Annotated in this window: 94 protein-coding genes (2 of these 94 only partly in view); 59 read left to right on the forward strand and 35 right to left on the reverse strand. The window is 65.2% G+C overall.

The features are described 5' to 3' along the window. The 3 genes from GJV26_RS20110 to tal form a co-directional block, all read right to left on the reverse strand. Positions 1-2988: the 5' portion of an efflux RND transporter permease subunit gene (locus tag GJV26_RS20110; RefSeq protein WP_155710522.1), read on the reverse strand. Its footprint begins 162 nt before the window's first position; 2988 of the gene's 3150 nt are visible here — the first part of the coding sequence; the start codon lies at positions 2986-2988; its stop codon lies beyond the left edge, outside the window. Continuing rightward, the gene (locus GJV26_RS20115; protein ID WP_155710523.1) at positions 2989-4182 is read right to left on the reverse strand and encodes an efflux RND transporter periplasmic adaptor subunit; all 1194 of its coding nucleotides are present in this window, start codon (positions 4180-4182) and stop codon (positions 2989-2991) included. 175 nt (positions 4183-4357) lie between these two features. Continuing rightward, entirely contained in the window at positions 4358-5287 is a 930-nt protein-coding gene (tal, locus tag GJV26_RS20120; protein ID WP_155710524.1) for a transaldolase, read from the reverse strand. A gap of 261 nt (positions 5288-5548) precedes the next feature. Here tal and GJV26_RS20125 point away from each other — a divergent pair, with 261 nt between their 5' ends. Beyond that, positions 5549-6799, forward strand: a complete 1251-nt coding sequence (locus GJV26_RS20125) for a D-amino acid dehydrogenase (RefSeq protein ID WP_155710525.1) — start codon at positions 5549-5551, stop codon at positions 6797-6799. Between the two features lie 169 nt (positions 6800-6968). Here the strand turns inward: GJV26_RS20125 and GJV26_RS20130 are convergent, their stop codons facing one another. Next, positions 6969-8429 carry a sensor histidine kinase gene (locus GJV26_RS20130; protein WP_155710526.1) on the reverse strand — a complete coding sequence of 487 codons (1461 nt, stop codon included), beginning with the start codon at positions 8427-8429 and terminating at the stop codon, positions 6969-6971. A 2-nt stretch (positions 8430-8431) separates the two neighbouring features. Next, positions 8432-9124, reverse strand: coding sequence for a response regulator (locus GJV26_RS20135; protein ID WP_155710527.1), 693 nt, complete (start codon positions 9122-9124; stop codon positions 8432-8434). 129 nt (positions 9125-9253) lie between these two features. Between GJV26_RS20135 and GJV26_RS20140 the strand changes: the two genes are divergently transcribed. The 5 genes from GJV26_RS20140 (at position 9254) to GJV26_RS20160 (ending at position 15452) form a co-directional block, all read left to right on the forward strand. After that, the gene (locus GJV26_RS20140; RefSeq protein ID WP_155712611.1) at positions 9254-10321 is read left to right on the forward strand and encodes a porin; all 1068 of its coding nucleotides are present in this window, start codon (positions 9254-9256) and stop codon (positions 10319-10321) included. Between the two features lie 2 nt (positions 10322-10323). Then, complete coding sequence (locus GJV26_RS20145; RefSeq protein WP_155710528.1) at positions 10324-11325, forward strand: Bug family tripartite tricarboxylate transporter substrate binding protein; 1002 nt, start codon at positions 10324-10326, stop codon at positions 11323-11325. Between the two features lie 25 nt (positions 11326-11350). Continuing rightward, complete coding sequence (locus GJV26_RS20150) at positions 11351-12445, forward strand: ABC transporter substrate-binding protein (RefSeq protein ID WP_155710529.1); 1095 nt, start codon at positions 11351-11353, stop codon at positions 12443-12445. A 41-nt stretch (positions 12446-12486) separates the two neighbouring features. Then, positions 12487-14307, forward strand: a complete 1821-nt coding sequence (locus GJV26_RS20155; RefSeq protein WP_155710530.1) for an ABC transporter permease — start codon at positions 12487-12489, stop codon at positions 14305-14307. A gap of 83 nt (positions 14308-14390) precedes the next feature. After that, the gene (locus GJV26_RS20160; protein ID WP_155712612.1) at positions 14391-15452 is read left to right on the forward strand and encodes an ABC transporter ATP-binding protein; all 1062 of its coding nucleotides are present in this window, start codon (positions 14391-14393) and stop codon (positions 15450-15452) included. Between the two features lie 113 nt (positions 15453-15565). Here the strand turns inward: GJV26_RS20160 and GJV26_RS20165 are convergent, their stop codons facing one another. Beyond that, complete coding sequence (locus GJV26_RS20165) at positions 15566-16363, reverse strand: NAD(P)H-dependent oxidoreductase (RefSeq protein WP_155710531.1); 798 nt, start codon at positions 16361-16363, stop codon at positions 15566-15568. Positions 16364-16454: 91 nt separating this feature from the next. On the opposite strand from GJV26_RS20165, the gene GJV26_RS20170 reads away from it, so the two are divergent. Further along, on the forward strand, positions 16455-17375 hold the full coding sequence (locus GJV26_RS20170) for a LysR family transcriptional regulator (RefSeq protein WP_155710532.1): 921 nt from the start codon (positions 16455-16457) through the stop codon (positions 17373-17375). A 62-nt stretch (positions 17376-17437) separates the two neighbouring features. Here the strand turns inward: GJV26_RS20170 and GJV26_RS20175 are convergent, their stop codons facing one another. The 4 genes from GJV26_RS20175 to pgi all read right to left on the reverse strand — a co-directional run bounded on the left by GJV26_RS20175 (position 17438) and on the right by pgi (position 22572). Next, on the reverse strand, positions 17438-18292 hold the full coding sequence (locus GJV26_RS20175; RefSeq protein ID WP_130187991.1) for an SIS domain-containing protein: 855 nt from the start codon (positions 18290-18292) through the stop codon (positions 17438-17440). Positions 18293-18460: 168 nt separating this feature from the next. Next, entirely contained in the window at positions 18461-19933 is a 1473-nt protein-coding gene (zwf, locus tag GJV26_RS20180) for a glucose-6-phosphate dehydrogenase (RefSeq protein WP_155710533.1), read from the reverse strand. 103 nt (positions 19934-20036) lie between these two features. Further along, positions 20037-20927 (reverse strand): SMP-30/gluconolactonase/LRE family protein, encoded by an 891-nt coding sequence (locus GJV26_RS20185; protein ID WP_155710534.1) that lies wholly within the window; start codon positions 20925-20927, stop codon positions 20037-20039. After that, positions 20920-22572, reverse strand: a complete 1653-nt coding sequence (pgi, locus tag GJV26_RS20190; protein ID WP_155710535.1) for a glucose-6-phosphate isomerase — start codon at positions 22570-22572, stop codon at positions 20920-20922. The genes GJV26_RS20185 and pgi overlap by 8 nt, the downstream gene beginning before the upstream one ends. Before the next feature lie 209 nt (positions 22573-22781). On the opposite strand from pgi, the gene edd reads away from it, so the two are divergent. From edd to GJV26_RS20250, 12 genes are all read left to right on the forward strand, one after another. After that, positions 22782-24704, forward strand: a complete 1923-nt coding sequence (edd, locus tag GJV26_RS20195) for a phosphogluconate dehydratase (RefSeq protein WP_155710536.1) — start codon at positions 22782-22784, stop codon at positions 24702-24704. Continuing rightward, entirely contained in the window at positions 24705-25331 is a 627-nt protein-coding gene (eda, locus tag GJV26_RS20200; protein WP_155710537.1) for a bifunctional 4-hydroxy-2-oxoglutarate aldolase/2-dehydro-3-deoxy-phosphogluconate aldolase, read from the forward strand. It begins immediately after the preceding gene. Positions 25332-25691: 360 nt separating this feature from the next. Further along, on the forward strand, positions 25692-25934 hold the full coding sequence (locus GJV26_RS20205; protein WP_155710538.1) for a hypothetical protein: 243 nt from the start codon (positions 25692-25694) through the stop codon (positions 25932-25934). A gap of 382 nt (positions 25935-26316) precedes the next feature. After that, entirely contained in the window at positions 26317-27456 is a 1140-nt protein-coding gene (locus GJV26_RS30575) for a methyl-accepting chemotaxis protein (RefSeq protein ID WP_155710539.1), read from the forward strand. A 9-nt stretch (positions 27457-27465) separates the two neighbouring features. Continuing rightward, positions 27466-27834 (forward strand): response regulator, encoded by a 369-nt coding sequence (locus GJV26_RS20215; RefSeq protein WP_155710540.1) that lies wholly within the window; start codon positions 27466-27468, stop codon positions 27832-27834. Positions 27835-27923: 89 nt separating this feature from the next. Then, positions 27924-28247, forward strand: coding sequence for an STAS domain-containing protein (locus GJV26_RS20220; protein WP_155710541.1), 324 nt, complete (start codon positions 27924-27926; stop codon positions 28245-28247). Then, positions 28244-30370 carry a chemotaxis protein CheA gene (locus tag GJV26_RS20225; protein ID WP_155710542.1) on the forward strand — a complete coding sequence of 709 codons (2127 nt, stop codon included), beginning with the start codon at positions 28244-28246 and terminating at the stop codon, positions 30368-30370. Before GJV26_RS20220 ends, GJV26_RS20225 begins: the two co-directional genes overlap by 4 nt. 44 nt (positions 30371-30414) lie before the next feature. Continuing rightward, the gene (locus GJV26_RS20230; RefSeq protein ID WP_189441931.1) at positions 30415-32043 is read left to right on the forward strand and encodes a methyl-accepting chemotaxis protein; all 1629 of its coding nucleotides are present in this window, start codon (positions 30415-30417) and stop codon (positions 32041-32043) included. 66 nt (positions 32044-32109) lie between these two features. After that, entirely contained in the window at positions 32110-34023 is a 1914-nt protein-coding gene (locus tag GJV26_RS20235; protein WP_155710543.1) for a HAMP domain-containing methyl-accepting chemotaxis protein, read from the forward strand. Positions 34024-34033: 10 nt separating this feature from the next. Further along, positions 34034-34546: a chemotaxis protein CheW gene (locus tag GJV26_RS20240; RefSeq protein WP_155710544.1), complete on the forward strand. Its 513-nt coding sequence runs from the start codon at positions 34034-34036 to the stop codon at positions 34544-34546. After that, entirely contained in the window at positions 34543-35367 is an 825-nt protein-coding gene (locus GJV26_RS20245) for a CheR family methyltransferase (protein ID WP_155710545.1), read from the forward strand. Before GJV26_RS20240 ends, GJV26_RS20245 begins: the two co-directional genes overlap by 4 nt. Positions 35368-35442: 75 nt before the next feature. Next, positions 35443-36516: a protein-glutamate methylesterase/protein-glutamine glutaminase gene (locus GJV26_RS20250; RefSeq protein WP_155710546.1), complete on the forward strand. Its 1074-nt coding sequence runs from the start codon at positions 35443-35445 to the stop codon at positions 36514-36516. A 52-nt stretch (positions 36517-36568) separates the two neighbouring features. Here the strand turns inward: GJV26_RS20250 and GJV26_RS20255 are convergent, their stop codons facing one another. The 3 genes from GJV26_RS20255 to GJV26_RS20265 are packed head-to-tail and all read right to left on the reverse strand — an operon-like array spanning position 36569 to position 38635. After that, positions 36569-37570, reverse strand: a complete 1002-nt coding sequence (locus GJV26_RS20255; RefSeq protein WP_155710547.1) for a sensor domain-containing diguanylate cyclase — start codon at positions 37568-37570, stop codon at positions 36569-36571. Positions 37571-37572: 2 nt separating this feature from the next. Further along, positions 37573-38229, reverse strand: coding sequence for a chemotaxis protein CheC (locus tag GJV26_RS20260; RefSeq protein WP_155710548.1), 657 nt, complete (start codon positions 38227-38229; stop codon positions 37573-37575). 1 nt (position 38230) lies between these two features. Then, positions 38231-38635: a response regulator gene (locus GJV26_RS20265; protein ID WP_155710549.1), complete on the reverse strand. Its 405-nt coding sequence runs from the start codon at positions 38633-38635 to the stop codon at positions 38231-38233. Between the two features lie 108 nt (positions 38636-38743). Here GJV26_RS20265 and rpiA point away from each other — a divergent pair, with 108 nt between their 5' ends. Then, positions 38744-39421 (forward strand): ribose-5-phosphate isomerase RpiA, encoded by a 678-nt coding sequence (gene rpiA, locus GJV26_RS20270; RefSeq protein ID WP_155710550.1) that lies wholly within the window; start codon positions 38744-38746, stop codon positions 39419-39421. 160 nt (positions 39422-39581) lie between these two features. Here the strand turns inward: rpiA and GJV26_RS20275 are convergent, their stop codons facing one another. Then, positions 39582-39854 carry an oxidative damage protection protein gene (locus tag GJV26_RS20275; protein WP_155710551.1) on the reverse strand — a complete coding sequence of 91 codons (273 nt, stop codon included), beginning with the start codon at positions 39852-39854 and terminating at the stop codon, positions 39582-39584. Positions 39855-39921: 67 nt separating this feature from the next. Continuing rightward, entirely contained in the window at positions 39922-41232 is a 1311-nt protein-coding gene (gene argA, locus GJV26_RS20280; protein WP_155710552.1) for an amino-acid N-acetyltransferase, read from the reverse strand. A gap of 65 nt (positions 41233-41297) precedes the next feature. Between argA and hrpA the strand changes: the two genes are divergently transcribed. Then, positions 41298-45539 carry an ATP-dependent RNA helicase HrpA gene (hrpA, locus tag GJV26_RS20285; protein WP_155710553.1) on the forward strand — a complete coding sequence of 1414 codons (4242 nt, stop codon included), beginning with the start codon at positions 41298-41300 and terminating at the stop codon, positions 45537-45539. 56 nt (positions 45540-45595) lie between these two features. On the opposite strand, the gene GJV26_RS20290 is transcribed toward hrpA, so the two are convergent. Continuing rightward, a complete protein-coding gene (locus GJV26_RS20290) occupies positions 45596-46315 on the reverse strand; it encodes a PRC-barrel domain-containing protein (protein ID WP_155710554.1) in 720 nt (239 codons plus the stop codon). Positions 46316-46482: 167 nt separating this feature from the next. Here GJV26_RS20290 and GJV26_RS20295 point away from each other — a divergent pair, with 167 nt between their 5' ends. From GJV26_RS20295 to GJV26_RS20335, 9 genes are all read left to right on the forward strand, one after another. Beyond that, positions 46483-47634: an extracellular catalytic domain type 1 short-chain-length polyhydroxyalkanoate depolymerase gene (locus GJV26_RS20295; RefSeq protein WP_173346237.1), complete on the forward strand. Its 1152-nt coding sequence runs from the start codon at positions 46483-46485 to the stop codon at positions 47632-47634. Between the two features lie 139 nt (positions 47635-47773). Then, a complete protein-coding gene (gene imuA / locus GJV26_RS20300; RefSeq protein ID WP_155710555.1) occupies positions 47774-48493 on the forward strand; it encodes a translesion DNA synthesis-associated protein ImuA in 720 nt (239 codons plus the stop codon). Next, the gene (locus GJV26_RS20305) at positions 48423-49898 is read left to right on the forward strand and encodes a Y-family DNA polymerase (RefSeq protein ID WP_155710556.1); all 1476 of its coding nucleotides are present in this window, start codon (positions 48423-48425) and stop codon (positions 49896-49898) included. The genes imuA and GJV26_RS20305 overlap by 71 nt, the downstream gene beginning before the upstream one ends. Before the next feature lie 1209 nt (positions 49899-51107). Beyond that, positions 51108-52418, forward strand: coding sequence for a GTPase-associated system all-helical protein GASH (locus GJV26_RS20310; RefSeq protein WP_155710557.1), 1311 nt, complete (start codon positions 51108-51110; stop codon positions 52416-52418). 172 nt (positions 52419-52590) lie between these two features. After that, a complete protein-coding gene (locus GJV26_RS20315) occupies positions 52591-53373 on the forward strand; it encodes a TRAFAC clade GTPase domain-containing protein (protein WP_155710558.1) in 783 nt (260 codons plus the stop codon). 3 nt (positions 53374-53376) lie between these two features. Next, on the forward strand, positions 53377-54213 hold the full coding sequence (locus GJV26_RS20320; protein WP_155710559.1) for a TRAFAC clade GTPase domain-containing protein: 837 nt from the start codon (positions 53377-53379) through the stop codon (positions 54211-54213). A gap of 11 nt (positions 54214-54224) precedes the next feature. Then, positions 54225-56711 (forward strand): GAP1-N1 domain-containing protein, encoded by a 2487-nt coding sequence (locus GJV26_RS20325; RefSeq protein ID WP_155710560.1) that lies wholly within the window; start codon positions 54225-54227, stop codon positions 56709-56711. Between the two features lie 16 nt (positions 56712-56727). Beyond that, complete coding sequence (locus GJV26_RS20330) at positions 56728-57882, forward strand: caspase family protein (protein WP_229419368.1); 1155 nt, start codon at positions 56728-56730, stop codon at positions 57880-57882. A gap of 457 nt (positions 57883-58339) precedes the next feature. Beyond that, positions 58340-59101 carry an alpha/beta hydrolase family protein gene (locus GJV26_RS20335; RefSeq protein WP_155710561.1) on the forward strand — a complete coding sequence of 254 codons (762 nt, stop codon included), beginning with the start codon at positions 58340-58342 and terminating at the stop codon, positions 59099-59101. A 55-nt stretch (positions 59102-59156) separates the two neighbouring features. Here GJV26_RS20335 and GJV26_RS20340 read toward each other — a convergent pair whose 3' ends face one another. Together GJV26_RS20340 and GJV26_RS20345 are read right to left on the reverse strand one after the other, a co-directional pair. Continuing rightward, positions 59157-59786, reverse strand: coding sequence for a glutathione S-transferase family protein (locus tag GJV26_RS20340; protein ID WP_155710562.1), 630 nt, complete (start codon positions 59784-59786; stop codon positions 59157-59159). Between the two features lie 95 nt (positions 59787-59881). Then, the gene (locus GJV26_RS20345) at positions 59882-61804 is read right to left on the reverse strand and encodes a M61 family metallopeptidase (RefSeq protein WP_155710563.1); all 1923 of its coding nucleotides are present in this window, start codon (positions 61802-61804) and stop codon (positions 59882-59884) included. Between the two features lie 207 nt (positions 61805-62011). Between GJV26_RS20345 and GJV26_RS20350 the strand changes: the two genes are divergently transcribed. The 7 genes from GJV26_RS20350 to GJV26_RS20380 all read left to right on the forward strand — a co-directional run bounded on the left by GJV26_RS20350 (position 62012) and on the right by GJV26_RS20380 (position 68911). Continuing rightward, positions 62012-62467 (forward strand): Hsp20 family protein, encoded by a 456-nt coding sequence (locus GJV26_RS20350; protein ID WP_155710564.1) that lies wholly within the window; start codon positions 62012-62014, stop codon positions 62465-62467. 143 nt (positions 62468-62610) lie between these two features. Beyond that, positions 62611-63063 carry an Hsp20 family protein gene (locus tag GJV26_RS20355; protein ID WP_155710565.1) on the forward strand — a complete coding sequence of 151 codons (453 nt, stop codon included), beginning with the start codon at positions 62611-62613 and terminating at the stop codon, positions 63061-63063. Positions 63064-63411: 348 nt separating this feature from the next. Continuing rightward, positions 63412-64932 (forward strand): Do family serine endopeptidase, encoded by a 1521-nt coding sequence (locus GJV26_RS20360; protein WP_155710566.1) that lies wholly within the window; start codon positions 63412-63414, stop codon positions 64930-64932. 121 nt (positions 64933-65053) lie between these two features. Next, positions 65054-65713 carry a response regulator gene (locus tag GJV26_RS20365; protein WP_155710567.1) on the forward strand — a complete coding sequence of 220 codons (660 nt, stop codon included), beginning with the start codon at positions 65054-65056 and terminating at the stop codon, positions 65711-65713. After that, the gene (locus tag GJV26_RS20370) at positions 65710-67089 is read left to right on the forward strand and encodes an ATP-binding protein (protein WP_371866511.1); all 1380 of its coding nucleotides are present in this window, start codon (positions 65710-65712) and stop codon (positions 67087-67089) included. Before GJV26_RS20365 ends, GJV26_RS20370 begins: the two co-directional genes overlap by 4 nt. Before the next feature lie 64 nt (positions 67090-67153). Continuing rightward, the gene (coaD, locus tag GJV26_RS20375; RefSeq protein WP_155710568.1) at positions 67154-68281 is read left to right on the forward strand and encodes a pantetheine-phosphate adenylyltransferase; all 1128 of its coding nucleotides are present in this window, start codon (positions 67154-67156) and stop codon (positions 68279-68281) included. A 93-nt stretch (positions 68282-68374) separates the two neighbouring features. Continuing rightward, a complete protein-coding gene (locus GJV26_RS20380; protein WP_155710569.1) occupies positions 68375-68911 on the forward strand; it encodes a metal-dependent hydrolase in 537 nt (178 codons plus the stop codon). 78 nt (positions 68912-68989) lie between these two features. Here the strand turns inward: GJV26_RS20380 and GJV26_RS20385 are convergent, their stop codons facing one another. After that, entirely contained in the window at positions 68990-69757 is a 768-nt protein-coding gene (locus GJV26_RS20385) for a helix-turn-helix transcriptional regulator (protein ID WP_229419369.1), read from the reverse strand. Positions 69758-69850: 93 nt separating this feature from the next. Between GJV26_RS20385 and GJV26_RS20390 the strand changes: the two genes are divergently transcribed. After that, positions 69851-70621, forward strand: coding sequence for a class I SAM-dependent methyltransferase (locus GJV26_RS20390; RefSeq protein ID WP_308807636.1), 771 nt, complete (start codon positions 69851-69853; stop codon positions 70619-70621). A 64-nt stretch (positions 70622-70685) separates the two neighbouring features. On the opposite strand, the gene GJV26_RS20395 is transcribed toward GJV26_RS20390, so the two are convergent. The 4 genes from GJV26_RS20395 to GJV26_RS20410 form a co-directional block, all read right to left on the reverse strand. Then, positions 70686-71414, reverse strand: a complete 729-nt coding sequence (locus tag GJV26_RS20395; RefSeq protein WP_155710571.1) for a tetratricopeptide repeat protein — start codon at positions 71412-71414, stop codon at positions 70686-70688. After that, positions 71411-73543, reverse strand: coding sequence for a bifunctional 2',3'-cyclic-nucleotide 2'-phosphodiesterase/3'-nucleotidase (locus tag GJV26_RS20400; RefSeq protein WP_155710572.1), 2133 nt, complete (start codon positions 73541-73543; stop codon positions 71411-71413). Before GJV26_RS20400 ends, GJV26_RS20395 begins: the two co-directional genes overlap by 4 nt. 103 nt (positions 73544-73646) lie before the next feature. Next, positions 73647-74843: an IS4 family transposase gene (locus tag GJV26_RS20405; RefSeq protein ID WP_155709600.1), complete on the reverse strand. Its 1197-nt coding sequence runs from the start codon at positions 74841-74843 to the stop codon at positions 73647-73649. Between the two features lie 207 nt (positions 74844-75050). Then, the gene (locus GJV26_RS20410) at positions 75051-77456 is read right to left on the reverse strand and encodes a TonB-dependent receptor plug domain-containing protein (protein WP_155710573.1); all 2406 of its coding nucleotides are present in this window, start codon (positions 77454-77456) and stop codon (positions 75051-75053) included. Positions 77457-77680: 224 nt separating this feature from the next. On the opposite strand from GJV26_RS20410, the gene GJV26_RS20415 reads away from it, so the two are divergent. The 3 genes from GJV26_RS20415 to GJV26_RS20425 all read left to right on the forward strand — a co-directional run bounded on the left by GJV26_RS20415 (position 77681) and on the right by GJV26_RS20425 (position 81917). Beyond that, positions 77681-80869: an error-prone DNA polymerase gene (locus tag GJV26_RS20415; protein ID WP_155710574.1), complete on the forward strand. Its 3189-nt coding sequence runs from the start codon at positions 77681-77683 to the stop codon at positions 80867-80869. A 49-nt stretch (positions 80870-80918) separates the two neighbouring features. Beyond that, positions 80919-81359, forward strand: a complete 441-nt coding sequence (locus GJV26_RS20420) for a hypothetical protein (protein ID WP_155710575.1) — start codon at positions 80919-80921, stop codon at positions 81357-81359. An 84-nt stretch (positions 81360-81443) separates the two neighbouring features. Further along, positions 81444-81917 carry a GNAT family N-acetyltransferase gene (locus tag GJV26_RS20425; protein ID WP_155710576.1) on the forward strand — a complete coding sequence of 158 codons (474 nt, stop codon included), beginning with the start codon at positions 81444-81446 and terminating at the stop codon, positions 81915-81917. Between the two features lie 159 nt (positions 81918-82076). On the opposite strand, the gene GJV26_RS20430 is transcribed toward GJV26_RS20425, so the two are convergent. After that, positions 82077-82538: a PRC-barrel domain-containing protein gene (locus GJV26_RS20430; protein ID WP_155710577.1), complete on the reverse strand. Its 462-nt coding sequence runs from the start codon at positions 82536-82538 to the stop codon at positions 82077-82079. Positions 82539-82718: 180 nt separating this feature from the next. Here GJV26_RS20430 and pyrG point away from each other — a divergent pair, with 180 nt between their 5' ends. From pyrG to GJV26_RS20465, 7 genes are all read left to right on the forward strand, one after another. Beyond that, positions 82719-84404 carry a CTP synthase gene (gene pyrG, locus GJV26_RS20435; protein WP_155710578.1) on the forward strand — a complete coding sequence of 562 codons (1686 nt, stop codon included), beginning with the start codon at positions 82719-82721 and terminating at the stop codon, positions 84402-84404. Further along, a complete protein-coding gene (gene kdsA, locus GJV26_RS20440; RefSeq protein ID WP_155710579.1) occupies positions 84401-85255 on the forward strand; it encodes a 3-deoxy-8-phosphooctulonate synthase in 855 nt (284 codons plus the stop codon). Before pyrG ends, kdsA begins: the two co-directional genes overlap by 4 nt. A gap of 275 nt (positions 85256-85530) precedes the next feature. Then, positions 85531-86814, forward strand: a complete 1284-nt coding sequence (gene eno / locus GJV26_RS20445; RefSeq protein WP_155710580.1) for a phosphopyruvate hydratase — start codon at positions 85531-85533, stop codon at positions 86812-86814. Positions 86815-86905: 91 nt separating this feature from the next. Next, positions 86906-87235, forward strand: a complete 330-nt coding sequence (ftsB, locus tag GJV26_RS20450) for a cell division protein FtsB (RefSeq protein ID WP_155710581.1) — start codon at positions 86906-86908, stop codon at positions 87233-87235. Positions 87236-87505: 270 nt separating this feature from the next. Next, positions 87506-88711 (forward strand): ammonium transporter, encoded by a 1206-nt coding sequence (locus GJV26_RS20455; protein ID WP_155710582.1) that lies wholly within the window; start codon positions 87506-87508, stop codon positions 88709-88711. Positions 88712-88902: 191 nt separating this feature from the next. Then, a complete protein-coding gene (locus tag GJV26_RS20460; RefSeq protein WP_155710583.1) occupies positions 88903-91149 on the forward strand; it encodes a TonB-dependent receptor domain-containing protein in 2247 nt (748 codons plus the stop codon). 10 nt (positions 91150-91159) lie between these two features. Next, positions 91160-92314, forward strand: a complete 1155-nt coding sequence (locus GJV26_RS20465) for a hemin-degrading factor (RefSeq protein ID WP_155710584.1) — start codon at positions 91160-91162, stop codon at positions 92312-92314. 105 nt (positions 92315-92419) lie between these two features. Here GJV26_RS20465 and GJV26_RS20470 read toward each other — a convergent pair whose 3' ends face one another. From GJV26_RS20470 to GJV26_RS20490, 5 genes are all read right to left on the reverse strand, one after another. Next, the gene (locus GJV26_RS20470; protein ID WP_155710585.1) at positions 92420-93484 is read right to left on the reverse strand and encodes an SDR family oxidoreductase; all 1065 of its coding nucleotides are present in this window, start codon (positions 93482-93484) and stop codon (positions 92420-92422) included. Positions 93485-93570: 86 nt separating this feature from the next. Then, a complete protein-coding gene (locus GJV26_RS20475; RefSeq protein WP_155710586.1) occupies positions 93571-94698 on the reverse strand; it encodes a glycerophosphodiester phosphodiesterase in 1128 nt (375 codons plus the stop codon). A gap of 8 nt (positions 94699-94706) precedes the next feature. Next, on the reverse strand, positions 94707-97103 hold the full coding sequence (locus GJV26_RS20480; RefSeq protein ID WP_155710587.1) for a TonB-dependent receptor: 2397 nt from the start codon (positions 97101-97103) through the stop codon (positions 94707-94709). A 212-nt stretch (positions 97104-97315) separates the two neighbouring features. After that, positions 97316-98257, reverse strand: coding sequence for an Hsp33 family molecular chaperone HslO (hslO, locus tag GJV26_RS20485; RefSeq protein ID WP_155710588.1), 942 nt, complete (start codon positions 98255-98257; stop codon positions 97316-97318). 3 nt (positions 98258-98260) lie between these two features. Further along, complete coding sequence (locus GJV26_RS20490; RefSeq protein WP_155710589.1) at positions 98261-98785, reverse strand: gamma carbonic anhydrase family protein; 525 nt, start codon at positions 98783-98785, stop codon at positions 98261-98263. A gap of 208 nt (positions 98786-98993) precedes the next feature. On the opposite strand from GJV26_RS20490, the gene GJV26_RS20495 reads away from it, so the two are divergent. The 9 genes from GJV26_RS20495 (at position 98994) to bamC (ending at position 107488) form a co-directional block, all read left to right on the forward strand. After that, positions 98994-99869 carry an alpha/beta fold hydrolase gene (locus GJV26_RS20495; protein ID WP_155710590.1) on the forward strand — a complete coding sequence of 292 codons (876 nt, stop codon included), beginning with the start codon at positions 98994-98996 and terminating at the stop codon, positions 99867-99869. Between the two features lie 130 nt (positions 99870-99999). Beyond that, positions 100000-100833 (forward strand): 3',5'-nucleoside bisphosphate phosphatase, encoded by an 834-nt coding sequence (locus tag GJV26_RS20500; RefSeq protein ID WP_155710591.1) that lies wholly within the window; start codon positions 100000-100002, stop codon positions 100831-100833. A 183-nt stretch (positions 100834-101016) separates the two neighbouring features. Next, a complete protein-coding gene (gene htpX, locus GJV26_RS20505) occupies positions 101017-101886 on the forward strand; it encodes a protease HtpX (RefSeq protein ID WP_155710592.1) in 870 nt (289 codons plus the stop codon). Between the two features lie 17 nt (positions 101887-101903). Then, positions 101904-102527, forward strand: a complete 624-nt coding sequence (locus tag GJV26_RS20510) for an L-threonylcarbamoyladenylate synthase (RefSeq protein ID WP_155710593.1) — start codon at positions 101904-101906, stop codon at positions 102525-102527. 151 nt (positions 102528-102678) lie between these two features. After that, entirely contained in the window at positions 102679-103353 is a 675-nt protein-coding gene (locus GJV26_RS20515) for a site-2 protease family protein (RefSeq protein ID WP_155710594.1), read from the forward strand. A 1-nt stretch (position 103354) separates the two neighbouring features. Then, positions 103355-104557 (forward strand): tryptophan--tRNA ligase, encoded by a 1203-nt coding sequence (locus tag GJV26_RS20520; RefSeq protein ID WP_155710595.1) that lies wholly within the window; start codon positions 103355-103357, stop codon positions 104555-104557. 82 nt (positions 104558-104639) lie between these two features. Beyond that, the gene (locus GJV26_RS20525; protein WP_155710596.1) at positions 104640-105242 is read left to right on the forward strand and encodes a class I SAM-dependent methyltransferase; all 603 of its coding nucleotides are present in this window, start codon (positions 104640-104642) and stop codon (positions 105240-105242) included. 81 nt (positions 105243-105323) lie between these two features. Further along, on the forward strand, positions 105324-106202 hold the full coding sequence (gene dapA / locus GJV26_RS20530; protein ID WP_155710597.1) for a 4-hydroxy-tetrahydrodipicolinate synthase: 879 nt from the start codon (positions 105324-105326) through the stop codon (positions 106200-106202). 110 nt (positions 106203-106312) lie between these two features. Further along, on the forward strand, positions 106313-107488 hold the full coding sequence (gene bamC, locus GJV26_RS20535; protein ID WP_229419370.1) for an NlpB/DapX family lipoprotein: 1176 nt from the start codon (positions 106313-106315) through the stop codon (positions 107486-107488). A gap of 47 nt (positions 107489-107535) precedes the next feature. Here bamC and GJV26_RS20540 read toward each other — a convergent pair whose 3' ends face one another. Beyond that, positions 107536-108450 (reverse strand): LysR family transcriptional regulator, encoded by a 915-nt coding sequence (locus GJV26_RS20540; RefSeq protein ID WP_155710598.1) that lies wholly within the window; start codon positions 108448-108450, stop codon positions 107536-107538. Between the two features lie 107 nt (positions 108451-108557). On the opposite strand from GJV26_RS20540, the gene GJV26_RS20545 reads away from it, so the two are divergent. After that, complete coding sequence (locus tag GJV26_RS20545) at positions 108558-109196, forward strand: NAD(P)-dependent oxidoreductase (RefSeq protein ID WP_155710599.1); 639 nt, start codon at positions 108558-108560, stop codon at positions 109194-109196. Between the two features lie 128 nt (positions 109197-109324). Here GJV26_RS20545 and GJV26_RS30775 read toward each other — a convergent pair whose 3' ends face one another. The 3 genes from GJV26_RS30775 to GJV26_RS20560 form a co-directional block, all read right to left on the reverse strand. Next, entirely contained in the window at positions 109325-109612 is a 288-nt protein-coding gene (locus GJV26_RS30775; RefSeq protein ID WP_229419371.1) for a hypothetical protein, read from the reverse strand. 383 nt (positions 109613-109995) lie between these two features. Beyond that, positions 109996-110466 (reverse strand): DUF7931 domain-containing protein, encoded by a 471-nt coding sequence (locus GJV26_RS20555; RefSeq protein ID WP_155710601.1) that lies wholly within the window; start codon positions 110464-110466, stop codon positions 109996-109998. A gap of 48 nt (positions 110467-110514) precedes the next feature. Then, the gene (locus GJV26_RS20560; RefSeq protein ID WP_155710602.1) at positions 110515-111651 is read right to left on the reverse strand and encodes a ribosomal protein uL16 3-hydroxylase; all 1137 of its coding nucleotides are present in this window, start codon (positions 111649-111651) and stop codon (positions 110515-110517) included. Between the two features lie 93 nt (positions 111652-111744). On the opposite strand from GJV26_RS20560, the gene GJV26_RS20565 reads away from it, so the two are divergent. Then, positions 111745-112290 carry an FKBP-type peptidyl-prolyl cis-trans isomerase gene (locus tag GJV26_RS20565; RefSeq protein ID WP_155710603.1) on the forward strand — a complete coding sequence of 182 codons (546 nt, stop codon included), beginning with the start codon at positions 111745-111747 and terminating at the stop codon, positions 112288-112290. 3 nt (positions 112291-112293) lie between these two features. On the opposite strand, the gene GJV26_RS20570 is transcribed toward GJV26_RS20565, so the two are convergent. Next, positions 112294-113454 carry a hypothetical protein gene (locus GJV26_RS20570; RefSeq protein WP_155710604.1) on the reverse strand — a complete coding sequence of 387 codons (1161 nt, stop codon included), beginning with the start codon at positions 113452-113454 and terminating at the stop codon, positions 112294-112296. Beyond that, positions 113451-115343: the 3' portion of a DNA mismatch repair protein MutS gene (gene mutS, locus GJV26_RS20575; protein WP_229419372.1), read on the reverse strand. Its footprint extends 786 nt past the window's final position; the window shows 1893 of its 2679 coding nt (coding positions 787-2679); its start codon lies off the right edge, out of view — the gene reads right to left on this strand; the stop codon is at positions 113451-113453. Before mutS ends, GJV26_RS20570 begins: the two co-directional genes overlap by 4 nt.

Raw genomic sequence — 115343 nt, forward strand, 5'->3', positions numbered from 1 at the left:
GCGCTGGCTGGCCGAACCGGCGCCGCTGGCCACCACCAGCGGCAGCACGCCGAGGATGAACGCCAGCGACGTCATGATGATCGGGCGGAAGCGCAGGTGCACCGCTTCCAGCGTGGCTTCGACCAGCCCCTTGCCCTGCGCCTGCAGGTCCTTGGCGAACTCGATGATCAGGATCGCGTTCTTGGCCGACAGGCCGATGATCGCGATCAGGCCCACCTTGAAGTACACATCGTTCGGCAGGTCGCGCAGGTGGGCGCCGAGCAGCGCGCCCAGCACGCCCAGCGGCACCACCAGCAGCACGGCGATCGGGATCGATTCGCTTTCGTACAGCGCCGCCAGCACCAGGAACGCGGCCAGCAGCGACAGCGCGAACAGCATCGGCGCCTGCGAGCCGGAGGTGCGTTCTTCCAGCGACTGCCCGGTCCAGTCGATGCCGAAGCCCGGCGGCAGCTGGCCGGCCAGGCGCTGCAGTTCGTCCATCGCCTCGCCGGTGCTGTAGCCCGGCGCCGCGTTGCCCGTCAGCCGGATCGCCGGGTAGCCGTTGTAGCGCACCAGCTGCACCGGGCCGTTGATCCAGCGCGTGCCGGCGAAGGCGGAGAACGGCACCATGTTGCCGCTCGTGCCGGAGCGGACATTCAGGCGCAGGATATCCTCCGGCTGCATGCGACGGTTCTGGTCGGCCTGCACGATCACGCGCTGCTGGCGGTTGTCGCTGTTGAAGTCGTTCACATACGAAGAGCCCAGCCCGGCGGACAGCGTGGAGTTGATGTCGGCGAACGTCACGCCCAGCGCCTGCGCCTTGTCGCGGTCGATGTCCACCTGCAGTTGCGGCGCGTCTTCCAGGCCTTCGGGCCGCACGCCCTGCAGTACCGCGCTCTTGCCGGCCATGCCCAGCAGCTGGTTGCGCGCATCGATGAGCGCCGCGTGGCCCAGCGAGCTGCGGTCCTGCAGCCGCGCCGTGATGCCGGTGGCGTTGCCCAGCTCGCGGATCGGCGGCGGCGACAGCGGAAACACGATCGCATCCGGAATGCCGGCCAGCGCGCCGAACGCGCGCCCGGCCAGGGCGTCGGCCGACTGGTCCTTGCCGCGCTCGCTCCAGTCCTTCAGCGGCACGAACACCAGCCCCGCGTTCTGGCCATTGCCGGAGAACGAGAAGCCGGCCACGGCGATCGTGCGCGCCACTTCCGGCTGCTGGCGGAAATACGCGTCCACCTTCGCCAGCACCGCGTCGGTGCGCGAGCGCGAGGCGCCCGGCGGTAGTTGCACGTTGGTGATGATGTAGCCCTGGTCTTCGTTGGGCAGGAACGACGAAGGCAGCCGCACGTAAAGCCATGCCACGAGCGCCAGCAGCAGCGCGAAGACCAGCATGAAGCGGCCGGTGCGGGCGAGGATCTTCGCCACCGCGCCCTGGTAGCGGGTGGCGGTCTTCGCGAACGAGCGGTTGAACCAGCCGAAGAAGCCTTTCTTCTCCACGTGATGACCCGCCTGCACGGGTTTGAGCATCGTGGCGCACAGCGCCGGCGTCAGCGTCAGCGCCATCAGCGCGGAAAAGGCCATCGCCGCCACCATCGACAGCGAGAACTGCCGGTAGATCGCGCCCACCGCGCCGCCGAAGGCCGCCATCGGCACGAACACGGCGATCAGCACCAGCGTGATGCCGATGATGGCCCCGGTGATCTGCGTCATCGCCTTGCGCGTGGCGTCGCGCGGCGACAGGCCTTCCTCGCTCATGATCCGTTCCACGTTCTCGACCACCACGATGGCATCGTCGACCAGGATGCCGATCGCCAGCACCATGCCGAACATCGTCAGCACGTTGATCGAAAATCCCGCCAGCTGCATCACGGCGAAGGTGCCCATCAGCGCCACCGGCACCACGATGGTGGGAATGATCGTGTAGCGGAAGTTCTGCAGGAACACGTACATCACGATGAACACCAGCAGCACCGCCTCGAGCAGCGTCTTGACCACTTCCTCGATCGAGATCTTCACGAACGTCGACGTATCGTAGGGCACCGTGTATTTCAGGCCCGGCGGGAAGAACCGCTGCAGCTCGTCCATCTTGGCCTTCACCAGGTTGGCCGTCGCCAGCGCGTTGCCTGTCAGCGACTGCTGCACGGCGATCGCCACGAACGGCTGGCCGTTCAGGCGCGCGCTGATGTTGTAGGTGGAACCGCCCAGTTCGAGGCGGGCCACGTCGCCGAGACGCACGCTCGAGCCGTCCGGGTTGGCGCGCAGCACGATCTTGGCGAACTGCTCGAGGGAAGCCAGCTGGCCGGTCACCACCACCGGTGCCTGGTAGGTCTGCGACTTCGGGTTCGGCAGATCGCCGATCGTGCCGGACGTGACCTGGGCGTTCTGCGCGCGGATCGCCGCCGTCACGTCGCTCATGTTCAGCTTGAAGCCGGTGAGCCTGTTCGGGTCGACCCACACGCGCAGCGCGCGCTCGGAGCCGAACAGCTGCGCCTGGCCCACGCCGGGAATGCGCTTGATCTCGTTGACGACGTTGCGCGCCATGTAGTCGCCGATCGCGTTCGGGTCCATCCGCCCGTCGGTCGAATACACGCCCACGAACATCAGGATGTTCGAACGCGCCTTGTTGACCTGCACGCCCTGCTGCGTGACGGCCTGCGGCAGCCGCGATTCCACCCGCTTGATGCGGTTCTGCACATCCACCGCGGCGATGTCGGGGTTGGTGCCGGGCAGGAACGTGACGGTGATCGTCACGCCGCCGGCCGCGTTGCTTTCCGATTCCACGTACTGCAGGCCTTCGGCGCCGTTCATTTCCTGCTCGATCACGCTGGTAACGGCGTCGTCGAGCACCTGCGCGGTGGCGCCCGGGTAGTTCGCCGTGACCACGATCGACGGCGGCGCGATGGTGGGGTATTGGGCCACTGGCAGCACGGTGATCGCCAGCGCACCGCCCAGCAGGATGAACAGCGCGATCACCCATGCGAACACGGGCCGGTCGATGAAGAAGCGTGGCATCTACGCTCCCTTGGCGGCGGGAGCCGGCCCGGATTGCCCGGCCGGTGCCGGCGTCGTGCCCTGGGCCGGCTGCCATGCCTGCGGCGTGACGGACGCGCCGGGCTTGGTCTTCTGGAAGCCTTCGACGATGATCCGCTCGCCGCCTTTCAACCCTTCGCTGACAACCCACCGGTTGTTCACGGAGGCTTCCGCCTTCACGGGCTGCGAGACCACCTTGTTGTCCGCCCCCACGACCAGCACGGAGGCACCCTCGGCGCCCCGCACGATGGCCTGCTGCGGCACCGTGATCGCGGCCTCGTTGATCCCCTGTTCGAGGCGGGCGCGCACGTACATGCCCGGCAGCAGCGCCCGTTTCGGATTCGGGAACTGGGCGCGCAGCGAGACCGTGCCGGTGCTCTCGTCCACCGCGGCATCCGAGAACAGCAGCTTGCCCGCGCCCGGATATTCCTCGCCCGATTCCAGCAGCAGCGTCACGCGCGCGCCGTCCTGGCCGACGCTTTTGATCCGGCCGCTGGCCAGCGCCTGCCGCAGTTGCAGCAGTTCGGTGGACGACTGCGTCACGGTCACGTAGATCGGATCGAGCTGCTGCACCAGCGCCATCGGCGTGGCTTCGCCTTGCCCCACCAGCGCGCCCTCGGTGACCAGCGCCCGGCCCACGCGGCCGGAAATCGGCGCCGTCACGGTGGCGTAGCCCAGCGTCAGGCCGGCGGTTTGCCGCGCGGCCTTCGCGGTGGCCAGGTCGGCCTGCGCCTGCTTTTGCGCGGTGACTGCATCGTCGTATTCCTGCTGGCTCACGGCCTGCGCGGCCAGCAGCGGCTTGTAGCGCTTCTCGCGCAGGTTGGCCTGCGCCAGGTTGGCTTCGGCCCGCCGCACACTCGCTTCGGCACTGGCGAAGCCGGCCTGGAATTCGGCCGGGTCGATGCGGAACAGCACCTGGCCGGCCTTCACGTCCGATCCTTCCTCGAATTCCCGTTTCAGCACGATGCCCGGCGTGCGCGCCCGTACCTGCGCCACCCGGAACGCCTCGACACGGCCGGGCAGCTCATCCGTGACGGGCACGGCGGCGGCCGACACGGTGATGACGGAAACGGTGGGCGGGGGCGGGGCGGGGGGCGCTTCTTCCTTCTTGCCGCAGGCAGCGAGCAGTGACAAGGCAACGAGGACGGCGGGCGTGCGACGTGCGACAGATCTCATGGATGTCTCGCGAAAGAACTGCAGGCTCAGGGAACGGCGGGGAGGTGTCCGATATTTATTTTATATCAGTCACGATAACGTTTCCGCATAAGCCGGCAAAAGAAAAGGGAGCCGAAGCTCCCTTTCTGGTGCCATTTCCGTGGCAAATCCGCGACGTCGCCGTTGCGACGCCCGGTCAGCGCATGCCGGAAATGATCTGTTTCAGCTTGCCCGAATCGGCGCAGAACGCGCGGATGCCTTCGGCCAGCTTCTCGGTGGCCATCGCATCCTCGTTGAGCATGAAGCGGAAGGTCTTTTCATCGACGGAGATCTTGGCCAGCCCGCCGCCGCTGTCGGCGGTCAGCTTGCGCGCGACCGGTTCGTTCGAGTCGGCCAGCTTTTGCAGCAGGTCCGGGCTGATCGTCAGCAGGTCGCAGCCGGCCAGTTCCAGGATCTGGCTGGTGTTGCGGAAGCTGGCGCCCATCACTTCGGTCTCGTAGCCGAACTTGCGGAAATAATTGTAGATCTTCTTCACGGACTGCACGCCCGGATCTTCCGCGCCTTCGTAGTCGATGCCGGTCTGCTTCTTGTACCAGTCATAGATGCGGCCGACGAACGGCGAGATCAGCTGCACGCCCGCTTCGGCGCAGGCGATCGCCTGCGGCAGCGAGAACAGCAGCGTCAGGTTGGTGTGGATCATTTCCTTTTCCAGGATCTCGGCGGCCTTGATGCCTTCCCATGTGGAGGCGATCTTGATCAGCACGCGCTCGCGGTCGAAACCGGCGCGCTCGTACAGGTCGATCAGTTCGCGGCCCTTGGCCACGTTGGCCTCGACATCGAACGACAGGCGCGCATCGATTTCGGTGGAAACGCGACCGGAAACGATCTTCAGGATCTCGCCGCCGAATGCGATCAGCAGCTTGTCGATGATTTCGCCGCTGGAGGCGTGCGGATTGTCGCGCACGGCCTTTTCCAGCAGGGGCTTGTATTCATCCTTCTGCACCGCCTTCAGGATCAGCGACGGGTTGGTGGTGGCGTCGCGCGGCGTATAAGCCTTGATCGACTGGAAATCGCCGGTATCGGCAACGACCTTGGTGTATTGCTTGAGCTGTTCGAGTTGATTCATGACTTGGCCAGGCGAGTGGGAGAAAACCGCCATTGTACCGAATCGTGCACGTCAAAAATGTTTCCTGAAACCGGGGGCGTAGCAGGGGTTTCAAAGGAGCATTGCTCCTTGCCTGCGAAGCGGAGATGGCCTGCAGGCCATCTCTCCTTCCAGACCCCATTTTATGGAAACTATTTCCAGCAATTGGGGTACGCCCCCGGTTTTTGGAAACATATTGGCAACTGGGGTATCCTTGCGCCACTCTGCAGATTCCCGTTCACCATGAAACATATCGCGGTCATCGGCGCCGGCGTTACCGGTGTCACCACGGCCTACGCGCTGGCGCGGCGTGGCTTTTCGGTCACAATCATCGAGCGGCATCGCTATCCGGCGATGGAAACGTCGTATGCGAACGGCGGGCAGTTGTCGGCTTCGCATGCCGAGGTGTGGAATCACCCGTCGACGCTGCGCAAGGGCCTGAAATGGATGACGCAGCCCGATGCGCCGCTGCTGCTGCACCCGGCGCCCACGTGGCACAAGCTGTCGTGGCTGGCCAGGTTCGTGGCGGCGATGCCCCGCTACCGGGCCAACACGGTAACCCTGGCACGGATGGCCGTCGCGGCGCGCACGCACCTGTTCGCCTGGGCGGAAGAGGAGGGCATCGACTTCGACCTGCGCCGCGAAGGCATCCTGCACCTCTATCGCGGCAAGGCGGAGTTCGCGCATGCGCGGCAGGTGTCGCAATTGCTGGCGGAGGCGGGGCTGGTGCGCCGGCATGTCACGCCATCCGAAATGCGCGCGATCGAGCCGGCGCTGACGGGCAGCTACTACGGCGGCTGCTACACCGACAGTGACAGCAGCGGCGACATCCACCGGTTCACCACCGGCCTGGCCGCGGCCTGCGTGCGCCGCGGCGTGCAACTGCTGTGCGAGCGCGAAGTGCTGGCGTTGACAACGCATGACGATGGCGCCACGGTAGCGCTGCGCCACGCGGGCCACCGCGATGCGCAGCGCTTCGACGCCATCGTCATCTGCGCCGGCACCGCCAGCCGCGCGCTGGCGCGGATGGCCGGCGACCGCATCGATGTCTATCCGGTCAAGGGCTACTCGATCACCGTGCAGCTCGACGACGCGGCCAGCCGGGCCGCCGCGCCCACCGTCAGCCTGGTCGACGATGCGCCGAAGCTGGTGGCCAGCCGCTTCGGTGCCGACCGCTTCCGCGTGGCCGGCACCGCCGAATTCGCCGGCTTCGACCGCGACATCCGCCACGACCGCATCCGGCCGCTGGTCGACTGGGTACACCGCGAGTTTCCCGCCGTGCGCACGGCGGATGTCACGCCCTGGGCCGGCCTGCGGCCGATGATGCCGGACCTTTTGCCGCGCGTCGGCAGGGGCAGGGCGCCGCGCGTGTTCTACAACACGGGCCACGGCCACCTGGGCTGGACGCTGTCGGCGGCCACCGCCGACACGGTGGCGCGGCAGCTGGCAGCAGCGTTGCAGCCGGATGCCGCGCGCACGGCGCTGGCCGCTTGAGAGCACTAGGGAAGCACTGATTTAATTCTGGTGGGAGGGAATGGTTCCGAAAAAAGTGTCAGGCAAGGCGTAAATCGTCGTCAATACCGGGGTATTGGCGATGATTTGCAACGCAGCATGGCGCTTTTTCTCGGGGCCAGGCCCCCTCCATGAATAAATCAGTGGTTCCCTACGATGCGTTGAACGCCACCCGCACCAGCAAGCCGCTACCGGCAGGCTTGTCCAGCAGCGCCAACCCGGCACCGTGCAGCGCGGCGATATCGGCCACGATGGCCAGCCCCAGACCGGCACCGCCGGGATTGATCTGCAGCGCCGACGAAGCCCGGTAGAACGGCGCGAACACGCGCTCCCGCTCCGCCGCCGGAATGCCCGGCCCGCCATCCTCCACTTCCAGCACGGCGCTCCCGCCATCGTGCAGCACGCGCAGCACCACGCTGCCGCCGGCGGGCGTGTAGCGCAGCGCGTTGTCGACCAGGTTCGCAACCAGTTCGTGCAGCAGCAGCGCCTGTCCCGCCACGTGGACTTCCCGCTCGCCTTCCAGCGACAGGTCGATCTCCTTGCGCACCGCGTTGGGCGCCAGTTCCAGCGCCACCTGCTGCACCAGCGCGCGCAGCGCCACGGGTTCGGCCAGGTTGCCCTTGCTGTGTTCGATCCGTGCCAGGGTCAGCAGGCGGTTCGCCAGGTGCACGGCGGCGTCGGTGGTGGCGGCGATGCTGTCGAGCAGCGTGGCCAGCGCCGGTGTGCCGCCATGGCGGCCGATCTCGCGCTGCGCCAGTTCCGTCTGCGTGCGCAATACCGCCAGCGGCGTGCGCAGCTGGTGCGACGCATCGGCGATGAAGCGGCGCTGGCTGCTGATCAGGCCGCCGATGCGCGACATCGACGCATTCATGGCTTCCACCAGCGGCCGCACTTCCTTGTGCACCAGTGCCGGATCGAGGTCCGACAGGTCGGCCGCGCTGCGCGCCTCCACCGCCGTCTTCAGTTCCATCAGCGGCCGCAGCACCAGGCGCACGGCGAACCAGATCAGCAGCGTGGCCGACAGCACCAGCCCGGCCTGCCACAGCACCGTGTCGAGCAGGATCCGGGCGGTCAGCCCGCGCCGCGCATCGAGCGTTTCGCCCACCTGGATCAGCGCGATGCCGCGCATCCTCTCGTCGTAGACCGGCTGCAGCAGGGCGGCGATGCGGATCGGCTGGCCGTTGTATTGCGCGTGATAGAAGCGCACCAGCGCCGGGTAGCTTTCCGAGCGCGGCACGTTGGCCGGGACCGCCGGCAGGTCGTCGTAGCCGGACACGGTTTCGCCGCTCAGGCCCGTCACCTTGTAGTACAGGCGGCCCGACGTATCGGTCTCGAAGCTGTCCAGCGCCACGTAGGGCACGTCCGCCACCACCTTGCCGTCCACGATCGACACCCGTTCTGCCAGCGCCCGCGTGGATGCGAGCAGCGAACGGTCGTAGGCCATGTCCGCCGCGTCCAGCGCATTGTGATAGGCCGACACGGTATTGAGCACCTCGAGCACCACCAGCGGCAACAGCAGCCAGCGCAGCAGTTCGCTGCGCAGGCTGCCGATGCCTGCGCCACGCAGGCGCCGGGTAAGGCCCACGACAAGGCGTTCGGCCAGCGCCGGCATGCTCAGGCCGGGTCGCGCGGCTGCAGCAGGTAGCCGATGCCGCGCAGCGTGCTGATGGCGGCGGCGCCGGGCTGGCCGCTGTCGAGCTTCTTGCGCACGCGGTGGATGTAGAGTTCGATGGCGTCCAGGTTGGCGTCGTCGGCCAGCGCGAACACTTCGTCGAACAGCTTTTCCTTCGCCACCGCGCGGCCGCTGCGCGTGATCAGCGCTTCGAGCACCGCGTGCTCGCGCGGCGTCAGGGCCAGCGGCGCGCCGTAGTAGGTGAAGGCGCGCGCCACCGTGTCGAACGCCAGCTCGCCGCAGTGGTAGACCAGCGCCTCGTTGCCCTGGCCGCGGCGCAGCAGGGCTTTCACGCGCGCTTCCAGTTCCACCAGTTCGAACGGCTTGGCGAGGTAATCGTCGGCCCCCAGGTTCAGGCCCTGCACGCGGTCTTCCAGGCCGCCGCGCGCCGTGAGGATCAGCACCGGCGTCTTGCCGCGCGGGCCGCCGCGGGCACGCAGGCGTTTCAGCACATCGAGCCCGTCCATGCGCGGCAGCGTGAGATCGAGGATCACGAGCGCGTATTCCTGCGTGTGCAGCAGCGCATCGGCGTCGGCGCCGTTGTCGGCGCACTCCACCGTCAGGTGCGCGTCGCGCAGCGCCTTGGCGAGCCAGCGCTGCAATTCGGTGTGGTCTTCTACGAGAAGGATGCGCATTGTGGAAAACCCGTAGCCGGGTGTGAAAGCATTTTGAAAGGTTGGCGATTCTATAGTAACCACATGCCCCGCGACGAGGGCAAGGCAGTAGACTATAAACCCAGGAGACAGTCAGTGAAAAGAACCAATATGGCCATGGCGGCGCTCGCCACCGTGGCGTCCCTTGCCGCCGGTATGGGCCATTCCGCGGCCCAGGCGCAATCTTCCGTTACCCTGTATGGCCTGCTCGACACGGGGGTCGACTACGCGTCCGACGCCTCCGCCGGCGGCCATTCCGTCACCCGCGTCAGCTCGGGTGGCATGAACACGTCCCGCTGGGGCATCCGCGGCAGCGAAGACCTGGGCGGCGGCCTGAAAGCCGTGTACAACCTCGAGGGTGGCATCCTGATGGATACCGGCGCGGCGGACGGCGCGCTGTTCAAGCGCCAGGCCTACGTGGGCCTGGAAGGGAAATATGGCCGCCTGGTGCTGGGCCGTTCGTTCACCAGCGTGTACGACACCGTGATCCGCTTCGACCCGATGGGTTTCGCGCCGTTCTACTCGTGGGCCACCACCGGCAACGCCACCGGGCCCAGCAAGTACGGCATGACCACGGGCTTCGATAACCTTGTCAAGTATTCCGGCAGCACCGGCGATTTCAAATACGGCGTATCGTACGGCATGGGCGAACAGAGCACGGGCACCGGCGACGGCGCCAGGATAGCCACGGCCGTCAGCTACGAAAGCGATGGCCTGGGGCTGATGGCGACATGGGAGCAGGTCAACGGCAACCCGGTGGCGGCGACCGGGCGCCGCGACGAGGCGCGCGTGTTCCACCTGGGCGCCTATTACGAAACCGGCAAGCTCAAGTTCTGGGCGGCGGGCCGCGGATATGCGATGGAAAAAGGCCAGCTTGCCACGGCGGACGTGAAAGCCGATACCTACTGGACCGGCGTGGCTTACAAGCCCGTGCCCGGCACCACGTTGACCGGTGCCGTCTACTACATGAACGTGAAGAACGTGGCCGCCGCCACGGACGCGGACCCGCTGATGTTCGTGGCCCGCTACCGCTACGCGCTGTCGAAGCGCACCGACCTGTATGCCACCGTCGCCTATGCCAGGGCAAAGCATGGGCAGCTGGTCGGCCTGTCGCGCGACGATGCCGGCTTTGCCGACACGCAGCGCGGCGCCATCGTCGGCATCCAGCACCGGTTCTGACCATGCGCCGCCCGCTGTTCGCCATCCCGTCCGCCATCCCGCTGGCCATCGTTCTATGTGCCGGCCTGCTGCGGATGACCGCCGCTTCCGCCGCCGCGCCATCCGGCGTGGAATGCATCGTACCGTCGAAGCCGGGCGGCGCGATGGATCTCACCTGCAAGCTGGTGCGCGACGGGCTGCGCGAGCTGCCGGACCAGGCGGAACGCCCGCTGCGCCTGTCCTACGTGCCGGGCGGGATCGGCGCCGTGGCGTGGCACTCGATGGTGTCGGCGCACCGGGGCGACGCGAACACGCTGGTGGCATTCTCGGGCGGTTCGCTGCTCAACCTGGCGCAGGGCAAGTTCGGCAAGGCGAAACCGGCCGACGTGCGCTGGGTGGCGGCGCTGGGCACCGACTACGGCATGATCGCCGTGCGCGCCGATTCGCCCTATAAAACCTTGCCGGACCTGCTGGCGGCGCTGCGGCGCGATCCGGCCAGGGTGCTGGTCGGCGTGTCCGGCACCAAGGGCAGCCAGGACTGGCTGAAGATGGCGCTGCTGGCGGGCGCTGCCGGCATCGATCCGAAGGTGTTCCGCTTCGTGGCGCTGGAAGGCGGCGGCGAGGCCTTCACGGCGATGCAGGCGAACCACGTGCAGGTGGTCTCCGGCGACGCGTCGGAAGCCCAGCTGATGGCGGCCGAAGGCAGGCTGCGCATCCTGGCCGTGCTGTCCGAACAGCGCCTGCCTGGTGCGCTGGCCGGCGTGCCCACGGCGCGCGAACAGGGCTACGACGTGGTCTGGCCCACGATCCGCGGCGTATGGATGGGCCCGCAGGTATCGGACAAGGAATACCGCCACTGGGTACGAACGTTCGACCGCATGATGGCCAGCCCCGGATTCGCCCGCCTGCGCGGCGAATCCGGTTTGTATCCCCTCAGCCTCACGGGCGAGGCATTGACGAAGTATGTAGAACAGTCGGTTCGCGACCACCGCGAACGCGCCGCCCGGTTCGGGCTGGTGCGCTGAATAAATCCCATAACAGGAGACAAAAATGATGAAAACCATGAACGCCGTTCTCGGCGCGGCCGCCGCATGCCTGTTCGCAGGCGCCGCTCACGCACAGGTGCCTGCCGGCTACCCGGCCGATTACCAGAAACTGGTCGACGCGGCGAAGAAGGAGGGCAAGCTGGTCGTGTACGGCGCGACCGACAGCAAGGCCACGCAGCCGCTGATCCGCGATTTTTCCGCACTGTACCCGGGCATCACCGTCGAGTACAACGACATGAACTCCACCGAGGTGTACAACCGCTTCATCTCGGAAAAGGCGGCCGGCGGCAACACGGCGGACGTGATGTGGTCGTCGTCGATGGACCTGCAGATCAAGCTGGCCGTGGAAGGCTACGCGCTGCAATACAAGTCGGTGGAAACGCCGAACATCCCGGGCTGGGCAGTGTGGGACGCCAAGGCCTATGGCACCACGTTCGAGCCGGCCGCCATCGTCTACAACAAGCGCCTGCTGGCGGCGAACGAGGTGCCGGCCACGCACGACGATTTCGTCAGGCTGATCCAGCAGCCGAAGTTCCGCGACAAGATCACCACCTACGACATCGAGAAATCCGGCGTGGGCTTCATGTTCATGACGCACGACGCCCAGCTTTACCCGAAATTCGCCGAGCTGCAGAAGGCGTTTGGCGTGGCCAGGGTGCGGGTGCAGTCTTCCACCGGCACGATGATGGAGCGCATCTCGTCCGGCGAGAACCTGATCGGCTACAACGTGCTGGGATCGTATGCGCTGGTGCGCGCCAAGACCGATCCGTCGATCGGCGTGGTGCTGCCGAAGGATTACACGCAGATCATGTCGCGCGTCATCTTCATCAACAAGGCGGCGAAGAACGCGAACGCGGCCAAGCTGTGGCTGGACTACATGCTGTCGAAGCGCGGGCAGACCGTGATCGCCAACGGCTCGAAGCTGTACGCGATCCGCGCCGATGTCACCGGCGAGACCACCAGCGCCGATCTCATCAAACAGATCGGCAAGGACAACGTCAAGCCCGTTCCCGTGCATCCCGACCTGCTGAAGGACCTGGTGCCGGCGAAGCGCATGGCTTTCCTGAAGGCGTGGAAAGAAACGGCCGGGAAGAAGTAACGGTCGACCATCCGTAACCGCACTTGACCCTGGAGTCCACCATGCAGAACGCCACATTGTCGAATCCCGCCGCTGCGCATTGTGTAACCACCGTGCCGGCCCTGCCCGCGAAGCGCGATTCGCGGATCAACTGGAAGCGCGGCATCGTCGTTGCGCTGACGGCGCTGGCCATCTTCACGCCGCTGTGCCTGATCTTCTACCAGAGTTTCCTGTCCGCGCCGTTCTTCATGCCGGAAAAGATGCTCAGCCTGGATGCCTACCGCTTCATCATCGACGATCCGGACTTCGCGCAAGCGTTCAGGAACGGCCTGCTGCTGGCCACCGGGCTGGCCCTGATCGCCGTGCCGCTGGGCGGCATGCTGGCCTTCCTGATGGTGCGCACCGACCTGCCGGGGCGCAATTGGATAGCGCCGATGCTGCTGGTGCCGATCTTCGTCTCGCCGATGGTGATGGGCTTCGGGTACGTGGTGTCGATGGGCCCGGTGGGCTTCTACTCCACCTGGGCCAAGGAGCTGCTGGGCTTCGTGCCGTGGAACGTCTATTCGTTCACCAGCATCGTGATCATCGCCGGCCTGACGCACGTGCCCCACGTGTACCTGTACGCCTCGTCGGCGCTGCGCAGCCTGGGCTCGGACGTGGAAGAGGCGGCGCGCGTTTCCGGCGCCTCGCCGCTGCAGGTGATGATGAACGTGTCGCTGCCGATGATCATGCCGGCGCTGGCCTATGCCGGCGTGCTGGTGTTCTTCCTGGGCTTCGAGGTGTTCGGCCTGGTGCTCGTGCTGGGCGACCCGGAAGGGCACCTGGTGCTGCCCACTTACCTGTACAAGCTGACCAACAAGCTGGGCACGCCGTCGTACCACCTGATGGCGGCGGTGGCCGTGTGCCTGGTGATGGTCACGCTGCCGCTGGTGATGCTGCAGCGCCATCTGCTGAAATCGGCCAACAAGTACGTGTCGATCAAGGGCAAGGGCGCGCGCAGCAAGGCGATGCCGCTGGGCCGCTGGAAATGGCTGGCCTTCGCGCTGCTGGGCGGCTGGCTGCTGTTCACGATCGTGATGCCGCTGTCCGGCATCGCGCTGCGCTCGTTCGTGCAGTACTGGGGCGAAGGCGTGCAGCTGGGCGACGTGCTGACGCTGCAGCATTTCCGCGACATCTTCGAGCAGCCGTCGCTGGTGCGGGCCATCGTCAACACGGTGCTGATCGGCGTGGTCGGCGGCGGCCTGGCGATCGTGTGCTACAGCTTCATCGCGCTGGCCATGCATCGCCGGCCCGACGGCGTCACGCGCTTCCTCGACTACAGCGTGCTGGTGCCGCGCGCCGTGCCCGGCCTGCTGGCGGGCCTGGCGTTCCTGTGGGTGTTCCTGTTCGTGCCGAGCTGGCTCGACGGCATGCTGCAGGGCGCGGACAACGCGGCGGCAGCATGGCTGTCCGCCAACTTCATCCCCGCGCTGCGGTCGCTGCGCTCGACGATCTTCGCCGTGTGGCTGGCTTACTCGGTGGTGTGGATGGCCTACGGCATGCGCCTGATCTCGACCGCGCTGCTGCAGGTGGGACCGGAGCTGGAGGAGGCGGCCCGCGCCGTGGGCGCCCGCCGCGGCCAGGTGGTGCGCGACGTGACGCTGCCGCTGGTGCGCTACGGCCTGCTGGGCGCCTGGCTGATGGTGTTCCTGATCTTCGAGCGCGAGTACTCGACCGGCGTGTACCTGCTGTCGCCCGGCACCGAGGTGATCGGCGCCATGCTCGTGTCGCTGTGGGCGGGCGGGTCGACCGACCTGGTGGCGGCGCTGTCCTTCATCAACATCACGCTGGTGGCCATCGGCCTCGGCATCGCGCTGCGCTTCGGCGTCAAGTTGCATGACTAAGCGGCACGCCTAAGCTGCACGACCAAGCTGCACGGCAAGGCCGCACCACCCAACGGAGACTGAACATGAAACGAGACCTGAACATGAACGAACTGAGCGTCCACGAACTGCACCTGGACTACGGCACGGGCGCCGCGGCGAACCCGATCCTGAAAGGGGTGTCGATGCACCTGCGCAAGGGCGAAGTGGTGGCGCTGCTGGGGCCCTCGGGCAGCGGCAAGACCACGCTGCTGCGCGCCGTGGCCGGGCTTGAAAGCCCGCGCCAGGGCAGCATCGACATCGGCGAGCGCCGCGTGTTCGACGGCGCGGCGAAGCTGGAGATGCCGGCCGAGCAGCGCAACCTGGGGCTGGTGTTCCAGTCGTATGCGCTGTGGCCCCACAAGACCGTGTTCGACAACGTGGCCTATGGCCTGAAGCTGCGCCGCATGGCCACCGCCGAGACCAGGACCCGCGTGATGGAAGTGCTCGGGCAGCTGGGCCTGGGCCACCTGGGCGAGCGCTACCCGCACCAGCTTTCCGGCGGCCAGCAGCAGCGCGTGGCGATCGCCCGCGCGCTGGTCTACAACCCGCCCGTGATCCTGCTCGACGAGCCGCTGTCGAACCTCGATGCCAAGCTGCGCGAGGAAGCCCGCGCCTTCCTGCGCGAACTGATCGTGCGGCTCGGCCTGTCGGCGCTGATGGTCACGCACGACCAGGGCGAGGCGATGGCGATTTCCGACCGCATCCTGCTGCTCAACAACGGCCGCATCGAACAGCAGGGCACGCCGCAGAGCATGTATGAAACGCCGGATACGCTGTTCACCGCCGAGTTCATGGGCAGCAACAACCGGCTGCCCGGCACGCTGGTTCAGCGCGACGGCGGCCATGTCGTCATCGATGTCGACGGCACGCGACTGCGGGGTACCGCGCGGGGCAACGTGGGGGCACAGATCGCGCCGCTGGTGCGGGTGGAGGAGGTGCGCATCAGCGCCGCGCAGGCGGACAATGCGCTGCAGCTGCCGCTCTCCACGTGCATGTACCTGGGCGACCGGTGGGAATGCCTGTTCAAGCGGGGCGAGACCAGCGTGCGGGCCTACTCGCGGCAACGGCTGGACGATGGGCAGTACTGGCTGCAGATGCCGGCGGAGAAATTGTGGGTGTTCTGAACGCCCGAAGGCATCCTGGCCGGGCCGCGCTGCAAGCGTGGAAAAAACTGGCGTGTGCGACCGATGCCGCAGCGTGACAGGGGGCTCCCTTCACGCTGCGTGCCCCATTGCCCTTACAAGGCAATGGCACGCGCCGGCGGCTCGCCGAGATGCGCATCGAAACCGGCGAGGCCGGGAGCGACATGTTCGGCCAGCACATGGCCGTCGGGATAATCGCCACCGTTCTGCCTCCGGAACGGAATGGGGCGCTCGCTGAACAGGTTCCTTGTCCGCGATTGCAGTTCCGCCGTGGCGCGCGCCATGCCTTCCTCGGTCATGCGCGCGGCGCCATACACGGCATGGATTGGAAGCACGTCCATGCCGGCGAAAAACAGTGTGCCATGGGTGACCGGAAAGAGCAGCTGGTCCAGTGGGCCGTTGATGCCACGCACGCAATAATCTTCCTCGGGCCCGCCGACGGCCACGGACAGCATTGCCCGCTTGCCCTGCAGCGCGCCCTCGCCGTACCGGTACCGGTTTCCGGCATCCCTGTATCCGTATGCCAGCCCGTAGGCGAATACCCGGTCGAACCAGCCTTTCATGATGGCCGGCATGCCGAACCACCACAGTGGAAACTGGAAGACCACGGCATCCGCGGCCAGCAGCTTCTCCTGTTCCGATTGCACATCGGGGGCCTGCGTGCCGTTGCGGTAGGCGTGGCCCGATTCGGCGATGAAGGACAGGCGCGTCCGGTCCAGCCGATGCAGGAAATCGTGCTCGTCGAAAACGGCTTTCCACTCCATCGCATACAGGTCGGACAGCATCACTTCGTGTTCCTGCGCTTCGAGGGTCTCCCTCGTCGCCGCCAGCAGCTGGCTGCTGACCGAGGTCGGCTCCGGATGTGCGTGGACCAGCAGTACTTTCTTTGGCATTGGAATTCTCCAGGTGTTGATCGAAAGGCGATTCTGCGGCCCGTGGCGATCCCTGTGAACCCATGCAGGGTTCTGGGGTACTATCCAAAAAATGAATACCAGCGACGTGGATTTCAACCTCCTTGCCACCCTCGAAGCCTTGCTGGCCGAGCGCAACGTGACCCATGCGGCGCGGCGGCTGCGCATCAGCCAGCCCGCGCTGAGTTCACGGCTTGGCCGCCTGCGTGAACTCTTCGGCGACCAGTTGCTCGTTCCCGGCCACAGGGGCATGACGCCGACGGCGAAAGCGCTCGAACTGGAAGAGCCGCTCAAGGCGGCACTGAACGGGCTCAGGGGCGTGGTGGCGGCTGCCTGCGGATTCGATCCTTCCACCGACCGGCTGGTGGTGAACATCGCCGCTTCCGACTATATGCAGGCATCGGTATTGCTCGATTTTACGCTGGCGCTTCGACAGGAAGCCCCCGGTATCCGGATCGCGCTGCGCAATATCGACGTGTCACGGCTCGAGGGCCATATGGAAGAGGGAACGGTGGACCTTGCATTCCTGACGCCCGACCTGATCCCGGATGCCTTGCGGTCCCGCCCGTTGCTTGCCGAACGCTACGTGCTGATCGCCCGAAAGGCGCATCCGGCCGCGCCGCGCGGGCTGACCGCGGAGGCATTCGCCCGGCTCGACCACGTCATCGTTTCTCCGCGCGGTGGCGGGTTTTGCACGGCGGCGGACAATGTGCTCGAATCGATGAATCTGCGCCGTAACGTCGTGATGTCGGCGTCGTCGTTCCTGGTCGTGCTGGATGCGGTGCGGAACTCCGACGTGGTGGCGCTGGTGCCGGAGCGCCTGGTGCGCAACCGGGTGGGCAATCTGCGCGTGCTGGAACCGCCGATCCCCGTTCCCGGGTTTTCCGTGTCGATGGCGTGGCACGAACGGGGCCATGGCGACCTGGCGCAACGCTGGTTCCGGCAGAAACTGCTGGAGCATGTCGCCAGTCAGGCGCGAACGCGGCCGCTGTAGAGGCCGCGGCCCTGTACCTGCCCGATGTGCCGCGCGACCTGCTGCCTGACGTGCGGTGAGTTCTAGCCGATGAACGAATCGAACTGCACCTCGAACTCCTGCAGCGCCTTTTGCGCGTTCTGCATTTTTCGCCGGAATTCCGGCCCGCGCTGGAGCGCCAGGCCCACGGCCAGCACGTCGATGACCACGAGGTAGGCCAGCCGCGCCGAGATCGGCGTGTAGGGATCGGTGTTGAAGATCAGGTCGATCGGAATCAGCACCGTGCCCAGGTCGGCCAGCGGCGTACCCGAGGGCGCCAGCACGATCACGTCCGCGCCGCCGTCGCGCGCCAGCTGCGCCGAGCGCACCAGCGCCGGGCTGTTGCCGCGCTGCGAGATGGCGACCAGCGCATCGCCCTTGCGCAGCAGCGCCGCGGCGATGTTGTGGATGGCCGGATCGGAATAGGCGACCGTCGGTACGCCCGAGCGGAAGAATTTATGCTGCGCGTCGGCCGCCACGATGCCCGACGTGCCTTGCCCGTAGAACTCGATCTTGTTCGCCAGCGACAGGATGTCCAGCGCGCGCTGCACCGGCTCGTGGTGCAGGTTGTTGCGCAGGTCGAGCAGCGTGTTGATCGAGCGGCTGCAGATCTTGTTGATCAGGTCCGCGGCCAGGTCGTCCTGCGACGGTGCCTCGTTCAGGCCGGGCAGGGCAACGGCCAGGCCCTGCGCCAGCTTCAGCTTGAACTCGTGCCAGCCGTCGTAGCCCAGCGTGCGGCAGAACCGCACCACGGTGGGCTCGGACACCTGGGCGCTTTTCGCCAGCGCCGTGATGTTCGAGCTCACCGTGCGCGACGGATTGTCGAGCACGGCCAGTGCCACCTTGCGCTCGGATTTCGACAGCGAATCGAGCTGGGTGCGGATGGAATCAAGCAGCATTTACGTATCAACCATCAAAAGTGAAGCAGGGGGTGAAGCAGGGGTTTCGCAGAGCATGCTCTGCGCCTGCGAAACGCCGGAGCCATGCAGGGCTCCGGCTTCGCGAAGCATGCTTCGCGCCTGCGTAACGGCCTGGCCTTGCAAGGCCAGGCTCCTTGCTCCCCATTATTAGTCTTCAGGGAGCGCTTCTTCGCGCCACTGCAGGCCATCGCGGCCGATCAGCGCCGACGAGGCGGCCGGCCCCCACGTGCCCGACGTGTACGGCAGCGGCGCCGTGTCGTCCTGTTCCCAGTTGGTCAGGATCGGCTCGACCCATTCCCATGCCGCTTCCAGCTCGTCACCGCGCATGAACAGCGTCAGCTGGCCGCGCAGCACGTCGAGCAGCAGGCGCTCGTAGGCGTCCATGCGGGGAGCCTTGAACGATTCGCGGAAATCCAGCTCCAGCTCGGCCGGTTTCAGGCGCATGCCTTCGCCCGGCGTCTTCGCCATCAGGTTCATGCGCAGGCCTTCGTCCGGCTGCAGGCGGATCACCAGCGAATTGGGCTGGAAGCTCGACGTGGGCTGCTGGAAGATCGAGTGCGGGATCTGCTTGAAGCGCACCACGATCTCGGCCAGGCCGTCGGCCATGCGCTTGCCGGTGCGCAGGTAGAACGGCACGCCGGCCCAGCGCCACGTGTCGATCTCGGCTTTCATCGCCACGAACGTTTCGGTGCGCGAACCCTGCGGCGCATCGGGTTCGTCGCGGTAGCTCGGCACCGGCTGGCCGTCGACGTGGCCGGCGCGGTACTGCCCGCGCACGATATTCTGGGCCAGCGTGGTCGGCGTGAAGCGTTTCAGCGAACGCAGCACCTGCAGCTTGGCGTCGCGCACGGCATCCGGCGACGTCGATGCCGGCGGTTCCATCGCCACGATGCACAGCAGTTGCAGCAGGTGGTTCTGCAGCATGTCGCGCAGCGCGCCCGAGGTGTCGTAGTAGCCGATCCGGTTGCCCACGCCCAGTTTCTCGGCGATGGTGATCTGCACGTCGGAAATCCATTCGCGGCGCCACAGCGGCTCGAACAGGATGTTACCGAAGCGCAGCGCCAGCAGGTTCTGTACCGTTTCCTTGCCCAGGTAGTGGTCGATCCGGTAGATCTGCGATTCCTCGAACACTTCGCCCACTTCCCGGTTGATCTGCTTGGCGGACGCCAGGTCGCGGCCCAGCGGCTTTTCCAGCACCACCCGTGAATTCGGCGTGACCAGGCCGTTTTCCTTCAGGTTGTCGCAGATCTGCGCGAACAGCGCCGGCGGCGTGGCCAGGTAGTACACGCGGTTCAGCGCCGGATCGGGGCGCAGCGCCTCGGCCAGCGCCCGGTAGGTGGACGAATCGGTGGCGTTCAGCGCCACGTACACGATGCGTTGCGTGAAGCGTTCCCAGTTCTCGGGCGTCACCTTCGGCGACTTGATGTGCGGCCGGGATGTCGAATTGACCATCCCGATGAATTCTTCCGTGGTGTTGTCGTGCCGGCCCACGCAGACGATGCGCGCGGTGGGCGGCAGGTCGCCGCACACGTCGCGCGAGAACATCGCGGGCAGGAGTTTGCGCATCGCGAGGTCGCCGCTGCCGCCGAACAGAACCAGGTCAAAATCGGAAAGTGCCATGATGGGTATCGTCTAATGGTCGTGAAAACTTACTACCGAAAAAGCAATTTTTGACGAAAATATACTACAAATTCGTCAAGCTTGCAGCTCAGGACGGCGCTGGTCAGGGCTGGTAGGCCGGCTGTACCAGCCCCGCCACCGGCACGCGCACCGACAGCACGCGGCCCGACAGCGGACATTGTTCCAGCTCCGCGGCCGGGCGCTTGCCGGCCGTCGTGATATACAGCGTGCGCAGGTCGTCGCCGCCGAATGCCACCATCGTCGGGCAGCGCACCGGCAGCGCGATCACGTCGAGCTCGTCGCCGGAAGGCGACAGCTTGACGATCCGCCCGCCCTCGAACAGCGCCACCCAGTAGTTGCCTTCGCTGTCGACGGCGGCGCCGTCGGGCCGGCCGCCGTAGCCGTTGTCCTTGTCCATCGAGAACTGGCGCATTTCCCGCCCGTTCGATACGGCGCCGGCGGCAAGGTCGAAGTCGTAGCGCGTGATGCGGTGCGAGGTCGTGTCGGCGTGGTACATCGTGCGATTGTCGGGGCTGAACGCCAGGCCGTTCGAGTTCGTCATGCCGCCGGACCAGGCCAGGCGTACCGCGCCTTTTTCCAGCACGTACATCTCGGCGGCCGGCTGGTCGCGCGGTTCGTAGATCGTGCCGACCCAGAAGCGGCCCGCCGCATCCGGTTTGCCGTCGTTGAAGCGCGCTTTCGCGCGGTCGAACGGGGAGGGCGCGATCTCGACGGTGGCACCGGTGCCCGTATCGAGATGGACGAAGCCGGCGCGCGTGGCGACCACCAGGCCGCCGGCCGCATGCCGCGCCAGCGACGACGGTTCGGTCGCCATGGACCACGACGTGTGCGCACCGGTATCTGGAGCGAGCCGGTGCACGGCCAGGCCGTCGATATCCACCCAGTACAGCGCATGTTCGCCGGGCACCCACAGCGGGCCTTCGCCCACCTGCATCGCGCCATCGAAGGCGACGGCAACCGCGTGATCAGTCATGGATCTTCGCTCCCTTGGCCATCACGATCAGGCCATTGGTCGAGCTGTCGTGCGCGGCCGGGTCGACGGCGCCTTCCAGCTCGGCCTGGATCTTTTTCGCCAGGACCTTGCCCAGCTCCACGCCCCACTGGTCGAAGCTGGCGATGTCCCACAGCACGCCCTGCACGAACGTCTTGTGTTCGTAGAGCGCGATCAGCGCGCCCAGCGTGGCCGGCGTCAGGTGTTCCATCAGGATCGTGTTCGACGGGCGGTTGCCCGGGAACGTGCGGTGCGGTACCAGTTCGTCGATCTTCGCTTCGGGCAGGCCCTGGGCGGCCAGCTCGGCGCGCACCTCATCGGCCGTCTTGCCCTTCATGAACGCTTCCGACTGCGCGAAGCAGTTGGCCAGCAGCGCATCGTGGTGGCCGGCCAGGTCGTGCGTGGGCAGCAGCGCGGCGATGAAGTCGATCGGCACGATGTCGGTACCCTGGTGCAGCAGCTGGAAGTAGGCGTGCTGCGCATTCGTGCCGCACTCGCCCCACACGACCGGGCAGGTGGCGGTGTCGACGGGCTGGCCGCCTTTCGTCACGCGCTTGCCGTTGCTTTCCATGTCCAGCTGCTGCAGGTAGGCGGGGAAGCGGTTCAGGTCCTGGTGGTACGGCGCGATGGACAGCGACGCGGCGCCGATGAACTCGCGGTTCCAAAAGCCGGTCAGGGCCAGCAGCACCGGCATGTTCTGCTCCAGCGGGGCGGTGCGGAAATGCTCGTCCATCGCATGCGCGCCGGCCAGGAACGTCTCGAAATAGCCGAAGCCCACCGCCAGCGCCACCGGCAGGCCGATCGCCGACCATACCGAGTAGCGGCCGCCCACCCAGTCCCAGAACGGGAACATGTTGTCCGGGTCGATGCCGAATTTCGTGACCGATTCGGTATTGGTGGAAACGGCCACGAAGTGCCGCGCCAGGTGTTCTTCCTTGCCTTCGCACAGGAACCAGCGGCGCGCGGTCTGCGCGTTGAGCATCGTCTCGGCAGTCGTGAAGGTCTTCGAGGCCACGATGAACAGCGTGGTTTCCTGATTCAGGCCGGTCAGCACCGCGTCCATGTCGTGGCCGTCCACGTTGGAGACGAAGTGCATCGACAGGCGCGGATGGGCGAACGAGCGCAGTGCCAGCACGGCCATCTTCGGCCCCAGGTCGGAACCGCCGATGCCGATGTTGACGATGTCGGTGATCGGCTTGCCGCTGTAGCCCAGCCAGTTGCCGCTGCGAACCTTGTCGGTGAAGGTCCTGATGCGGTCGAGTACCGCGTGCACGTCGCCGTTCACATCCTGGCCGTCGACGACGAGCTGCTTTCCGCGCGGCATACGCAGTGCGGTGTGCAATACGCTGCGTTGTTCGGTAAGATTGATTTTTTCACCAGCGAACATGGCGTCGCGCTGCGCTTCCACGCCGCGCTCGCGCGCCAGGTCCGTCAGCAGTTCCAGCGTGCGCTGCGAAATGCGGTTCTTGGAATAATCGAGGAACAGGCCCGCGGCATCGACCGTGAGGGCGGGAAAGCGCTGCGGCTCGGCGGCGAACAGATCGCGCAGGTGCCAGTCCTTGGCATCGGCGGCATGGGATTGAAGGGCCTGGTAGGCGGCGGTGGTGGTAAGCAGAGGCTGGCGCATGAGGCATATGTGTCAGTTTTGGATAGAAGAACTATACAGGAAAATGCGGTAAATTCACTACGCTATACTCCTCAAACCGGCAAAAAAACCTGCCATTCATGCCACTGTCCGGCCAGATTGTGCCGGGTGGTTGGCTCGAACATCGAGCAGGCAGCACGCCCTTCGCCTTCTGTAGTAAAATTTCGGGAATTCATCGATAAGGAAGCATAATGGCCTTGCACCCAGTCCTCGAACAAGTCACTGCGCGCATCATCAAGCGCAGCCGTCCGTCGCGCGGCGCCTACCTGGCGCATCTCGAAGCGGCCCGCATCAAGGGCCGTCCCCAGCGCAGCACGCTGGCCTGCACCAATCTTGCCCACGGCTTTGCCGCCTTCCCGGCGAACGACAAGCTGGTGCTGAAAGAGGTGAAAAAACCCTCCGTGGCGATCGTGTCGGCCTATAACGACATGTTGTCGGCGCACCAGCCGTTCGAGCACTTCCCCGCGCTCATCAAGGATGCGGTGCGCGAAGTGGGCGCGGTGGCGCAGTTCGCCGGCGGCGTGCCGGCCATGTGCGACGGCGTGACGCAGGGCCAGCCCGGCATGGAACTGTCGCTGTTCTCGCGCGATGCGATCGCGATGAGCACGGCGATCGCCATGTCGCACAACATGTTCGACGCGGCGGTCTACCTGGGCGTGTGCGACAAGATCGTGCCGGGCCTGGTCATCGGCGCGCTGCACTTCGGCCACCTGCCGGCCGTGTTCGTGCCGGCCGGCCCGATGACTTCCGGCCTGTCGAACAAGGAAAAGGCGGCGATCCGCCAGCGCTACGCGCAAGGCAAGGCCACCCGCGAGGAACTGCTGGAAGGCGAGTCGCAGTCGTACCACGGCCCGGGCACCTGTACCTTCTACGGCACCGCGAACAGCAACCAGATGCTGATGGAGGTGATGGGCCTGCACCTGCCGGGCGCCGCCTTCATCACGCCGTACACCGAACTGCGAGACCAGCTGACCGCGGCCGCCGCGCAGCGCGCCGCGCAGATCACGGAACTGGGCAACGAATACATCCCGGTGGGCCACGTCGTCGACGAAAAGTCGATCGTCAACGCGATCGTGGCGCTGCTGGCCACCGGCGGTTCGACGAACCACACGCTGCACCTGCCGGCGATCGCGCGTGCGGCCGGCATCCTGATCGACTGGGACGATTTCAACGACCTCTCGGCCGTGGTGCCGCTGCTGGCGCGCATCTACCCGAACGGCGAAGCCGACGTGAATCACTTCCACGCGGCCGGCGGTACCGGTTTCATCATCCGCGAACTGCTCGATGCCGGCCTGCTGCACGAGGACGTGACCACGATCCTCGGCAAGGGCCTGCGCAACCACTGCAAGGAAGCCTTCCTGGGCGAAGGCGGCAAGGGCGTGGTCTTCCGCGATTCGCCGGCCGTATCGGGCGACGACAAGGTGGTGCGCACCGCCGCCGAGCCTTTCTCGAAGGACGGCGGCATGGTCAAGGTGGAAGGCAACCTGGGCCGCGCGATCATGAAGGTGTCGGCCGTGAAGGTGGAGCACCGTACCGTGGAAGCGCCGGCGCTGGTGTTCAACTCGCAGGAAGATTTCATGGCCGACTACAAGGCCGGCAAGCTCGATCGCGACTTCGTGGCCGTGATCCGCTTCCAGGGCCCGCGCGCCAACGGCATGCCGGAACTGCATTCGCTCACGCCCGCGCTGGCGAACCTGCAGGATGCGGGCCGCAAGGTGGCGCTGGTGACCGATGGCCGCATGTCCGGCGCTTCCGGCAAGGTGCCGGCGGCGATCCACGTGTCGCCCGAAGTGCTGGCCGGCGGTCCGCTGGGCCTGGTGCGCGACGGCGACATCCTTACCGTCTGCGCCGCCACCGGCACGCTGGAAGCGAAGGTGGATTCGGACGTGTGGCACAGCCGCGCGCTGGCGCAGGCCGACCTGACGCCGAGCCACGTGGGCATGGGCCGCGAACTGTTCTCCATGTTCCGCAACAGCGTATCGGCCGCGGAGGCGGGCGCCGCCACGTTCCCGCTGCCGTCGCCGATCGATACCACCGTCGAATTGCACGGCGGTGACGACGTGGGCAACACCGTGCCCGGTTCCGATGAAGATTTCCTTGCCAAGAAAGCGTAAATGACCATGAACCTACTCGACATTATGCGTACCTCGGCCGTGATCCCGGTGATCGCGATCGATGATCCCGACCACGCCGTGCCCCTCGCGAAAGCACTGGTGGCGGGCGGCATCCGCGTGCTCGAAGTCACGCTGCGCACGCCCCACGGCCTGGGTGCCATCCGGGCCATGAGCGAAGTGGAAGGTGCGATCGTCGGCGTCGGCACGCTGACGCAGCCGGAAGAATTCGCCGCCGCGCGCGACGCCGGCGCCGTGTTCGGCGTGTCGCCCGGCCTGACCGATGCGCTGATCGCCGCCGCCAGGTCGTCCGGCCTGCCGCTGCTGCCGGGCGTGATGACGCCTTCGGAAGTGATGAAGGCGCGCGAGCAGGGGTTCAGGCAATTGAAGCTGTTCCCGGCCGTGCCGGCCGGCGGCATCGGCATGCTCAACGGTATCGGCGGCCCGCTGCCGGACGTGACGTTCTGCCCCACCGGTGGCATCTCGCAGGAAAACGCGCCGGCCTTCCTGGCGCTGAAGAACGTGGCCTGCGTGGGCGGCTCGTGGCTGACGCCGAAGGAAGCGATGAAGGCCGGCGACTGGGCGCACATCACGGCGCTGGCGAAGGCGGCCAGCGCACTGCGCGGCTGATTTTTCCCGCTTCATGACAACGGCGCCCGCGGGCGCCGTTTTGCATGGCGCTGTTCCGGCACGGCCGGCAACGATGGCGATTGCGCAGGAAGCGCTTGCCCGATAGCGTGGTAACAAGGGGCAGGCGGCGGCATCTTCCAGCGCGTCAAGCTGATTGGGCAACATAAAGCTGCCTGCCAGGCAAAATCCTTGCGCCCGATCAGAACGAACTCGCATCAGGTTTCTAAACTCGAGGATTACTCATTTCTGTTGAACGTTGAACACCCACGGCGGCCGTGGCCACCATGTTTGCGCCATGATTTGCACTTTACACATTGCGCCGTGTTCGATGCTTCGCGGTTTTCCCCGAAAGGACCTTCGATGCATGCTGTTTTCATCTCGACACGCCGCCATCCGCGGCTCGCACTGTTTGCTGTTGCGCTGGCGTTTGTCCTGGCGGCCAGTCTTGCCTGGGGTGGCATGCCATGGCTGCTGATGGTGCCGGTCACCTTCATGCTGGGCCGTTCCTACGGCACCGGGGCCGACCTGCAGGATATGTCGGGCCAGCCCCAGTATGGCGTGGGAGCGGCGCTGGCAGGGTTCACCCCGGCGCACCGCGATTGACCGCATGCGGCCGGATCGGTCCTGTTTCCGGATGCGCGATGAAAGCCGGCGATAAGCCGGTTTTATTATTTTATGCCAATGCATTATAGGCATGCCGTTCATGAATTAACATTTGCCTGATTTTCAAATATCCTCCCGCCCGTACCGACTATCTGTCGGGTTTCACAAAAAGTTCAATCGAGACAATACGTTGGCAGTGATTCAAGCTGTCGGATTTTTGCGACCGCTCCCACCGAATTGTTAAACGTCTTCTTGCGTCACAGCAATAAAACCTGCAATCATATGTTCCGAGCGATATGCAATCGAACGCATATCCGATTATCCAAAACGGTAATCGCCATGCCTTCTTAAACCCTTGGTCCACGAGACGGAGCGACGCGTGATGCGGCAACGCCCCCTGCAATCCTGTTTTACCCTGGCCCTGGCTTTCGCAGCCGGCTGCGCCATCGTGCCGCTGGCCGGCTGGCAATGGCACGGTTGGCTGATCGCCGCCGCGCTGCTGGCCGCCGGTGTTTTCGCTTTCGTCCATTGGGGCACCGCACCCGGGGTGGCAGCACGGCCGGACGACTACCTGGCCAGCCGCCGGCAGTTCGCCGAGCAGGTGTCCGGCGTATGGTCATCGCACATCGATGCGTCGCGCGGCCAGATGGAAACGGCCGTCGTGGCGCTGGTCGAGCGCTTTTCCGGCATCGTGTTCAAGCTGGAACAGGCACTGGCCGCCTCCGGCGCCGCGCGGCACCATGAAGGCGGCAGCATCGTCGAAGTATTCGCCGCCAGCGAAAAGGAACTGCGCTCGCTGCTGGACATGCTGTCCAGTGCCGCCGCCAGCAAGCAGCAGATGCTGCAGAAGATCGAAGGCCTGCAGCAGATCACGGCCCAGCTGCAGAAGATGGCGGCCGACGTGGCCAGCATCGCCTGGCAGACCAACCTGCTGGCGCTGAACGCGGCGATCGAAGCGGCGCGTGCCGGCGAGGCCGGCCGCGGCTTCGCGGTCGTCGCCAACGAGGTGCGGATGCTGTCGAACCGCTCGGCCGACGCGGGCAAGCACATCGCCCAGCAGGTCGGCCAGATCAGCGCGGCGATCGATGCCACCTGCAGCGCCGCCGGCGATTCGATGCGCGCCGAAGAGCACGCGGTGCAGGCCTCGGGCCAGATGATCGGCACCGTGCTGTCGTCGTTCCGCGGCGTGACGGATGCGCTGGTGCAGTCGTCCGACCTGTTGCAACAGGAAAGCGCCGGCATCAAGGCGGAAGTGGCCGATGCGCTGGTGCAGTTGCAGTTCCAGGATCGCGTGAGCCAGATCCTGTCGCACGTGCAGCAGAACATCGCACGCCTGCCGTCCTACCTCGACGAGCAGGCGCAGGCATCGGCGGCGCCATCGTCCGCCGGCCTGCAACCCCTCGATTCGCGCGCGCTGCTGGCCGAGCTGGAAAGCACGTACGCAATGGCCGAAGAACATACGCTTCACCTGGGCAGCGCCAAGCCGGCGCCGCAGCAGGATGAAGAAATCACATTTTTCTAGGAGCTTCACATGGCAAAAACCATCATGGTGGTCGACGATTCGATCTCGATCCGCCAGGTCGTCGGCATCGCACTGCGCCAGGCCGGCTATGACGTGATCGAAGGCCACGACGGCGTCGACGCGCTGGCCAAGCTGACGGGCCAGAAGGTCAACCTGATCATCAGCGACGTCAACATGCCGAACATGGACGGCATCAGCTTCGTCCGCGAGCTGAAGACCCGCCCCGCCTACAAGTTCACCCCGGTGATGATGCTGACCACCGAATCGCAGGCGGACAAGAAGGCGCAGGGCCAGGCGGCCGGCGCGCGCGCCTGGATGGTCAAGCCGTTCAAGCCGGACGCGCTGCTGGCGGCGGTGCAGAAACTGGTCATGCCGTAACGGCGCAAGGTTGTAACGAACGCTCCCGCCGACTGCGGGATCCATCGGGCTCCCGCCGACCGGCGGGATGCCATCCACGGAGAAACCACATGAGTATTGGCGAAGCGCGCCAGGGGCAGGCTGTTGCCCTGGCGGTCGAAGGCGAGCTGACGATCTACCGCGCGGCGGAACTGAAGGACGCGCTGCTGGACGCCGTGCGGCAGCACGCCGCGCCGGCGTTCGACCTGACCGCCGTGACCGAATTCGACAGCGCCGGCCTGCAACTGCTGCTGGTCGCGCGGCAGGAAGCCGCGAGCCTCGGCAAGGCACTGCGCGTGCAGGGCGCGAGCGCCGCCGTGCGCAACGTGTTCGAACTGCTCGGCGTGCCGTTCGACGGCATCGTGGAAACAACCGGCGAAGGAACCGCGGCATGAACATCGACCAGGTGATGCAGACCTTTATCGCCGAGAGCCGCGAGCTGCTCGAGCAGATGGAAAACGCCCTGCTGGCCGTGGCGCAGGACGGCGCCGAAGCGGTCAACGCGATCTTCCGCGCCGCGCACACGATCAAGGGATCGGCCGGCATGTTCGGCCTCGATGCGGTGGTCGATTTCACCCACGTGGCCGAGAGCGTGCTGGACAAGGTGCGCGACGGCGCCGTGCCGGTCGACGATGCGCTGGTGACGCTGCTGCTGGGCTGCTGCGACCATATCGGCCACCTCGTCGACGCGGTCGAGGCGGGCACGCTGGAAAGCGATGCGGTGCTGGTATCGGCCGGCGCGCCGCTGCTGGCCGCGCTGCAGGGCTACCTTGATGGCGGCGCCGCGCCGGCGGCCGCCAAGGTATCGGCCGCGCCCGTGCCTGAAGCCGCCGCGGCCGAGCAGTGGCACATCTCGCTGCGCTTCGGCCGCGACGTGCTGCGCAACGGCATGGATCCGCTGTCGTTCATCCGCTACCTGGGCCAGATGGGCGAGATCACGGGCATCGCCACGCTGACCGATGCCTTGCCGGCGGCGAACGCGTTCGACCCCGAATCGTGCTACCTCGGCTTCGAGATCGGCTTCCTCTCCAGCGTCGACAAGGCGGCGATCGACGGCGTGTTCGACTTCGTGCGCGACGATTGCCAGATCCGCATCCTGCCGCCGGACAGCCGGATCGCCGAATACATCGCCTGGCTCGACGAAGTGCCTGAACAGCGCGAACGCCTGGGCGAAATGCTGGTGCGCTGCGGCAGCGTCACGGCCCATGAACTGGAACAGGCGCTCGCGGTGCAGGCCGCCGCCGGCATGGCCGGCACGCCGATCGGGGAGATCCTGGTCGGCCAGGGCGCCGTGCGGCCGCCGGTCGTCGAGGCCGCGCTTGCCAAGCAGCGCCAGGCGCCGGAGCCGAAGGCGGCGCCGGCGGAAAACCGCTCGATCCGGGTGGACGCGGACAAGCTGGACCACCTGATCAACCTGGTGGGCGAACTGATCATCGCCGGCGCCGGCGCCAACCTGATCGCGCGGCGCACGCAGATTCCGGAACTGCTCGAATGCACGTCCACGCTGTCCGGCCTGGTGGAAGAAGTGCGCGACAGCGCGCTGCAGCTGCGCATGGTGAAGATCGGCGCCACGTTCAACCGCTTCCAGCGCGTGGTACGCGATGTGTCGCGCGAGATCGGCAAGGATATCCAGCTGGAGGTCAGCGGCGAGGATGCGGAGCTGGACAAGACCGTGGTCGAGAAGATCGGCGATCCGCTGACGCACCTGGTGCGCAACGCGATGGACCACGGCATCGAACCGGCCGATGTGCGGCTGGCGCGCGGCAAGCCGGCGCAGGGCACGGTGTCATTGAACGCCTACCATGACTCCGGCAGCATCGTGATCGAGGTCAGCGACGATGGCGGCGGCCTGAAACGGGACCGCATCCTGGCCAAGGCCATCGAACGGGGCCTGGTGGAACCGGGCCGCGCGCTGTCGGACAAGGAAATCTTCGGCCTGATCTTCGAGCCGGGCTTCTCGACGGCCGAGCAGGTGACGAACCTGTCCGGCCGCGGCGTGGGCATGGATGTCGTCAAGCGCAACATCGTTGCCCTGCGCGGCAGCGTGGAGATCGCCAGCACCGAAGGCGCCGGCACCACGGTGACCGTGCGCCTGCCGCTGACGCTGGCGATCATCAACGGTTTCCAGGTCGGGGTCGGCAAGTCGGTGTTCGTGATCCCGATGGACATGGTCGAGGAATGCATCGAGTTCCGCGACGAGCCGGGGAGAGACTTTGTCGATCTGCGCGATTCGCCCTTGCCGTTCGTGCGGTTGCGCGAACGCTTCGAGCTGGCCGGCGCGCCGGCACGGCGCCAGAGCATCGTCGTGGTGCGTTACGGCAGCAGCCGGGCCGGCCTCGTGGTCGACACGCTGCTGGGCGAATTCCAGACCGTGATCAAGCCGCTCGGCAAGGTGTTCGCCGGCGCGCGTTTCCTGTCCGGTTCGTCGATCCTCGGCAACGGCGATGTCGCGCTGATCCTCGACATGGCGGCGCTGATGACGGGCATCGAGAGCGAGCGCCATGCGTTCGCCGAATGAATTCCAACAACCTTATTGTTTTTTACTGATCCTGGAGAGCCATCGTGCTTAAGAACTTGAAAATCGGCGTACGCCTCGGACTGGGCTTCGGCGTGCTGCTGCTGCTGTTGCTGGGCGTCGCGGCCCTGGCCATCACACGCATGGCGGACATGGACAAGGTGACCGACGAGATCACCGGCGAGGCCTATCCGAAGGTGATCGTGGCGCAGGACATGGTGCGCGATGCGATCGATATCGGGCGCCATATGCGCGGCATGCTGCTGACAAACAGCGACACCGAAGTCGAGCGCCACCGCAAGAGCATCGAGGGCATGCGTGCCGATACGGTGCGCCGCATCGCCGACATGGAGAAAGTGGTGTTCTCCGAGCGTGGCAAGGAACTGCTGCGTGCCGTGTCCGAGAAGCGGGCGGCACTGGACACCAGGTACGACAAGTTCTATGCCCTGGTGCGTGCCGATCGCCAGCAGGGCGCCGATTTCGTCAGCAACGACTACGCGCCCGCCAACCGGGAACTGATCCAGGCCCTGGACGCGCTGATCAAGCACCAGGGCAAGCTGATGCAGGACCTCACCGAGACCGCGGGCCACACCTACGAGGACACCCGCACCACCGTCATGCTGATGACCGGCGGCGCGCTGCTGCTTGCCATCGTCATCGGCGCGTCGATCACGCTGTCCGTCACCCGCGCGCTGCGCCAGGCGGTCAATGCCGCCAACAGCCTCGCCGAGGGCGACCTGACCGTGCGCATCGACAGCACCTCGCGCGACGAGACGGGCCAGCTGCTGCAGGCGATGAGCCAGATGATCGCGAAGCTGACGCAGGTGGTCGGCGATGTCAACGCCGGCGCGCAGTCGCTGGCCTCGGCGTCGGAAGAAGTGTCCGCCACGGCGCAGTCGCTGTCGCAGGCCGCTTCCGAGCAGGCCGCCAGCGTCGAGGAAACCTCGGCATCGCTGGAGCAGATAACGGCATCGATCTCGCAGAACACCGAGAATTCGCGCGTCACCGACGGCATGGCCACCCAGGCGGCGCGCGAAGCGGCCGAGGGCGGCGAAGCCGTCAAGGCCACCGTGACGGCGATGAAGCAGATCGCCAGGCAGATCGGCATCATCGACGACATCGCCTACCAGACCAACCTGCTGGCGCTGAACGCGGCGATCGAGGCGGCGCGTGCGGGCGAACACGGCAAGGGTTTTGCCGTGGTGGCCGCCGAGGTGCGCAAGCTGGCCGAGCGCAGCCAGGTGGCGGCGCAGGAAATCGGCGAAGTGGCCACGTCCAGCGTGGAACTGGCCGAACGGGCCGGCAACCTGCTGGACCAGATGGTGCCGAACATCCGCAGGACGTCCGACCTGGTGCAGGAAATCACCGCCGCTTCCGAAGAGCAGTCGGCCGGCGTGGGCCAGATCAACGCGGCCGTGGGCCAGATGAGCCAGGGCACGCAGCAGAACGCTTCCAGCTCCGAGGAACTGGCGGCAACGGCCGAGGAAATGAGCGGCCAGGCCGAGCAGCTGCAGGCAGCCATGAGCTTCTTCAAACTGGAAGCCGCCGCTGGCAGTTCGCGCCGCCCGCCGTCGCGCACCGCGGCCGCGTCGAAACGCCGTCCGGAAAGCCTGGGCATGAACGCACCCGCGTTCGCGGCCCACGGGCCGGACGAAGCCAGCTTCACCCGATTTTAGAACCGCATCCTAAAAACCATTTCTGATTTATTTCAGCCCGCGGCGGGAGCCGCAAGGAGACCCAACATGTTTCGCAATCTAAAAGTAAGTGTGCGCCTGGCCCTCGGCTTCGGCGTCGTCAGCATCCTGCTGGCGGCCATCGTGCTGCTGAGCATTCGCAGCCTAGCGAGCGTCAACAACAACGTCGACGGCATGGTCAACGACCGTTATCCGAAGGTCGTGATCAGCAATACGCTGATCGGCAGTCTTCACCAGATCGCGATTGCAATGCGCAATGTCGTCATCACCGAGGATGCCGAGACGACACGCCGCGAACTGGCCTTGATCGATGACGGGCGCACCGCGCTGCGCACGAACCTGGAAAACCTGAAGAAGCGCATCAATACGCCGACAGGCCAGGCGATCCTGGACGAAGTGATGGACCAGCGCCAGAAGTACCTGGGCATCCAGGACCAGTTCATCCGGCTGGCCGGCGAAGGCAAGCGCGCGGAAGCGCGCGTGCTGCTGGTAACCCAGATCGAGCCGGTCCAGAAAGCGTACATCGACAAGCTCGAAAAAATGATCGAGTTCCAGGACAAGCTGACGACCGAGCTGGGTAAGACAGCAGCGGCGGAATACACCAGCGCCCGTACGCAAATGATCATGCTGGGTGCCCTGGCAGTGTTGCTGGGTATTTGCATGGCATGGTGGATCACCTTCAGCCTGACGCGCACGCTCGGTGGCGAACCGGCCTATGCGGCCGAACTGATGAAGCGCATCGCCGATGGCGACCTGTCCGGCGAAGTGGTCACGCGCAAGGGCGACACCACCAGCATGCTGTTTGCCGTGAGCCAGATGGTGGGCAAGCTGCGCCAGGTGATCGCCGGCCAGCGCACCGTGATCGAGGCGGCCAACCGCGGCGACTTCGCCGTGCGCGTCGACACGGCCGGCATGGCAGGCTTCCAGAAAGAGATGGGCGACGGCCTGAACCAGCTGGTCACGACGACGGGCGGCAGCATCGACGACGTGGTGCGCGTGATGGCGGCGCTGGCCGAAGGCGACCTGACCACCCGCATCGACAAGGAATACCACGGCGCGTTCGGCAAGCTGAAGGAATATTCGAACGGGACGATGGACAAGCTGGCGCGGGTCGTGGGCGACGTGAACCAGAGTGCGCAGTCGCTGGCCTCGGCGTCGGAAGAAGTTTCCGCCACGGCGCAGTCGCTGTCGCAGGCCGCTTCCGAGCAGGCCGCCAGCGTCGAGGAAACCTCGGCATCGCTGGAACAGATGACGGCATCGATCTCGCAGAACACCGAGAACGCCCGCGTCACCGATGGCATGGCCACCCAGGCGGCGCGCGAAGCGGCCGAAGGCGGCGAAGCCGTCAAGGCCACCGTGACGGCGATGAAGCAGATCGCCAAGCAGATCGGCATCATCGACGATATCGCCTACCAGACCAACCTGCTGGCGCTGAACGCGGCGATCGAGGCTGCGCGTGCGGGCGAACACGGCAAGGGTTTTGCCGTGGTGGCCGCCGAGGTGCGCAAGCTGGCCGAGCGCAGCCAGGTGGCGGCGCAGGAAATCGGCGAAGTGGCCACGTCCAGCGTGGAACTGGCCGAACGGGCCGGCAACCTGCTGGACCAGATGGTGCCGAACATCCGCAAGACATCCGACCTGGTGCAGGAAATCACCGCCGCTTCCGAAGAGCAGTCGGCCGGCGTGGGCCAGATCAACGCGGCCGTGGGCCAGATGAGCCAGGGCACGCAGCAGAACGCTTCCAGCTCCGAGGAACTGGCGGCAACGGCCGAGGAAATGAGCGGCCAGGCCGAGCAGTTGCAGCAGGCGATGAGCTTCTTCCACCTGGCCGGCAACGATGGCGCGCGGGTGCTTGCCAAGGTTCGCCATGGCAGCGCGCGGCCGGCACGGCGCGGCGGCGCGGCGCGGGCCGACGGCTTCGCCACGCATGGCGAGCTGGACGAAAAGAACTTCACCAATTTCTGATGGACCGATCATGAAGCACACCAAGCAAGACAGCGCGGCGGCAACCGGGGCCGCACAATACCTGACCTTCATGCTGGGCGGCGAATCGTTCGGCATCGGCATCATGGCGGTGAAGGAAATCATCGAGTTTTCCGGCATCACCGAAGTGCCGATGATGCCCGAATCGATCCGCGGCGTGATCAACCTGCGCGGCGCCGTGGTGCCCGTGATGGACCTGGCGGCGCGTTTCGGCCGGCCGCTGGCGGTGCCGGGCAAGCGCACCTGCATCGTCATCGTCGAACTGGAAGGCGATGGCGAGCGGCAGGTGACGGGCGTGGTGGTCGATGCCGTGAGCGCCGTGCTCGATATCGCGCTGGCGGAGATCGAGCCGGCTCCGTCGTTCGGCACTCGCATCCGCGGCGACTTCATCGGCGGCATGGCCAAGGTGAACGGCAAGTTCGTGATCCTGCTGAACGTGGCGCAGGTGCTGGCGCTGGATGCCCTGGCCATGCTGCCGGAGCTGGCCGAAGCGCAGGCCGCATGAACGCGGTCGCGATCAGCGAGCGCGAGTTCGCGCACTTCCAGCGTTTCATCCACGATATCGCCGGCATCACGATGTCGGACGCGAAGAAAGCGCTGGTCAGCGGGCGGCTCGCCAAGCGGCTGCACCACTTCGGGCTGGACAGCTACGAAGCCTATTTCGAACTGCTGGCGGGCGGTCGGCATGCGGACGAGACCCAGGTCGCGGTCGACCTCCTGACCACCAACGAGACCTACTTCTTCCGCGAGTCGCGCCATTTCGACCTGCTGCGGGAGGCGGCGCGCGCGCACGGGGCCTCCGGCAGCGGGCCGTTCCGGGTATGGAGCGCGGCCTGTTCGTCCGGCGAGGAGCCCTACAGCATCGCCATGGTGCTGGCGGACACATTGGGCAACGCACCGTGGGAAGTAATGTCGTCCGACATCAGCACCCGCGTGCTGCAGCGCGCCCGCATCGGGCATTACCCGTTGGAGCGCGCCGTGCACGTGCCGGAAGACTACCTGAAGCGCTTTTGCCTGAAAGGCATCCGCGAGCAGGAGGGCACGCTGCTGGTGGACCGGGCGGTGCGCCAGCGCGTGCAGTTCCGGCAGGTAAACCTGAACACCCAGCTGCCGTCCGACCTCGGCATGTACGACGTGATTTTCCTGCGCAACGTGATGATCTACTTTAATGCCGATACGAAGCGGGAGGTGGTCGCCCGCGTGACGTCGCGGCTGAAGCCGGGCGGGCAGTTCTTCATCGGCCATTCCGAAAGCCTGCACGAGATCAGCGACGCGGTAAAGCCGGTGATGCCGTCGGTGTACCGGAAAGCAGGCAAGGACCACTAGCGGACAGCAGTTCCGGGCCCGCATGCGTTACGCTGGCGGTTTTCGCGGTGCGGGTGCGCGGCTCCCTGGATATCTATGAATCCTATCAATGTGATGGTCGTCGACGATTCCGCCGTGGTGCGCAAGATCGTCGGCGAAATGCTGGCGGCGGCTCCCGGCATCCGGCTGCTGCACGCGGTATCGGACCCGTTGCTGGCGATCGAGCGGATGAAGCAGCAGTGGCCGGACGTGATCGTGCTGGACGTGGAAATGCCGCGCATGGACGGCATCACCTTCCTGAAGAAGATCATGGCCGAGCGGCCCACGCCGGTGATCATCTGCTCGACGCTGACCGAGAAGGGCGCCCAGACCACGATGGCCGCGATGGCGGCCGGCGCCGTGAACGTGATCGCCAAGCCGAAGCTGGGCCTGAAGGACTTCCTGAACGACAGCGCCGCCGAGCTGGTGAGCGCGGTGCGGGCCGCCGCCCAGGTCAACGTGCGCCGGCTCGCCCAGCGCGCCGCGACGCCGGCCCAGGCGCCCGCCAAGCTCACGGCGGACGCGATCCTGCCGCCGGGGCTGGAGGCCCGGGCACCGCTGCAGACCACCGAGCGCGTGGTGGCGATCGGCACCTCCACAGGGGGGACCCAGGCGCTGGAAGAGGTGCTGGCGGTGCTGCCGCGCGTAACGCCGGGGATCGTGATCGTGCAGCACATGCCGGAAAAATTCACGGCGGCGTTCGCCGACCGGCTCAACAAGCTGTGCCAGATCGAGGTGCGCGAGGCGCAGCATGGCGACCGCGTGCTGCCGGGCCGCGCATTGATCGCGCCGGGCGGGCGCCACATGCTGCTGCGGCGCGACGGCGCGCGCTATTGCGTGGACGTGATCGACGGCCCGCTGGTGAACCGGCACCGGCCGTCGGTGGATGTGCTGTTCCGCTCCGTGGCAAAGCAGGCCGGTGCCAACGCGCTGGGCATCATCATGACCGGCATGGGCGACGACGGCGCCGCCGGCCTGCTGGAAATGCGCAAGGCCGGCGCCCGCACCGTGGCGCAGGACGAGGAAAGCTGCGTGGTGTATGGCATGCCGAAGGAGGCCGTCAAGCGCGGCGGCGTGGAGAAAACCGTGACACTGAAGGCAATCGACCGCGAGATCCTGCAGCTGCGCTGATCAGGCAGTCGTTGCCTCCGGCTGCGCAACCACGAATCAGTCGGATTCCCGGTCAGGGCGCGGTTTCTTCGGGCTGCGCAACCATGATGCGGTTGCGCCCCTGGCGCTTGGCGGCGTACAGCGCGCCGTCGGCGGCGCGGATCAGCGCGGCTGGCGAGGCCGGCTGGCCCGGCAGCAGCGTGGCCACGCCGATGCTGACGGTGACCTGCTTCAGCGGCCCGGCCGCGTGCGCGTGCGGGATCGCCAGCTTCAGCACACGCTCGTGCAGCGCCTCGGCCATGCGCAGCGCCTGGCCCGCATCGTTGTCCGGCAGGATGGCGGCGAATTCCTCGCCGCCATAGCGGGCCAGCATGTCGACCGAGCGTTGCAGCAGCGCCTGCAGCGCGCCCGACACCTGGATCAGGCACCCGTCGCCCTGCTGGTGGCCGTAGTGGTCGTTGTAGGGCTTGAAGTGGTCGATGTCGATCATCAGCAGCGACAGCACGGTGCCGTTGCGCTTGGCGCGCCGCGTTTCGCGGTCGATCGCGGCATCGAATGCGCGGCGGTTGGCGATGCCCGTCAGGCCGTCCGAGAACGTCTGCATGCGCAGCAGTTCGGTCTGTTCGCGCAGCAGCTTTTCCCGGCTGGCCGCCATGCTGACATCGTTCAGCTGGATCAGGCAATGGGGAATGGCCTGTCCGGCGTCGGGCCCCATCTGGCCGGCGGGAAATGCCAGCGGCGTGACGGCGATGGCCTGCTGCATCCGTTCGCCGCGCGCAATCGCGGCCGGGTTCGAGTACAGCGGGAACGGCGCGCGGTTCAGCGTGGGCGACAGCAGCGACGAAAAGTTGTTCGCCAGCGCCTGCGTGACGGCCGCCTCGACGCGGCCGCCGCGCAATTCCGGCAGCAGCTCGAACAGGTCCATGCCCAGCGCCTTGTGGGCGGCGCAGCCGGAATGGCGGCTCATCCACTTGTTCCACAGCACGATACGGTGCGCCGCGTCGACGACGACCACGCCGGCGCTGACCGCTTCCAGCACGCTTTCCAGCAAAGGCAGGCGAAAGGGTTGCTGCATCCTCAGTGCGGTCCCATCGCGCGTTGCAGGTAGCGGTCGATCTGGTCCTTCAGGTCGGTGAGGGCGGTCACGTCGAGGATGAAGGCAACGTAGCCGTGGATCTGGTGCTTCTCCAGGATGAAGTCGATATGCAGCATCATCACCACGGTATCGGCGCGGGTGCCGGTGGCATCGAGGATCTCGTCGCTGGAGCCCACGTGGTAGACCGGCAGCGAGCCATGCAGCTCGTGCTGGAAGATGTTGGCCAGCGTTCCCACGCAGGAATTGAGGATGATGTTGCCGATCTCGCTCATCGCCTCCTGCTCCATGCCGGACAGCTCGGCCAGCGGCACCGCCTCGCCCACCATCAGGCGCACGATCTCGAGGCTTTTATCCTCGGGAAACATGAGCAGCGCCTCGGTCGAGAAGGCGCCCTCGTAATGCTGGCTGACGCCGCAGATGCGTTCGCTGCCACCGTGGCCGGCGGTGGCCAGGTGGTCCCTGCGGTGCGCTTCTTCCAGCAACTGGGCCGCATCGCTGCGGCTGAGGAAGGTAATCGACGGCACCGACATCGTGACTTCCTCGTTGACGATGCCGCTCATGGCGGCGGCGGCCTGGCCGACGCCGATGTTGAAGATCTCGACCAGCGCGTCGTGTTCCAGTTCGCTCAGCGCGATCATTTCAGCGCACCAGGGCGACCAGGCGCTCGATGCGTTCGGGCGTGATCGGCTTTTCCATGAAGCCGACGCCGATTTCGCTGGCGCGGTTGCGGGTGGCGTCCTGCACATTGGCGGTGAGCAGCGAGATATGCGCATCGGGCAGCAACGCCCGCAGCTTTTCGGCACAGGCGATGCCGCCCATGCCCGGCATGTTCACGTCCATCAGCACCAGCTGTGGCTGCGCTTCGGGCGCCCTGGCCAGCGCTTCCTCGCCGGTTCCCGCTTCCACCACGGTCCAGTCGGGGCGCAGCGAGAGGATGTACTGCCGCGCCACCAGGCGGGAAACCCGGCTGTCGTCGACGATGAGAACGGTTGGCGTACCGCCGGGGACCGGGGAGGCGGGGGGGACAGCTGTGGTAGACGTCATTTTTCTGTTTGGCCGGCTTGTGAGGATTGGGTATTTTCCCACAAAGGCCGCCCGGTGCGCTGCTAAAATAGCGGCCCCCGATTCAACATTCCCACCTACTTCATCATCATGACTCAAGACGAACTGAAACAGGCCGTGGCGCGCGCCGCCATCGGCTACGTGGTCGACGGCGAAATCATCGGCGTCGGCACCGGCTCGACCGCCAACTTCTTCATCGACGAACTGGCCGTCATCAAGGACCGCATCAAGGGCACCGTGGCTTCCTCGGAAGCGACGGCCGCGCGCCTGAAGGGCCACGGCATCGCCGTGTTCGACCTGAACGACGTGGAATCGATCGCCGTGTACATCGACGGCGCCGACGAGATCGACGCTTCCGGCGCGATGATCAAGGGCGGCGGCGCTGCGCTGACGCGCGAGAAGATCGTGGCCTCCGTGTCGAAGCAGTTCGTCTGCATCGCCGACGGTTCGAAGCTGGTGGAAACGCTGGGCAAGTTCGCGCTGCCGGTCGAAGTGATCCCGATGGCGCGCAACGCCGTGTTCCGCCAGCTGGTGGCACTGGGCGGCCAACCGAAAGTACGCGTCAAGCCGGGCACCGACGAGCCGTTCGTCACCGATAACGGCGGCCACCTGATCGACGTGGCCGGCCTGTCGATCACCGATCCGGTGGCGCTGGAAAATACCATCAACGGCATGGTCGGCGTGATCGCCGTGGGCCTGTTCGCCGCGCGCGGCGCCAACGTGTGCCTGCTGGGTACCGCCGAGGGCGTGAAGACGCTGAGCTGGTAAGGCCTGCTTGCTCCGGCGGCAACTGCCGGGGACGGCCCCCGTCACCACGAGCGTCCGTGCTCGCTGACCCCGGGGTCTGCACTTGGGTTTTGAAAAAAACGGCGGCCCTGGAACAAAAAACGGCAGCCGAAGGTGCCGTTTTTTGTTGGGCAGGCAATGCTCAGGCCGGTGGCGGCACGTAGCCCTGGGCGGCATCGGCGCCTTCGCCGAAGAAATGCTTTTCCATCTGTGTCGCCAGGTACTTGCGGGCGCGCACGTCGGCCAGGTTCAGGCGGTTCTCGTTGACCAGCATGGTCTGGTGCTTCAGCCAGGCCGCCCAGGCCTCTTTCGACACGGATTCGTAGATCTTCTTGCCCAGTTCGCCGGGATACGGCGGGAAGTCGAGGCCTTCGGCTTCCTTGTTCAGTTTGATGCAGTGGACGGTACGGGCCATCGCGGGTGCTCCTCAGTGTGCAGAAACCAGCATTGTAAATCGTATTGGGAAATTGGCTGGCGCTTCCCTACAGCGTCTTCACCAGCACCTGCGACTTGCGCTGGTAGTTGTACATGCGCTGGCGGTCTTTCGGCAGCGCATCCACGCTGGCGGGCACGAAGCCGCGCTTGATGAACCAGTGCGCCGTGCGCGTGGTCAGCACGAACAGTTTCGTGATGCCGGAGGCGCGCGCGCGGTTTTCCATGTGCTTCAGGATCCGTTCGCCGTCGCCCTGGGCCTGCACTTCCGGATTGACGGTCAGGCATGCCATTTCGGCCATTTTGTCTTCCGGGAACGGATACAGCGCCGCGCAGCCGAAGATCACGCCATCGTGTTCGATGACGGAAAAATAATTGATTTCCCGTTCGATCAGTTCGCGGCCCCGCTTGACGAGCGTGCCGTCCGCTTCCAGCGGTTCGATCAGCTTGATAATTCCGCCGACGTCCTCAATTGTGGCAGGACGCAGGCTTTCCAGGTTTTCATGGCTGATCATCGTGCCCACGCCATCGTGCGTGAACAGTTCCAGCATGGCCGAACCGTCCATCGCGAAGGGCACGATGTGCGAACGCTCGACGCCGTTGTTGCAGGCTTTCATGCAGTGGCGCAGGTAGAATGCGCTCTCCGGGGACAGGAAATTCGCGTGCAGCACGGCTTCGGCCTGGTGCGACGACAGTTCGCGGATCTCGGTGCCGGCCAGGTCGCGCAGCATCTCGGTCTCGGTGATGAAGATCAGTTTGTCCGCATGCAGGGCCACGGCGGCGGACACGGCCACGTCTTCCATCGTCAGGTTGAAGGCCTCGCCGGTCGGCGAGAAGCCCAGCGGCGACAGCAGGATCACGCCGCCGGCGGCCAGGATCGAATGGATCGTTTCGGCATCGACCTTGCGGGTGATGCCGGTCAGTTCCAGGTCCACGCCGTCGATGACGCCCAGCGGGCGCGCCGTGACGAAGTTGCCGGATATGACACGGATCGCCGCGTTCGACATCGGCGTGTTCGGCAAGCCCTGGCTGAAAGCGGCTTCGATATCGAGCCGCAGCTCGCCGGCGGCTTCCTTGGCGCATTCCATCGCGGCGGTATCGGTGACCCGGATGCCGTTGTGGAAGCGTCCTTCGACGTTGCGCAGCGCGAGCTGTTCGGCGACCTGCGGCCGCGAGCCGTACACGACGACGACCTTGATGCCCAGCGCGTGCAGCAGCGACAGGTCATGCGCCAGCACGGGCAGGGCGCCGGCCGATACCAGTTCACCGGGAAAGGCGACCACGAAGGTCTTGCCGCGGAAGGCGTGGATATAAGGCGCGACGGAGCGCAGCCACTGGACGAATTCGACAGGGTTTTCCATGCGCCGCATTATAATTCGCTGCGCGGCATTCGTAGTAAAACTCGCATTAAAACCTTGTAAAAACAATGTCTGAAGCCATCAAGCAGCCCTCCCGCACCATTCCCGCAACATCGAACGAAGCCCGCAAGGAGCAAGCCGGCACGAATGAAGCGCGGGCAAATCCACCGCGGACCAACGATGCGGGGGCAAGCAAGCCGCGCACGAATGAAACGCGGGCAGGCCAGCCGCGCACGAATGAAAAGCAGGCAAACCAGCCGCGTGTGCGCGAACCGCGCCGCGAGAACGCCGCCGGCAGCGGCGACCGGCCGGCCGGCGAGCGCCGCGGCGGCGGCACGCGGGAAAAGCCCACGCCCGAACAGATCGCCGCGCGCGATGCCGAGCGCCTGTTCCGCAATCCGCTGCCGCCGATCACGTTCCCGGAGGACTTGCCGGTATCGGGCCGGCGCGGCGAGATCGCCGAGGCATTGAAGAAACACCAGGTCGTCATCGTTTCCGGCGAAACGGGTTCCGGCAAGACCACGCAGCTGCCGAAGATCTGCCTGGAGCTGGGCCGCGGGCAAAAGGGCCTGATCGGCCACACGCAGCCGCGCCGGATCGCCGCGTCGTCGACGGCCAAGCGGATCGCCCAGGAACTCAATTCGCCGCTGGGCGAGCACGTGGGCTACAAGGTGCGTTTCAACGACACATTGCACCGCGGCGCCTACGTCAAGCTGATGACGGACGGTATCCTGCTGGCCGAAACGCAGACCGACCCGCTGCTCAAGGGCTACGACACGATCATCATCGACGAAGCCCACGAGCGCAGCCTGAACATCGACTTCCTGCTGGGCTACCTGAAGCAGCTGCTGCCGCGCCGGCCGGACCTGAAGGTGATCATCACGTCCGCCACGATCGACGCGGCGCGCTTCGCCCGCCATTTCACGCAGGAGGGCAAGCCGCCGGTACCGGTGATCGAGGTATCGGGCCGCCTGTACGCCGTGGAAGTGCGCTACCGGCCGGTGGAGCGCGAGCCCGTCGCGCTGCCCGAAGGCGTCAACGCCGCCAAGCCACAGCTGCGCACCGCGGCCGCCGCGCGCGACAAGCGCGACCTGATGGACGCGATCGTCGACGGTGTCGATGAAGTGTGCCGCCTCGGTCCCGGCGACGTGCTGGTGTTCCTGCCGGGCGAACGGGAAATCCGCGATGCCGCCGAGGCCCTGCGCAAGCACCATCCGCCGCACGTGGAAATCCTGCCGCTGTTCGCCCGCCTGTCGGTCGAGGAGCAGGACCGCGTATTCCGCACCACGAACCAGCGGCGCATCGTGCTGGCCACCAACGTGGCCGAGACGTCGCTGACGGTGCCGGGCATCCGCTACGTGGTCGATGCCGGCACGGCGCGTGTAAAACGCTACAGCTACCGCAACAAGGTCGAGCAGCTGCAGGTCGAGCCGGTGGCGCAGTCGGCGGCGAACCAGCGCGCCGGCCGCTGCGGCCGCGTGGCCGACGGCGTCTGCATCCGCCTGTACGACGAGGACGACTACAACAAGCGGCCCAAGTTCACCGATCCGGAAATCCTGCGCTCGTCGCTCGCTTCCGTCATCCTGCGGATGAAGTCGCTGCACCTGGCCGATGTCGAAACGTTCCCGTTCATCGAGCCGCCGCTGGCGCGCGCGATCGCCGACGGTTACCAGCTGCTGCAGGAACTGGGCGCCGTCGACGACGACAACCGGCTGACGAACCTGGGCCGCAAGCTGGCCAAGCTGCCGCTCGATCCGCGCGTGGGCCGGATGATCCTGGCCGCGCAGGAGTTCACGTGCCTGACCGAGGTGCTGATCGTCGCAAGCGCGCTGTCGGTGCAGGACCCGCGCGACCGGCCGATCGAGCACCAGCAGGCCGCCGACCAGGCGCACCAGAAGTTCGCCGACGAAAAATCGGAATTCCTGAGCTACATAAAGATCTGGCGCTGGTTCGAGGACGCCATCGAGCACAAGAAGACCAATCGGCAGCTGCAGGACAACTGCCGCGCCAACTTCCTGTCGCAGGTGCGGCTGCGCGAGTGGCGCGATGTCCATTCGCAGCTGCTCACGCTGGTGAAGGAGCAGGGCTGGCGCATGAACGAAACGCCGGCCACCTACGAGCAATTCCACATGGCGCTGCTGACGGGCCTGCTGGGCAACGTGGGCTTCAAGATGGAGGACGACCCGGGCTACCTGGGCGCGCGCGGCATCAAGTTCAATATCTGGCCCGGCTCGTCGCTGGGCAAGAAGGCGGGCAAGTGGGTGATGGCGGCCGAACTGGTGGAAACCACGCGGCTGTACGCACGCACCATCGCGCGCATCGAACCGGAGTGGATCGAAAAGATCGGCGCCCACCTGCTGCGCAAATCGTGGGGCGAGCCGCGCTGGGAGAAGCGGCCGGCGCAGGTCACGGCGAGCGAGAAGGCCACGCTGTACGGGCTGACGATCTACAGCCAGCGCCGCATCAACTACGCGCTGCACAACCCCGCCGAGGCACGCGAGATATTCATCCGCGATGCGCTGGTGGCGGGCGACTACGACACGCGCGCGCCGTTCTTCGCGCACAATCACCGGCTGGTGAAGGAGATCGAGAACCTCGAACACAAGTCGCGCCGGCAGGACGTGCTGGTGGACGAGCAGCTGATCGAGGCGTTCTACGACAAGCTCATTCCGCACGACGTGGTCAACGGCGCCGGCTTCGAATCCTGGCACAAGGGGGCCACGCAGCTTGATCCGAAACTGCTGTACCTGGTCAAGGAAGACCTGATGCGGCACGAGGCGGCCGGCGTGACGACCGAGCTGTTCCCGAAGAAGCTGCTGGCGGCCGGCGTGGAGATGGCCCTCACGTATCACTTCGAGCCGGGTACCGTGCGCGACGGCGTCACCTTGCACGTGCCGCTGTTCGCGCTGAACCAGCTGTCGCGCGAACGCTGCGAATGGCTGGTGCCGGGCATGCTGAAGGAAAAGGTGCACCTGCTGCTGAAATCGCTGCCGCAGAAGCTGCGCCGGCACATGGTGCCGCTGCCCGAGTATGCGCAGAAGTTCTGCGAGCGCGTGGCGGACAAGTTCGGCCGCGGCGACCTGGTCGACGCGATCATCGCCGATATCCGCGAGCAGATCACGATCACGGTGCTCACCGGCGACTTCAAGCCGGAACAGCTGCCGGCGCACCACTTCATGAACTTCAAGGTGATCGACGAGCACGGCCGCCAGCTGGACATGGGCCGCAACCTCGCCACGCTGCAGGCGGAGTACGGCGCGCAGGCGCGGCAAAGCTTCCAGAAGATGGCGGAGAATTCGCCGCCCGCGTCGAGCGCTTCGCTGGCACAGCTGGGCGATGCCAGGTCGAGGAATGGCGGGCATGGCGGCATCGCCGGCGAAGTGAAGGCGGGCGGCATGCCGGGTGCGGCACCCGCGCCGGTACAGCCGGCGTCGTCGTCGCAATCGGCACCTGCGTCCGCCCATACCAACATCACGGCATGGACGTTCGGCGAACTGCCGGAACTGCTGGAAATCGTGCAGGGCAAGCTGACGCTGATCGGCTTCCCCGCGCTGGTGGACAAGGTATCGCACTGCGACCTGGAAGTGTTCGACGACCCGAACGTGGCCGCGCGCACGCACCGCATCGGCCTGCGCCGCCTGTTCGCGCTGCAGATGAAGGACCAGATCAAGTTCGTCGAGAAAAGCATCCCGAACCTGCAGCAGATGGGCATGCAGTTCATGAGCATGGGCACGCAGGAGGAATTGCGCGACCAGATCATCGCCAAGGCGATCGACATCGCCTGCCTGCAGGACCCGCTGCCGACCGACGCCGCCTCGTTCAACAAGCGCAAGGATGAGGGAAAATCGCGCCTGGTGCTGCTGGTGAACGAGATCGCCCGGCTGGTGTCGCAGGTGCTCACCGAGTTCCACGGCCTGCCGAAGCGGCTGCAGGGCATCAACCCGCAGGCCGCGGCCGACATGCAGGAACAGCTGAAGGGCCTGGTGCACAAGCGCTTCCTGCTCGATACCGAGTTCGCGCAGCTGGCGCACTTCCCGCGCTACCTGAAGGCGATGAACGTGCGGCTGGAAAAACTGCGCGCCGAGCCGGCCCGCGATGCGAAATCGATGGCCGAATGGCACCAGGCGGCCCAGCCTTACCTGCGCGTGGCGCGCGACAAATCGGCCGGCAAGAACACCGATCCGAAGCTGGTGGAGTTCCGCTGGATGCTGGAGGAGTTGCGCGTGTCGCTGTTCGCGCAGGAGTTGCGCACGCCGATGCCGGTGTCGGTCAAGCGGCTCTTCAAAGTGTGGGAATCGATGCAACGATAATGAAAAAAAGCCCCGCGAAAGCGGGGCTTTTTCATTACCGCATGGTGCCGCGGCGGTTAGAACTTCCTGTTCGGATCGATGCTGGTGTTCTGGTTCGACAGCCCGCCCACCTGGTTGACGTTCTTGTCGGTCAGGTCGGAGTCGCCGCGGCCCAGGTCCAGGCTGTTGCTGCCCAGGCCGGTGCCGCTGCCCAGGCTGCCGCTCTGGCTGGACAGGCCGCTGCTGCCCCCCATGCTGCTGCCGGAGCCGCCGGACAGGCTGCCCGAACCGCCCGACAGGCTGCCGGACTGGCTCTGGCCGAAGCTGGAGCTGCTCTGCATCGTGGAAGAACCGGTGCCCATCACGCTGCCGGTGGATGTCATCTGGCCCGGCAGCGCATTGGCGGCGCCGCCCCAGAAGCTGCTGACCTGGCTGCCGAACTCGGCGCTGGCCATGTCCGGCCAGCGGTCCTTGTCGAAGCCGGGCGCGTTTTCGAGGCGTTCTTTCGCCACGTCGAGGATGAAGCGCTTGTTGACGGTATCGAGCTGCAGTGCCTGCCATGGCACGGCGAACAGCTTGTCGCCCATGCCCAGGATGCCGCCGAACGACAGCACGGCATAGGCGATCTTGCCGGACTGCATGTCGATCATGATTTCCTTGATGTCGCCCAGGTCTTCTTCCTGGCGGTTGTACACATCTTCGCCCATCAGCGTATCGGCGCCCATCAGGTGCGGGCCTGGGCCGTCGTTGTCGCGGTCACGGTACATGCCAAACGGGTCTCGGTCGAGATAGCTCATGTTGGTCTCCTGTGATGCATCGGGTAATGCGGTTCGTGGAAAGCCCGCCATGGATAACCCGGCGGTGCGCATGCCAGAATAGCGCAAGCGGATGTTTTGCGCCCTTACCGGAGTTCAACAGTGTGGCCTGCTGCCATGGCATGCGGGCCGACGAAAACGGAGGAAGCATGGCCAAACGGAATGCCGGCGCGCGCTTGGTGCGCAGCCTGATGAAAGCGGGCAGCGCGCAGCAAAAGGCGGCGGTGAAGATGCTCGGCACCATGCTGGCCTTGCCGAAGAGCAGCGTGCGCAAGCGGCCCGCGAAGAAGGCGGCCGTGGCGACGTCACCGGTGCGCACCGCTCCCGTCAAGAAGGCGGCCGTGGCAGTGCCATTGGTGCGCCCCCAGCCAGTCAAGAAGGCACCCGTGGCGGCGCCGCGGGTGCGCACCCCGGCCGCGGTGCCGGTGGCGCCGGGCCGCTGGCTGGCCGGGCACCACGCGGCCGGTGCGCAGCAGATGTCGTACTGGCTTTACCTGCCGCAGGGCGAGCCACCCCCGAAGGGATGGCCGCTGGTGCTAATGCTGCATGGCTGCCAGCAGACCGCGACCCAGTTCGCGCAGGGCACGCGGATGAACGCGGTGGCGGAAAAGAAGGGCTTTGCCGTGCTGTACCCCCAGCAATCGGTCACCGTGCACGCGCAGCGATGCTGGCGCTGGTTCGACCGGTCCACGCAGGCCGGCGGCGGCGACGTGCAGCCGGTGGCGGCCATCCTCGGCAAGGTGCTGTCGCAGTATCCGGTCGACCGGCGCCGCCTCTATGTGTGCGGCATCTCGGCCGGCGCCGGCATGGCCAACATCATGGCGCTCAATTTCCCGGACCTGTTCGCCGCGGTCGGCCTGCATTCGGGTCCCGTGTTCGGCGCCGGCCACGGCACCGTGGGCGCGCTGGGCGTGATGCGCCACGGCGGCGGATTGCGCACCGAGCCGGCCATCCGCGAAGTGCTGGCGCGCCGCGCCGATTTTCCGGTGATGCCGGCGATCCTCATCCAGGGCGATGCGGACACGGTGGTGCATGCCGTGAACCAGCAGCAGCTCGTGCAGCAGAGCCTGCTGTTGAACGGCGTGCCGGCCGATGCGCCCGTCAAGGTGACGCGGCGCGGCACGCGCAGCGGGCACGAGATCCGCGATTACCAGGTCGGCAGCAAGGTCGTGCTGCGGGTGGTGCGCGTCGATACGCTGGACCATGCGTGGAGCGGCGGCGATCCGCGGATCGCCTTCCACGCGAAGGGACCGGATGCGAGCAGGATGATGCTGGAGTTCTTTGCGAAACACCGGCGGTGATACCGCCTTTGCAATGGCGCGCACCATGCGGGCGGCTTTTCAGGCGGATTCGGCCGCGTTCGATTGCCAAAATATCATTGTCAAAACGTCCCATAGCTAGTACTGTATAGGCATACAGTATTTCTTTGCATCATCGCCTATGGCCCAAGCTGCCCCCATTCCAGTCACGATCCTGGCGCCGGAATCGCTGCATCCCTCACTCTGGCTTGCATCGCAACTGGCGCAATCGCACGACCGCTGTGTCGACACCGGCCACCCGGTACTGTCCACCCAGCTGCCGGGGGGCGGGTGGCCGACGGGAACGCTGGTGGAATTGCTGCTGCAACAGCCGGGCATCGGCGAGATGCGCCTGCTGCAGCCGACCCTGGCGGCAATGGAGCGGCCCATCGTGCTGGTGCAACCACCGTATGCGCCGCAGGCGCTGGCGCTCGATGCGCTGGGCATTTCGCCCACGCGGCTGATCTGGATCCGCAACACGGGCAAAAGCACCGATGCGCTGTGGGCCGCCGAACAGATCCTGCGCAGCGGCTGCTGCGGTGCGTTGCTGCTGTGGCAGCAGCACGTGCGCAGCGAGGCACTGCGCCGGCTGCACCTGGCCGCGCAGAGCAGCGAGACCCTGTTCTGCCTGATGCGACCGCTGGCGGCGGCGCAGGATGCGTCGCCGGCACCGTTGCGGCTGGCGCTGCGGCCCGTCGCCGGCGGGCTGGAGATCGGTTTTGTCAAACGCCGGGGGCCGCAACGCGATGCGCCACTGTTCCTGCCCCTTACTCCTTCTTTACTGCAACGACATGCGCCTCTGGATCGGCCTGCACCTGCCCCGGCTCCCGCTCGAAGTGTTCTGCCCGAACTGGTCGGCTGACACCTGCGCGGCGGTGCTGGACCATGAAGCGGTGCTGGCGGCATCGGATGACGCGCGGCGCGCCGGCGTGTTGCCAGGCATGCGCCGCGGCGGCGCGCTGATGATGGCGCCGGATATACAGTTGCACGAACGCGCGGCGGAGCTGGAGGCGGAGGCGCTCCACGCGGTGGCGATGGCCATGCTGCAGTTCACGCCCCAGGTTGCCGAGGGCGAGGAAGCCACGTTGCTGATGGACGTGGGGGCGAGCCTGCGCCTGTTCGGCGGCATCCGCCGCCTGTGCGCGCTGGTGCGCGCGAGCCTGCGCACGCTGGGCTTCACGGCCGTGCTGGGCGTGGCGCCCACGGCGCGCGGCGCGTGGCTGCTCGCGCGCGGCGGCGGCGGGCGGTCCCTGGCCATCGACAAGATGACGCGCCGGCTGCACCAATTGCCGGCGAGCCTGCTGCCGCCGGCCCGCCCCTACATGACATGGCTCGAAGGCATCGGCTGCCTGTCGGTGGGGGACGTGGCGCGCCTGCCGCGGCCGGGCCTGCAGCGGCGCTGCGGCCGCGCACTGCTCGACGTGCTCGATGCGGCACTGGGCCACGCGGCCGAGATGTTCCGCTGGATCGAGGCGCCGGCCACGTTCCACGCGAAGCTGGAACTGTTCGGGCGCATCGAGAACACGGACCTGCTGCTGGCCGGCGCGTGCCGGCTGCTGCAGCAGATGACCGGCTGGCTGCACGCCCGCCAGATGGCCGTCGAACGCATCACGCTGCTGCTCGAACACGAACGGGGCAGGGTGGCGCGGCCGCCCACGCCGGTGGAGATCGTGCTGGCCGAGGCGGTGTGGCGCGACGATCACCTGGTGCGCCTGCTGAAGGAACGGCTCGCCAAGCTGGCGCTAGAGGCGCCCGTCATCGGGCTGGTGCTGCAGGCACCGCATATCAAGCCGATGGCGCCGCTGTCGGATTCGCTGTTTCCCGAGCCGGGCGGGGGCGTGGAGGACCGGCGGCGCCTGTTCGAGCTGCTGGTGGCGCGGCTGGGGGCGGACAACGTGCTGCAGGCGGCGCCCAGGGCCGATTACCGACCCGAGCATGCGAACGCATGGGTGCCCGTGCAGCAGAAGCTGCGCGCGGCCGATATCCTGGCCTGCCTGCCGCCGAGCGGCCTGCCGCGACCCACCTGGCTATTGCCCAAGCCGATCGCGCTGCTGGTGCGCGACCACCGGCCGTTCTATTGCTCGCCGCTGCGGATGGTCTCGGCCGCCGAGCGCATCGAGGCGGGGTGGTGGAGCGATGTGCAGACCCGCGATTACTTCATCGCGCAGGGCGAGGACAATGCGCATTACTGGGTGTATCGCGAGCGGTTGCCGGGCGGGGACGAGGAGGCGGAGCCACGGTGGTATCTGCATGGGTTGTTTGGGTGAGCTGGCGGGGCTGGCGTAAGTGCAGATGCTGGCTGACAGTTATCCGGCCATCCGTCTCGGTGACAACGTTATGGTAATCGGAATGTCGGGATCTGACCCGAGTCGAACATGTCGTAATAGTCCATGACTTTTTTATTCAGCAAGCTATTGTGCTGAGCTCTGCGACTTGGTACGGCCAGGAACGAGCTTTCACTCAAGAGAAAAAGGCATGAATACTAGGCAGCGACTGCTCGAGCTTGAAACGCCATTCGAGACCTATGATGGCGAGGCTCCTGTTCGCGATGTCATTCTTGCTGGGCTACGGCCCCCGACGAGAAAATATTGGGTAGTGCTTGCACTTACTTGGATAGGAGCATAGAGCAGACCTTGACCGTGAAATTGTTGACCGTCTTGGGGAGATTGTATCGGCATCACGACAAAGTGAGCAGCACACGCGTCACCGTGCATTGCGCCTCACCAAATCTTGGAATCGACAGCACTGAGCGTGAGCGCCCGGATGGGGCGACTCCTGCCGGTCATGACTGTAGATGAATTTTCCGGCTCGGCAACCTGGTATGCTGCAACAAGCGGCCGAGATTGACGATAACCGGGCACTCCAGTTCGATAATTCGGAGCTCTTTGCATCAATTATACGATGATGGCGTGATGAACAAAGTGCTCGAGCTCGACGATAGATTGCATCAAAGGAACAAGTGGCATTGCGCCAAGGTTTTTTTGTTGAAATACGCTTGCTCCATGCGATACAAGCGAATCATGGCAGACATCGATCATCCCAAAATTTAACAAGTCCCAGCCGCGCAACTTGCTGTCATTAGGGAATTTAAACAGTGCCAAATCTCGTAGGCTGCCGGAGATTTCTTGAGAACCGCTGGATTAATCGCTGCCGGCTCGTTACCAGCAATCCGGAAGCTGTCACAATAGCTGCCTCATTCAGCGCCAACATTACTGACGTCAAGCGCTCGCATATTTTGCCATGTAAAGCGCATCGGACTGCCTGTCTGGAACCTTCGCCGCCATCCTTGGTCTTTCGACTCTACTTTCGGTTAAATTCTAGCAATCTCCCTGTATAATCTAACCACAACTTTGACTTGGGCGTAGAAGGACCTATAGCTCTTCTCTGCCTCGCTGGCGTAACTACATCGTCTGAAATGATCCAAGTTTGCATAGATATCATTATGCAAGCTAATTACCGCGTTCGGAAGGCTAGGGATGGCAAAAGAATTTCTGTTAAATTTCCTTGAAGTCGGCATCATCGACCTCAGTGGTGACGATAGCAAACTAGAAAAATTGCGGGAGACTACCAAAGATATATCTGCTGCACTGCGCAAGGCTGCCACGAAAACGTCTAGCCTCACGATGGTGGCGGCCGACCCAACAATTGCATCGACCGACCCAACAATCGTCGAGGCCATGGAGGCTCTCAAGAAGCAATGGCAGACAATTTCCAATACTCACCGTAGCCCACCCGTTGCTATCCTGCGTGCCATCCTGCTCGACGCCATCATGCAGGCAGCCCGCGCGGACGATGCGATCGCCGTAGCGTTTGTCAATACTGCGCGTAATGCCCTTGCTCATGCCCCAGTCGCCGATGAGGCGGACATTTGGCGCACCGCTATCAATGAAATTGAAACTAAAGTCGATGCCCGTGCGGAGGCCGAATGGGAAACGCCAGAAATGATTTCGGTAGCCCCGTTGAAATTCGGGTCACCGAGCCAAGCTCCAGCAGAGTACCAGCCCCCTTCTATCAATCGAACAGAGATGCAGACAAAGATTTTTTCTGCGACAGGACCTTGGGGAGGGCAGGATCAAAATCCTTATCAGCCCAACCAAGGCCAGCATTGGGGGCAAACATTTGCCGAACGGATGACCGTCGTTATCGCAGAAGCGCTTGAGAGCATGGCCACCGATCTTGCACCAGTCCCTGTGGATTTGAGTAAGCCGTTGTCTACATTGGCCAGCGCGGTCTCGACTCATGTTGATGAGGCGCTGGCAAGTTTCAGCACCGCGACCGCTGGGCTGCAACGCCGTACAAACCTCCTATGGTGGAAGGAGGCAATGTATTCCCCCAGCGCTCATGCGAGTTACCAAGATCTGCCGCTGTTCGAAGCAGCCGCTCTGATGGCGCTCGACCTGCACGAGCAAGTGCCGACGTATTCGCCAGCGAGTGTCTCAGCCCTGCTGAAACAGACAATTCAGGCGCTTTCCGTAGGAGAAGGCGGTCAGGACGCTAGCCGACGCGAATTTGCGAGCCTAGTACAAGACGCAATCAGTTCCACACATATGGAAACATTCCGCTCGCTGGCAGCAGCCTATGCACCTGCTCCCAAGGGCCGTGGTCCTTTGCTGTCGCTTATTGGGAATCCTCAGGACGCTAAGGCTATCGAGCCAGCGCTCCTTCGCGCCTATGCCGGCGTGGACGCTTTAAAGGCCATGAGCGCATCCGAGTGGGGCACGCACCTGTTCCGAGAGCTGCAGGCCGCGCGCGCCACAAGCCTGACCAAGCGCGCCAAGAAGAAATAGGTGGTTCATGGACGGCTGCCGACACCCGCACTGTTTTGCGGACGACAACATCACCTGCACGCTTGGCCACCTCAGGAAGGACCAGTGCCCTGAGTGGAAAGGCTCGAATGATGCTCCCGCTTCCGCGGTGCCTGAAACTGGCCAGACGCTCCTGCCATGGAGTGGTTCAGCCATGGGGCCAAACGACCTTAATTTTCTCAGCGGAGTCGGGAAGCCAATTACGGTTGCCATCGTCGGACCGGAGAGCGCGGGCAAGACCACTATCTTAGGTGCGTTCTACCAGCTCCTTTGGCAAAACAAACTGACCACCAATGCACATAGATTTAGCAATTCCTATACCCTTAATGGATGGGAAGCGGTTGCGTCCGCCCTGCGCTGGAAGCCAGGTATCCCCCCAAGCTTCCCGCCACATACGCCTAGTAGCGAAGCGCGCGCGCCCGGCATGCTGCATCTCGGCTTCCGTCTCGAGAATGGTTCTCTTCGTGACTTCATTTTTGCCGATGCGCCTGGTGAATGGTTTCAGAAATGGGCAATCGACGAGCGCGCGGCCGACGCCCAAGGTGCCACTTGGATCGCGCGACACGCAGATATCACCCTGCTGATCGCCGATCGCGAAGCGCTCTCCGGCCCCAAGCTCGGCACCGCGCGCAACGACTTTCAATTGCTCGCGCAACGCACGATCACTAACGCCCATGGTCGCTCCATCGCGTTGGTTTGGACCAAGGGCGATCTATCCGTAAAACCCGTCTTGGAAACCAAGATCCGAAGTATGGTTGCCTCGGTGTCGCCTGCGGTTCCAGAGTTTACCGTAAGCGTCCACGGGGCTGAAGAAGGCGCCGCTGACGGCTTCCGCCAGCTATTCGCGTGGATCCTTGCGGCGACACGTCCGGGGATAATTTTGCCAGCGACTGACGGACCTATGCATGATCCGCTTTTCCGAATTGGCAGGAGATAGAAATTGGCAGAACAACACACCATCTTGCTGGTCGGTGAATCCGGCGTAGGCAAAACTCACTACGGCGCCCAGTTCTTGAAGCGCCTTTCGGTCGAGACCTGCGCTCTCAAGGCAGCCAATGCGCCGTCGAACGTAACGCCATTTGCTACGGCGCTCAGTTGCCTGACCGAGGGGCTGGCAACCCACCATACGCCGGCGGATTCTTACGTCGAGAGCGTCTGGCCAATTCGGGATGAGACCGGCCGCGTCGCAGAGCTAGTGTGGCCCGATTATGGTGGCGAACAAGTGCGCAATCTTGCCGTCCAGCGTCAAATTCCAGAGGCCTGGCGGGAGCGCGTGCTCAGCGCTACTGATTGGGTCTTGCTGATTCGACCGCACTCGATTCGCAAGGAAGATGACCTGTTTTCCCGGCCTTTGCAGAAACTGGGCAAGGTGGAGCCGCAGCCGACGGCAGCGGTCCACAGTATCTCGGACCAAGCCAGGATGCTTGAGCTCTTGCAAATCCTGCTTTATCTGGGGCAGTTTCATCTGGACAAACCGCTTCGGAGACCTGGCTTGACCATATTGCTGACCTGCTGGGACGAAGTCAACGACCCCCGCGTCCCTGCCGATGTTATCGCAGATCAGTTGCCGATGCTGTGGTCCTTTGTGCATAGTAACTGGGCGACGCCCACTGTAATGGGGTTGTCCGCTCTCGGGCGCGCGCTCAGCACGGAAGACGCAGACGTGGAATTCGCCAGTGTCGGACCAGAGGACTTCGGTTACGTGATACTTCCCGACGGTCAACAGAGCTCGGACATCACCCTGCCAATCCAACGTCTTATGAGCGGGCGAAGCTGAGCGATATGCGCGTGGAACAAGCGATTTATGGTGAGGTTGCCCGCCGTGGGCATGGGCTCAGGGCCGCCAGTCCAAATGCGCTGATGGCGGAGGGTATCGCATCGAAGCTCGACCTGCCTGACACCATCCCGCCCGGCGATCTGAACTGGGGAAAGTTTGTCCGCGGGTTCCCTCTCCCAGATTACTACGTTCTGGCTCGTACTTTTTTGGACCCAATGGCGTCGCGTGGCGGCATGGTGCTAACTCACGCTCTCTTCATCCCATTGGACGAAATGTGCGCCGTAAGCAGTCTGTCCCCACTCTTCGCCAAGCTACACTCAACCGCTGCAGAGTGCATAGGACCGCTGGAATACCTCCAGGTGGAAACATCGAGCGGAACTCCAGTAGCGCCTGCCGATCTGATTGGTACTGCTAATGCGTTGACGGCCGGCGGGCCTGGCCCAGTGGTCAGGGTTGGTGTTGACGGTTTCGAAGAGCTGATTGACGCCTTGTGGCACAATCTCTGGCCTTCGATTAGGCGCTCCTTCGCGTTTAGGCTCAGCTTCGGCCCGAACGACGTTATGGTGCAGCCTTCTCCGGTACTCGTCTGCACGCCCGCGCAGCGGCAAGGTCAATGGACTAAGCATCCCATCGTCAAGCCTAGTGATCTTGTGCCTGCAAACGAGTCGGCGAAGATTCTAATTGGTCAACGCAGCATTGCGCCCATTCTGGCGCTGGCCAACGACCTAGGCGTGGACGTTCAGTCTTTCAAAGATTTGGGTCGGTTGGAGCGCTTGGAGGCTTTATTTCCTACTGCCAACACGTTCGACGCGCTCCTTTCTGTCATACGCATGGTTGATGGAATTTCGAGTCAAAAGGATTGTGGCGAGCGATTGAAGAACCAGCTCATCGATCGCTTCTCGGCCGTACTGCCCAGTGCCCAACCTAGCCAGCTACTGCAGCTGAGGAATTTGGATTTCGCAGGCTTCCCTAGCTCAGCGGCCGTATGGAAGGCAATGGCACAAGTTGTCGGCGATCTCGATTTCGAGCCCCTGGACGATTTAAGCGCGATGGAATTGGTCACTGCCTCCGTTGATAGCGATCGAGCAATTGCGCCTTGGCGCGAAGCCGCTAGCGCCGGGCTAGGTATTGCTGCTCACCGTACTAAACCTACCGTCTACAAAGCGATCTGGAGATGGGCCAAGGCGAACTCCAAAGCGTTCTTCACGGCCCTCGGCGTGCTGCCAGATGACTCAGAAATAGAACTGCGGCTGGTTCAGGTTGCCCCAAAGGCTTTGGCCGTCCTTAACCAGGAAGCACTGCTCTGTGCTTTGGTGCGAAAGCGCTGGTTGACTGCCCACGGTGCCGCCTTGGGCGCAATTGCGCCGCCCCTGGAAGCCGTACAGCGTCAACTGGCTGCGGAAGTCGACCAGACGTCAAGTCAAGGTATCCGAGCGGCCATAGGGAATGCTACCCCCGCGCAGGTGCTGGAATGTGCAGTCAAGCTGAAAGATGCTCGACTCGTAGATCTGTGCGCTGAGCTGGCTTGGAAATGCCCAGAGATGTTGGCTGATATTCGCTGCGAGGAGATTACTGAGCAGAAGATCTGGGCGGCAGCAATTTTCAAACAGCCGGCACTATGGAACTCTCCTCGAAACGCAGCCGATGTGCGCAACACCGTTCTGACGCGCCTCGAGAGTGGGCATGCGGTTGAGTCAGGCCTGCTGGACGCGTTCTCCCATACGCCCCTTGCCAATCTCAGTGGTACCCCGGACCGAGCGCTACTTTGGTCATCTCTGCCTGCAGCTCTGCTCCCCCGGTATTTGGATGCGACTGCTTGTGGTTGGTTGGATACGGCTACGGCCACGGCCTTTAACATGGCGCCGCCAGAACCGGTCTTGGAATGCGCGATCGTTGCAAGCCCTAGGTTACAACAGGTGCTCGGCGACGAACTGAAGCCATTTGAAATTCGCTTGGCAATTGTCGCTTCCCTGCCATTATTTGGTGAAGAAGCGCTTGTCACCTGGCTCGGCAACACGTTACGAAGCATCAGGGCATTGTCCACTAGCCAAGCCGAGCAGCTTGGAGGTTTGGTCGCGGCTCGCGGTTGGAAACTGGCTGCCGAATTCCTCGCGGCAAAACGCGACGACTATCGTAACGACCTTTTACCAGCGCTAAGGAGGTGCGAGCACTTACTCGACTTCTACCTGCGTTTGAAGCTGAAGCTCTCGACACCCAGCAGAGCCGAGAAGTGGCGGGCACTTGAACGTGAGGCTTGTGAGCTATATCCGGATGGACCTGAAACGGACGAACTCTGGTCGCGCGCCGGCGGCAAAAACTACCAGCTTGGAAAGGGGACCCAGAATGGTATAGCACGCTGGCACAGCGCGCTGTCATTAGTGCGCATGGGCTCCGGTCCTAAAGCTCGCGAACTCCTCGCGGAAATGTGCCAGGACTTTCCAAACAACGAGCCCCTACGATTGTACGCGCAAGATACCGACATCGTTGGGCCCCATTGAGACCTGAGGAGCCATCATGTTTTTCTACTACGACTACCAAAGCACCAGCCCTAATACCATGACTACGACAGGCTACCCACAAGGTCACGCGCTCCTCATCGGCGTGGCGAATTACAAAAATATCTCGAGCCTGCCGGCCGCAATCCTGAACGACGCCACAGACGTGGCGGCAACGCTATCGTCAACGCAATATTGCGGCTACCCGCAGGCCAACGTCGTTACCCTCCTCGATGGCGCGGCTACTCGAGCAGCAGTATTAAAGGACTTGGACGAGCTTGCTGCTCGCACAACTCCGGACAGCACTGCATGCGTATTTTTCTCAGGCCATGGCGGCATCGTGGACAACAATGGCCAAGAAGACAGTGTGTGGGCGACGGTAGACACGGACCTGGACGACCTTGCGGGCACGTCAATCAGCTCCCAAGAGCTGGCCAGTGCATTTGCCAATATCAAGGCGAAGCAATTGCTTGTCTTCATTGACGCCTGCCATGCCGGAGGTGCGGCAATTTCTAAACAGCTGACCGATGGCAAGGGCCACGTGCTGAAGTCGGGCTATTCGCAAAAAGCCTTTGAAAGACTGGCCACAGGGACCGGCCGCGCCTTAATGGCGTCCTGCCGTGCTGACGAAACGTCTGGGGTGTTTCCCAACGCGCGCAATAGCGTTTTCACTACGACCCTCCTAGCGGGACTGAAAGGTGCTGCCGACAAAGGCGCCAGTGGCGTCATCAAGGTATTCGACCTCTTCAACTACATCTCTGAAGAAGTACCGAAGCTTATACCGGATACTCAGCATCCAATCTTCAAGGCAGACAACCTGGAGGTGAATTTCGCTGTCGCGCTCAACCAAGGCGGCGTGAAATCGGCAAACGCTACGGCGAATGTCCAGACGAACGCCCCCTCGGCCCAGCAGCCCGATCCTTGGCAGCTCCTTGAGCAGGCGCTCGTCGCCGTGTACCCATTCGGACCGAGAGACCAGGAAATCTGGAGCCGCGCCGGAGGGGACTTGTCGCGATTGCAGTACCAGTCGTCTGGCCAAGCTGCCTGGCATTCCGCGCTACGAACACTCAAGCAGGGCGGCGGCGGTGCCAACATCAGCTCTACTAGCCTGCTTCGTACAGCAAAAGAGGACTACCCACAGAACCCACAACTCGCCCAATTGCAAGCGCCGTGAGAAGCACTCAGAAAATGAAAAAGGCCCGGCCTCCCCATCACGGGTGAGCCGGGCATCTCTTTTTTTAAGTTGGCTATACGGCCGATCCGGTTGTGGGCGATCTCCTGTCGCGCGTGCGCTGGTCAGAATCAGGCCGCAAGTTCGCTGTGAGCTCCGGGGGCGCAGGCCAATTCCTCGAAAAAGTCAATCGCGCATTTAGCTGGAGAGTCGCCGTTTTTAATGGAATTGACACTAGCTTTTCAATAGCAGCATCAATGTGGCATTCTCCCAGTATCACGGACACTTCTGTAACGCTTGGCAGCACATATACACAGAGCCGTGTCAGAACTGCATATGCTTGAACGAATTGTTAGGCGCCAGAGCGGCTCTGCCAAAAGAGGCAGCCGTCGCGCCTTGTCCCATCAATCCTTCCAGTGCACAGTAGAGGCCTCGCAACGACCGGATCCAGGAGCACCCCATGCGCGCACAACGACTCGACTTCATGGGCGCTTACGGCACCACCCTGGCCGCGCGCCTCGATGCGCCGGACGGCCCGGCCCGGGCCTACGCGCTGTTCGCCCACTGCTTTACATGCGGCAAGGATGTATTCGCGGCCAGCCGCATCGCCCAGGCGCTCACGGACCACGGCATCGCCGTGCTGCGCTTCGACTTCACGGGCCTGGGCGCCAGCGAAGGCGAGTTCGCCAACACCAATTTCTCGTCGAACGTGGCGGACCTGCTGGCTGCCGCCGATTACCTGCGCACGCACTTCGCGGCGCCGCGGCTGCTGATCGGACACAGCCTGGGCGGCGCGGCGACACTGGCGGTGGCGGGCAAGGTGCCGGAAGCGCGGGCGGTGGTGACGGTCGCCGCGCCGAGCGATCCGGCGCACGTCACGCACCTGTTCCGCGACCAGATCGATACCATCACGGCGCAAGGGGAGGCGCAAGTGCAGCTGGCGGGCCGGCCGTTCCGCATCCGCAAGCAGTTCCTCGACGACGTGGCCGAACAGAAGCTGAAGGAAAAGATCGGTGTGCTGCGCAAGGCCCTGCTGGTGATGCACGCGCCCGGCGACACCACGGTGGGCATCGAGAACGCGATGAACATCTTCGTCGCGGCAAAACACCCGAAGAGTTACGTGTCGCTCGACACGGCGGACCACCTGCTGACGAAACGCGACGATGCCGTGTACGTGGCGAACCTGATCGCCGCGTGGAGCGAACGTTATCTGCAGGATTAAAGCGGCGCGATGGACGCCCGCAAGGGCCGGCCGGCAGGCCAACGCTGCGCCGTGATCAGACGCCGCGCGGCTTCCACGCCATTCCCTTCCGCACGGCCGGCCGCGCACCCACGAGCGCCAGCCAGCGCTGCAGATCCGGCTTGTCCAGCCTGTCGCCCAGCGTGTCCTTCAGGCGCTCGCCGGCGGCGATGATCCACGTGTAGCACGCGATGTCGGCGATCGTGTAGTCGTCGCCGGCCACGTATTGCGCGCCGGCCAGCTGCGTGTCGAGCACCGTCAGCAGCCGGTCCGCTTCCTTGACGAAGCGCTCCAGCGCGAACGCGTCGTCCTGTTTCGCAAAAAAGCCCAGCTGGCCCAGCATGGGGCCGAGGCCGCCGATCTGCCAGTGCAGCCATTGCGTGGCCTGCCAGCGCGCCGCGCCGGACGGCGCCAGGAACCGGCCGTATTTGTCCGCCAGATAGGTCAGGATCGCGCCGCTCTCGAACAGGGACAGCGGGCCGCCTTCGGCTTCGTCATCCAGGATCGCGGGAATCTTGTTGTTCGGCGACAGCTTCAGGAACTCGGGCCGGAACTGCTCGTCCTTGCCGATGTTGACCGGCACGATGTCATACGGCACGGCCAGTTCTTCGAGCAGGATGAGGGGCTTGCGGCCGTTCGGGGTGGTCCAGGTATGCAGAGTGATCATGGTGGTCTCCAGTTGGGGAAACTGTAGCGTGGAGGATGAAAAACGGGCGCACGTCCCGCGAAGGAGGTGCGCCCGCTGTCATCCGGGAAATAAGGTTATTTCCGCGGCTGCAGGATCAGCTGCAGGCGGTCCGGCGTGCCGTCGATCCGCTCCAGGCGCGGGTACTTCAGGCCGCCATGGTAGTCGAGCGACACGGTGCGGTAGTCGTTGCCGCGCTTGACCAGCAGGTCGATCGGCTTGCTGTCCTTGACGGCTGCCGTGACGGCGGAGCGCAGCAGTTCCGGCTTGTACGCGCGGCCGTTGACGGCCAGCACCGTCGTGTTGCCGGCCAGGCCGGCCTTGAAGCCCGGGCCATCCCACACGATGGCGGCGATCTTGCCGTCGCTGCCCACCGAGAAGCCCAGCGAGTACTGGAAGTTCGCGGTCTTGCTCACGTCTTCCACGCCCTTCAGGAAGTCGGTCTGCTTGTCCGTGTAGACGAGCTTCCAGCCGGCGCGGGCCAGGCCGTCCAGCGGAGCCGGGCCGGTTTCCTCGACGCGCTGTTTCAGGAACGGCGCCCAGTCGAACGGCTGCAGCGTGTTGAGCGCTTTCACGACGTCGTCGAACGTGTAGTGCTTGGCCACGATGGTACCGTTGTCCACGCCGAAGAACACCCTGGCGAAGTCATCGAGCGAACGCTTCTCGCCGGACAGTTCGCGGATCTTCGTATCGACATCGAGCCAGATCAGCGCGCCTTCCGAGTAGTAATCCTCGCTGCGCTGCCAGTTCGGCCAGACCTGCGGGCGGCGCTGGGTGATGATCGGGTCGTTCGTGGTATCGATCACGGGGCGCCAGCTGCGGCCCTGCACGTTCGCATACGTGGCCGCCATGCTGGCGATCATGTCGCGCACGCTGGACTGCTGCACCAGGCCGGAACGGGAAGACAGCACCTGGCCCCAGTACTGCGTCTGGCCTTCGTAGACCCACAGCAGGTTGTTGTCCAGCGGCGTGTTGAAGTTCGGCACGTCCTGGCCTTTCGGGCGGCGGAACTTGCCGTTCCACGAGTGCGTGAATTCATGCGGCAGCAGGGTGCGCACCGCTTCGGTCTTGGTCCACTCGGTGAAGTAGTTGGCCTTGACGGCGTTCTCGCTGGACTGGTGGTGCTCGCGGCCCACGCCGCCGAATTCGTCCGACAGCGCGAACAGGAAATCATAGTGCGCGTAGTGCTGCGAATCGAACAGCTTGTAGGCCTGCCGGACCAGCTCGCGGTGCGGGGCGATCTGCTCGGGTTTCGCCTCCAGCGCCTCCGCCGTGTCGGCCACGATGTTCAGGCGCACCGGCAGCTTCGCACCCGGATCGAGGTCGATCTGCCTGAAATGGCGGCCGGCGAACAGCGGCGAATCGATGAATGTTTCCAGGTCCGTCGCCTTGAAGCGCACTTCGTCGCCCTGGCGCGAGGCGGTCTCCAGCGCGGTGCCGTACTGCCAGCCGGCGGGCAAGGTCAGCGTGGTCTGGATCGGAATCCGGCGCACGTGGTAGCCGGCCGGGTACATCGTCATCGATTGCCACTGGATGCCGAGGATGTCCGGCGTCATCGCGATGCGGCCCTGGCCGGCTTCGTTCGGCGACAGGTGCTGGTATTCGACCTCCAGCGTTTTCGCATCGCGCGGCACGTCGACCTGGAAGGCGAACACGTTCAACGGATCGCGCTTCCACGCCACCGGCTTGCCGTTCGCCGAAACCTTCAGGCCGGCGAGCTGGTGCAGCGCACCGGTGGGGCCGTGCTGCGCGGTGACCCATTGCGGATACAGCAGTGTCATCTTGCCGGGTCTGACCGGGATCGACTGCTGGATGCGGAAGATGTTGCGGGCGGTGTCCGAGGCGTCGATCTTCATCTGGATCGTGCCGGGGTAGGGCTGGTCCGCCGAAGGGGGCAGCGGATCGGCGCTTGCGGAGGAGGCGAATGATGCGGTGGCGAATACGGTGGCGGCTAGCAGCGCTGGCAGGATCGCTGCGCGCAGTGGCAGTGGCAAGGTCATCGGCAATATGGTCAGGGTTGGTCCAAGCGGGCGAGTGTAGCACGTGAGAAACACGAATTGTTTCAGAATGTAAAACCAAAAAATTCTCAAAAAGTGCCCCTTGAAACCTTTGTGGTTCGCCGTATATTGGATGCAGCGGTTGCCCACGAGGGGGCCGCAGGTGAGTTGAAAAACTCGATATCGCTTAACTTCGAAAGGATATCCATCATGCGTACTTTTGACATGACCCCGCTGTACCGTACCGCCATCGGCTTCGACCGCCTGGCACAGATGCTGAACAGCGCTGAATCGCAGCCCAGCTATCCGCCGTACAACATCGAACTCGTCTCCGAAGACGCGTATCGCATCGTGATGGCGCTGGCCGGCTTCGACCGTTCGGAAATCGACATCACCAGTGAGCGCGACACGCTGCACATCACTGGCCGCAAGCAGAAGGATGTGGCCGAACGTACGTACCTGCACCGCGGCATCGCGGCACGCGATTTCGAACAACGCTTCCAGCTGGCCAACCATGTGAAGGTCACCGGCGCGTCGTTCCAGAATGGCATGCTGACGATCGACCTGGTGCGTGAGGTGCCCGAGGCGCTCAAGGCCCGGAAGATCGAAATCGGCGGCAGTGCCGACAGCGCGCCCGCGATCGAACAGTCACGCGCGGCAGCGTAACGCCGTAGCGGCGTAACGGCTCGCCATGCGGCGAGCCCCGGCGGGCCATGCGGCCCGCCCAAACACCACATTGTTATTGACCTTGTACCCGCGGTCGCCCGCCTGGGGACCGCACCGACATCGCTTACTGAAAGGATTTCATCATGCGTACTTTTGACCTGACCCCCCTGTACCGTACCGCCATCGGCATCGACCGCCTGGCCAGCCAGCTGAACGCCGCTGAAGCGCCGACCTACCCGCCGTACAACGTGGAACTGGTCGCCGAAGACAAATACCGCATCGTGATGGCGCTGGCCGGTTTCGACCGCTCCGAGCTGGACATCAACACCGAGCGCGATTCGCTGGTGATCACCGGCCGCAAGCAGAAGGATGCGGTGGAACGCACCTACCTGCACCGCGGCATCGCGGCACGCGACTTCGAGCAGCGCTTCCAGCTGGCCGACTATGTGAAGGTCACCGGCGCCGGGTTCGACAACGGCATGCTGACGATCGACCTGGTGCGCGAAGTACCCGAAGCCTTCCGGCCGCGCAAGATCGCGATCGACGGCGTGACCGATAACGTCACCACGCTGGAATCGAAGCGCGAAGCCGCGTAAATTCCAGCGCGGGCCCCGGCCTCGCAGCAGTACCAGAAGTGCTTCGAAGGCCGGGGAAACCCGGCCTTTTGCGTTGGCATGGTACAAATCGCTTTCGCAGCCGCAGTCATCAAACGACCAGGAGCGATCAGGGCAAGACGCTGCAACGCCTCTGCCTTGCTGCTTCCGAAGCCGGTTACCTGGCCACCAGGAGCGGCCAGGGCAAGGCGCGGCGTCGCAGACAGTGCCGTTTGCACGGCAAGACGCCGCAACGCCGCCATGGCCGCCTCCTGGTGGTCAGGTTAAGGGCGGTATAAGGTGATGACCGCATATTGCTACCATCGAATATGATTCATGGGGAGTACAGAAATGAGCAAGGATAAAATTCTGAACATGAAGCGCCTGGTCGTGGCCTTGTGTGCGGTGGGTGTGCTGGGTGCGGGCGCGGCGATCGCAGTGCAGGGAGACCATGGGGCCCTGACCGCCGGCACGGCCGCCGCCACTCCCGTGCCGGCCGTGCCGGCCAATGCCGCCGCGGGCGCGCCGGCGCCGACACCGGCGCCGATGATCGCGCTGCCGGACTTTTCCGTGATCGCCTCGCGCAATGGCCCGGCCGTCGTGAACATCAGTACCACGGGCACCGTGAAGACCAGTTACGACAACCGCGGCGAGCCGTTCGCGGACGATCCGTTCTTCGAATTCTTCCGCCGCTTCCAGGGCCCGCAAGGCTCGCAAGGCCCGCAGCGCGGCGGCCGCGAGGCGCCGAGCCATGGCGTGGGTTCCGGCTTCATCGTCAGCGCCGATGGCCTGATCCTGACCAATGCGCACGTGGTGCGCGATGCCAGCGAAGTGACCGTCAAGCTGACGGACCGCCGCGAGTTTGTCGCCAAGGTGCTCGGTTCCGATCCGAAGACCGACGTGGCGGTGCTGAAGATCGACGCGAAGAACCTGCCGGTGGTGCCGCTGGGCCGCTCGATGGACGTAAAGGTGGGCGAGTGGGTGCTGGCGATCGGCTCGCCGTTCGGCCTGGAAAACACCGTGACGGCCGGCGTCGTCAGCGCCAAGGGCCGCGCGCTCGACGACGGCAGCGTGCCGTTCATCCAGACCGACGTGGCGGTCAATCCCGGCAACTCGGGCGGCCCGCTGTTCAACACGAAGGGCGAAGTGGTCGGCATCAATTCGCAGATCTACAGCCAGACCGGCGGCTACCAGGGCCTGTCGTTCGCGATCCCGATCGACGTGGCGCAGCGCATCCGCGACCAGATCGTGGCCACCGGCAAGGTGGTGCACGCGAAACTGGGCGTGGTGGTGCAGGAAGTGGGCCAGAGCTTTGCCGATTCGTTCGCGCTGCCATCGCCTGAAGGCGCGCTGATCGTCAACGTGGAGAAGGGCAGCGCCGCCGAACAGACCGGCCTGAAGCCGGGTGACGTGGTGCGCACCATCAACGGCCAGAAGATCGTGGCCTCGGGCGACCTGTCGTCCTATGTCGCGCTGGCCAGGCCGGGCGACAAGGTGACGATGGAAGTATGGCGCCAGGGTAAATCCGTGGCGCTGACCGGCAAGCTGGGCAATGCCAGCGAGCGTGCGCTGGCGAGTGCCGAAGAGGATGACGGCCCGGCCACGAAATCGCGCTTGGGCCTGGCCCTGCGCCCGCTCGACCCGATCGAGAAACAGGCGGTCGGGCTGGGTTCCGGCCTGGTCATCGAGCGGGCCGGCGGCGCGGCCGCCAGCGCCGGCCTGCAGCCGGGCGACGTGCTGCTGTCGGTGAACGGCCAGCCGGTGACATCGGTCGACCAGGTGCGCGACATGGTGTCGAAATCGTCGAAATCGGTGGCGCTGCTGATCCAGCGCGGCGAGGAGCGCATTTTCATTCCGGTGCGACTGGGTTGAGGATAGAGCCGGGGATTGGGATACACTGCGCCGCCTGGGCCGCTGAATGATCACCGAGGAATCACCGACGGATCACTGATGGGCCACCGCGGCGGCCCGCCGTAACGAACAAGGAAACAATATGCGCCTGCTGCTGGTGGAAGATGATGTGATGATCGGCGAAGTGGTACTCGACCTGCTGAGGGCCGAACACTATGCCGTGGACTGGGTGAAGGATGGCGCGATGGCCGACACCGCGCTGCAGACCCAGACCTACGACCTGGTGCTGCTGGACCTGGGCCTGCCCCGCAAGGATGGGCTCGAGGTGCTGCGCTCGATGCGCGCCCGCAAGGAACTGACGCCGGTGCTGGTGGCCACGGCGCGCGACGCCGTCGAGCAGCGCATCGCCGGCCTCGATGCCGGTGCCGACGATTACGTGCTCAAGCCCTACGACCTCGATGAAATGCTGGCGCGCATCCGCGCGTTGCTGCGCCGCTCGGCCGGCCGCGCCGAACCGGTGTTCGAGCACCTGGGCGTGTCGATCAATCCGCAAACGCGCGAGGTGATCGCCAACGGCGTGCAGGTCAACCTGTCCGCCCGCGAATGGGCCGTGCTGGAAGCGCTGATCGCGCGCCCCGGCATCGTGCTGTCGCGCGCCCAGCTCGAGGAAAAGCTGTACAGCTGGAAGGATGAAGTCAACAGCAATGCCGTCGAGGTGTACATCCACGGCCTGCGCAAGAAGCTGGGCGCGGAACTGATCCAGAACGTACGGGGCCTCGGCTACATGGTTCCGAAAGCATGAAGGTGCCGAGGGTCTACCGCATGAAGGTGAACACCCACTCGTTGCGCGGCCGCCTGCTGTGGTTCCTGCTGGCGGCGATCACGATGGCCGCGCTGGCGCAGGCGATGATCGCCTATCGCAGCGCGCTGCACGACGCGGACCAGATCTTCGACTACCACATGCAGCAGATGGCGCTGGCGCTGCGCTCCGGCGCGCCGCTGGCCAACACGCACAACAGCCCCAGCGCCGATCCCGGCAACGACGACATGGTGGTGCAGGTGTGGACGCCGGACGGCATCCAGGTGTTCCGCTCGATTTCCCGCGCCGAGCTGCCGCAGCGCGCGGTGCTCGGCTTTTCCAACGTGAAGGCCAAGGGCACCATCTACCGGGTGTTCTCGGTGCAGACCAGTAACCAGACCGTGCAGATCGCGCAGGACATGTCGGTGCGCAAGCGCATGGCCGGCGCGCTGGCGCTGCGCACCGTCGGGCCGATCGCGCTGATGGCGCCGATGCTGATGCTGGTGGTGTGGTGGGTCGTCAGCGGTTCGCTGGCGCCCGTGGCGCGCGTGCGCCGGCAAGTGGCGTCGCGCCAGGCGGACGACCTGTCGCCCGTCTCGGAAGCCGACCTGCCGGACGAAGTCAAGCCGCTGGTGCATGAACTGAACCTGCTGTTCGGGCGCGTGCGCACCGCGTTCGACGCCCAGCAGCACTTCGTGGCCGACGCCGCGCACGAGCTGCGCTCGCCGCTGGCGGCTCTGAAGCTGCAGGTGCTGAGCCTGGACCGCGCCGAGGATGCCGAGGCGCGCAAGGTGGCGATCGGGCGGCTCACGGCCGGCATCGAACGGGCCACCCGGCTGGTGGAGCAGTTGCTGGTGCTGGCGCGGCAGGAAGCGGCCGAGCCGAAGCTCGAACCGGTCGACCTGGCCGAACTGACCCGGCGCACGCTGGGCGACATGGTGAACGCCGCGCAAACGCGCCAGATCGATTTGGGCATGCATGAAGTGACGGGCGAAACCATCCAGGGCCAGGCCGATGCCTTGCGCGTGCTGCTGCGCAACCTGGTCGACAACGCGATCAAGTACACGCCCCCCGGCGGCACCGTCGACGTCTCCGTGCGGCACACCGACAAGGGCGCCGAGCTGGTGGTAGAAGACAGCGGGCCCGGCATCTCGCCGGAAGAGCGCGAGCGCGTCTTCAGCCGTTTTTATCGCGTACCCGGCAGCACCGCCACCGGCAGCGGCCTGGGCCTCGCCATCATCAAGGCGATCGCCGAGCGGCATGGCGCCACGCTGGCGCTGGACGCTTCCGAACGGCTGGGCGGCCTGCTGGTGCGGGTGACGTTCCCTGGCGCGAAGACGGTCCTGGCGAAGGCGCCGCCGGCAAAGAATGCCGCATGACTTAGGAAAGAAGCAACCGCCGCGATAGAATGGCCGTCATGACAGACAGCCAACAGGGCGGCGCATGAAAAGAATCGGTTTCTCGGGCACGCTGGACCCGATCACCAACGGCCACATGTGGGTGATCGGCGAAGCCCGCTCGATCGCGGACGAAGTGATCGTCTTCCTGTCGCAGAACTCCACCAAGCAGCCCCGTTTCTCTGCCGAGGAGCGGCGCGCGATCGTGCTGGAGAGCTGCGCCGAACGGCAGTGGAACAATGTGCAGGTGCTGATCGTGAAGAGCGATTACACGGCGCGCGTGGCGCGCAAGCACGGCGTGGATTACCTGATCCGCGGCATCCGCACCACCGCCGATTTCGATTACGAAAACCTGATCCAGCAGACCAACGTGGAAGTGATCGGCGGCGCCAAGACGCTGTTCGTGATGCCGCCGCGCGACCTGGGGTCGGTCAGTTCCAGCTTCGTCAAGGCGCTGGAAGGCCCGGTGGGCTGGAACTGGACGACCCGCAAATTCGTGCCGGCGCCGGCCTACCGCGCATGGATACTCAGCTGGCTCCACAAGGAATGGCAGGCGCTGTTCCCGGGCGAGGCGGCGGGGCAATGGTTCGCGAAGCTGACCGGCGCCGATGCCTACGGCGGCGCCACGCGCCACTACCACAACCTCGATCACCTGGTGCACGGCCTGGCCGAGATCCGCGCATGGGCCGCCAACACGGGGGCCGCCGAACGCGACGCGGACCTGATGCGCGCCGCCTTCTGGTTCCACGACGCGCACTACGGCCACGAGCCGGCCGCCGTGTCGAACGAGGAAGCCAGCGCGCAGCTGTGGCTCGGCAGCGGCCTGGAAGCCGATGCCGGCCGCGCGGAGGAGGTGGCCACGCTGATCCGCGCCACCGATCACCTGCAGGCCGGCCCCATTGCACACCCGCTCAAGGATGCGCTGCTGGGCGTGGACCTGGCGATCCTGGGGCAGGACGAGGAAGTGTACGGCCACTACGCACGCGGCATCCGCGCCGAATACGGCCACGTGGCGGACGAACGCTACAGCGAGCAGCGCAACCGCGTGCTCGAACACCTGCGCGGCAAGGCCAGTGCCGGCACGCTGTACGCCGACCCGTGGTTCGCCGAGCAGTACAACGAGCCGGCCATCGCCAACATGACATGGGAGCTGGGGGGCAACGCCGGTGCATGACACCGCCACGATAATGCCGCTCGCCAATGGATTTGGATTTGCTGCCGCCAGACTGTATATTGGCGATCCCGCAATTGCAGCAGATTCAGGATCATGGCTTCCAGCAATGCGCATCATTCGACTGGTTTCGCTGCTGGATTGATTGCTGCTGTTCTCGTATTTCACGCAGGGGCCAGTGGCCCCTGGCACGCATGGAGCATCCTTGCGCTCGTCTCGGGCGCGGCTGGCGGGACGGCGCCCGACTGGCTCGAGGTGGCCTGGTGGTCCCGGAAGCGAAAATTGTGGATCACCCATCGAACATGGACGCATTGGGGAATCGCGTGGGGTGCGTTACTGGTCTATTCGTATCTCTCCCTGAATAAAATGGCGTGGGCGCCAGCGGCGTTCGGATTTGCTGCCGGCGGCATGATGCATTTGCTTGCAGACTGGCCAAATCCGCTGGGAATCCCATGGATACTGGGTCGCCATTCGCTTAATCTATGGAAAAGCGGCAAATGCGACATGGTGATTGTCGTTTCGGCGTGGCTCGCGGCGTTCGTCGTTGCCGATCGATTCTGTTTTCAGAGCCGATACACCCATGAATTCATCGTCCTGGCAAGGAAGGCCTGTCTGACCTTGCTGCGCGCCTAGACACAACACGATGCCCTGTTGAAGCAGCCTCGCTGGAGGCAGCGCCACGTTGAACATTGCCGCCTTTTCCGCCAGTGCTCATGCCGGCGCCAGGCAGACCAGCTTGCATTCCTGCTGCGAGGCGACCAGCAGCGTCGTCTGCAGGAAGCGCAGCACGCCGCTTGCCGCGTGATTGAACGTGCGTTCGCCCCCTTCGCGATGCAGGACAGCCTGCTCCTGCCAGCAGCGCGCGAACAGCGGGCTTTTCACCGACAGCTCTTCGATCAGTGCCAGCATGGCCGCATCGTGCGGGAAACGGCTGAAATCGGCACGGAACTCGGCGGCGAGGCGCCGGCACCGTTCCGGCCAGTCGGCGATCACAACCTGCGCAAGCGGCGAGAGGAAGACGAAGCGCATCAGGTTGCGGTCCGCCGTGTCGTCATCCAGCCAGCCGCTGAACAGGTGCGCCGCGGGAGGGTTCCAGGCCCTGACGGTCCAGGTGCGGTCGAGCAGGTAGGCCGGGGCCGTGAACAGCGACGGCAGGGTGAGAAGGTCGCCGGGCAGGTCGGCCTGGGACCTGGCAGGCACCGGGTCGCGCTTCTGCGCCAGGTCGAACATCGAGGCGCGTTCGGCCGAAGTGAGCTGCAACGCATCGGCAAGACGGGCCAGCGCCGCGGCGGACGCCGCGACGTCGCGCCCCTGTTCCAGCCACGTGATCCAGGTAACGCTGACGCAGGAGGCGTCGGCCAGTTCTTCGCGCCGCAGGCCGGGCGTGCGCCGCCTGCCTGCCTTGGCCGTCGGTGGCAGGCGCTCACGGTGGGCACGGATGAAGGCGCCGAGGAGGCGGCGATGATCGGGCTGGTTCATGGCGACTTTTATACCAGGATAAATTGCCATCTTGTACCAGTTAATAGACGTGCACACAATGGGCTTCCATCCATTCACCCAGGAGTCCCAGCCATGAACATGAGCATGAGCAGCCACAACGATATCGTGAACAGCCAGTTCGGCCCGCAAGCGCACGCCTATCTCGCCAGCGCGGTCCACGCCAGCGGCGAAGACCTGGACCGGATGGCCAGCCTGGCGGGACGGTGGCCGGACGCCGTTGCGCTGGACATGGGCTGCGGCGGCGGGCATGCCACCTTCCGGCTGGCGCCGCTGGTGGGCAAGGTGGTCGCCTGCGATCTCTCCGAACCCATGCTTCGCGTGGTGGCCGAGGAAGCAGGCCGCCGCGGGTTCGGCAATGTGGTGACCAGGTGCAGCGCCGTGGAGTCGCTGCCTTGTCCCTCCGGTTCCTTCGACGTGGCCGTGACCCGGTACAGCGCCCACCACTGGCGCGACGTTCCCGCCGGCCTGGCACAGATGCACCGCGTACTGAAGCCGGGCGGGATGGCCATCTTCATGGATGTCGTCGCGCCCGGCGTGCCGCTGCTCGATACGTGGCTGCAAAGCCTGGAATTGCTGCGCGACCCTTCGCATGTCCGCAATGCGTCGCCGGACGAATGGCGCGCCGCGCTGTCCACGGCGGGGTTCGCCGTCGGCGAAGCGACGACATACCGCCTGCGCCTGGACTTCGCCTCGTGGGTCGAACGGATGCAGACGCCGGCATCGCATATCGCGGCCATCCGCTCGCTGCAGCGGCGTGCCGGGTCGGAAGTGACCGACTACTTCGCCATCGAGGAGGATGGCAGTTTTACGGTGGACACGATCCTGATCACCGGCAAGGCCTGAAACCGCACAGGCTGAAGACCGGGACAGACCCTGTAGCGCCGGCATTCTCCGCGACAGCGGCCACTCAAAACCGGTTCCAGTTGTTGCGCCGGTGTTCGGTGGCCTCTTTCATCAAATGGCTGGCGCGCTGCGGGTCTTCCACCGTCAGCGCCAGTTCCTGCAGCGCCGGCGGATATTCGCGCTCGGCCGATTCTTCCAGCAGCTCGCGGGCCCGTTGCGGATCGGGCGCCACGCCATCGCCGTCGCGGTAGGCGTACGACAGCAGGAACATCGCATGCGCGTTGCCCAATTCGCTGGCCACTTGCAGCCAGCGCGCCGCGGTGGCGGCGTCGCGCGGCACGCCGTCGCCGTTCTTCGCCATCATCCCCAGCATCAGCGCGGCCTTCGCCTGGCCGCCTTCGGCCGCGCGCTGGTACCACTGCCACGCGGCGGAGGGGCCGGCGGCATTGCCGGGCGAGGTGCGGTATGCCTCGCCGAGGTGGAACGCGGCCTGCGCATCGTTCGCCGTGGCGGCGCGCCGCAGTAGCGACATCGCTTCGGCCCGGCGGTCGGGCCGCGCGCGGTACAGGATGCCCAGTTCCCGCTCGGCGACCGCGTTGCCGCCGCCGGCCAGGCGGCGCAGCTCGCTCTCGGCCGCCATGTCGCCACGCTGCGCCGCCGCCATGGCCAGCGCTTCGATCCGGGCCGTGTCGGGCGGCAGGTCGCGGGCGCAACCCGCCAGCGCGGCGGCGAACAGGGCCGCCAGCACGGTATTGCGTGCCGCCTGCGCCGTCAACCGGAGCACGCGCGTCATTTCGACAGGTCGATCGTGTACTTCATGAAGCCGCTGGCATCGAGGCCCGCTTCGCCGCTGACGACGTCGATGCCGTTGGCCCGGGCGACGCCCAGGTGGCCCGGCGCGGAACGCAGGATCACCGGACCGGCCGTCTTCACCTTCGCGAACGACCAGCTGCGCGCGCTGCCGTTCGAGGCCAGGGTCACCTTGCCGCCGCCGCTCTTGCCGATGGCCTGCAGGTAGTTCGATACCACGGTCTGGTTCGCATCCGGCGACTTGATGATCGTCTTGCTGCCGTCGATGCCCGGCACGCCGCCGCCGCCGCCGGCGCGGTAGTCGTTGGTGGCGACGATGAAGTCGTCCGCATCCGCCACCGGCTTGCCCTGGTAGGTCAGGTTGACGATGCGGCTGCCTGCCGGCTTCGTCACGTCGATCTGGTAGATGAGCGCGTTGTTCTCGGCATAGAACACGTCGTAGTTGTAGATCGTGCCGTAGCTCGGTACCAGGTCCTGCTCGGCGGTGCTGGCCGGGTCGATGCGGCCGAACTGCTTCGCCGATGCTTCCAGCCATGCCTTCAGGTCCGAACCCTTGATCTTCACGGCCTGCAGGTTGTTGTTGCCGTAAAGGTAAAGGTCGCCCGGGTTGCGGATCTGCAGGCCGACCGGCACGGCGGCGGTGGCGCCCGGCGCCACGTCGGTGAAGTCCGAAGGGCCGTTGCGCCCGGCCTTGAACGGCGCGCTGCACGAGATCACCGGAATGCTTTTGTAGCTCGCCAGCGTGGCGTCGGTGCTGGTGGCGATGAAGTTCTTCACGTAGTCGATCTGCGCCTGGTTCACCAGCTGGATCGCGGTCACGTCGCCCGCCAGCGAGAAATACGACGACATCTCGAAGTCCGTCGTCACGCCCAGCGGTTCCTTGGCGTAGGCGATCGTGGCGGCATGCTCGCCGGCGATCAGCGCGGCGATGGCCGGATCGGCCTTCACGTTCGTCACGCCGTCGGTGTACTTGAAGCCGCGCGATTCCACGGTGGTCTTCGCCGGCTGCGTGACCCATTTGCCGCCCTGGTACACCATCGTCATCCTGATGATGCCGAGGCGGCGGCCCCAGCTCTGCGCCATCACGGCCGGCACGCCGTTCACGAAACCGTTGATCGCATCGACATTGGCGCTGGCGGGCAGCGCGGCCAGCGAAGGATCGAGCGCGGCGGCGCCGGTTTCCTTCCCCTTCGGGAAGATCAGGTGCGAGTGGCCGATCATCAGCGCATCGATGCCGGTGCCGGCCAGGTGGTAGCTCTGGTTTTCCATCTTCGGGCTGTAGGCGCCCACATCGAGGCCGCCGTGCGACAGCGCCACGATCACGTTCGCGCCCTTGCCGCGCAGCTCGGGGATATACTGCGCCGCCGCTTCCTTCGAACCGGAGACGGCCACCTTGCCGGCCAGGTGCCGCTGGTCCCATTCCAGGATCTGCGGCGGCACGAAGCTCATGATGCCGATGTTGACGACGACGTTGACGTTGCTGCCGTCCGGCGCCTTCGCAACAAAAGCGCGCGGCAGCACGGCATACGGCTGGAACAGCGGCTTGCCGCTGGCCACGCCGGTCACGTTCGTCAGCACCAGCGGGAACGTGGGGGCGCCGCAGGTGCCAGCGGGCTTCGTCACGCCGGGAATGTTCAGGTCCGTGTTTGTCACTTGCGACAGGAAGGGCAGGCCGTAGTTGAATTCGTGGTTGCCGAAGCCGCCGCCGTCGTAGTTGAGCGCGTTCATCGCCTTGTGCACGGCCAGCGTGGCGGTGCAGGGGATCAGCTTCGTGATCGCCTGCAGGTCGGACAGCAGCGTGCCCTGGATCACGTCGCCATCGTCGAGCAGCACATTGTTCGGGTTTTCCGCGCGCGCGGCGGCGATCAGCGTGGCGGTGCGGTCCATGCCCAGGCTCGTGTCCTCGGCCAGCGCGTAGTAGTTATAGCCGAGCACGTTCGAGTGCAGGTCGGTCGTCTCCATCAGGGCGAACGTAACGGTGGTGCCTTCCGGGATGCCGCTCGGGGCCGGCGTCTGCGGCGCCGTCGCATTGCCCCTGTCGTGGCCGCTGCCACCGCAACCCGCCAGCCCGGCCGCCACCAGCGCCGCCAGCATCGTGATGTTTGTTTTCATGTTCTCTCCCCCAGGCAAAAAATCAAAGAAGCGACTGTAGCGGCACGATGTGACGCCGGGATGACAAAAAGTAAAGCAAAAAAAATAGGGACGGACCCTGAGCCTACCCCTCGAATTCCCAAGTGCGGACCATCGAAACGAGTTCGATAAATGCATATTTGATGGCCGATGGGGAGAGCCTGGGTCGACGATAGTCGTCGACCCAGTGCATTGCCAACGAGAAGATTGAAAGGCAGCTGCCTGCCTTGGGATGGCTGCCGTAGTGGACTTCATAGCCAGCCGCTCGTGCCGCTAAGCCGATCAGCCATAAGGCATAAGTGAGCAATGCACCGATTAGTAAAAGTGCCGCCAGACGAAGCAGGCTTGTAGTCTGGCTATGTCGCAGTGCCATTCCCCATTTGGCATTCTTCAGGTCGCGGAAAGTCTGCTCGATTTGCATGCGCCCAGAGTAAATTTTGATGATGTCGTCTGCACGAAGCTGTGCCAGTGCTGGCGAAACGGCGAGTAGCCAAGGCTCACATTGGGCAGCGCTGTTTTTCTTGCTGTGGTGCGCGCGCGCAGGTTGACCGGATTTCGTCAAGCAATGCCGTCCTTTCGATTTGGACTTGTACAGCACTAATCGGCAGTCGACAGGGTTGGAGCGGACATGAAAAAAATAGCCCAAATCGCGCGCTTTTGCGGTAGCTCTTGAGTACAAGCTTTTGCAGCCGAACCAGTCGTTGCCGTTCTGTTGGCACACCAAATCACGGTTGCGTATCCGTCCGACCCAGCCAAAGCCGAGCTGATTGAGCGTTTTAAACCACGTAGCACGAAATCCTGCATCGGTGATGATGATGGCGCGACAGTGCGCTGGCAGGATGGTTTTCAGGGTCTTCATGAAGCACTTATGGACCAAAGATGCCGCGAGCCTCTCCTGAGGGTGGACCTCCTCGTAGAGCGTAAAGGCGCGTCCTTCGATGATGGCTGCTGCACGCAGCAATTGAGCACTGCCATCTGCGCGAATTTCTGACCAATCTACTGCTACCTGCACGTATTGCCTGGATTGAAGAAGGCGTTGGCTCATTGCTCGGTATATCTGCACCCGCTCTTTGGCCAGATGGGGATTGCTCAGCAAACGGTCACAGCACTTGATGCGATGCCGAAGACTTGTTTGTGACCTGAGCTGCTTACCGATGCGTACAACGCCCAGCCCGGCACGAGCTGCAGCTTGCACAATTTGAGCTAGGCAAGCTCGGCGTTTAGCGTGAATTGATGGGCACTCCTGCCCCAACAATCGTTGTATGATTTGGCGTGCATGCATGGTCCGTGCCTTTCATTTGCAGTTTGGTCGCTACGAATGAAAGGGCTAACACGGCCATGCATGTGCCGTTTTTGGGATTGAAGTTAACAGCTTCCCATATGGTTTACAACAAAAATTTGAGGGGTAGGCTCAGGGACGGACCCTGTTTTTCAGGAAATTTCCTGGAAAACAGGGGCCGTCCCCAATTCCGTTTGCAAGGTTTTTAGGTCAGAACTTCACATGCAGCCGCGCCACGTACGACGTGCCGTTCAGGCCGAACTGCACGCTGTCGTACTTGAAGCCGTTGTCGGTTTCGTCGGCGTTCTGCGCGGTCGGCTTGGCGCCGAAGATGTTGTTGGCGCCGGCGGTGAACTTGATGTTCTTGTTCACGCTGTAGGTGAACGCCAGGTCGGCGGACGTCTTCGCTTCGTAGTGCAGGTTCGGTACGCCGGCGGCGGTGCCGCTGAACGTGCCGAGCGTTTGCGGGCCGAAGTGGATGATCTTGAAGTTCGTTTCCAGCGGGCCGGTCGCGTAGTCGAAGCCCAGCGTGGCCTTGCGGCGCGGGCCGCCCTGTTCGATGAACAGGCGCTCGCGCTCGGACAGCAGCACATCCTCGTACCCGGCGAGCGATGCCGGCGCGTGGATGTCCTCGACCGTCGTCTTGGAGAAATTCGCGGCCAGGAACGTGGTCAGCCGGTTGCCCAGCAGCGTGCCGCGGTGCGATGCGGTCAGGTCCAGGCCCTGTGTTTTCGTGTCCACCGAGTTGACGAAGAACTGCGCCTGGCCCACGCCCAGCGTGGAGAGGCGCGCGGCCAGTTCCGGGTAGTTGTCGGCATCGAAGCGGCCGGACAGCACGATGCGATCGCGGATCTTGATGTGGTACAGGTCGGCCGTCACGGAGATCGATTCGGTCGGCGTCCACGTGGTGCCCAGCGTGAAGCTGGTCGACTTTTCTTCCTTCAGTTTCGGGATGCCGGCCAGCGTGGCGACGGCGCCGCCGTTCGGCGCCAGCACCACGTCCGTCGGCACGCCGCCGATGAAGTCGGTGAAGGTCGACGAGAAGTAGGCCTGCTGCAGCGACGGCGCGCGGAAGCCCGTGCTGGCCGAGGCGCGCAGCAGCGCCGTGGGCGCCACGCGGTAGCTGCCGGCCAGCTTGCCGGTCACGGTGGAGCCGAAGTCGCTGTATTTTTCCCAGCGCACGGCGCCCTGCACCTTGGCCGCGTCGGTCAGGTCGGCTTCCAGGTCGAGGTACAGCGCGGTGCTGTGGCGGCGCGCGTTCGTCACGTCGCCGGGCTGGAAGCCGGGGAAACCCTGGCTGCCGGCATTGCCGCCGGTACCCACGCCGTCGGCATCCACGTACGAACCCGGCTCGCCGGCGAAGATCTTGTACTTCTCGACGCGGTATTCGCCGCCGAACGCCACGTTCAGGCCCTTGCCCAGCACGCCGTCGAAGTAGCGCGCGAAGTCGGCGTTGGTGGTCCACTGCTCGAACGAGAAGCCGCCGGCGTCGAAGTGGTCGGGGCTCACGCCCCGGCCGCCGCCCAGCAGGTCGGCATTGGCGAGCGACGCGTTCAGCGTGTCGCTGATGTCGTACATCAGGCGGCTGTAGCCGTAGGTCTGCGAAAGATCCGCGTTCCATTCGCCCAGGCGGGCGCGGTGGCCCACGATCGCGTAGCGGTCGTCCATGTCGCCGTTGATGAAGGGCACGAAGCCGTCCGGGTACATCGCCGCCGAGTTCCGGCTCGGGATGTCGTCGGAACCGACGCCGCCGCGGCCGAAGGCGGCCGACGACGCGTCGCGCTTCTGCACGCCGCCGGTGAAGTAGAACCGGCCGGAGTTGTTGGCCACGCCGGTGGGGATCTCGCCGTTCACGTACAGCGTCTGGTTCTCGGTTTTCGAGTCGCCGATGATGCGCGGATTGTCCGGCTCGGAACGGTCGGAACGCCCGCGGTTCAGGTATTCGCCGGTGATGCCGACCACGCCGCCGCCCAGCGCGATGCCGCAGTAGGCCGAAGCGAGCCAGTTCTCGCCGTCGCCGGCCGAGTACTGGCCGTAGCCGGCGACCGCTTCGCAGCCGAGCGTTTTCTTCAGGCCGATGTCCATCACGCCGGCGATCGCGTCGGAGCCGTACTGGGCGGCTGCGCCGTCGCGCAGCACCTGCACGTCGCGGATCGCCAGCATCGGGATCGCGTTCAGGTCGGTGCCCGTGTTGCCGCGGTTGCGCGCGCCGAACAGGTTGACCAGCGACGACGAGTGGCGGCGCTTGCCGTTCACCAGCACCAGCGTCTGGTCCGAACCCAGGCCGCGCAGCGCGGCGGAATCGACCAGGTCGGCGCCGTCGGCACCCGACTGGCGGGTGGAATTGAACGACGGCGAGATGTTGGTCAGCGTCTGCGACAGGTCGAACTGGCCGCCTTTCTCGGCGGCGGCGGTCATCGGGATCACGTCGATCGGCACCACGGTATCGGTGGCGGAGCTGGTGGCGCGGCGCGAACCGACCACGCTCACGGTCTGCATCGGCTGCGATGCTGCCGCCGGCTGCCCTTGGGTGTCCTGCGCCAGCGCGGTATGGGAAAAGACAAGGGCGGAAGATCCGTACAGGGCGGACAGGACGGCAAGGCGTAGCGTGGACAAGGGCTTCTCCGGAACAGGTAAAGCGGCGATTTTATCGGCCTGTCAACGTTTGACCTAGCGGGCAGATTCATCAGTGTGACTATTTTGCACATAGTGCACGTTTAGTACCGTGCGTCGGCCAAATTCTGGTATGGAGGCTGCTTTCGCCACGGAGGATGACAAAACGGCCAGCCGGACCGGACGACGTATAATACTGGATATTCATACAGTATTATGGTGCCGCCATGTCCGCCACCCCGCCATCGAGCCTGCCGCACTATGCGGAACTGTTCTGCATGACGAACTTTTCGTTCCTGCAGGGCGCCTCGCATGCCGAGGAGCTGGTGGCGCGGGCGATACAGCTCGACTACACGGCGCTGGCGATCACGGACGAATGCTCGCTGGCCGGCGTGGTGCGCGCGCATGGCCGGGCGAAGGAGGCGAAGTGGTACCAGGAGGATCACAAGCAGGGCCAGCGCCTGCTGATCGGCAGCTGGTTCCGGCTAACCGGCCAGGGCGGCGGCGAGGCGTTGTCGCTGCTCGCCATCGCGAAGAACCGCGACGGCTACGGTAACCTGTCCGAGATGATCACGCTCGGCCGAACCCGGGCGGCCAAGGGCGAGTACCTGCTGCACGCAGACGACTTCGCGGCGCCGCCGCCCGATCGCGCGCACCTGCGCGGCCTGCCCGGTTGCCTGCTGGTGCTGCTGCCGGCATATCCCGTGTGGGAACCGGCGGACGTGGACCGGCTGCATGCGCAGGCGGCGTGGATGGCCGCCACGTTCGGTGAGCGCGCGTGGCTCGGCCTCACGCTGCTGCAGCGCGCGTTCGACGAAGGCCACCGGCAGAGCATCGAGGAAGTGGCGGCGCAGCACGGGCTGCCGGTCGTGGCGGCGGGGCAGGTCTGCATGCACGTGCGCTCGCGCAAGCCCTTGCACGATACGCTGTCCGCCATCCGCCTGGGCAAACCGGTGGCCGACTGCGGCTATGCGCTGGCGCAGAACGCCGAGCAGCACCTGCGCTCGCGCGTCCGGCTGGCCAACGTCTATCCGCGCGCGGCGCTGGCCGAAACGGTGCGCATCGCGCGGCAATGCACGTTCTCGCTGGACGAGCTGCGCTACGAATACCCGAGCGAGCTGATACCGGCAGGGCATACGCCTGCCTCGTACCTGCGCCAGGAAACCTACCTCGGCGCCCAGGCGCGCTACCCCGACGGCATTCCGGCCACGGTGCAGCGGCAGGTCGAGGAAGAGCTGGAGCTGGTTGCCGAACTGCGCTACGAATACTTTTTCCTCACCGTGTACGACATCGTGCGCTTCGCCCGCAAGCAGGAAATCCTGTGCCAGGGCCGCGGTTCGGCGGCCAACAGCGCCGTGTGCTACTGCCTCGGCATCACCGAGGTGAACCCGGTCGAGAGCACGCTGCTGATGGGCCGTTTCATTTCGCGCGAGCGCGACGAGCCGCCGGACATCGACGTGGACTTCGAACACCAGCGCCGCGAGGAGGTGATCCAGTACATCTACGCCAAGTACGGGCGCCACCGCGCCGCGCTGGCCGCCACCGTGATCTGCTACCGGCCCAAGAGCGCGCTGCGCGATGCCGGCAAGGCGCTCGGCGTGGACCTGGCCATCGTCGAGAAGGTGGCCAGGTCGCACCACTGGTTCGACAGCAAGCATGAGCTGCTGAACCGCTTCGCCGAATGCGGCCTCGATCCCGATGCGCCGCTGGCCAACCAGTGGGCCAGCCTGGCGCAGCGGATGCTGGGTTTTCCGCGCCACCTGTCGCAGCACGTGGGCGGCTTCGTCATCGCCCAGGACAAGCTGTCGCGCCTGGTGCCGATCGAGAACGCCACGATGAAGGACCGCAGCGTGATCCAGTGGGACAAGGACGACCTGGAGGAACTGGGCCTGCTGAAGGTGGACGTGCTGGCGCTGGGCATGCTGTCGGCATTGCGGCGCGCGCTGCACCTGATCGGCGTGCGCCGCGGCGAGCCGTTCCGCATGCAGGACATTCCCCGCGACGATGCCGCCACCTACGACATGATGTGCGAAGCCGATACGGTGGGCGTGTTCCAGATCGAGTCGCGGGCGCAGATGACGATGCTGCCGCGCCTGCGCCCGCGCCGCTTCTACGACCTGGTGATCGAGGTGGCGCTGGTGCGGCCGGGGCCGATCCAGGGCGGCATGGTGCACCCCTACCTGCAGCGCCGCCTCGACCCCACTTTGATCGACTACCCGGTGGGCCTGGAGGCAGCGCTGGAGCGCACGCTGGGCGTGCCGATCTTCCAGGAGCAGGTGATGCAGGTGGCGATGATCGCGGCCGGATTCTCGCAGGGCGAGGCGGACCAGCTGCGCCGCGCGATGGCGGCCTGGAAACGCAAGGGCGGCATGGACAAGTACCGCGGCCGCATCATCCAGGGCATGCTCGACCGCGACTATGACATCGAATTCGCCCACCGCATCTGCGAACAGATCCAGGGTTTCGGGGAATACGGTTTTCCCGAATCGCACGCGGCCAGCTTCGCGCTGCTGACCTACGTGAGTTCGTGGATCAAGTGCCACGAGCCGGCCGCGTTCCTGTGCGCGCTGCTCAACAGCCAGCCGATGGGATTCTACGGGCCGTCGCAACTGGTGCAGGATGCGAAACGCCACGGTGTCGAAGTGCGGCCGGTCGACATTACCGCGAGCGGCTGGGATTCCACGCTGGAGGAACGGGAAGAGGGCGACCAGCCCGCCGTGCGGTTGGGCATGTCGCTGCTGCGCGGCATGCGCTTCGAGGCGGCCGAGCGGATCGAGCAGGCGCGTGCGCTGCGGCCGTTCGCCGACGTGGCGGACCTGGCGCGGCGCGCGCAGCTCGACCGCCACGACCTGCAGGTGCTGGCCGCCGCCAATGCGCTGCGCGGCCTGGCCGGCCACCGCCGGCAGGCGCTGTGGGAAGCGGTGGGCGCGGTGCCGGACAAGGACCTGCTGCGGCCCACCCGGCCGCTGGAGGAAGCCCCGGTATTGCGCGCGCCGGGCGAAGGCGACGACATCATCGGCGACTACCGCTCGCACGGCCTGACGCTGGGCCGCCATCCGCTGGCGCTGCTGCGCCCGCAATTGCTGGAAAAGCGCTTCCTGCCGGCCGAGGTGCTGAACACGTTTGCCGACGGCCAGCTGGCGCGCGGCGCCGGCATCGTCACCGTGCGGCAGCGGCCCGGCACCGCGAAGGGCGTGCTGTTCATCACGATCGAGGATGAAACGGGCAACGTCAACGTGATCGTCCGGCCCGATCTGGTGGATGCATTCCGGCGCGAGGTGCTGGGCGCTTCGCTGCTGGGCGTGTACGGGGTCTGGCAGCAGGAGGGCATCGTGCGGCACCTGGTGGCCAAGCGGCTGGTCGACCTGTCGCCGCTGCTGGGGGAGCTGCCGACGTCCAGCCGGGACTTCTGTTGAGCGCCGATTGGGGTAGCATGGCAATCTCACCACCCACAGGAGGAATGTCATGAACCAGCCATTGCCGGATGAACGCGTGCTCACCTCGCTGCGCATCGAGGTTTCCCAGTATGGAAGCGGCAGCGAGGCAACGTTCACAATGGTGGACGAAGGCGGCGAAGCGCTGCCGGCGCAGGTAACGCTGCGCGAAGGGGAGCTGGAAAACCTGCACGAGGTGTTGTCGAAAATCGCCGCGCACGCCGCGCCCGCGGCGGGCGGCCTGCCGTTCGGGGGGCTGGAAGGCCCGCGTGTGATCCTCGGCTTCGATGACTATGTCACGCCGAATTTCCTCTTCTACAGCACCTTTGCGTATCCCTCCGGCGAAGGCGGCTACCAGCCGGTGACCGGCCGCGCGCTCGTCACCGATGCGTCGCTGGCGCGGCTCGTCGCGGGGCTGGGCCAGGTGAAGGATGCGGGGCAGGGCGTGGTCGACTGGACCGTGGCCGACTGATCCGGGGCCGGTGCCCGGGCACCGGCCGGCGTGCGGACCGGGCAGGGTATTTCTTCCGGCGGCCTTTGCTGGCAAAATGGCCCAATGGACAATCTGACAATACGACCCGCTACCGTTGCCGACGCGACCGCGATCGGTTCCCTCGTGCTGGACCTGCTGCCATACCTGACCGTGCACCCGCAAGGGCTGGGGGCCGAAAAATTCATCTCCAATGTCGGCATCGACGCCCAGCGGCGCTATCTCGGGCAGGACAACTTCCGCTACCACGTCGCGCTGAGGGGCGATGAACTGCTGGGCGTCGTCGCCGTGCGCGACAACACGCACCTGTTCCACCTGTTCGTCAGGGAGGCGCTGCACGGCCAGGGCCTGGGGCAACGCCTGTGGCAACTGGCGCGCGACGAGGCGATTGCAAAGGGGAATCCGGGAAGTTTCACCGTCAATGCCGCGGGGCGGGCTGCCGGCTGGTACGTGCGCCTCGGCTTCGTGCAGGTGGCGGAACGGATCGAGCACGATGGCATCGTCGACGTGCCGATGCGCTGGGAGAGCGGGGCAGCATAGGCGGCCCGCATCGGCCGGTTGCACAAGAAGCGGGGCAGCACAAAAGACGCGTGCTCCCGAAGGAGCACGCGGGCGGCCGGGTTATGGCCGAAGCCGGCGGCCCGCGCAGGACGCAACCGGCAAGGTGGGACGGGTCAGCGTGGCCGGCCCGTCACGCCATCAGAGCACGCGGCCTGAATCATGCCCAAGCGGCGAGCTGCTGGTGCTGCTGCCAGTGCCGCGGGTAGCGGCGCTGGTACCGTAATAACTGTGGATTTCCGACGTCCAGGCCTGGTTGGCCATGTCGGGCCAGTGGTCCTTGTCGAAGCCGGGCGCGTTCTCGATGCGCTCCTTGTCGATGTTCAGGCGCAGCTGGTGGTTGGCCGTGTCCAGCGCCAGCGCTTCCCAGGGTACCGCGAACAGTTTTTCGCCGATCGTCAGCACGCCGCCGGAAGCCATCACCACGTAGGAGATCTGGCCGGATTGCATGTCGATCATGATTTCCTTGACGGTGCCGAGGTGCTCGTCCTTCATGTTGTGCACGTGATCGCCGATCAGGGTATCGGCGCCCATCAGGCGCGGCCCCGGGCCGCCGTGGCCCTGGTCGACGTAGTTGCCGGATCCATCGCGTTCGTAACTCATGGTCGCCTCCTGTTGAAATAAAGACATTTTCCGCTCCGGCAGCCCCGCGGTCTGTTCGTTCGCGCACAATTGCCCGACCTCGGCAGGGGCCGCGGCGGCATGGCCATGGATGATGAAGCCGCCGAATTAAGCTATAATTTCAATTTCCCGCATGGCGCCTTTCCGGCGCCCGATCTCGCAATGACCAAATTTGTCTTCGTCACTGGTGGCGTTGTGTCGTCCCTTGGTAAGGGGATTGCCGCCGCCTCCCTCGCCGCGATTCTCGAATCGCGCGGCCTCAAAGTCACCATGCTCAAGCTCGACCCGTACATCAACGTCGATCCGGGCACCATGAGCCCCATGCAGCACGGTGAAGTGTTCGTCACCGACGATGGCGCCGAAACCGACCTGGACCTCGGCCACTACGAGCGTTTCATCAGCACCCGCATGCGCAAGGTGAACAACTTCACCACCGGGCAGATCTACGAATCCGTGATCCGCAAGGAGCGCCGCGGCGAATACCTGGGCAAGACCGTCCAGGTGATCCCGCACATCACCAATGAAATCCAGGATTACATCCGCCGTGGCGCCGAAGGCTACGACGTGGCGCTGTGCGAGATCGGCGGCACCGTCGGCGATATCGAATCGCTGCCGTTCCTGGAAGCGGCGCGCCAGCTCAGCCTGCGCGCTGGCCGCAAGAACGCCGCGTTCGTGCACCTCACGCTGGTGCCGTTCATCGCCTCGGCCGGCGAACTGAAAACCAAGCCCACCCAGCACTCGGTGCAGAAGCTGCGCGAGATCGGCATCTCGCCGAACGCGCTGCTGTGCCGCGCCGACCGCGCCATTCCGGAAGACGAGCGCGCGAAGATCTCGCTGTTCTCGAACATCGAGGAACAGGCCGTGATCTCCGTGTGGGACGTGGACACGATCTACAAGGTGCCGCAGATGCTGCACGACCAGGGCCTGGACGCGATCATCTGCGAGGCGCTGGACATCGATCCGCCTCCGGCCGACCTGTCGGTGTGGTCGAAGCTGATCTACACGCTGGAGCACCCGAAGGCGGAAGTATCGATCGGCATGGTCGGCAAGTATGTCGAACTGACCGAATCGTACAAGTCGCTGACCGAGGCGCTGCGCCACGCCGGCATCCACACCGAGAGCCGCGTGAACATCGAGTACATCGACTCGGAAGAGATCGAAGCCAAGGGCACCGAAGCGCTGTCGAAGTACGATGCGATCCTGGTGCCGGGCGGTTTCGGCAAGCGCGGCGTCGAGGGCAAGATCAAGGCGGCCCGGTTCGCCCGTGAGAGCAAGGTGCCGTACCTGGGCATCTGCCTGGGCATGCAGGTGGCGCTGATCGAATATGCGCGCCACAAGGCCGGCATGGCGAACGCCAACTCCACCGAGTTCGAACCGCAGACGGACCAGCCGGTCGTGGCGCTGATCGACGAGTGGCAGAACCAGGACGGCAAGGTTGAAAAGCGCGACGTCAATTCCGACCTGGGCGGCACGATGCGCCTGGGCGCGCAGGCCTGCGCCGTCAAGCCGGGCACGCTGGCATACGACATCTACGGCGGCGTGGTCACCGAGCGCCATCGTCACCGCTACGAAGCCAACAACCATTACCTCTCCCGCGTCGAAGAAGCGGGCCTGGTGGTGGCGGCGCGCACGCCGACCGAAGACCTGTGCGAGATCATGGAACTGCCGCGCACGGGTGAAAATGCGCACCCGTGGTACATGGGCGTGCAGTACCACCCGGAATTCAAGTCGACCCCGCGCGACGGCCACCCGCTGTTCACGTCGTTCATCCGCGCCGCGCTGGAACACAAGGCCGCCAACGGCCAGGCCGCCAACACGGCCACGGAACTGAAAGGGAATGCAGCATGAAACTCTGCGGGTTCGACATCGGCCTCGACCAGCCGTTCTTCCTGATCGCCGGCACCTGCGTGATCGAGTCGCGCCAGATGGCGTTCGACGTCGCCGGCGCGATGAAGGAAATGACCGCTGAACTGGGCATCCCCTACATCTACAAATCGTCGTTCGACAAGGCGAACCGTTCCTCCGGCACGTCGTACCGCGGTCCCGGCATGGAAAAGGGCCTGGAGATCCTGGGCGACGTGAAGCGCGAGCTGGGCGTGCCGGTGCTGACCGACGTGCACTCGATCGAGGAGATCGAGATCGTGTCGTCCATGGTGGACGTGCTGCAGACGCCGGCCTTCCTGTGCCGCCAGACCGATTTCATCACCGCCTGCGCGCAGTCCGGCCTGCCGGTGAACATCAAGAAGGGCCAGTTCCTGGCACCGCACGACATGAAGAACGTCATCGACAAGGCCCGTGCCGCCGCAAAGGCGAAGGGCCTGAACGAAGACAACTTCATGGCCTGCGAACGGGGCGCCTCGTTCGGCTACAACAACCTGGTGTCCGACATGCGCTCGCTGGCGATCATGCGCGAGACCGGCGCGCCGGTGGTGTTCGACGCCACGCACTCGGTGCAGCTGCCGGGCGGTAACGGCACGTCGTCGGGCGGCATGCGCGACATGGTGCCCGTACTGTCGCGCGCGGCCGTGGCGGTCGGCGTGGCCGGCCTGTTCATGGAAACGCACCCCACGCCGGCCACCGCGCTGTCGGACGGTCCGAACGCCGTGCCGCTGGGCCGCATGAAGGAACTGCTGTCCACGCTGATCGAGCTCGATCGCATCACCAAGAAGTCGGGCTTCCTCGAGAACAGCTTCGAGTAAGCGCCGGCCGTCGCATTGAAGCGGGCCCGGCAGCCATCGGCTGCCGGGCCCGTTTTGCGTGTTGCGCGGATGTCCGTGTTTTCCTTGAAACAGGGGCTGCTCGGGCTTGCATGCCGGCCGTCGTACTTCCCTCGAAGGCCATCCTCTGTTACTCTTGCTGCAATTTTTGCGCGCTACTAATTTGGCAAGCCCGTGGCAAGCCCGGTTGCACGACAGTTCATGCGACCACATGCAGCGACGCGTCCACCTGCCTTCCACAACCTTGGAGACTACACATGAGTGCAATCGTAGATATCATCGGCCGCGAAATCATCGACTCGCGCGGCAATCCGACCGTCGAATGCGACGTGCTGCTGGAATCGGGCGTGATGGGCCGTGCGGCCGTGCCGTCCGGCGCGTCGACCGGTTCGCGCGAAGCCATCGAGCTGCGTGACGGCGATCCGAAGCGTTACTTCGGCAAGGGCGTGCTGCAGGCGTGCGAGAACATCAACACCGAGATCTCCGAAGCGATCATGGGCCTGGACGCGAACGAACAGGCATTCCTGGACCGCACGCTGATCGACCTGGACGGCACCGAGAACAAGTCGCGCCTGGGCGCGAACGCGATGCTGGCCGTGTCGATGGCGGTCGCCAAGGCCGCCGCGGAAGAAGCCGGCCTGCCGCTGTACCGCTACTTCGGCGGTTCGGGCTCGATGCAGATGCCGGTGCCGATGATGAACGTCATCAACGGCGGCGCGCACGCCGACAACAACCTGGACATCCAGGAATTCATGATCATCCCGGTCGGCGCACCGACGTTCAAGGAAGCGATCCGCTACGGCGCCGAAGTGTTCCACACGCTGAAGAAGATCCTGCACAAGAAGGGCCTGAGCACGGCGGTCGGCGACGAAGGCGGCTTCGCACCGTCCCTGGCCAACCATGAAGATGCCATCAAGCTGATCATCCAGGCCATCGAAGAAGCCGGCTACGAGCCGGGCACGCAGATCGCGCTGGGCCTCGATTGCGCCGCTTCCGAGTTCTACAAGGACGGCAAGTACGAGCTGGAAGGCGAAGGCCTTTCGTTGAGCGCCACCGAATTCACCAACCTGCTGGCCACCTGGTGCGACAAGTACCCGATCATCTCGATCGAAGACGCGATGCACGAAGGCGACTGGGAAGGCTGGGCCATCCTGACCGCCGCGCTGGGCAAGAAAGTGCAGCTGGTGGGCGACGACCTGTTCGTCACCAACACCAAGATCCTGAAGGAAGGCATCCAGAAGGGCATCGGCAACTCGATCCTCATCAAGATCAACCAGATTGGTACGCTGACCGAAACGTTCGCCGCCATCGAGATGGCCAAGCGCGCCGGCTACACCGCCGTGATCTCGCACCGCTCGGGCGAAACGGAAGATTCGACGATCGCCGACATCGCCGTGGGCCTGAACGCGCTGCAGATCAAGACCGGTTCGATGTCCCGTTCGGACCGCATGGCCAAGTACAACCAGCTGCTGCGCATCGAGGAAGACCTGGGCGATATCGCCAGCTACCCTGGCCGCGATGCATTCTATAATCTGAAGTAACCGCGCCTGCAGCAACGGCGTTCGATGTACAGCGCCGTAACTTTCATCACTATGACACCGGCCGGGCTTCCCGGCCGGTTCTTTATTTTCTATGCGTCTGATTACCCTCGCCCTGGCAGCCCTGCTGCTGCTGATTCAGTATCCGTTATGGCTGGGGAAGGGCGGATGGCTCCGCGTGCAGGACCTGGAGCAGCAGGTCGATGCGGCCCATGAAAAAAACGATGAACTCCGGCGCCGCAACGCCAAGCTCGATTCCGAAGTGCGCGACCTGAAGGATGGCACCGGTGCCGTCGAGGAACGTGCGCGCTACGAGCTGTCGATGATCAAGCAGAATGAAATCTACGTCCAGATCCTCCGCAAGGGCCAGATTCCCGGCGATGGCGCCACGCCGGCCCCGCCACCGGCCGAGCCGAAAAAGTAGGGACGGACCCTGTTTTCCGGGAAAAATCAGGGACGGACCCTGTTTTCCAGGAAATCCCTGGCTTTGCCGGTCCTTCCTTTCCCACGATTTTCCTATCTTGCTCAGCGCCAAAATGGCGCAGCGCGCACCACCTCGGTGCTGCCGAGCTGTCAATAACGGTGCGAAACATCATTATTCGTTATTCCGCACTGGGATGGCCATCTCTCCCCAAAACGGCACACTTCTTGCTCTCCCTTGGTGCTTTTGCACTTTGACAGGGAGTGGTGGTCGATGGAGTCGTTCAAAAGCGGTGCGGATGCCTTGTTTGTCCTGTTGGGCGGCATCATGGTGCTGGCGATGCATGCCGGATTCGCGTTCCTCGAGCTGGGAACGGTGCGCAAGAAAAATCAGGTCAATGCGCTGGTCAAGATCCTGGCCGATTTCTCGGTGTCGGCCATCGTGTATTTCACCGTGGGCTACGGCATCGCCTATGGCGTGCATTTCTTCGGGCCGACCGACACGCTCGTCGTCGGCAACGGCTATGGACTGGTCAAGTTTTTCTTCCTGCTGACATTCGCGGCGGCGATCCCCGCCATCATCTCGGGCGGCATCGCCGAGCGCGCGAAGTTCTATCCGCAGATGGTGGCCACGGCGCTGCTGGTCGGCTTCGTCTACCCGTTCTTCGAGGGTATCGCCTGGAACAACCGCTTCGGCTTCCAGGCCGCGCTGGAAGCGGCATTCGGCGCGCCGTTCCACGACTTCGCCGGATCGATCGTCGTGCATGCCGTGGGCGGCTGGGCGGCGCTGCCGGCCGTGCTGCTGCTGGGCGCGCGCCGGGGGCGCTACGGCAGGGATGGCCGCATCTCCGCGCATCCGCCGTCGAACATTCCCTTCCTGGCGCTCGGTGCATGGATCCTCGCCGTGGGCTGGTTCGGCTTCAACGTGATGAGCGCGCAAACGCTGGACAAGATCAACGGCCTGGTCGCCGTCAATTCGCTGATGGCGCTGGCGGGCGGCACGCTGGCCGCGCTGGTGCTCGGCAAGAACGACCCCGGCTTCGTCCATAATGGCCCGCTGGCGGGCCTGGTGGCCGTGTGCGCCGGTTCGGACCTGATGCATCCGCTTGGCGCGCTGGCGACCGGCGCGGTGGCCGGTGCGATCTTCGTCGTGATGTTCACGCTGGCGCAGAACCGCTGGAAGATCGACGACGTGCTGGGCGTGTGGCCGCTGCACGGCCTGTGCGGCGCCTGGGGCGGCATCGCGGCCGGCATCTTCGGCAGCCATGCGCTGGGCGGGCTGGGCGGCGTATCGATGATGTCGCAGATTGCCGGCACGCTGCTGGGCATCGCCATCGCCACGGCCGGCGGCGCGCTGGTGTACGGCGTGCTGAAGGCCACCATGGGCCTGCGGCTCGACCCGGAGCAGGAATTCGACGGCGCCGACCTGTCGATCCATAAGATCAGCGCCACGCCGGAACGGGAAACCATCGCCGGGTGATGCCGACCACCGTGGCGTATCGGCCACGCGCCCGCGGTATGTTCTGAACGTACCGCACGGCACGTGGCAGGTACATTACGCAACATATCCGAGCTTGCAAATAAGAATCATTCGCATTAGGATGGTGGTCTTCGCCAGCCACCTGTTCCGGACCGGGAGCCAGCTTCAACTGACTCTCTCACTGGAACACCATGGATGCACTTATCGCGCGCCGGCGCCTGCTGCCGGCCCTGTTGATGTCCGCGCTGGCGCCGCTGGCGCAGGCGCAATCGACCTCCGCCCTCGGCGAAATCACCGTTACCGCGCAGCGCGACGCGGCGGCCAGGGCCGGCACCACCACGGCCGTCACGGCCGACGACCTGGCGCGCCAGGCGGCGCAGAACATGCAGAACATCGCCCGCTACGCCCCGCTGGTCAACGTGCCGAACGCGGCGAGCGGTTCGGGCAGCGTGTGGGACAGCAGCGGCAACACGGGCTTCAACATCCGCGGCATCGAAGGCAACCGCGTCAGCATGGACCTGGACGGCATCGCGCTGCCCGATGCCGCGCCGAAGCCGGATGGCTCCAGCCTGAACAGCTTCGGCATCGGCCGCGACTACTTCGACCCGGAGACGTTCCGCGAAGTGAACATCGCATCCGGGACTACCGGCGCCGGCCCCGCCACGCCGGGCCTGGGCGGCTCGGTGCAGTTCGTCACCAGGGCGCCGGAGGATTACCTGAACGCCGACCGCCCCGTCTACGCCGACTACAAGTTCGGCTACGACGGCTCGAACAACATGCGCATGCATGCGCTGACCGGGGCGGCGCAGGCCGGCGGCCTGCAATTGCTAACGGTGTTCGTGCATCGCGACGGCAAGGAATATGAATCCGCCGGCAGCGCCGTGGCCAACCCGGACGACTGGACGTCCGACGCGCTGCTGGCCAAGATCGCGTGGTCGCCGCTGGCCGGCCACAAGCTGACCGCCACGGTCGACGCCTACCAGGCCAGCCATACCCGCGCCTACATCAACAAGACCAGCACGCTGTACCCGGAAGGCGTCGACCAGCAATCCGACACGCGCCGCAGCCGCTTCTCGCTCGATCATGCATTCGCCGGCAAGGCGGCATTGTTCGACAAGCTCGAATCGCGCATTTACGCGCAGAACTCGGAAGTCGACGACCAGACGACCGGCCCCTACGTGTCCGGCGGCCAGCGCTACTTCCGCACGATCGAGACGGGCTACTTCAACAAGAGCCGCGGCCTGGCCAGCAACGCCGTCAAGGAGCTTGGCGCGCACCGGCTGTCCTATGGCATCAGCGCGGAAGACACCGAAACGCGCCGCCCGTGGCGCGAGGACCGCACCGTGCTCGCCACCGGCGCCCACCAGATCACCAGCAAGAACCGGATGGTGGACACGGACACCACGAAGCTGGCGGCCTTCGCCAGCGCCGACCTGGCGCTGGCCGACGGCCTGACGCTGACGCCGGGCCTGCGCTACGACTGGCGCGAGATGAAGCCGGAGAACATCGAAGACTACGTGGTGGCCGTGCCAGCGGCGCGCGAGGAGCTGCGCAAGCGGAAGGACGACTACTTCACGCCGAGCCTGGAGCTGGCGTGGAAATTCCGTCCCGAGCTGATGGCCTACGCGAAATACACGCGCGGCACGCGCCTGCCCACCGCGGCGGAACTGACCGGCACCTATGACTCGTTCAGCTACACCGCTGCCGGCAACGGCTACGCGGTGCTCGGCAACGCCGACGTGAAAAAGGAAACCAGCAACGCGTTCGAGCTGGGCCTGAAGGGGCACCCGGCGCGCGGCGTGACGATGGATGCGGCGGTGTTCCACACGAAGTACAGGAACTTCATCGAATACGCCACGCAGCCGGCCGACCCGGTCAATTATCCGACCATCACGCAGGGCCTGTTCCGGCCCGAGAACGTGGGCGACGCGAAGACCTGGGGCGCGGAAATCTCAGGCAGCTTCGCGCTGGGCGAATGGAACGCGGCGCTGAACGGCGCCAGCGTGACCGTGGGTGCCGGCGTGCAGCACAGCAAGGCGCGCAACACCGAGACGGGTGCCGAAGGCGAACTGGCCTCGACCTTGCCGCGCAAGATCAGCACCACGTTCGCATGGGATGATCCGGCCAAGCGGGGCGGGGCGACGCTGTCCATCTTCAACGTGCGCGGCAAGCAGGCCGAGCCCGACGTGATCTCGAACGTGACCACCGCACGCTTCGCCGTGCCCGGCGCCACGGTGGCCGACCTGACCGCCTACTGGAACATCGGCAAGCATGCCGCCATCACGGCCGGCATCTACAACCTGACCGACAAGAAATACTGGGATTACGCATCGTCGCGCAGCCTTGCCGCCGGCACCACGGCCGCGACGCTGGCCGATATCGAACGCCAGGCGCGTCCGGGCCGCTACGGCGCCGTGACGCTCAAAGTAATTTACTGAGGAGAAAAGCATGAAAACCCACCGTCGTTACCTTCGCCTGCTGGCCCTGTCCGGCGCTCTCGTTCTTGCCACGGGCGCGGGCCACGCCCACGCCGCCACGCTGGCCGAACGCTGGAACGCGCTGCGCACCGAGCAGCCCAAGCTCGGCATCCGCGACGCCGCGAAACAACTGAACGTCTCCGAGGCCGAACTGCTGGCGACCGGCATCGGCAATACCGTCACGCGCCTGGCCGACACCAGCAACGCGCCGCGCGAAATCATGCGCCGCGCGCTGGACCTGGGCAAGGTGATGGGGCTGACGCGCAACGAGAACGGCGTCATCGAAGTCGCGGGCGTCGCCACGCGCATTGCCAAGCAAGGGGATGAAGGCGCCAGGGATGCGGAAAAGGAAGCGCGCGAACTGAACATCGCCGGCGGCTACCTGGGCGGCCCGATCGACCTGCGCTTCCACTTCGCGAAATGGAAGCATGCGTTCGCCGTGGTCCAGCCGGGCAGGGACGGCGCCGTGTCGCGCAGCCTGCAGTTCTTCGACGAGAACGGCAATGCCGTGCACAAGGTCTACCTGAAGGACGACAGCAAGATCGCCGTGTTCGACAAGCTGGTGGCCGACTTCCGCCATCCGCAGCAGGACGGCAAGCTGGCCATCGCGGCGGCCCCTCTGAAAGCGGCCGACACGCCGGACGCTTCGGTGGACGTCAAGGAATTCCAGCAGGCCTGGAAAGAGATGTCGGACGTGCACCAGTTCAACCGCATCGTTTCCGAGTTCAAGCTGTCGCGCGAACAGGCCCTGCGCCTCGCCCCGGCCGGCGCCGTGCAGAAGGTAACGCCGCAGGCCGTGCGCCAGCTGCTGGAACAGGCTGCCGCGAAACAGGTGCCGATCATGGCGTTCGTCGGCAACGGCGGCGTCACGCAGATCTACAGCGGCAAGATCGGCAAGGTGCAGGAAACGGCCGGCTACTTCAACGTGCTGGACCCCGACTTCAACCTGCACCTGCGCGACAAGGCATTCAGGGCAGGCTATGTGCTGCAGCGCGCCGGCGTGACATCGGTGGAGTTCTACGACGACAAGGGCGAGCTGGTGGTCACGTTCTTCGGCGTGCGCGAGCGGGGCAAGCCGCAGCCGCAGCCGTGGCTGGACCTGGCGGCCGCGTTGCCGAAGGGTTGACGACCAAGGCCCGCAGCGGATGAACGCTGGTGTCGGACACCGGTTTTCGTCCGCAATGGCCCCGGCCGCTGAAGTCGGGTTGCCTCGACCGCAGCGATCCGCAGGCTACCGGGGAATCAGCTTCTCCCGCTTCAACCGCTCGAACAGATCGAAGAACGCCTCCGGCGTGCCCTGGTAGTCGAGGAATCCGGCCTGGCGGCTCTTCGTCATGTCGGTGATGACTTCCATGGGCCGGCCCAGGTCGGCGTCGGTATGCCACCAGGAGGCCAGGCGCGTCACGTCCGCTTCGGCAAGCCCGTGCTGTCCGGCGATCTCGCGCCACAACGCCGGCGCGTCGTTCATCCGTGCTTCCAGCGGGCTGATCTCATCCGGTAGCGGCGCGGCCTCGATGCCGAAGTAATCGGCCAGTTTCGGCCACAGCCACTGCCAGCGGAACACGTCGCCGTTGACGACGTTGAAGTCTTCGTTCTCGCCCGCGGCATTGGTCGATGCCCATTCCAGGTGCCGCGCCAGCAGGCGTGCATCCGTCACGTCCACCAGGCCCGACCATTGCTGCCGGCTGCCGGGGAACACGAAAGGCTGGCCGGTATGCTTGCACAGCGTGGCATACACGGCGAGCGTCTGGCCCATGTTCATCGCGTTGCCGACCGCGAAGCCGACGATCGTGTGCGGCCGGTGCACGCTCCAGGTAAAGCCGAACTCCTTCGCGGCGTCGAACAGGCGGTCTTCCTGTTCATAGTAGAAATTCGGCACATCCTGGCGGCCCTGTTCCTCGCGGAACGGCGTGACCGGCACCGCGCCCTTGCCATAGGCGTCGAACGGGCCGAGATAGTGCTTCAGGCCCGTCACGAGCGCCACGTGGCGCACCGAACCGGCCGGGCCGACGGCGTCGAGCACGTTCTTGACCATCGCGCCGTTGACGCGGATGTTTTCCTCTTCGCTGGCCTGCCGCGACCATGCGGTAATGAAGACATGGCTGGGGTCCACGCCGGCCAGTGCCTGCGCCACGTCGGGCGACGTGAGGTCGGCGCTGATCTGCCGTACGCCCGGCACGCCCGGTGTACGGCCGCGCGATACGCCGTGCACTTCCCAGCCCTGGGCCAGCAGCCGCTCGGCCAGCGCGCTGCCGACGACGCCGCTGCCGCCGATGATGAGTGCCTTGTTGGTCATGCTTTACTCCCGTTGGACAAAGCAGGACTGTAACGTAAACGGCGGCGCACGCAGGAACGGTGCGCCGCCGCTGCAACGGCAGAGCGTTACAGGCCGGCGACGGCTTTCACGCCCAGTCCGGGGTCATCGGTGAAGAACCCGTCCAGCCCCAGTTCCAGGTAGCGCCGCATCTCGGCGATCGAGCCCGCCTCGTTGCGCGCGTGCTCGCCGCCGCCGTCGCGGAAGTCGGCGGCGATGAAGCGGTTCTCGGGGCGGAAGGTCCAGGTTTCCAGCCGCAGGCCGGCCGCGCGCGCATCGGCCGCGATCGACGTGGGTGCATCGAGCATGCCGTTCTTCTTCAACGGGATCAGGGCGCGCGTGGGCGGCGAGAACACGTCGGCATACTGGGCGATGGTGCGCAGGCCGGCCGGCGTGGCCATCTCCGCATAGGTGAGGGCGCCGCCGTCGGCTGCCACGTCGGCGGGCTTCACCGGGCCCACGCCGACCAGCTGCATCAGCCGCAGGTTGCTGCGCTTGCCCAGCTTCTCGCGCAGCATGCGCAGGTTGGCCACTTCGAACGACTGGATCTCGACCGGTGCGCGGCGTGTGTATTCGTGCGCGGCCAGCGTGGCGATGAAGCGCTCTTCCAGCGGCAGGCCGGCGCGGGCGAAGTAGGTGGAATGCTTCAGCTCCGGCACCAGGCCGATCACGCGGCCGATCGTGGCCGATTGCGCGGCGACGAAATCGATCACTTCCTCGAAGGTCAGTACCTGGAACATGCCGTCGTACTTCGCGCTGCCGGGACGCGACTGCGGGATGCGTTCGATCGCGCGCAGCGTCTTCAGTTCGGCCAGCGTGAAGTCGTCGACGAACCAGCCTTCGTGGGTTTCGCCGTCGATCGTCCTGCGCACGCGGCGGCCGGCGAATTCCGGGCGTCGCGTCACGTCGGTGGTCTCGGAAAGGAAGGCTTCGTGGCGCGCGACCAGCACGCCGTCCTTTGTCGATACCAGATCCGGCTCGACGAAATCGGCACCGTCCGCGATCGCCTTGGCGTAGGCCGCCAGCGTGTGTTCGGGCCGCAGCGCCGAGGCGCCGCGGTGCGCGAATACCAGCGGTTTGACGGCGGTGCCGGCGGCGTGCGCGTGCGGCAGCAATGAACCGGCCAATGCCGCGCCGGCGGTGGCGGCGCCGGCGGCGATGAAGCCGCGGCGCGACAGGAAACGCTTGCTGGTCATGTCCACCTTCATTTGAAATCCGCCATCACGGTGAGGAAGGCCTGGCGGGGCGCGATCGGGAAGGTATTGTACGTTTTGTCGGCGGCGCCGACGACCACGTTCAGATCGCCCTGGCGGTCGGCCAGGTTGGTCACGTTGACGCGGTAGCGCGCATTCTTCACCCAGCCGCCGTCGAGGAACGGCAGCTTGCCCGAGACGCCGAGACCCATCAGGAAGTAGCTGCTGACCGCCAGGTCGTTGGTATAGGTTGCCTGGCGCTTGCCCACGTAGTCGCCGGTCAGCTGGAACTCGGTGCCGGCCAGGGTCAGGGAGGCCACGAACTTGTTCATCCATTCCGGGCTGCCGGGGATTTTCTTACCGGCCGTCGGCACGGTGGCGGAGCCGTTCAGGTAGTTGTCGTCGTATTTCGAGCGGTTGTACGAGATGGCGTCGTAGAACGAGAACGTGCGGCCGAAATGGAACGTGCCGGACATGTCGATGCCGTCGGTCTTCACGTTGCCAACGTTGGCCAGCACCGGGTTGCCGCCGATGATCGACGAGATCACCGGGGTAGGGCTGATCGTCAGCAGGCGGTCCTTGAAGTTAACGTGGTAGAGGTTGACCTGGCCGTCGAAGCCGGTCAGGGGGCCGGCGTTCAGCGAGCGGCTGGTGCGCAGGCCCGCTTCGAACGTGACCGACGTTTCCGGCTTCGCGGTGGCCTTGAACAGGTCGAACGCGGACTGGCTCGCCAGGCTCCACGGCGACGCGCCGCCGCCGCCGTAGGTGACGAACTGGCGCATGTTCTTCTGCACGTTGACGAAGGCCTGGTCGTTCGCCGTGATGTCCCAGCGCGCGCCCAGCTGCGGCAGGAACCATTTCTTCGTATCGATATCGCCTTCCGGCAGCGCGGTGGAGCCGCCGGCGATGGCACCCCGTTTCGGCTGCACCGGCATCATGCCGCGCGCGAACTGCAGGCTGGATTTGAAGCCGCCCTGCAGTACCAGGTCGGGACGGACGCGCCATTCGTCCTGCAGATGCAGCTGCACCACCTTGTTGTCGATCTCGCTGCCGTACTGGGTGATCAGCGGATTTTCCGGGCGGTCGTAGGGCGAGCTGGGATTGTTCACGTCCAGCGCATACCAGCGGCGGTAGGCTTGCGATTCGTTCTTCTCGAACCACAGGCCGCCCTGGATGGTGTGATCGCCGATCTCGCTGCGCAAGGTGGACAGCCAGCCGGTGCGGTTGATCTGGTACTCGGTGGTGCGCGTGGCGTAGCCGGAATTGCCGAACACTTGTTTCAGGTTCTGGTTCGGGTAGTAGACGGCGAACAGCGCGGGCAGGCCGGCCACGCCGATCGGGCCGGCGACGACGCCCACGCCGTCGTCGTAATGGTAGTAGACCTGGTTCGACCAGGTGGTGTTGTCCGAGATGTTCCAGTCGTACTTCACGTAGCCGAGATAGTCCTCGCGCTGCGCGTCGCTGTAGTAGTTGCGGTAGTTGTTGCCGTCGGCGGCCGGCGTGGCGCCGGCGGGCGACAGGTAGTTCAGCGCGGCCTGGAAATCCGGATACAGGAACGGGCGGGTGTACGGCTGCCATTTCTCCGTGGCCGAGCGCACGGTGCTGTCCTCGTTCGGCTCGATCTTGTCGCTGTAGTTGAAGAAAACGGTCAGGCGGCCGGTGGCGTTGTCGTTGACGAACTTGGCGTTGACCTGGTCGCCGCCCTGGCGGCCGTGGAAGTCCCAGGCGCGCGCTTCGTGGTGCATCGCGGAGACATAGACGCTGGCATCGCCCATTTTTCCCGAATCGTAGCGCAGGAAGGTGCGCGACGTGTCGTGGCTGCCCAGGGTCTGCTGCACGGCGAAATTACGCTCGGCCAGCGGGTCCGACGAGAACGTTTCAATGGTGCCGCCCAGGTTGCTGGTGGACGCGGTGGCCAGGTCGCCGGCGCCGGACGACAGCACGACGCCGCGCACGTTTTCCGAGATCACGGCGCGCTGCGGCGACAGGCCGTTGTAGTTGCCGTACTGCTGGTCGCCCAGCGGCACGCCATCCATCGTGTAGCCCAGCTGCTGGCCGGAGAAGCCGTGCACGAACAGCGACAGGTTCTGCTCGTTGTTGCCCCACGGGTCGGCGGTCTGGAAGCTGACGCCCGGCAGCGTCTGCAGCGCCTTCAGCGGGTTGGTGCCTGGCAGGATCTTCTGGATCTCATCCTGCTTCAGCGCCACCGACGATCGCGTGCGGCGCGTGGCCACTTCCACCGTCGCCATCGGGCCGGCCGCCACCGCCGCCGCCTCGCTGCCCGCATCCGCCGCGCTCGCCACCGCGCCGCTTTCCATCGCCGCCACCGCCGTCGCCACCTGTTGTGCCATCGCCAGCGGTGCCAGCGCCAGGCTCGCCACCATGGCGGCCTTGATCTGCTTCTTCATCGTTAACCCGTCGTCAAGTTGGTAGGAAATACAACGACGCGGAGCGTAGCGGGGCGATGTGACGGCGTGATGACGGCCGTGAAACAATGTTGCCTGAGTTCGGGGTCAGACCCCGGTTTCAGGAAATGTTTCTCAAATTCGGGGTCAGACCCTGGTTTCAGGAAACATTCGCTCAACAAAAAGCCCGCGGAAGGCGGGCTTGGGGAGGGGGCTTACTGCTTGACTTCCGGCGGGTGGATCAGCGCTTCGGCGGGGGCGTCGCTGGCGAACAGCTGGGCGCAGTCGACAGCGTCGTATTCATAGTGCTTGCCGCAGAAGTCGCAGTTGATGCCCAGCTTGCCCTGGTCGGCCAGTGCTTCCTCGACTTCGGCCTGGCCCAGCATCTTGAGCATGTTGCCGACCTTGTCGCGGGTGCAGCTGCAATGGAACGACGGGTGCACCGGGTCGAACACGCGGATCGTCTCTTCCCAGAACAGGCGCTTTTGCAGCACGTCGATTTCGGTGGACAGCAGTTCCTCTTCCTTCAGCGTGCGGCCCAGCATCACGGCGCGGTTCCACGTCTCCAATGCTTCTTCCGGGCTGACGGGATTCGCTTCGGCCTTGCCGCCGTGCAGCGGCAGCTTTTGCAGCAGCAGCCCGCGGGCCACCTCGTCATTGGCGGCCAGCCACAGCTGCGTATCGAGCTGTTCGGAGCGCAGCATGTAATGTTCGATGACGGTGGCCACGTCGTCGCCGTCCAGCGGCACGACGCCCTGGTAAGGCTGCTGGCCCGGCATCTTCTCGGCCGGGTCGAGCGTGATCACGAAACGGCCGCGGCCGGTCTGGTTCAGCAGCGCCGTCAGGCCCGCATCGTCGGCGATCGGCGTGTCGTCGACCAGTTTCGCAGTGGCGCGCAGGCGCAGTTCCGAATCGCATTCGACGACCAGCAGGCGCACCGGGCCGTCGCCGTGGATCTGCATCACGATCGAACCGTTGAACTTCAGGTTGGCCGACAGCAGCGCGGCGGCCGATACCATCTGACCCAGCAGCCGCTTGACGGCCAGCGGGTAACCGTGGCGGGCCTGGATCTCGCGCCATGTGGCCGAGATGTCGACCAGCTCGCCCCGCACGGCGGCGTTGTCGAAAATGAATTTTTGCAGCGTATCCTGGGTCATGCGTTATCCAATCTTTTTCAAATTTGTCTTGAACAGCTGCGCGCGCTGCACATAGCTGTCGGCACTGCCTTTCAGCCGCGCCACGTCGTCCGCCGTCAGCTCGCGCACGGCCTTGGCCGGCGAACCGATGATCAGGACATTGTCCGGAAATTCCTTGCCCTCGGTAACCAGCGCCCCCGCACCCACCAGGCAGCCCTTGCCGATCTTCGCGCCATTCAGGATCACCGCCTGGATGCCGACCAGCGCACCGTCGCCGATCGTGCAGCCATGCAGCATGGCCTGGTGGCCGATTGTCACGTCGCGTCCGATTGTCAGCGGGTAGCCCGGGTCGGTGTGCATCACCGTGCCTTCCTGCACATTGCTGTTTTCACCAATCGTGATGCGCTCGTTGTCGCCGCGCAGCGTGGCGCCGAACCACACCGAGCTGTTCGGCTGCAGCGTCACCTTGCCGATTAGCGTGGCACTGTCGGCCACGAAAGCGGTGGCGTCGATTTCGGGCGCATCGGTGCCCAGCTGGTAAATCGTCATGGGGGCCTTGTCCGGGGAAAATATTGGCGACATTTTACGCCCTTGCGCCCCGGCATTCGCCTCATGCAGGCTCGCGGGCCTAATTAGAACGATCGTGCTAAAGTATGGCGCCTGGATGCATACTTTCCCATGCGCACTTTCCCAAAAGGAAGCTCCGCATATTGCGACGCCGTTTCTTATTTCAAGACCAGCTCATTTAGACCGACCCATGACACCATCCCGTTCCGACTTCCTCACCGTGCGGGGCCTGCGCACCCATGTACGCCACTGGGGCCGCGAAGGCGCCCCGAAGATCTTCATGCTGCACGGCTGGATGGATGTGGGCGCCTCGTTCCAGTTCGTGGTCGACCACCTGCGGGGCGACTGGCACGTGATCGCGCCGGACTGGCGCGGTTTCGGCCTCACGGAGCGCGCCGGCACCGACACCTACTGGTTCCCCGACTATCTCGCCGACCTGGATGCGCTGCTGCGGCACTACCAGCCGGAAGGGCAGGTAAACCTGGTCGGCCATAGCATGGGCGGCAATATCGCCGGCATCTACGCCGGCGTGCGGCCGGAACGGATTCGCCGCTTCGTCAACCTGGAAGGCTTCGGACTGACGGGCGCCACGCCGGAAGATGCGCCGAAGCGCTATGCGAAGTGGCTCGACGAACTGCTCGATCCGCCCGTGATGAAGGCTTACCCCACGCAGGAAGCGGTGGCGGCCCGCCTGCAGAAGACCAATCCGCGCCTGACCGACGAGCGCGCCGCATTCCTGGTGCGGCACTGGTCCGCGCAAAACGGGGCCGGCGAATGGGAAATCCTCGGCGACCCGGTGCACAAGCAGGCCAGCCCGCTGCCGTACCATGCCGAGGACATCATGGCCTGCTGGCGCCGGATTACGGCGCCAGTGCTGTGGGTGGAGGCGGCGGACACCAATATGTGGCTGTGGCTGGGCGGTCCGGAAGAAGGGCGGCGCGAGGTCGACCGCCGGATGGCCAACATTGCCGATGTGACGCCGAAGATGATTCCGGATGCCGGTCACATGCTGCACCACGACCAGCCGGCGCTGCTGGCGGCGATGCTGGCGGAATTCCTTGCCTGAGCGCCGCCCGGGACCCGCATGATGCTTCGCGTAATTGGCGCACATGATGGGCGCACATAAGTGAGCCGCCGGCACGCGGAGCGGCCGGCGGCGGTACAATGACAGTTCATCACCCGAACCGAACCGCCCCATGCTGAAAGTCGACCTGCACTGCCATTCCAACGTTTCCGACGGCGTCCTGACGCCGGCCGCCGTGGCGCGCCATGCGCGCCAGGCCGGGGTGGACGCGTGGGCACTGACCGACCACGACGAAGTGGGCGGCATTGCCGCCGCGCGCGCGGCCGCGGCAGGGCTGGGCATGAAATTCGTGGCCGGCGTGGAAATCTCGATCACGTGGAGCGGCGAAACGGTGCACATCGTGGGTTTGAACATCGACGAGAACGATGCGGCGCTGGTGCGCGGCCTCGCCGCCACGCGCGAAGGCCGCGATGCGCGCGGCCGCGAGATCGGCGAGCAGCTGGCCAAGGCCGGCATCCCGGGCGCCTACGAAGGCGCGCTGGAATTCGTCGACAACCCGGCGCTGATGTCGCGTACCCACTTCGCCCGCTACCTGGTGCAGCAGGGCTATTGCGCCAACACGCCGGAAGTGTTCCGCAAGTACCTGTCCGAAGGCAAGCCGGGCTATGTTCCCCACCGCTGGGCCAGCCTCGAAGAGGCCGTGGGCTGGATCAGCGGCGCCGGCGGCGTTGCCGTCATCGCCCACCCGGGCCGCTACCGCTTCTCGCAACTGCAGCAGGGCGTGCTGTTCGACCAGTTCAAGGAACTGGGCGGCACCGCCATCGAAGTGGTGACCGGCAGCCACACGCCGGACCAGTACCCCGTCTATGCGCAGCTGGCCAATGCCTATGGCTTCCTGGCTTCGCGCGGCACCGATTTCCATGCGCCGGGCGAGGCGCGGGTGGACTTCGCCGCGCTGCCGCCGCTGCCCGCCAGCGTGACGCCGGTCTGGCACGACTGGTTCTGAAGCCGTTCCCCCGGCGCCAGCCGCGCCGAAGTACGCCATCGGCGCCAACTGCGCCGAAATACCCCGTCGGCGCCGGCCGTGCCGACATACCCCCGTCGGCGCCGGCCGCCTCGAAATACTCTTGTAATTCCTGTCCTGTAACCTTATCTGAGCCGCGGATCATCTTGTCCGGAGAACTGATACATGAAACGCATAGTCCTGTTTATCGCCACCAACCTCGCCGTGATGTTGGTGTTGTCCATCGTGCTGTCGCTGCTCGGCATCGGCCGTCCCGGAGCCGGCGGGCAGCTGGAGATGGGCGGGCTGCTGGCGTTTTCGCTGGTGGTCGGCTTCACCGGTTCGATCATTTCGCTGCTCATTTCCAAGCCGATGGCCAAATGGACCACCGGCGCGCGGGTGATCGACACGCCGCAGAATTCCACAGAGCAGTGGCTGGTTTCCACCGTTCAGGGCCTGGCGCAGCGCGCCGGCATCGGCATGCCCGAAGTGGCGGTGTATGACGGCGAACCGAACGCCTTCGCCACCGGCGCGTTCAAGAATTCCGCACTGGTGGCGGTCTCCACCGGCCTGCTGCAATCGATGAACCGCGAGGAAGTGGAAGCGGTGCTGGGCCACGAGGTGGCGCACATCGCCAACGGCGACATGGTCACGCTCACGCTGATCCAGGGCGTGGTCAACACGTTCGTGGTGTTTTTCGCGCGCATCGTCGGCTTCTTCGTCGACAAGGTATTGCTGCGCAACGAGGAGCGCCGCGGCCCCGGCTACATGATCACCGTGTTCGTCTGCGAGATCATCTTCGGCCTGCTGGCATCGATCATCGTGGCCTGGTTCTCCCGCCAGCGCGAATTCCGTGCCGACGCCGGCTCGGCGCGCCTGCTGGGCAGCACCGCGCCGATGCAGAATGCGCTGGCCCGCCTGGGCGGCATGGAGCCGGGCGCGCTGCCGCAGAACATGGCCGCTTCCGGCATTTCCGGCGGCGGCGGCTGGTCCGCGCTGTTCTCCACCCATCCGCCGTTCGAGGAACGTATCGCGGCATTGCAGGCACTCAGGTAACCAAGGTCAAACAAGGCATGAGCCAATACTTCGAGATCCACCCCGTCAACCCGCAAGGCCGCCTGATCAAGCAGGCGGCCCAGATCCTCCACGGCGGCGGTGTCATCGCCGTGCCCACCGATTCCTGCTACGCGCTGGTCTGCCACCTGGACGACAAGGCGGCCGTCGAGCGCCTGCGCCGCATCCGGGGCGTCGATGAAAAGCACCACCTGGCACTGCTGTGCCGCGACCTGTCCGAGATCGGCGTGTATGCGCGGGTGGACAACAAGCAGTTCCGGCTGCTGAAGGCCGCCACGCCGGGGCCGTTTACGTTCATCCTGGAAGCCACGCGCGAAGTACCGCGCCGGCTGTCGCACCCGTCCCGCAAGACCATCGGCCTGCGCGTGCCGGAAACGCCGATCGTCGAGGCGCTGATGGCCGAACTGGGGCAGCCGCTGATTTCGTCGACGCTGATCCTGCCCGGCGAAACGGAACCGCTGAACGACCCGGAAGAGATCAATGCCCGCATCGGCAAGCAGCTCGACCTGATCGTCGATGGCGGCGCCTGCAGCATGGAAATGACCACCGTGGTCGACCTGACCGGCAGCGAACCGGAACTGATCCGCCTGGGCCGGGGCGACCCCGCGGTGGTCGGACTGTGAGCGGGGCTCATAAGCCCGCCATAAAGATTGGCCTGTAGAGTCGGTCCGGCATCGCGGACCGGCCGGATAGCGGCAGGCCTTTTCCTATCTTTACTTTTCCCCCTCCTTTGCCCCGCCAGGCCGGTCTTGCCGGTCTGGTAAAATTTTGCCCATGAGTGAATTCAGTCAAGCCATCCAGACCGTCGCCGTGTATGCGATTCCCGTCCTGTTCGCGATTTCGCTGCACGAGGCGGCCCATGGCTACGTGGCCCGCTACTTCGGCGATCCCACCGCGCACCAGATGGGGCGCCTGTCGGTCAACCCCACGCGCCACATCGACCCGTTCGGCACCATCATCCTGCCGCTGGTCCTGTACCTGACGATCCACATGCCGTTCGGCTACGCCAAGCCGGTGCCGGTCGACTATAGCCGCCTGCGCAACCCGAAGAAACAGATGGGCTTCGTGGCCGCCGCCGGCCCGATGGCGAACCTGGCGATGGGCCTGGGGTGGATAATATGGCTGGTACTGATGCGCGGCATGGGCATCGCCGAGCCGTTCCTGGTCAAGATGGCCATCGCCGGCATCAATGTCAATGCGATCATGTGCGTGTTCAACCTGCTGCCGATCCCGCCGCTCGATGGCGGCCGTATCCTGACGGCGCTGCTGCCGAACGGACTGGCGCGCCGCTATGCCCGCATCGAACAGTACACGCCGTGGATCTTCATCGGCCTGCTGGTGGCGATGTACTTCAACCTGCTGACGCCGCTGCTGTCTGCCATGGTTGGCATCTTCATCAAGCTGTTGTGGCTGCTGGTGCTGCCGTTGCAACTGCTGCTCAACAGTTGACATGTATCCGGACCGTGTCGTTTCGGGCATGCGCCCGACAGGCAGCATGCACCTCGGTCATTACCACGGTGCATTGAAGAGCTGGCTGGCGCTGCAGGCGGAGCGGCCCTGCCTGTTCTTCGTGGCCGACTGGCATGCGCTGACCACGCATTACGATGACCCGGCCATTATCGAAAAATTCACCTGGGACATGCTGGTCGACTGGCTGGCCGCCGGCGTCGATCCCACCCAGGCCACGATGTTCATCCAGTCGCGCGTGCCCGAGCATGCCGAACTGCACCTGCTGCTGTCGATGGCCACGCCGCTTGGCTGGCTCGAGAGGGTGCCCACCTACAGGGACGGGATCGACAACCTGGCCAACCGCGACCTGGCCACCTATGGTTTCCTCGGCTACCCGCTGCTGCAGGCGGCCGATGTGCTGATCTACCGTGCCAGCGAAGTGCCGGTGGGCGAGGACCAGGTGCCGCACGTGGAAATGACGCGCGAGATCGCCCGGCGCTTCAATCACCTGTATGGCAAGGAAGCCGGCTTCGAGCAGAAGGCGCAGGACGCGGTGAAGCGGCTGGGCAGCAAGCGCGCCCGGCTCTATAACGAATTGCGCACGGCTTACCAGCAGGAAGGCGACGGCGACGCGCTGCAACAGGCGCGCGCCATGCTGGAGGATGCTGCCAGCCTGCCGATGATCGACCGGGAACGGCTGTTCGGCTACCTGGAGGGCAGCCGCAAGCTGATCCTCGTGGAGCCGCAGGCCCGGCTGACGGCCACCGCGCGGCTGCCCGGGCTCGATGGCCGCAAGATGTCGAAGAGTTACGGCAACGCGATCGCGCTGCGCGAGGACAAGGCGTCGGTGACGGCTAAAATCCGCAGGATGCCGACCGACCCGGCCCGCGTGCGCCGCACCGATCCGGGCGAACCGGCGCGCTGCCCGGTCTGGCAGTTCCATGTGGTATATACGGACACGGCCACGCGCGAATGGGCGGAAAAGGGCTGCCGCTCGGCCGGCATCGGCTGTATCGAATGCAAGCAGCCGGTGATCGACGCGATCCTGGCCGAGCAGGAGCCGATGCACGAGCGCGCGCAGGCTTACCTGGACGATCCGTCGCTGCTGCGCGCCATCGTGGCGGACGGCAACGAAGCGGCCCGCAAGCTCGCGCAGGAAACGATGCGCGACGTGCGCGAGGCCATGGGGCTCAGCCCCACCTGAAGTACGCGTGGGTAGGGCAGCGCCTGGGTTTTACCCCGTTTTAACCTGGTTTTACCCTTATCAAGTCATGTTGAAGGAACAGATGAACGATACGGTTTCCCCCTGGGTGCAACGTTTTGCACCATTGATCCCCGGCGGCGAGGTGCTCGATCTTGCCTGCGGCAACGGCCGCCATTCGCGTCACCTCGTCACGCTGGGCCATGCGGTGATCGCCGTCGATCGCCGTCCCGATGCGCTGGCGGCCACGGCCGGTCCCGGCATCGTCACCAGCGATATCGACCTGGAAGCGGCCGGTGCGCCATGGCCGTTCGGGCCGAACCGGTTTGCCGGCATCGTCGTCACCAATTACCTGCACCGGCCGCTGCTGGCGGACATGGTGGGCAGCCTGGCACCGAACGGCGTGCTCATCTATGAAACGTTCGCCGACGGCAACGCGGCATTCGGCAAGCCGTCGAATCCGGATTTCCTGCTGAAAGCCGGCGAACTGCTGGACCTGGCCCGGCAACAGGGCTTGCGTGTCATCGCGTTCGAGGATGGGATCGTTAATGGAGGCGGGCAACACGGTGGCCAACCGGGTGGCCAGCCGGGTGGGCGGGTAGAGAACCGGGCCATGGTGCAGCGGCTTTGCGCCGTCAAGGCAGAGTTCCCGCGCGAGGCCGCGCTGCTCGGCAGTACCGAGAGCTGATACCACCGCGAAATATCCCAAAGGCGTAGGCTATCGTCTACAATCGACGTTTTTAAACCTTTTAGCAATTGGTTCGAATATATGATTAAGGGCAGCATTGTTGCGATCGTTACCCCGATGCATGCGGATGGCAGTCTGGACTATGACAGCCTCGACCGCCTGGTCGACTGGCACATCGCCGAGGGTACGGACGGTATCGTCATCGTCGGCACGACGGGGGAATCGGCCACTGTTACCGTGGAAGAACATTGCGCGCTGATCAAAGCCTGTGTCGACCGCGTTGCCGGCCGTATCCCCGTGATCGCCGGCAGCGGCGGCAATTCGACAGCCGAAGCCATCGTGCTGACCCGCTATGCGAAGGAAGCCGGCGCGGATGCGACCCTGCAGGTGGTGCCTTACTACAACCGTCCCACGCAGGAAGGCATGTACCAGCACTTCAAGGCGATCGCCGAAGCGGTCGACCTGCCGGTGATCCTGTACAACGTGCCCGGCCGCACGGTGGCGGACCTGTCCAACGAGACCGTGCTGCGCCTGGCATCGATCGGCAACATCATCGGCATCAAGGATGCCACCGGCAACATCGGCCGCGGCCTGGACCTGCTGCGCCTGGTGCCGGCCGATTTCGCCGTGTTCTCCGGTGACGACCCGACCGCGATGGCACTGATGCTGGCCGGCGGCAAGGGCAATATCTCGGTGACCGCCAACGTGGCGCCGCGCGCGATGGCCGACATGTGCAGGGCCGCGATGGCCGGCGACATCGGCCACGCGATCGACATCAACAACAAGATTTTCCCCCTCCACCAGAAACTGTTCGTCGAGCCCAACCCGGTTCCCGTCAAATGGGCCCTGGCGGAAATGGGGCGGATGCCGGCCGGCCTGCGCCTGCCGCTCGTGCCGCTCGCGGCCGAATTCCACCCGGCCGTGCGTGGCGCGCTGGTCGAGGCCGGCGTGCTGGCATAAGTTCGCAGGCGGCGGCCACCGTGCCGCCGCCGCATTGCCGCCGCATCGCTGGCACCAATTGCTGCCATATCATCCCAGCCGGGTTCTTCAGCTTTAAATCCAGTTACCACATGACCAAGAAAGCTTCCCTCTCCCCGCAAAACGGCCTCGTGCTCGGCGTCCTGATGCTCAGCCTGACCGGCTGCGGCATGTTCGAATCCGTGGTCGGCAAGACCACGGTGGACTACAAATCGGCCAAGAAGGCGAGCACGCTGGACGTTCCGCCCGACCTGACGCAACTGCAGAAAGACAACCGTTACGCGCTGCCGGACAGCGGCAGCGGTGTCGCCACCGCCTCCGGTTATGCGGCGCAGCGTGCCGGCATGGCCGGCGCCGGTGCCGCCGCGGGTGTCGCGCCGGCCGCCGCCGGCGGCAACGAGGTGGCCACCGCCGGCAACGACAAGGTGCGCGTCGAGCGTGCCGGCAACCAGCGCTGGCTGGTCGTCAAGGTGTCGCCGGATGTGCTGTGGCCGCAGCTGAAGTCGTTCTGGGAAGAATCCGGCTTCACGCTGGCCCTCGACAACGCGACGGCCGGCGTGATGGAAACCGAGTGGAACGAGAACCGCGCGAAGATTCCGGAAGACATCATCCGCCGTACCATCGGCAAGGTGTTCGATTCGGCTTACTCGACCGGCGAGCGCGACAAGTTCCGCACCCGCGTCGAACGCAATGCCGACGGCACCAGCGAGATCTACATCAGCCACCGCGGAGCCGAGGAAATCGCCCAGGGCCCCGAGAAGGAGATCGTGACGTGGACGCCGCGGCCGTCCGACCCGAACCTGGAAGCGGTGTTCCTGGCGCGCCTGCTGACGAAGCTGGGCGGCACCGAGCAGACCGCCGCCCGCACCGCCGTCGACAACGCTATCGTGCAGCCGCTGCATGCCTTCCTGAAGGGCGAAGGCGCCGCCCGCCACGTGGAGACCGACGAAGGCTTCGACCGCTCGTGGCGCCGCGTGGGCCTGGCGCTGGACCGCGCCGGCTTCACCGTCGAGGACCGCGACCGCGTGCAGGGCATTTACTACGTGCGCTACGTGGCCGACCAGGTCGAGAAGAAGGGCTTCTTCGGCCGCCTGTTCAGCTGGGGCTCGTCGGATGCCGACAAGGAAGCGCAGCGCTACCGCATCGTCGTCAAGGCCGCCGAGACGGGCAACGCCAGCCATGTCACCGTGCAGACCAACAAGGGCGAGCCGGACGTGTCGCCGACCGGCGAAAAGATCCTGACGTTGCTGCAGGATGAACTGAAGTAAGCCGCATCGATCGATGCATGTGAAAACCGGCCGCTAGGCCGGTTTTTTTATTCCCCGTCCAGTTCGGCCAGCCACGCCTGGAAAAACGCCACGAAGGTCCTGGCCTTGCGCGACACATGCCGTCCCGGCGGGAACACGGCGAACGTGCCGCCCGAGGGCAGCGTCCAGTCCGGCAGCAGGCGCACCAGCGCGCCGCCGGCGAGATCGTCCTGCACGCTGTATCGGTGCAGGATCGATACCCCTGCGCCGTCCAGTACCAGCGAGCGCAGCGCGCTGGCGGAATCGGTGCGGATGCGCGACCGCAGCGCCACGGTGCGGTTTGCGCCATCCGGCCCTGTAAAGGTCCATTTCAGCGGCGCCGGCAGGCGCGTCAGGGCGATCCATTCCAGCGCCGCCAGGTCGTCCGGCATGCGCGGCGCCGCCGCGCGTGCGAGATAGCCGGGCGCAGCCACCACATATTGTTCGAGGCCGCTCAGCTTCACGGCCCGCAGCGACGAATCGCGCAGCCAGCCCATCCGGATCGCCACGTCGATGCCTTCGCCCACCAGGTCGGCAATATGGTCGCCCGTCTGCAGTTCGATTACCAGGGCAGGGTGCAGCGCGGCGAAACGGGCCAGTGCCGGCGCCACGTAGTCGGCGCCGAAATCGGTGGGCGCCGTCACGCGCAGGTTGCCGGTCAGCGCGGCCGCGGTCGCATGCACGTCGTCGACGGCAGCGCGCAGCTGCAGCAGCAGTGGAGCGCACTCGTCATGCAGTGCCCGGCCGGCCTCGGTGGCCACCACGCGGCGTGTCGTGCGCGTAAACAGCGTGGTGCCCAGCCGCGCTTCCAGCCGCGCCACTTCCAGGCTGACCTTGGCCGGTGCCACGCCCAGCCGCAGGGCAGCCCTGGCAAAGCCGCCCGCGTCGACCACCGCGGTGAAGACCACCAGGTCGTTGAGATCGATCTGCCCGGGAAGTGCCATTTGATTATTTAGAATTCCTGATGAATGAATTATGGCTTCGATCGTTTATCGCAGCAACGGAGGACGGCATCATGGCTGCATCATCAACGTCTCGACAAGGAAATAACATGAAAATCGCATTGATCGGTGCAACCGGCTATATCGGATCGGCCCTGCTGGCCGAGGCGTCCAGCCGCGGCCACGATGTGAAGGCCCTGGTATCGCGCCCGGAAAAAGTGCCGGCCCGGCCTGGCGTGCAGGCGGTACAGGCCGATGTGCAGGATCGCGATGCGCTGGCGGCGCTGCTTGTGGGTGCCGATGCCGTCATCAGCGCATTCAGCGGCCATGCGCAGCAGGATGTGCGCGGTTACTACCTGCGCGGGATCGAGTCGATCGTAGCCGCCACCAGGGCGGCCGGCGTGCCGCGCCTGCTGGTGGTGGGCGGCGCAGGCAGCCTCGACGTGGCGCCCGGGATGCAATTGCTCGATACGCCAGGGTTCCCGGCGCAGTGGAAGGCCACGGCCGAAGGGGCACGCGACGCGCTGCGCCTGCTGCGCGCTGAAAGCGAACTGGACTGGACGATGCTGAGCCCGGCGGCACACATCGAACCGGGTGCGCGCACCGGCACGTTCCGCCTGGGCACCGACACCTTGCTGGCCGATGCCGAAGGCAACAGCCGCATTTCGCTGGAAGACTTCGCGGTGGCGATGATCGACGAACTGGAGCAGCCGGCGCATTCGCGGGCGCGCTTTACCGTCGCGTACTGAAGCCGGGGCACACGCTTTTTCCCACGCCCAAAATAAAACCGCCCATGAAGGGCGGCCGCAAAAAACAAAACCGCCCGTGAAGGGCGGTTGTGCGGGATGCCGTCCGAAGACGGCAGTCGCGATGCCAATTACTTGGCAGCAGCAGCAGCCGAAGCGGCTTCCGAAGCAGCGGAAGCAGCGTTCGAAGCGGCCGAAGCAGCGTCGGTAGCAGCAGCCGAAGCAGCGGCAGCGTCAGCAGCAGCAGCGTCAGCAGCGGCTGGTGCGGTTGCGTCAGCAGCTGGAGCGGCGGCAGGAGCAGCAGCGTCAGCAGCAGGAGCGGTTGCTTCGGTTGCTGGAGCAACTGGCGCTTCTTCTTTTTTCGAGCAAGCAGCCAGGGCAACGGCCAGCAGGGAGGCGATCAGCAGGGATTTTTTCATTTGTTTTCCTTAATTAATTCACAAATTAACAATGTTGCGATGAATAATTACCGGTAATTATCGCTCACTAGGGCGCTTCGTGATCGTTCGGACCATGCATGGTCGATCCGACCATATGGAGCCCCAGACAACGGAAACTTCCTAACAGAATATTATAGCGAATTTAAATGAGTCGCAATAGCAACACAGACCACTATCGCAACTTTTTCGATCATACAATGTTGCTACCAAGTCTATATTTTTCATGCAAACCCACGCTTACCGGTACTTTTTCCATCGCAGCTCTCGACGCAGCCCAAGGTTGAACGCGCAACTCAATGCGCGACCCGGTATTGGGTTGCTTGTCAGAAACTGAAATTGAACCGATTTATGCCTGCCAACCCTTACAAACCAGTAAAGCTAGCTTGCAGGCCGGGTTGTGTTTCGGTCCAGATAGACTGAAAACGCTCGAGATGAAGTTTGGTTGACGAAGGCGCATTAAAAATTACTTCACCGCGGAAGTGATCGCTGTGAAAGCGGCGCAGCAGGTGGTGCCCGTCGCCGATGCAGAACGAATCGGTGAGGTGGTGCAGCGAGCGGTCGGTGATGCGGCATTCGATCAGGTGGCCGTAATCGCGCAGTAGGCGCAGGAAGCGAGGCGCATCCCGTTCCAGCCGGGCGTTGCTGTGCGCCACCAGTTGCAGGCGGCCGCCATGGCGGAAAAACTCGCGCAGCAGGACATCGTTGCGGATGCTGCCGAGCTCCCACCAGCCGAAGTCCGGGTCGAACAGCGCCAGCGACAGGCGCGCGCGGGACAGGCAATCATCCAGCCGGGCCTGGAAGCCGGCGCGGGTATCGAATGTGTGCCTGTCCATCGCCGCTCCTTGTCCTTGTTTGCTGCTTGTTCGCTGCTTATTTGCACGTCACTTGCCGGACAGTTCCAGCCAGCCGTCGGTGTACCAGGCAAACAGCGCGTCCATCACGTCCCCGGAGGCGGCGGCAACCGCGGCGCCGTCCAGCACCCGGTCGTTGGCCAGCGCTTCCAGCGCCGCCTTGTCGGCGCGGCCGATCGCGAACGATTCGCCATTGATGAAGACGTGCTTGCCGCGGTACAGCATCTGCGTCTTGCGCGACAGCCTGACGCCCCGTTTCGCCGCCGTCTGCGCGAAGCGCGCCGCGGTCAGCGGTTTTTCCGGGCCCACGAAGAACACATTGTGCTTGGGCTCGGACAGGTATTCGCCGAGGAAGATCGCGAAATCGTCTTCGGTGAACTGCATCTTGTTCAGCTCGTCCGCCAGCCGGCCCAGCATGTTCTTCGGGATTTCGGCCGGCTTGCCGGCCGGTTCCAGGTCCGGATCGGCGTAGCGGCCCGGCAGGTCGATCGAGTCGGCCATGAACTGCAGGAACGCTTCGCCCAGTTCCTGGTACGACGGCGAGCGGAAACCGATCGAATACGTCTGGCAGTCGCCGATCGCCACGCCGTCGTGCGCATAATGCGGCGGCAGGTACAGCATGTCGCCCGGCTCCAGCACGAATTCCTCGGCGGGCTTGAAATTGCTGAGGATTTTCAGCGGCAGGCCTTCGACCAGCGACAGGTCTTTTTGCGGGCCGATCTTCCAGCGGCGCTGCCCTTCGGCCTGGAGAAGGAATACGTCATACGAATCGAAGTGGGGGCCCACGCCGCCGCCGTCGGTGGCAAAACTGACCATCAGGTCGTCGAGCCGGGCATCGGGCACGAAGCGGAACTGGCGCAGCAGCGCGTCGGCCGCATCGTCCTGCAGGTTCAGGCCCTGCACCAGCATCGTCCACTCGCGCTGCGCGCGCGGCGGCAGTTCGTGCAGCGGCCCATGCTGCATGTTCCATTCGCCATCGGCCAGCGTGACGAGGCGCGATTCCACGTAATCCTTCGTGGCCAGGGCGGCGAGCTGATCGAACGGCAGCAACGGCTTGAAGCCCGGAATGGCCTGCCGGATCAACAGGGGTTTCTTGTGCCAGTAATCGCGCATGAACTGCGCGGGCGTGATGTCGCCGAGGAGGCGGAGCGGTGCGGATTTTTTCATACCATATTATAACAACCGGCATGGCGGCAAGGCCGCGCGGCTCCGGCCGGCCACGGAGTATAATCGGCGCCATTAGACCAGAAAGGATGCGAAATGAAGATCGCCAAGAACACCGTCGTGACCGTGCAATACAAATTGTCCGACGCCCAGAACAATTTGATCGAAGACGGCCGCCAGCCGATGGTGTACCTGCACGGCGGGTACGAAAACACCCTGCCGAAGATCGAGGAAGAGCTGGACGGCAAGGAAGTCGGTTACGCCAACACGATCCAGATCGAACCCGACGATGCGTTCGGCGATTACGACCCGAACCTGGTGAAGGTGGAGCCGCGCTCGCGCCTGCCGGAGCCGCTCGAAGTGGGCATGCAGTTCGAAGGCATGCCGGATGGCGACAACGACGAGGAAGCGATGATCTTCACCGTGACCGACATCGCCGAAGACAAGGTCGTGCTGGACGGGAACCATCCGCTGGCCGGCATGGCGCTGCGCTTCGACCTGAAAGTGCTGGAAGTGCGCGAAGCCACCGATGAGGAAATCGCCCACGAGCACGTGCACGGCGCACACGGCCACCACCACGGTGACGACGAGGACGACGAAGGCGACGAAGGCGACCAGTTCCGCACCCACCCGGTGCACTGATCCTTACTTCGCGGACGGCTTCGGCGGTTCGCTCTCCGCGGCGGGCTTCGGCTTGCCGCCATCGGGCAGCTTCGGCTGCCCGCTTTCATTCCTGGGCAGCTTCCGCTGTTCGTTATCGTTCCTGGGCGGTTTCCCCTGCACGCGCTGTTTTGCCTCGTCCGGGTGCAGCGTAAACAACTGTTCGCTCCCCGGCGCCACGCGCAGCACATGCCATTCGCCGCCCAGCGTCACGTGCCCCAGGTTGCCTTGCCATGTGACCGTGCCCGGTATCGGGTCGCCCTTGACCGGGGGCTCGCGGCTGGTATCGACCAGCAGCACCTTGCCCGCATATTTTCCGGCGAGCGTACGCGCCAGCCGGCGCGTTTCGGCGAAGCCGTCCTGCTTGCTGGAGAAGCCGGCCAGCAGCGAAAACCCCGGTTCGGCATGGATGCGCACGGCGCCGTTCGAGAACAGCACCAGTCCCTCCAGCTTGCGCCGCTTGGCCATGCCGAACAGCCGCTGCAGCCAGGCGCGGTTGGCGACCAGGCGGTCTTCGTATTCGCTGTTGCGGCCCGCCTCGGGCAGGAAATGGTTATTGGGGGAGGGAAGGTTGATGGTGGCGAACAGCACGCCGCCGCGCTCCCAGTACGCGTTTTCCGAATAACTGCGGAATTTCGTGATCGTCGATTGCCGGTTCAGGTCGAGCACCCGGCGGCCCAGCGCTTCCTGGCCGTCGTAGAAGATCTCGCGGATCCGGTTCAGCCGCTCGATCGCGTTCGAGCGGCCCGCCGAGTTGCGGCACGCGGTCCAGTCGTCGCCAGACAGCACGAGGATCAGCGGCCGGTCGGACCTGTTCAGCAGGGCCTTGCGCTGCAGGTACAGCTTGTCGGTGCAGGGTTCCGCCGCCGACTTGATGCCGGTGGCAATCACGAACGCCGGTTTTTCCCGGTCGGCGCGGGCGAGCGTGCGTTGCAGGTCGTCGTCGCCGGAGTCCCCTGGAAAGGCATGGCCGATGATGGCGATGTCGAACGACTTTGCGTCCTCCGGCGCCGCCTGTGCCCCTTTCCCCCCTTCTGCCGCTTGTGACATCACCGGCGCCGCCGTGGCGAGCCGTGCACCCGGCAGGGCGCCCCCTGCCAGGGCGACGCCCAGCAGCAGGCAGGCCAGGCCGGCGCGCCGCTTCATGCCGGCGCGAGACGCTTCAGCTGGTACAGCCGGTCCAGCGCTTCGCGCGGCGACAACGCATCGGGATCCAGGTCGTCGAGCGCCGCCAGCAGTTCGGCCAGTTTCGGGTCTTCCGCCGCGGCGGGCGGGGCGATAGCGGCGGGTTCGTCGTCCGCGTCCGCCCGTGGCGCGGCGAACAGGTCCAGCTGCGGCGTGGCGTCGAGCGCCTGGGCCTCCAGGCGCGCCAGGTGCTTGCGGGCCGCCTTGATGACGGTCTGCGGCACGCCGGCCAGCTGCGCCACCTGCAGGCCGTAGCTTTGCGATGCCGGGCCGTCCTGCACCGCATGCAGGAACACGATGCTGTCCTTGTGCTCCACGGCCGACAGGTGCACGTTGGCCGCCGTCGGATGGCTTTCCGGCAGCTGCGTGAGCTCGAAGTAGTGCGTGGCGAACAGCGTGAAGCTGCGGCTCGCATCGATCAGGTGGCGGGCGATGGCCCATGCCAGCGCCAGGCCGTCGAAGGTCGACGTGCCGCGGCCGATCTCGTCCATCAGCACCAGCGAATGCTCGGTGGCCCCGTTCAGGATGGTAGCCGCCTCGGTCATCTCCACCATGAACGTGGAGCGGCCGCCGGCCAGGTCGTCGGTGGCGCCGATGCGGGTGAACACGCGGTCGATCGGGCCGATCGTGGCGCTGGCCGCCGGCACGTAGCTGCCGATGTAGGCCAGCAGCGTGATCAGCGCGACCTGGCGCATGAACGTCGATTTACCGCCCATGTTCGGGCCGGTGATCAGCAGCAGCCGGCGCTCGGCCACCAGGCGGCAGTCGTTGGCGATGAAGCGCTCGATCTGGTTTTCCACCACCGGGTGGCGGCCTTCGCGGATGTCGATGCACGATTCGGCCACCAGCCGCGGCGCGCACCAGTTGTTGCGCATCGCGTGTTCGGTCAGCGCGGTGAGCGTGTCCAGTTGCGCGATGCCCTGCGCGATCTTCTGCAGACAGCCGATGTGCGGCGCCAGGTCGGCCAGCAGCTGGTCGTACAGCACCTTTTCGCGGGCCAGTGCGCGATCCTGCGCGGACAGCGCCTTGTCCTCGAACGCCTTCAGTTCCGGCGTGATGTAGCGTTCGCAGTTCTTCAGCGTCTGGCGGCGGCGGTAGTCGTCCGGCACCTTGTCGGCCTGGCCGTTGGTCACCTCGATGTAGAAGCCGTGCACGCGGTTGTATTCGACGCGCAGGTTGGCGATGCCGGTCCGCGCCCGCTCGCGGGTCTCGAGGTCGACCAGGTACTGGCCGGCGTTCTCGGACAGGCCGCGCAGTTCGTCCAGTTCGGCGTCGAAGCCGCGCGCCATCACGCCGCCGTCGCGCACCATCGTGGCCGGCTCGGCCATCACGGCGCGCACCAGCAGGTCGACGCACGATCCCGGCGGGTCGAGCTGGGCGTGGATGCGGCGCAGCAGGCTGTCGTCGTTGTCGAGGCCGAGCACGCGCTGCAGCGATTGCTGCAGCTTCGGCAACTGCTGCAATCCATCCCGCAGCGCCGCCAGGTCGCGCGGCCGGGCGGTGAGGAGCGCGACGCGCGTGGTGATGCGTTCGATGTCCGGCACGTGCTGCAGGTGGAAGCCCAGCGAGCCGGTGGCATCGTCCTGCATCAGCGCGGCGATCGCGTCATGCCGGCCGCGCGCCACGGCCTGGTCGCGCCTTGCGTGGTGCAGCCAGTGGCGCAGCATGCGCGAGCCCATCGCCGTGCGGCAACCGTCGAGCAGCGAGAACAGCGTGGGCGACTCCTGGCCGCGAATGGTTTCCGTCAGCTCCAGGTTGCGGCGCGTGGCGGCGTCCAGGCCGATGAATTCCGACTCGGTCTCGCACGACAGGTTGCGTACGTGCTGTAGCCCGCGGCCCTGCGTGACCTG

The organism is Pseudoduganella dura (assembly GCF_009727155.1).
Lineage (GTDB): Bacteria > Pseudomonadota > Gammaproteobacteria > Burkholderiales > Burkholderiaceae_D > Rugamonas > Rugamonas dura.

What these genes read in the sequence shown, in the direction of transcription:
- GJV26_RS20115 (WP_155710523.1), bottom strand. Translation starts at nt 4,182, where the DNA reads ATGAGATCTGTCGCACGTCGCACGCCCGCCGTCCTCGTTGCCTTGTCA.
- tal (WP_155710524.1), bottom strand. Translation starts at nt 5,287, where the DNA reads ATGAATCAACTCGAACAGCTCAAGCAATACACCAAGGTCGTTGCCGAT.
- GJV26_RS20125 (WP_155710525.1), top strand. Translation starts at nt 5,549, where the DNA reads ATGAAACATATCGCGGTCATCGGCGCCGGCGTTACCGGTGTCACCACG.
- GJV26_RS20130 (WP_155710526.1), bottom strand. Translation starts at nt 8,429, where the DNA reads ATGCCGGCGCTGGCCGAACGCCTTGTCGTGGGCCTTACCCGGCGCCTG.
- GJV26_RS20135 (WP_155710527.1), bottom strand. Translation starts at nt 9,124, where the DNA reads ATGCGCATCCTTCTCGTAGAAGACCACACCGAATTGCAGCGCTGGCTC.
- GJV26_RS20140 (WP_155712611.1), top strand. Translation starts at nt 9,254, where the DNA reads ATGGCCATGGCGGCGCTCGCCACCGTGGCGTCCCTTGCCGCCGGTATG.
- GJV26_RS20145 (WP_155710528.1), top strand. Translation starts at nt 10,324, where the DNA reads ATGCGCCGCCCGCTGTTCGCCATCCCGTCCGCCATCCCGCTGGCCATC.
- GJV26_RS20150 (WP_155710529.1), top strand. Translation starts at nt 11,351, where the DNA reads ATGATGAAAACCATGAACGCCGTTCTCGGCGCGGCCGCCGCATGCCTG.
- GJV26_RS20155 (WP_155710530.1), top strand. Translation starts at nt 12,487, where the DNA reads ATGCAGAACGCCACATTGTCGAATCCCGCCGCTGCGCATTGTGTAACC.
- GJV26_RS20160 (WP_155712612.1), top strand. Translation starts at nt 14,391, where the DNA reads ATGAACGAACTGAGCGTCCACGAACTGCACCTGGACTACGGCACGGGC.
- GJV26_RS20165 (WP_155710531.1), bottom strand. Translation starts at nt 16,363, where the DNA reads ATGCCAAAGAAAGTACTGCTGGTCCACGCACATCCGGAGCCGACCTCG.
- GJV26_RS20170 (WP_155710532.1), top strand. Translation starts at nt 16,455, where the DNA reads ATGAATACCAGCGACGTGGATTTCAACCTCCTTGCCACCCTCGAAGCC.
- GJV26_RS20175 (WP_130187991.1), bottom strand. Translation starts at nt 18,292, where the DNA reads ATGCTGCTTGATTCCATCCGCACCCAGCTCGATTCGCTGTCGAAATCC.
- zwf (WP_155710533.1), bottom strand. Translation starts at nt 19,933, where the DNA reads ATGGCACTTTCCGATTTTGACCTGGTTCTGTTCGGCGGCAGCGGCGAC.
- GJV26_RS20185 (WP_155710534.1), bottom strand. Translation starts at nt 20,927, where the DNA reads ATGACTGATCACGCGGTTGCCGTCGCCTTCGATGGCGCGATGCAGGTG.
- pgi (WP_155710535.1), bottom strand. Translation starts at nt 22,572, where the DNA reads ATGCGCCAGCCTCTGCTTACCACCACCGCCGCCTACCAGGCCCTTCAA.
- edd (WP_155710536.1), top strand. Translation starts at nt 22,782, where the DNA reads ATGGCCTTGCACCCAGTCCTCGAACAAGTCACTGCGCGCATCATCAAG.
- eda (WP_155710537.1), top strand. Translation starts at nt 24,705, where the DNA reads ATGACCATGAACCTACTCGACATTATGCGTACCTCGGCCGTGATCCCG.
- GJV26_RS20205 (WP_155710538.1), top strand. Translation starts at nt 25,692, where the DNA reads ATGCATGCTGTTTTCATCTCGACACGCCGCCATCCGCGGCTCGCACTG.
- GJV26_RS30575 (WP_155710539.1), top strand. Translation starts at nt 26,317, where the DNA reads ATGCGGCAACGCCCCCTGCAATCCTGTTTTACCCTGGCCCTGGCTTTC.
- GJV26_RS20215 (WP_155710540.1), top strand. Translation starts at nt 27,466, where the DNA reads ATGGCAAAAACCATCATGGTGGTCGACGATTCGATCTCGATCCGCCAG.
- GJV26_RS20220 (WP_155710541.1), top strand. Translation starts at nt 27,924, where the DNA reads ATGAGTATTGGCGAAGCGCGCCAGGGGCAGGCTGTTGCCCTGGCGGTC.
- GJV26_RS20225 (WP_155710542.1), top strand. Translation starts at nt 28,244, where the DNA reads ATGAACATCGACCAGGTGATGCAGACCTTTATCGCCGAGAGCCGCGAG.
- GJV26_RS20235 (WP_155710543.1), top strand. Translation starts at nt 32,110, where the DNA reads ATGTTTCGCAATCTAAAAGTAAGTGTGCGCCTGGCCCTCGGCTTCGGC.
- GJV26_RS20240 (WP_155710544.1), top strand. Translation starts at nt 34,034, where the DNA reads ATGAAGCACACCAAGCAAGACAGCGCGGCGGCAACCGGGGCCGCACAA.
- GJV26_RS20245 (WP_155710545.1), top strand. Translation starts at nt 34,543, where the DNA reads ATGAACGCGGTCGCGATCAGCGAGCGCGAGTTCGCGCACTTCCAGCGT.
- GJV26_RS20250 (WP_155710546.1), top strand. Translation starts at nt 35,443, where the DNA reads ATGAATCCTATCAATGTGATGGTCGTCGACGATTCCGCCGTGGTGCGC.
- GJV26_RS20255 (WP_155710547.1), bottom strand. Translation starts at nt 37,570, where the DNA reads ATGCAGCAACCCTTTCGCCTGCCTTTGCTGGAAAGCGTGCTGGAAGCG.
- GJV26_RS20260 (WP_155710548.1), bottom strand. Translation starts at nt 38,229, where the DNA reads ATGATCGCGCTGAGCGAACTGGAACACGACGCGCTGGTCGAGATCTTC.
- GJV26_RS20265 (WP_155710549.1), bottom strand. Translation starts at nt 38,635, where the DNA reads ATGACGTCTACCACAGCTGTCCCCCCCGCCTCCCCGGTCCCCGGCGGT.
- rpiA (WP_155710550.1), top strand. Translation starts at nt 38,744, where the DNA reads ATGACTCAAGACGAACTGAAACAGGCCGTGGCGCGCGCCGCCATCGGC.
- GJV26_RS20275 (WP_155710551.1), bottom strand. Translation starts at nt 39,854, where the DNA reads ATGGCCCGTACCGTCCACTGCATCAAACTGAACAAGGAAGCCGAAGGC.
- argA (WP_155710552.1), bottom strand. Translation starts at nt 41,232, where the DNA reads ATGGAAAACCCTGTCGAATTCGTCCAGTGGCTGCGCTCCGTCGCGCCT.
- hrpA (WP_155710553.1), top strand. Translation starts at nt 41,298, where the DNA reads ATGTCTGAAGCCATCAAGCAGCCCTCCCGCACCATTCCCGCAACATCG.
- GJV26_RS20290 (WP_155710554.1), bottom strand. Translation starts at nt 46,315, where the DNA reads ATGAGCTATCTCGACCGAGACCCGTTTGGCATGTACCGTGACCGCGAC.
- GJV26_RS20295 (WP_173346237.1), top strand. Translation starts at nt 46,483, where the DNA reads ATGGCCAAACGGAATGCCGGCGCGCGCTTGGTGCGCAGCCTGATGAAA.
- imuA (WP_155710555.1), top strand. Translation starts at nt 47,774, where the DNA reads ATGGCCCAAGCTGCCCCCATTCCAGTCACGATCCTGGCGCCGGAATCG.
- GJV26_RS20305 (WP_155710556.1), top strand. Translation starts at nt 48,423, where the DNA reads ATGCGCCTCTGGATCGGCCTGCACCTGCCCCGGCTCCCGCTCGAAGTG.
- GJV26_RS20310 (WP_155710557.1), top strand. Translation starts at nt 51,108, where the DNA reads ATGGCAAAAGAATTTCTGTTAAATTTCCTTGAAGTCGGCATCATCGAC.
- GJV26_RS20315 (WP_155710558.1), top strand. Translation starts at nt 52,591, where the DNA reads ATGGGGCCAAACGACCTTAATTTTCTCAGCGGAGTCGGGAAGCCAATT.
- GJV26_RS20330 (WP_229419368.1), top strand. Translation starts at nt 56,728, where the DNA reads ATGTTTTTCTACTACGACTACCAAAGCACCAGCCCTAATACCATGACT.
- GJV26_RS20335 (WP_155710561.1), top strand. Translation starts at nt 58,340, where the DNA reads ATGCGCGCACAACGACTCGACTTCATGGGCGCTTACGGCACCACCCTG.
- GJV26_RS20340 (WP_155710562.1), bottom strand. Translation starts at nt 59,786, where the DNA reads ATGATCACTCTGCATACCTGGACCACCCCGAACGGCCGCAAGCCCCTC.
- GJV26_RS20345 (WP_155710563.1), bottom strand. Translation starts at nt 61,804, where the DNA reads ATGACCTTGCCACTGCCACTGCGCGCAGCGATCCTGCCAGCGCTGCTA.
- GJV26_RS20350 (WP_155710564.1), top strand. Translation starts at nt 62,012, where the DNA reads ATGCGTACTTTTGACATGACCCCGCTGTACCGTACCGCCATCGGCTTC.
- GJV26_RS20355 (WP_155710565.1), top strand. Translation starts at nt 62,611, where the DNA reads ATGCGTACTTTTGACCTGACCCCCCTGTACCGTACCGCCATCGGCATC.
- GJV26_RS20360 (WP_155710566.1), top strand. Translation starts at nt 63,412, where the DNA reads ATGAGCAAGGATAAAATTCTGAACATGAAGCGCCTGGTCGTGGCCTTG.
- GJV26_RS20365 (WP_155710567.1), top strand. Translation starts at nt 65,054, where the DNA reads ATGCGCCTGCTGCTGGTGGAAGATGATGTGATGATCGGCGAAGTGGTA.
- GJV26_RS20370 (WP_371866511.1), top strand. Translation starts at nt 65,710, where the DNA reads ATGAAGGTGCCGAGGGTCTACCGCATGAAGGTGAACACCCACTCGTTG.
- coaD (WP_155710568.1), top strand. Translation starts at nt 67,154, where the DNA reads ATGAAAAGAATCGGTTTCTCGGGCACGCTGGACCCGATCACCAACGGC.
- GJV26_RS20380 (WP_155710569.1), top strand. Translation starts at nt 68,375, where the DNA reads ATGGCTTCCAGCAATGCGCATCATTCGACTGGTTTCGCTGCTGGATTG.
- GJV26_RS20385 (WP_229419369.1), bottom strand. Translation starts at nt 69,757, where the DNA reads ATGAACCAGCCCGATCATCGCCGCCTCCTCGGCGCCTTCATCCGTGCC.
- GJV26_RS20390 (WP_308807636.1), top strand. Translation starts at nt 69,851, where the DNA reads ATGAACATGAGCATGAGCAGCCACAACGATATCGTGAACAGCCAGTTC.
- GJV26_RS20395 (WP_155710571.1), bottom strand. Translation starts at nt 71,414, where the DNA reads ATGACGCGCGTGCTCCGGTTGACGGCGCAGGCGGCACGCAATACCGTG.
- GJV26_RS20400 (WP_155710572.1), bottom strand. Translation starts at nt 73,543, where the DNA reads ATGAAAACAAACATCACGATGCTGGCGGCGCTGGTGGCGGCCGGGCTG.
- GJV26_RS20405 (WP_155709600.1), bottom strand. Translation starts at nt 74,843, where the DNA reads ATGCATGCACGCCAAATCATACAACGATTGTTGGGGCAGGAGTGCCCA.
- GJV26_RS20415 (WP_155710574.1), top strand. Translation starts at nt 77,681, where the DNA reads ATGTCCGCCACCCCGCCATCGAGCCTGCCGCACTATGCGGAACTGTTC.
- GJV26_RS20420 (WP_155710575.1), top strand. Translation starts at nt 80,919, where the DNA reads ATGAACCAGCCATTGCCGGATGAACGCGTGCTCACCTCGCTGCGCATC.
- GJV26_RS20425 (WP_155710576.1), top strand. Translation starts at nt 81,444, where the DNA reads ATGGACAATCTGACAATACGACCCGCTACCGTTGCCGACGCGACCGCG.
- GJV26_RS20430 (WP_155710577.1), bottom strand. Translation starts at nt 82,538, where the DNA reads ATGAGTTACGAACGCGATGGATCCGGCAACTACGTCGACCAGGGCCAC.
- pyrG (WP_155710578.1), top strand. Translation starts at nt 82,719, where the DNA reads ATGACCAAATTTGTCTTCGTCACTGGTGGCGTTGTGTCGTCCCTTGGT.
- kdsA (WP_155710579.1), top strand. Translation starts at nt 84,401, where the DNA reads ATGAAACTCTGCGGGTTCGACATCGGCCTCGACCAGCCGTTCTTCCTG.
- eno (WP_155710580.1), top strand. Translation starts at nt 85,531, where the DNA reads ATGAGTGCAATCGTAGATATCATCGGCCGCGAAATCATCGACTCGCGC.
- ftsB (WP_155710581.1), top strand. Translation starts at nt 86,906, where the DNA reads ATGCGTCTGATTACCCTCGCCCTGGCAGCCCTGCTGCTGCTGATTCAG.
- GJV26_RS20455 (WP_155710582.1), top strand. Translation starts at nt 87,506, where the DNA reads ATGGAGTCGTTCAAAAGCGGTGCGGATGCCTTGTTTGTCCTGTTGGGC.
- GJV26_RS20460 (WP_155710583.1), top strand. Translation starts at nt 88,903, where the DNA reads ATGGATGCACTTATCGCGCGCCGGCGCCTGCTGCCGGCCCTGTTGATG.
- GJV26_RS20465 (WP_155710584.1), top strand. Translation starts at nt 91,160, where the DNA reads ATGAAAACCCACCGTCGTTACCTTCGCCTGCTGGCCCTGTCCGGCGCT.
- GJV26_RS20470 (WP_155710585.1), bottom strand. Translation starts at nt 93,484, where the DNA reads ATGACCAACAAGGCACTCATCATCGGCGGCAGCGGCGTCGTCGGCAGC.
- GJV26_RS20475 (WP_155710586.1), bottom strand. Translation starts at nt 94,698, where the DNA reads ATGACCAGCAAGCGTTTCCTGTCGCGCCGCGGCTTCATCGCCGCCGGC.
- GJV26_RS20480 (WP_155710587.1), bottom strand. Translation starts at nt 97,103, where the DNA reads ATGAAGAAGCAGATCAAGGCCGCCATGGTGGCGAGCCTGGCGCTGGCA.
- hslO (WP_155710588.1), bottom strand. Translation starts at nt 98,257, where the DNA reads ATGACCCAGGATACGCTGCAAAAATTCATTTTCGACAACGCCGCCGTG.
- GJV26_RS20490 (WP_155710589.1), bottom strand. Translation starts at nt 98,785, where the DNA reads ATGACGATTTACCAGCTGGGCACCGATGCGCCCGAAATCGACGCCACC.
- GJV26_RS20495 (WP_155710590.1), top strand. Translation starts at nt 98,994, where the DNA reads ATGACACCATCCCGTTCCGACTTCCTCACCGTGCGGGGCCTGCGCACC.
- GJV26_RS20500 (WP_155710591.1), top strand. Translation starts at nt 100,000, where the DNA reads ATGCTGAAAGTCGACCTGCACTGCCATTCCAACGTTTCCGACGGCGTC.
- htpX (WP_155710592.1), top strand. Translation starts at nt 101,017, where the DNA reads ATGAAACGCATAGTCCTGTTTATCGCCACCAACCTCGCCGTGATGTTG.
- GJV26_RS20510 (WP_155710593.1), top strand. Translation starts at nt 101,904, where the DNA reads ATGAGCCAATACTTCGAGATCCACCCCGTCAACCCGCAAGGCCGCCTG.
- GJV26_RS20515 (WP_155710594.1), top strand. Translation starts at nt 102,679, where the DNA reads ATGAGTGAATTCAGTCAAGCCATCCAGACCGTCGCCGTGTATGCGATT.
- GJV26_RS20520 (WP_155710595.1), top strand. Translation starts at nt 103,355, where the DNA reads ATGTATCCGGACCGTGTCGTTTCGGGCATGCGCCCGACAGGCAGCATG.
- GJV26_RS20525 (WP_155710596.1), top strand. Translation starts at nt 104,640, where the DNA reads ATGAACGATACGGTTTCCCCCTGGGTGCAACGTTTTGCACCATTGATC.
- dapA (WP_155710597.1), top strand. Translation starts at nt 105,324, where the DNA reads ATGATTAAGGGCAGCATTGTTGCGATCGTTACCCCGATGCATGCGGAT.
- bamC (WP_229419370.1), top strand. Translation starts at nt 106,313, where the DNA reads ATGACCAAGAAAGCTTCCCTCTCCCCGCAAAACGGCCTCGTGCTCGGC.
- GJV26_RS20540 (WP_155710598.1), bottom strand. Translation starts at nt 108,450, where the DNA reads ATGGCACTTCCCGGGCAGATCGATCTCAACGACCTGGTGGTCTTCACC.
- GJV26_RS20545 (WP_155710599.1), top strand. Translation starts at nt 108,558, where the DNA reads ATGAAAATCGCATTGATCGGTGCAACCGGCTATATCGGATCGGCCCTG.
- GJV26_RS30775 (WP_229419371.1), bottom strand. Translation starts at nt 109,612, where the DNA reads ATGAAAAAATCCCTGCTGATCGCCTCCCTGCTGGCCGTTGCCCTGGCT.
- GJV26_RS20555 (WP_155710601.1), bottom strand. Translation starts at nt 110,466, where the DNA reads ATGGACAGGCACACATTCGATACCCGCGCCGGCTTCCAGGCCCGGCTG.
- GJV26_RS20560 (WP_155710602.1), bottom strand. Translation starts at nt 111,651, where the DNA reads ATGAAAAAATCCGCACCGCTCCGCCTCCTCGGCGACATCACGCCCGCG.
- GJV26_RS20565 (WP_155710603.1), top strand. Translation starts at nt 111,745, where the DNA reads ATGAAGATCGCCAAGAACACCGTCGTGACCGTGCAATACAAATTGTCC.
- GJV26_RS20570 (WP_155710604.1), bottom strand. Translation starts at nt 113,454, where the DNA reads ATGAAGCGGCGCGCCGGCCTGGCCTGCCTGCTGCTGGGCGTCGCCCTG.